This window comes from Pantoea alhagi, from assembly GCF_002101395.1.
GTDB lineage: Bacteria > Pseudomonadota > Gammaproteobacteria > Enterobacterales > Enterobacteriaceae > Mixta > Mixta alhagi.
Window position 1 is genome coordinate 2,640,089 of sequence record NZ_CP019706.1, and the last position, 115,343, is coordinate 2,755,431.

Annotated in this window: 91 protein-coding genes and 1 pseudogene (2 of these 92 running past the window's edge); 51 read left to right on the forward strand and 41 right to left on the reverse strand. The window is 54.7% G+C overall.

Annotated features, from left to right (window positions below; translation table 11 throughout):
* The 5 genes in view from hscA to sseB are tightly spaced (at most 59 nt apart) and all read left to right on the forward strand, a layout consistent with a single transcriptional unit that may run on beyond the window.
* Positions 1 to 1,563 carry the 3' portion of a Fe-S protein assembly chaperone HscA gene (hscA, locus tag B1H58_RS12395; protein ID WP_085070704.1) on the forward strand. Its footprint begins 288 nt before the window's first position, so only the last 1,563 of its 1,851 coding nucleotides appear in the window; the start codon falls outside the window, past its left edge; its stop codon occupies positions 1,561 to 1,563.
* Positions 1,564 to 1,566: 3 nt separating this feature from the next.
* The gene (fdx, locus tag B1H58_RS12400; RefSeq protein ID WP_085070706.1) at positions 1,567 to 1,902 is read left to right on the forward strand and encodes an ISC system 2Fe-2S type ferredoxin; all 336 of its coding nucleotides are present in this window, start codon (positions 1,567 to 1,569) and stop codon (positions 1,900 to 1,902) included.
* Between the two features lie 52 nt (positions 1,903 to 1,954).
* A complete protein-coding gene (iscX, locus tag B1H58_RS12405) occupies positions 1,955 to 2,155 on the forward strand; it encodes a Fe-S cluster assembly protein IscX (RefSeq protein WP_085070708.1) in 201 nt (66 codons plus the stop codon).
* A 49-nt stretch (positions 2,156 to 2,204) separates the two neighbouring features.
* Positions 2,205 to 3,491 carry an aminopeptidase PepB gene (gene pepB / locus B1H58_RS12410; RefSeq protein WP_085070710.1) on the forward strand — a complete coding sequence of 429 codons (1,287 nt, stop codon included), beginning with the start codon at positions 2,205 to 2,207 and terminating at the stop codon, positions 3,489 to 3,491.
* 59 nt (positions 3,492 to 3,550) lie between these two features.
* Entirely contained in the window at positions 3,551 to 4,330 is a 780-nt protein-coding gene (gene sseB, locus B1H58_RS12415; protein ID WP_085072303.1) for an enhanced serine sensitivity protein SseB, read from the forward strand.
* 95 nt (positions 4,331 to 4,425) lie between these two features.
* On the opposite strand, the gene sseA is transcribed toward sseB, so the two are convergent.
* Together sseA and B1H58_RS20630 are read right to left on the reverse strand one after the other, a co-directional pair.
* On the reverse strand, positions 4,426 to 5,274 hold the full coding sequence (gene sseA, locus B1H58_RS12420; RefSeq protein WP_085072304.1) for a 3-mercaptopyruvate sulfurtransferase: 849 nt from the start codon (positions 5,272 to 5,274) through the stop codon (positions 4,426 to 4,428).
* Positions 5,275 to 5,329: 55 nt separating this feature from the next.
* The gene (locus tag B1H58_RS20630) at positions 5,330 to 5,584 is read right to left on the reverse strand and encodes a hypothetical protein (protein WP_157130172.1); all 255 of its coding nucleotides are present in this window, start codon (positions 5,582 to 5,584) and stop codon (positions 5,330 to 5,332) included.
* A gap of 9 nt (positions 5,585 to 5,593) precedes the next feature.
* On the opposite strand from B1H58_RS20630, the gene B1H58_RS12425 reads away from it, so the two are divergent.
* The 13 genes from B1H58_RS12425 to B1H58_RS12485 all read left to right on the forward strand — a co-directional run bounded on the left by B1H58_RS12425 (position 5,594) and on the right by B1H58_RS12485 (position 26,378).
* Positions 5,594 to 10,558, forward strand: coding sequence for an alpha-2-macroglobulin family protein (locus B1H58_RS12425; protein WP_085070712.1), 4,965 nt, complete (start codon positions 5,594 to 5,596; stop codon positions 10,556 to 10,558).
* A 33-nt stretch (positions 10,559 to 10,591) separates the two neighbouring features.
* Positions 10,592 to 12,916 (forward strand): peptidoglycan glycosyltransferase PbpC, encoded by a 2,325-nt coding sequence (gene pbpC, locus B1H58_RS12430; RefSeq protein ID WP_085070714.1) that lies wholly within the window; start codon positions 10,592 to 10,594, stop codon positions 12,914 to 12,916.
* Positions 12,917 to 13,101: 185 nt separating this feature from the next.
* Complete coding sequence (gene ndk, locus B1H58_RS12435; protein WP_038624703.1) at positions 13,102 to 13,533, forward strand: nucleoside-diphosphate kinase; 432 nt, start codon at positions 13,102 to 13,104, stop codon at positions 13,531 to 13,533.
* A 184-nt stretch (positions 13,534 to 13,717) separates the two neighbouring features.
* Positions 13,718 to 14,887 (forward strand): dual-specificity RNA methyltransferase RlmN, encoded by a 1,170-nt coding sequence (gene rlmN / locus B1H58_RS12440; protein WP_085070716.1) that lies wholly within the window; start codon positions 13,718 to 13,720, stop codon positions 14,885 to 14,887.
* Between the two features lie 94 nt (positions 14,888 to 14,981).
* Positions 14,982 to 15,719 carry a type IV pilus biogenesis/stability protein PilW gene (pilW, locus tag B1H58_RS12445; protein WP_085070718.1) on the forward strand — a complete coding sequence of 246 codons (738 nt, stop codon included), beginning with the start codon at positions 14,982 to 14,984 and terminating at the stop codon, positions 15,717 to 15,719.
* Complete coding sequence (gene rodZ / locus B1H58_RS12450) at positions 15,709 to 16,755, forward strand: cytoskeleton protein RodZ (RefSeq protein ID WP_085070720.1); 1,047 nt, start codon at positions 15,709 to 15,711, stop codon at positions 16,753 to 16,755. The genes pilW and rodZ overlap by 11 nt, the downstream gene beginning before the upstream one ends.
* Positions 16,756 to 16,794: 39 nt before the next feature.
* Positions 16,795 to 17,916, forward strand: coding sequence for a flavodoxin-dependent (E)-4-hydroxy-3-methylbut-2-enyl-diphosphate synthase (gene ispG / locus B1H58_RS12455; protein ID WP_085070722.1), 1,122 nt, complete (start codon positions 16,795 to 16,797; stop codon positions 17,914 to 17,916).
* A 141-nt stretch (positions 17,917 to 18,057) separates the two neighbouring features.
* Positions 18,058 to 19,332, forward strand: coding sequence for a histidine--tRNA ligase (hisS, locus tag B1H58_RS12460; protein WP_085070724.1), 1,275 nt, complete (start codon positions 18,058 to 18,060; stop codon positions 19,330 to 19,332).
* Between the two features lie 36 nt (positions 19,333 to 19,368).
* Positions 19,369 to 19,986, forward strand: a complete 618-nt coding sequence (locus tag B1H58_RS12465; protein ID WP_085070726.1) for a YfgM family protein — start codon at positions 19,369 to 19,371, stop codon at positions 19,984 to 19,986.
* A 19-nt stretch (positions 19,987 to 20,005) separates the two neighbouring features.
* A complete protein-coding gene (bamB, locus tag B1H58_RS12470; protein WP_085070728.1) occupies positions 20,006 to 21,187 on the forward strand; it encodes an outer membrane protein assembly factor BamB in 1,182 nt (393 codons plus the stop codon).
* A gap of 170 nt (positions 21,188 to 21,357) precedes the next feature.
* A complete protein-coding gene (der, locus tag B1H58_RS12475) occupies positions 21,358 to 22,845 on the forward strand; it encodes a ribosome biogenesis GTPase Der (RefSeq protein WP_085070730.1) in 1,488 nt (495 codons plus the stop codon).
* Between the two features lie 512 nt (positions 22,846 to 23,357).
* Entirely contained in the window at positions 23,358 to 23,570 is a 213-nt protein-coding gene (locus tag B1H58_RS12480; protein WP_085070732.1) for a zinc ribbon domain-containing protein, read from the forward strand.
* A 357-nt stretch (positions 23,571 to 23,927) separates the two neighbouring features.
* Positions 23,928 to 26,378 carry a glucose/quinate/shikimate family membrane-bound PQQ-dependent dehydrogenase gene (locus B1H58_RS12485; protein WP_085070734.1) on the forward strand — a complete coding sequence of 817 codons (2,451 nt, stop codon included), beginning with the start codon at positions 23,928 to 23,930 and terminating at the stop codon, positions 26,376 to 26,378.
* Between the two features lie 35 nt (positions 26,379 to 26,413).
* Here B1H58_RS12485 and B1H58_RS12490 read toward each other — a convergent pair whose 3' ends face one another.
* The 3 genes from B1H58_RS12490 to B1H58_RS12500 all read right to left on the reverse strand — a co-directional run bounded on the left by B1H58_RS12490 (position 26,414) and on the right by B1H58_RS12500 (position 28,980).
* Complete coding sequence (locus B1H58_RS12490) at positions 26,414 to 26,746, reverse strand: protealysin inhibitor emfourin (RefSeq protein ID WP_085070736.1); 333 nt, start codon at positions 26,744 to 26,746, stop codon at positions 26,414 to 26,416.
* The gene (locus B1H58_RS12495; protein WP_085070738.1) at positions 26,743 to 27,771 is read right to left on the reverse strand and encodes a M4 family metallopeptidase; all 1,029 of its coding nucleotides are present in this window, start codon (positions 27,769 to 27,771) and stop codon (positions 26,743 to 26,745) included. The genes B1H58_RS12490 and B1H58_RS12495 overlap by 4 nt, the downstream gene beginning before the upstream one ends.
* 120 nt (positions 27,772 to 27,891) lie before the next feature.
* On the reverse strand, positions 27,892 to 28,980 hold the full coding sequence (locus B1H58_RS12500) for a LacI family DNA-binding transcriptional regulator (protein ID WP_085070740.1): 1,089 nt from the start codon (positions 28,978 to 28,980) through the stop codon (positions 27,892 to 27,894).
* Positions 28,981 to 29,327: 347 nt separating this feature from the next.
* Here B1H58_RS12500 and B1H58_RS12505 point away from each other — a divergent pair.
* Together B1H58_RS12505 and B1H58_RS12510 are read left to right on the forward strand one after the other, a co-directional pair.
* Positions 29,328 to 30,635, forward strand: a pseudogene (locus B1H58_RS12505) (MFS transporter); the annotation flags it as partial.
* A gap of 14 nt (positions 30,636 to 30,649) precedes the next feature.
* On the forward strand, positions 30,650 to 33,010 hold the full coding sequence (locus B1H58_RS12510; protein WP_085070744.1) for a glycoside hydrolase family 31 protein: 2,361 nt from the start codon (positions 30,650 to 30,652) through the stop codon (positions 33,008 to 33,010).
* 39 nt (positions 33,011 to 33,049) lie between these two features.
* Here B1H58_RS12510 and xseA read toward each other — a convergent pair whose 3' ends face one another.
* Positions 33,050 to 34,420 carry an exodeoxyribonuclease VII large subunit gene (gene xseA / locus B1H58_RS12515; RefSeq protein WP_085070746.1) on the reverse strand — a complete coding sequence of 457 codons (1,371 nt, stop codon included), beginning with the start codon at positions 34,418 to 34,420 and terminating at the stop codon, positions 33,050 to 33,052.
* Positions 34,421 to 34,589: 169 nt separating this feature from the next.
* Between xseA and guaB the strand changes: the two genes are divergently transcribed.
* Positions 34,590 to 36,056 carry an IMP dehydrogenase gene (gene guaB / locus B1H58_RS12520; RefSeq protein WP_085070748.1) on the forward strand — a complete coding sequence of 489 codons (1,467 nt, stop codon included), beginning with the start codon at positions 34,590 to 34,592 and terminating at the stop codon, positions 36,054 to 36,056.
* Positions 36,057 to 36,124: 68 nt separating this feature from the next.
* The gene (guaA, locus tag B1H58_RS12525) at positions 36,125 to 37,705 is read left to right on the forward strand and encodes a glutamine-hydrolyzing GMP synthase (protein WP_085070750.1); all 1,581 of its coding nucleotides are present in this window, start codon (positions 36,125 to 36,127) and stop codon (positions 37,703 to 37,705) included.
* A gap of 445 nt (positions 37,706 to 38,150) precedes the next feature.
* On the opposite strand, the gene tnaA is transcribed toward guaA, so the two are convergent.
* From tnaA to B1H58_RS12540, 3 genes are all read right to left on the reverse strand, one after another.
* The gene (gene tnaA / locus B1H58_RS12530; protein WP_085070752.1) at positions 38,151 to 39,566 is read right to left on the reverse strand and encodes a tryptophanase; all 1,416 of its coding nucleotides are present in this window, start codon (positions 39,564 to 39,566) and stop codon (positions 38,151 to 38,153) included.
* A 225-nt stretch (positions 39,567 to 39,791) separates the two neighbouring features.
* Complete coding sequence (tnaC, locus tag B1H58_RS12535) at positions 39,792 to 39,866, reverse strand: tryptophanase leader peptide (RefSeq protein WP_032257250.1); 75 nt, start codon at positions 39,864 to 39,866, stop codon at positions 39,792 to 39,794.
* Positions 39,867 to 40,079: 213 nt separating this feature from the next.
* A complete protein-coding gene (locus B1H58_RS12540) occupies positions 40,080 to 40,979 on the reverse strand; it encodes a LysR family transcriptional regulator (protein ID WP_085070754.1) in 900 nt (299 codons plus the stop codon).
* A gap of 149 nt (positions 40,980 to 41,128) precedes the next feature.
* On the opposite strand from B1H58_RS12540, the gene B1H58_RS12545 reads away from it, so the two are divergent.
* The 3 genes from B1H58_RS12545 (at position 41,129) to B1H58_RS12555 (ending at position 45,726) form a co-directional block, all read left to right on the forward strand.
* Complete coding sequence (locus B1H58_RS12545) at positions 41,129 to 42,319, forward strand: MFS transporter (RefSeq protein WP_085070756.1); 1,191 nt, start codon at positions 41,129 to 41,131, stop codon at positions 42,317 to 42,319.
* 220 nt (positions 42,320 to 42,539) lie between these two features.
* Positions 42,540 to 43,607 (forward strand): glycosyltransferase family 4 protein, encoded by a 1,068-nt coding sequence (locus B1H58_RS12550; protein ID WP_085070758.1) that lies wholly within the window; start codon positions 42,540 to 42,542, stop codon positions 43,605 to 43,607.
* A 16-nt stretch (positions 43,608 to 43,623) separates the two neighbouring features.
* Positions 43,624 to 45,726: an amylo-alpha-1,6-glucosidase gene (locus tag B1H58_RS12555; RefSeq protein ID WP_208615318.1), complete on the forward strand. Its 2,103-nt coding sequence runs from the start codon at positions 43,624 to 43,626 to the stop codon at positions 45,724 to 45,726.
* 163 nt (positions 45,727 to 45,889) lie between these two features.
* Here B1H58_RS12555 and B1H58_RS12560 read toward each other — a convergent pair whose 3' ends face one another.
* The 8 genes from B1H58_RS12560 to B1H58_RS12595 form a co-directional block, all read right to left on the reverse strand.
* Positions 45,890 to 47,275 carry an amino acid permease gene (locus B1H58_RS12560; RefSeq protein WP_085070761.1) on the reverse strand — a complete coding sequence of 462 codons (1,386 nt, stop codon included), beginning with the start codon at positions 47,273 to 47,275 and terminating at the stop codon, positions 45,890 to 45,892.
* A gap of 73 nt (positions 47,276 to 47,348) precedes the next feature.
* The gene (gene hutH, locus B1H58_RS12565) at positions 47,349 to 48,878 is read right to left on the reverse strand and encodes a histidine ammonia-lyase (protein WP_085070763.1); all 1,530 of its coding nucleotides are present in this window, start codon (positions 48,876 to 48,878) and stop codon (positions 47,349 to 47,351) included.
* 1 nt (position 48,879) lies between these two features.
* Positions 48,880 to 50,565 carry a urocanate hydratase gene (gene hutU, locus B1H58_RS12570; RefSeq protein ID WP_085070766.1) on the reverse strand — a complete coding sequence of 562 codons (1,686 nt, stop codon included), beginning with the start codon at positions 50,563 to 50,565 and terminating at the stop codon, positions 48,880 to 48,882.
* Positions 50,566 to 50,877: 312 nt separating this feature from the next.
* Entirely contained in the window at positions 50,878 to 51,615 is a 738-nt protein-coding gene (locus B1H58_RS12575) for a histidine utilization repressor (protein WP_085070768.1), read from the reverse strand.
* A 68-nt stretch (positions 51,616 to 51,683) separates the two neighbouring features.
* Positions 51,684 to 52,637: a formimidoylglutamase gene (gene hutG / locus B1H58_RS12580; protein ID WP_085070770.1), complete on the reverse strand. Its 954-nt coding sequence runs from the start codon at positions 52,635 to 52,637 to the stop codon at positions 51,684 to 51,686.
* Positions 52,634 to 53,863 (reverse strand): imidazolonepropionase, encoded by a 1,230-nt coding sequence (gene hutI / locus B1H58_RS12585; protein WP_085070772.1) that lies wholly within the window; start codon positions 53,861 to 53,863, stop codon positions 52,634 to 52,636. The genes hutG and hutI overlap by 4 nt, the downstream gene beginning before the upstream one ends.
* A 197-nt stretch (positions 53,864 to 54,060) precedes the next feature.
* Complete coding sequence (gene mgtE, locus B1H58_RS12590) at positions 54,061 to 55,497, reverse strand: magnesium transporter (RefSeq protein ID WP_085070774.1); 1,437 nt, start codon at positions 55,495 to 55,497, stop codon at positions 54,061 to 54,063.
* A gap of 104 nt (positions 55,498 to 55,601) precedes the next feature.
* Positions 55,602 to 55,790, reverse strand: a complete 189-nt coding sequence (locus B1H58_RS12595) for a YfgG family protein (RefSeq protein WP_085070776.1) — start codon at positions 55,788 to 55,790, stop codon at positions 55,602 to 55,604.
* 261 nt (positions 55,791 to 56,051) lie between these two features.
* Between B1H58_RS12595 and B1H58_RS12600 the strand changes: the two genes are divergently transcribed.
* Entirely contained in the window at positions 56,052 to 58,262 is a 2,211-nt protein-coding gene (locus tag B1H58_RS12600) for a sensor domain-containing phosphodiesterase (protein ID WP_237172379.1), read from the forward strand.
* On the opposite strand, the gene tehB is transcribed toward B1H58_RS12600, so the two are convergent.
* From tehB to ppk1, 3 genes are read right to left on the reverse strand one after another with little or no spacing between them, the layout of a single operon-like run.
* Positions 58,263 to 58,865 carry a tellurite resistance methyltransferase TehB gene (tehB, locus tag B1H58_RS12605; protein WP_085070780.1) on the reverse strand — a complete coding sequence of 201 codons (603 nt, stop codon included), beginning with the start codon at positions 58,863 to 58,865 and terminating at the stop codon, positions 58,263 to 58,265.
* Positions 58,866 to 58,923: 58 nt separating this feature from the next.
* Positions 58,924 to 60,450, reverse strand: coding sequence for an exopolyphosphatase (gene ppx / locus B1H58_RS12610; protein ID WP_085070781.1), 1,527 nt, complete (start codon positions 60,448 to 60,450; stop codon positions 58,924 to 58,926).
* A gap of 6 nt (positions 60,451 to 60,456) precedes the next feature.
* Positions 60,457 to 62,517: a polyphosphate kinase 1 gene (gene ppk1 / locus B1H58_RS12615; RefSeq protein WP_085070783.1), complete on the reverse strand. Its 2,061-nt coding sequence runs from the start codon at positions 62,515 to 62,517 to the stop codon at positions 60,457 to 60,459.
* Between the two features lie 151 nt (positions 62,518 to 62,668).
* Here ppk1 and B1H58_RS12620 point away from each other — a divergent pair, with 151 nt between their 5' ends.
* Genes B1H58_RS12620 through pstB form a run of 3 tightly spaced genes read left to right on the forward strand, consistent with a single transcriptional unit; the run spans position 62,669 to position 67,226 of the window.
* The gene (locus tag B1H58_RS12620) at positions 62,669 to 64,801 is read left to right on the forward strand and encodes an ABC transporter permease subunit (RefSeq protein WP_085070785.1); all 2,133 of its coding nucleotides are present in this window, start codon (positions 62,669 to 62,671) and stop codon (positions 64,799 to 64,801) included.
* Positions 64,798 to 66,447, forward strand: a complete 1,650-nt coding sequence (pstA, locus tag B1H58_RS12625) for a phosphate ABC transporter permease PstA (RefSeq protein ID WP_085070787.1) — start codon at positions 64,798 to 64,800, stop codon at positions 66,445 to 66,447. Before B1H58_RS12620 ends, pstA begins: the two co-directional genes overlap by 4 nt.
* 11 nt (positions 66,448 to 66,458) lie before the next feature.
* Complete coding sequence (gene pstB, locus B1H58_RS12630; RefSeq protein ID WP_085070789.1) at positions 66,459 to 67,226, forward strand: phosphate ABC transporter ATP-binding protein PstB; 768 nt, start codon at positions 66,459 to 66,461, stop codon at positions 67,224 to 67,226.
* Between the two features lie 61 nt (positions 67,227 to 67,287).
* Here the strand turns inward: pstB and purN are convergent, their stop codons facing one another.
* A complete protein-coding gene (gene purN / locus B1H58_RS12635) occupies positions 67,288 to 67,926 on the reverse strand; it encodes a phosphoribosylglycinamide formyltransferase (protein WP_085070791.1) in 639 nt (212 codons plus the stop codon).
* Complete coding sequence (gene purM, locus B1H58_RS12640) at positions 67,923 to 68,960, reverse strand: phosphoribosylformylglycinamidine cyclo-ligase (protein ID WP_085070793.1); 1,038 nt, start codon at positions 68,958 to 68,960, stop codon at positions 67,923 to 67,925. The genes purN and purM overlap by 4 nt, the downstream gene beginning before the upstream one ends.
* Positions 68,961 to 69,183: 223 nt before the next feature.
* On the opposite strand from purM, the gene upp reads away from it, so the two are divergent.
* Positions 69,184 to 69,810, forward strand: coding sequence for a uracil phosphoribosyltransferase (gene upp, locus B1H58_RS12645; protein WP_085070795.1), 627 nt, complete (start codon positions 69,184 to 69,186; stop codon positions 69,808 to 69,810).
* 61 nt (positions 69,811 to 69,871) lie between these two features.
* Positions 69,872 to 71,155 carry a uracil permease gene (uraA, locus tag B1H58_RS12650; protein ID WP_085070797.1) on the forward strand — a complete coding sequence of 428 codons (1,284 nt, stop codon included), beginning with the start codon at positions 69,872 to 69,874 and terminating at the stop codon, positions 71,153 to 71,155.
* Between the two features lie 52 nt (positions 71,156 to 71,207).
* Here uraA and B1H58_RS12655 read toward each other — a convergent pair whose 3' ends face one another.
* Genes B1H58_RS12655 through B1H58_RS12665 form a run of 3 tightly spaced genes read right to left on the reverse strand, consistent with a single transcriptional unit; the run spans position 71,208 to position 73,625 of the window.
* Positions 71,208 to 72,491: a purine-cytosine permease family protein gene (locus B1H58_RS12655; RefSeq protein WP_085070798.1), complete on the reverse strand. Its 1,284-nt coding sequence runs from the start codon at positions 72,489 to 72,491 to the stop codon at positions 71,208 to 71,210.
* 20 nt (positions 72,492 to 72,511) lie between these two features.
* The gene (locus tag B1H58_RS12660) at positions 72,512 to 73,189 is read right to left on the reverse strand and encodes a helix-turn-helix transcriptional regulator (RefSeq protein WP_085070800.1); all 678 of its coding nucleotides are present in this window, start codon (positions 73,187 to 73,189) and stop codon (positions 72,512 to 72,514) included.
* Positions 73,190 to 73,214: 25 nt separating this feature from the next.
* A complete protein-coding gene (locus B1H58_RS12665) occupies positions 73,215 to 73,625 on the reverse strand; it encodes a GNAT family N-acetyltransferase (protein WP_085070802.1) in 411 nt (136 codons plus the stop codon).
* Positions 73,626 to 73,981: 356 nt separating this feature from the next.
* On the opposite strand from B1H58_RS12665, the gene hda reads away from it, so the two are divergent.
* Complete coding sequence (gene hda / locus B1H58_RS12670; protein WP_237172496.1) at positions 73,982 to 74,683, forward strand: DnaA inactivator Hda; 702 nt, start codon at positions 73,982 to 73,984, stop codon at positions 74,681 to 74,683.
* A gap of 5 nt (positions 74,684 to 74,688) precedes the next feature.
* Here the strand turns inward: hda and bepA are convergent, their stop codons facing one another.
* Positions 74,689 to 76,155, reverse strand: a complete 1,467-nt coding sequence (gene bepA, locus B1H58_RS12675) for a beta-barrel assembly-enhancing protease (protein ID WP_085070806.1) — start codon at positions 76,153 to 76,155, stop codon at positions 74,689 to 74,691.
* Between the two features lie 964 nt (positions 76,156 to 77,119).
* Between bepA and B1H58_RS12680 the strand changes: the two genes are divergently transcribed.
* A complete protein-coding gene (locus B1H58_RS12680) occupies positions 77,120 to 77,728 on the forward strand; it encodes a DsrE family protein (protein WP_085070808.1) in 609 nt (202 codons plus the stop codon).
* On the opposite strand, the gene B1H58_RS12685 is transcribed toward B1H58_RS12680, so the two are convergent.
* Positions 77,729 to 77,920 carry a hypothetical protein gene (locus tag B1H58_RS12685; protein ID WP_085070810.1) on the reverse strand — a complete coding sequence of 64 codons (192 nt, stop codon included), beginning with the start codon at positions 77,918 to 77,920 and terminating at the stop codon, positions 77,729 to 77,731.
* 89 nt (positions 77,921 to 78,009) lie between these two features.
* Here B1H58_RS12685 and B1H58_RS12690 point away from each other — a divergent pair, with 89 nt between their 5' ends.
* Positions 78,010 to 79,611 carry a sensor domain-containing diguanylate cyclase gene (locus tag B1H58_RS12690; protein WP_085070812.1) on the forward strand — a complete coding sequence of 534 codons (1,602 nt, stop codon included), beginning with the start codon at positions 78,010 to 78,012 and terminating at the stop codon, positions 79,609 to 79,611.
* A gap of 76 nt (positions 79,612 to 79,687) precedes the next feature.
* Positions 79,688 to 80,755, forward strand: coding sequence for an AI-2E family transporter (locus tag B1H58_RS12695; RefSeq protein ID WP_085070814.1), 1,068 nt, complete (start codon positions 79,688 to 79,690; stop codon positions 80,753 to 80,755).
* A gap of 33 nt (positions 80,756 to 80,788) precedes the next feature.
* Here the strand turns inward: B1H58_RS12695 and bcp are convergent, their stop codons facing one another.
* Both bcp and B1H58_RS12705 read right to left on the reverse strand, forming a co-directional pair.
* On the reverse strand, positions 80,789 to 81,256 hold the full coding sequence (gene bcp / locus B1H58_RS12700) for a thioredoxin-dependent thiol peroxidase (RefSeq protein ID WP_085070816.1): 468 nt from the start codon (positions 81,254 to 81,256) through the stop codon (positions 80,789 to 80,791).
* Positions 81,234 to 81,827, reverse strand: a complete 594-nt coding sequence (locus B1H58_RS12705) for a glycine cleavage system transcriptional repressor (RefSeq protein ID WP_085070818.1) — start codon at positions 81,825 to 81,827, stop codon at positions 81,234 to 81,236. The genes bcp and B1H58_RS12705 overlap by 23 nt, the downstream gene beginning before the upstream one ends.
* Positions 81,828 to 81,984: 157 nt before the next feature.
* Here B1H58_RS12705 and dapA point away from each other — a divergent pair, with 157 nt between their 5' ends.
* From dapA to ypfH, 6 genes are all read left to right on the forward strand, one after another.
* On the forward strand, positions 81,985 to 82,863 hold the full coding sequence (gene dapA / locus B1H58_RS12710; RefSeq protein ID WP_085070820.1) for a 4-hydroxy-tetrahydrodipicolinate synthase: 879 nt from the start codon (positions 81,985 to 81,987) through the stop codon (positions 82,861 to 82,863).
* 14 nt (positions 82,864 to 82,877) lie between these two features.
* Positions 82,878 to 83,912 carry an outer membrane protein assembly factor BamC gene (bamC, locus tag B1H58_RS12715; protein ID WP_085070822.1) on the forward strand — a complete coding sequence of 345 codons (1,035 nt, stop codon included), beginning with the start codon at positions 82,878 to 82,880 and terminating at the stop codon, positions 83,910 to 83,912.
* A 123-nt stretch (positions 83,913 to 84,035) separates the two neighbouring features.
* Positions 84,036 to 84,749 carry a phosphoribosylaminoimidazolesuccinocarboxamide synthase gene (gene purC, locus B1H58_RS12720; protein ID WP_085072305.1) on the forward strand — a complete coding sequence of 238 codons (714 nt, stop codon included), beginning with the start codon at positions 84,036 to 84,038 and terminating at the stop codon, positions 84,747 to 84,749.
* A 168-nt stretch (positions 84,750 to 84,917) separates the two neighbouring features.
* The gene (gene ypfJ / locus B1H58_RS12725) at positions 84,918 to 85,778 is read left to right on the forward strand and encodes a KPN_02809 family neutral zinc metallopeptidase (RefSeq protein ID WP_085070824.1); all 861 of its coding nucleotides are present in this window, start codon (positions 84,918 to 84,920) and stop codon (positions 85,776 to 85,778) included.
* A gap of 2 nt (positions 85,779 to 85,780) precedes the next feature.
* Positions 85,781 to 87,766, forward strand: a complete 1,986-nt coding sequence (locus B1H58_RS12730) for a tRNA(Met) cytidine acetyltransferase TmcA (RefSeq protein WP_085070826.1) — start codon at positions 85,781 to 85,783, stop codon at positions 87,764 to 87,766.
* A 72-nt stretch (positions 87,767 to 87,838) separates the two neighbouring features.
* Positions 87,839 to 88,534, forward strand: a complete 696-nt coding sequence (ypfH, locus tag B1H58_RS12735; RefSeq protein WP_085070828.1) for an esterase — start codon at positions 87,839 to 87,841, stop codon at positions 88,532 to 88,534.
* A gap of 42 nt (positions 88,535 to 88,576) precedes the next feature.
* Here the strand turns inward: ypfH and B1H58_RS12740 are convergent, their stop codons facing one another.
* From B1H58_RS12740 to B1H58_RS12755, 4 genes are all read right to left on the reverse strand, one after another.
* Positions 88,577 to 88,765, reverse strand: coding sequence for a YpfN family protein (locus tag B1H58_RS12740; protein WP_085070830.1), 189 nt, complete (start codon positions 88,763 to 88,765; stop codon positions 88,577 to 88,579).
* Positions 88,766 to 88,787: 22 nt separating this feature from the next.
* Positions 88,788 to 89,915 carry a succinyl-diaminopimelate desuccinylase gene (gene dapE, locus B1H58_RS12745; protein WP_085070832.1) on the reverse strand — a complete coding sequence of 376 codons (1,128 nt, stop codon included), beginning with the start codon at positions 89,913 to 89,915 and terminating at the stop codon, positions 88,788 to 88,790.
* Between the two features lies 1 nt (position 89,916).
* Positions 89,917 to 90,276 carry an ArsC family reductase gene (locus B1H58_RS12750; protein WP_085070834.1) on the reverse strand — a complete coding sequence of 120 codons (360 nt, stop codon included), beginning with the start codon at positions 90,274 to 90,276 and terminating at the stop codon, positions 89,917 to 89,919.
* Positions 90,277 to 90,514: 238 nt separating this feature from the next.
* The gene (locus B1H58_RS12755) at positions 90,515 to 91,687 is read right to left on the reverse strand and encodes an MFS transporter (protein ID WP_085070836.1); all 1,173 of its coding nucleotides are present in this window, start codon (positions 91,685 to 91,687) and stop codon (positions 90,515 to 90,517) included.
* A gap of 127 nt (positions 91,688 to 91,814) precedes the next feature.
* Between B1H58_RS12755 and B1H58_RS12760 the strand changes: the two genes are divergently transcribed.
* Positions 91,815 to 92,267 (forward strand): winged helix-turn-helix transcriptional regulator, encoded by a 453-nt coding sequence (locus B1H58_RS12760; RefSeq protein WP_085070838.1) that lies wholly within the window; start codon positions 91,815 to 91,817, stop codon positions 92,265 to 92,267.
* 135 nt (positions 92,268 to 92,402) lie between these two features.
* On the opposite strand, the gene B1H58_RS12765 is transcribed toward B1H58_RS12760, so the two are convergent.
* A complete protein-coding gene (locus B1H58_RS12765; RefSeq protein ID WP_085070840.1) occupies positions 92,403 to 92,864 on the reverse strand; it encodes a YlaC family protein in 462 nt (153 codons plus the stop codon).
* 124 nt (positions 92,865 to 92,988) lie between these two features.
* Positions 92,989 to 94,392: an aminotransferase-like domain-containing protein gene (locus B1H58_RS12770; protein WP_085070842.1), complete on the reverse strand. Its 1,404-nt coding sequence runs from the start codon at positions 94,390 to 94,392 to the stop codon at positions 92,989 to 92,991.
* 441 nt (positions 94,393 to 94,833) lie between these two features.
* Between B1H58_RS12770 and B1H58_RS12775 the strand changes: the two genes are divergently transcribed.
* Positions 94,834 to 95,847, forward strand: a complete 1,014-nt coding sequence (locus B1H58_RS12775) for a zinc-dependent alcohol dehydrogenase family protein (protein WP_085070844.1) — start codon at positions 94,834 to 94,836, stop codon at positions 95,845 to 95,847.
* Between the two features lie 128 nt (positions 95,848 to 95,975).
* Here the strand turns inward: B1H58_RS12775 and B1H58_RS12780 are convergent, their stop codons facing one another.
* On the reverse strand, positions 95,976 to 96,179 hold the full coding sequence (locus B1H58_RS12780) for a hypothetical protein (protein ID WP_085070846.1): 204 nt from the start codon (positions 96,177 to 96,179) through the stop codon (positions 95,976 to 95,978).
* 387 nt (positions 96,180 to 96,566) lie between these two features.
* Here B1H58_RS12780 and ypfM point away from each other — a divergent pair, with 387 nt between their 5' ends.
* Complete coding sequence (gene ypfM / locus B1H58_RS20635; protein WP_157130239.1) at positions 96,567 to 96,626, forward strand: protein YpfM; 60 nt, start codon at positions 96,567 to 96,569, stop codon at positions 96,624 to 96,626.
* Positions 96,627 to 96,757: 131 nt separating this feature from the next.
* Here ypfM and acrD read toward each other — a convergent pair whose 3' ends face one another.
* The 4 genes from acrD to B1H58_RS12800 form a co-directional block, all read right to left on the reverse strand.
* Complete coding sequence (gene acrD, locus B1H58_RS12785; RefSeq protein ID WP_085070848.1) at positions 96,758 to 99,877, reverse strand: multidrug efflux RND transporter permease AcrD; 3,120 nt, start codon at positions 99,875 to 99,877, stop codon at positions 96,758 to 96,760.
* A 208-nt stretch (positions 99,878 to 100,085) separates the two neighbouring features.
* A complete protein-coding gene (locus B1H58_RS12790; protein ID WP_085070850.1) occupies positions 100,086 to 100,718 on the reverse strand; it encodes a response regulator in 633 nt (210 codons plus the stop codon).
* A 62-nt stretch (positions 100,719 to 100,780) separates the two neighbouring features.
* Complete coding sequence (narQ, locus tag B1H58_RS12795) at positions 100,781 to 102,475, reverse strand: nitrate/nitrite two-component system sensor histidine kinase NarQ (protein WP_085070852.1); 1,695 nt, start codon at positions 102,473 to 102,475, stop codon at positions 100,781 to 100,783.
* A gap of 330 nt (positions 102,476 to 102,805) precedes the next feature.
* The gene (locus B1H58_RS12800) at positions 102,806 to 103,582 is read right to left on the reverse strand and encodes an MBL fold metallo-hydrolase (protein WP_085072306.1); all 777 of its coding nucleotides are present in this window, start codon (positions 103,580 to 103,582) and stop codon (positions 102,806 to 102,808) included.
* Positions 103,583 to 104,008: 426 nt separating this feature from the next.
* Here B1H58_RS12800 and ansP point away from each other — a divergent pair, with 426 nt between their 5' ends.
* Complete coding sequence (gene ansP / locus B1H58_RS12805) at positions 104,009 to 105,508, forward strand: L-asparagine permease (RefSeq protein WP_085070854.1); 1,500 nt, start codon at positions 104,009 to 104,011, stop codon at positions 105,506 to 105,508.
* A gap of 40 nt (positions 105,509 to 105,548) precedes the next feature.
* Here ansP and narL read toward each other — a convergent pair whose 3' ends face one another.
* The gene (gene narL / locus B1H58_RS12810; protein WP_085070856.1) at positions 105,549 to 106,205 is read right to left on the reverse strand and encodes a two-component system response regulator NarL; all 657 of its coding nucleotides are present in this window, start codon (positions 106,203 to 106,205) and stop codon (positions 105,549 to 105,551) included.
* 364 nt (positions 106,206 to 106,569) lie between these two features.
* Between narL and B1H58_RS12815 the strand changes: the two genes are divergently transcribed.
* The 6 genes from B1H58_RS12815 to nudK form a co-directional block, all read left to right on the forward strand.
* Entirely contained in the window at positions 106,570 to 107,964 is a 1,395-nt protein-coding gene (locus tag B1H58_RS12815; RefSeq protein ID WP_085070858.1) for a NarK family nitrate/nitrite MFS transporter, read from the forward strand.
* A 322-nt stretch (positions 107,965 to 108,286) separates the two neighbouring features.
* On the forward strand, positions 108,287 to 112,048 hold the full coding sequence (locus tag B1H58_RS12820; RefSeq protein WP_085070860.1) for a nitrate reductase subunit alpha: 3,762 nt from the start codon (positions 108,287 to 108,289) through the stop codon (positions 112,046 to 112,048).
* Positions 112,045 to 113,589: a nitrate reductase subunit beta gene (gene narH / locus B1H58_RS12825; protein ID WP_085070862.1), complete on the forward strand. Its 1,545-nt coding sequence runs from the start codon at positions 112,045 to 112,047 to the stop codon at positions 113,587 to 113,589. Before B1H58_RS12820 ends, narH begins: the two co-directional genes overlap by 4 nt.
* Complete coding sequence (gene narJ / locus B1H58_RS12830; protein ID WP_085070864.1) at positions 113,586 to 114,308, forward strand: nitrate reductase molybdenum cofactor assembly chaperone; 723 nt, start codon at positions 113,586 to 113,588, stop codon at positions 114,306 to 114,308. Before narH ends, narJ begins: the two co-directional genes overlap by 4 nt.
* Before the next feature lie 2 nt (positions 114,309 to 114,310).
* Complete coding sequence (gene narI / locus B1H58_RS12835; protein WP_085070866.1) at positions 114,311 to 114,988, forward strand: respiratory nitrate reductase subunit gamma; 678 nt, start codon at positions 114,311 to 114,313, stop codon at positions 114,986 to 114,988.
* Between the two features lie 149 nt (positions 114,989 to 115,137).
* Positions 115,138 to 115,343 carry the start of a GDP-mannose pyrophosphatase NudK gene (gene nudK, locus B1H58_RS12840; RefSeq protein ID WP_085072307.1) on the forward strand. Its footprint extends 373 nt past the window's final position, so the window shows 206 of its 579 coding nt (coding positions 1-206); it begins with the start codon at positions 115,138 to 115,140; the stop codon falls past the right edge of the window.

Below are 115,343 nucleotides of genomic sequence, written 5' to 3' on the forward strand. Positions count from 1 at the left end.
CAACAGCGTTATCCTCATCTTCCCTATCAACTGCTGCCCAGCGAAAACGGTCTGCCGATGATCCAGACGGCGGCGGGCATGGTGAATCCGGTACGCGTTTCTGCTGATATTCTGCAGTCGCTGGCCGGGCGTGCGCGTGAAAGCCTGCAGGGCGAGCTGGACGGCGTGGTAATTACCGTTCCCGCCTATTTCGATGATGCACAGCGTCAGGGTACCAAAGATGCCGCCCGTCTGGCGGGGTTACAGGTGCTGCGTCTGCTGAACGAACCCACTGCGGCAGCGATCGCCTATGGCCTGGATTCAGGACAGGAAGGGGTGATTGCGGTTTACGATCTTGGCGGCGGCACGTTCGATATTTCCGTGCTGCGCCTGAGCCGCGGTGTGTTTGAGGTGCTGGCGACCGGCGGCGATTCAGCGCTGGGCGGCGATGATTTCGACCATCTGCTGGCCGACTGGCTGCGTGAGCAGGCCGGGTTGCACGATCGTGGCGATCACAGCGTACAGCGGCAGCTGCTGGATAAGGCCATCGCCGCCAAAATCGCTCTGAGCGAACATGAGAGCGTTGCCGTAACGCTGGGCGAGTGGCAGGGCACGGTTACGCGCGCTGATTTCGATAACCTGATCGCCGGGCTGGTGAAGCGGACGCTGCTCTCCTGCCGCCGGGCGCTGAAAGATGCTGATGTCACGCCGGAAGAGGTACTGGAAGTGGTGATGGTGGGCGGCTCGACGCGCGTCCCGCTGGTGCGTGAAAAGGTCGGCGAATTTTTTGGTCGTCAGCCGTTAACCACCATCGATCCGGATAAAGTGGTGGCCATCGGTGCGGCGATTCAGGCTGATATTCTGGCAGGTAACAAACCGGACAGCGATATGCTGCTGCTGGATGTGATCCCGCTCTCGCTGGGGCTGGAAACCATGGGCGGCCTGGTTGAGAAAATTATTCCGCGTAACACCACCATTCCGGTCGCACGCGCCCAGGAATTTACCACCTTTAAAGATGGTCAAACGGCGATGAGCATGCATGTGCTGCAGGGCGAGCGTGAGCTGGTTGCCGATTGTCGTTCGCTGGCGCGTTTCGCGCTGCGCAATATTCCGGCCATGCCCGCTGGTGGTGCGCATATTCGTGTGACCTTTCAGGTGGATGCGGATGGGCTGCTGAGCGTGACGGCGATGGAAAAATCCACCGGTGCAGAAGCCTCGATTCAGGTTAAGCCCTCGTATGGACTGACCGAAAACGAAATCGCCAGCATGATTACCGACTCTATGGCCTATGCGCAGCAGGATGTGGCGGCGCGTAAGCTGGCCGAGCAGAAGGTTGAAGGCCTGCGGGTGCTGGAAAGCCTGGCCGGCGCGCTGGCGGAAGATGCCGCGTTGCTGAGCGCAGATGAGTTACAGAAGATTCAACAGGCGCAGCAGCAGCTGCAGGAAACACTCCGCGCCGAAGAGGCCGATGCCATCAGCGCGGCGGTAAAACAACTTGATAAAGTAACCCAGGATTTTGCCGCCCGTCGTATGGACAACTCAGTCCGTCGCGCGCTGGCCGGTCATTCTGTGGATGAGGTTTGATCAATGCCGAAGATTGTCTTTTTACCCCATAAGGACCTGCTGCCGGAAGGCGGCGTATTTGACGCCGCACAGGGCGATACTATTCTTGACGTCGCGCTGCGCAACGGCATTGAGCTTGAGCATGCCTGTGAAAAATCCTGTGCCTGCACCACCTGCCACTGCATCGTGCGTGAAGGATTCGACTCACTGCCAGAAAGCAGCGAAGATGAAGATGATATGCTGGATAAAGCCTGGGGACTGGAGCCGGAAAGCCGTCTCAGCTGCCAGGCGCGCGTAACGGATGAAGACCTGGTAGTGGAACTTCCACGCTATACCATCAACCACGCACGCGAACATTAATCATTAAGCGGGTCGGCCTTAAAGCCGGCCCGTTTTCGTCTGAGGAGAAATTGTGGGACTGAAATGGACCGACAGCCGTGAAATCGGCGAAGCCTTGTACGATGCTTATCCTGATACCGACCCAAAAACGGTACGCTTTACCGATATGCATCAATGGATTTGTCAGCTGGAAGGGTTTGATGATAATCCTGATGCATCCAGTGAAAAAATTCTTGAAGCGATACTGCTGGTTTGGCTGGATGAGTTTGAGTAACTCTGGCTGCTTCCATTCTCGTTTCAGAAAAATATAAAGGGATACAAAAATGACCACTGAAAAGATGAATATCGCGCTGTCGACCACGGCTGCGGATGCTCGTTGGGGCGAAAAAGCGATCCTCAGCAGCAACGAAGAAGGAATGACGATCCACCTGAACGGTAGCGATGCGCTGGCAACCATTCAGCGCGCCGCGCGTAAAATTGACGGTCAGGGCATTCGCCATGTGGCGTTGAGCGGTGACGGCTGGGATTTGGAAAAAAGCTGGGCGTTTTGGCAAGGCTATCGCGGACCGAAAGGCGAACGCAGTGTTGACTGGGCACCGCTCAGCGACAGCGATCGCCAGGAGCTGGATCGCCGTCTGAATATCATCGACTGGGTGCGCAATGTGATTAACCAGCCGGCTGAAGAGCTGGGCCCGGAGCAACTGGCGCGCCGCGCGGTTGATCTGATCAGCAAATATGCCGGTGATGCGGTGAGTTACCGTATCACCAAGGGCGAAGATCTGCGCGAGCAAAACTATCTGGGTTTGCATACCGTGGGTCGCGGCTCGTCGCGCAGTCCGGTCCTGCTGGCGCTCGATTATAATCCGGGTGGTGACGAAAATACCCCGGTTTACGCCTGTCTGGTAGGCAAAGGCATTACCTTTGATACCGGCGGCTACAGCCTGAAGCAAAGCGCCTTTATGGACTCCATGAAGTCCGATATGGGCGGCGCAGCAACCCTTACCGGTGCGTTAGGGCTGGCGATTGCGCGCGGCCTGAAAAAACGCGTAAAACTCTATCTTTGCTGTGCAGACAATATGGTGAGCGGCAACGCTTTCCGCCTGGGTGATATTATTCGCTACCGCAACGGCAAAACCGTTGAGGTCATGAATACCGATGCGGAAGGGCGTCTGGTTCTGGCTGATGGCCTGATTGATGCCAGCCAGCAGCAGCCGGAGCTGCTTATTGATGCAGCTACGCTGACCGGCGCTGCAAAAACCGCGCTGGGCAACGATTATCACGCGCTGTTTACCTTTGACGATCGGCTGGCGCAGGAGCTGTTAAACAGCGCCGCCAGCGAAAACGAAGCGTTCTGGCGTCTGCCGCTGGCGGAGTTCCATCGGACTCATCTGTCATCCAACTTTGCCGATCTGAACAATATTGCCGGTGCGGCACATACCGCAGGCGCAAGTACGGCCGCTGCGTTCCTGTCGCATTTTGTCAGTAACTATCAGCAGGGCTGGCTGCATATTGATTGTTCCGCTACCTATCGCAAAGGCGCGGTTGAACAGTGGGCAGCCGGTGCGACCGGGCTTGGCGTGCGCACCATCGCTAATCTGCTGCTGAAATAAGCGCCTGGGGCCAGTCTGGTTCTGGCCCCGTTAAACAAGACAGAAAGAGCATGAATCACATGGAAACAAATGCTAACGCACGTCTGGAAAAGGTGCTGGAACTGGCGGCGACTGAGCCTGCGCATCGGCCAGAGTTTTTTACCCTGCTGATGGAAGCCAGCGTTTGGGTGCCGGGCAGCAGCACTGATGAAAAGCTGGATGCCAGTACGCCGGTAGAGCTACAGCACTGGGAAAAGGAAGATGGCACCAGCGTGATTCCTTTTTTTACCTCCGAAGCGGCGATGGCGGAAGCGACAGAGGGCGAGCAGTCTTATGTCATGTTGCCGGTACGCACGCTGTTTGAGATGACGCAGGGCGAAACGCTGTTTCTTAATCCCAAACTGCCAGCGGGGAAAGAGTTCTCTCCACGCGAGATCGCTCATCTGCTGGGGGAAGAAGGCGATGCGCTAAGCCAGCAAACGGTGCTGGAGGGCGGTACGTCGCTGCTGCTATCGGAAGTTGCCGAGCCGCCTGCGCAGATGATCGATTCTTTAACGCAGCTGTTAAGCAAATATAAGCAGGTGCGCCGGGCATTTGTTGCGCATATCAAAGAGCGGGCAGACGAGCGGCCTAATCTGCTGATCGCTATTGAGGCGGACGAGGATATCGATAAGATCATTCGTGCTGTGGGTGCGGTTGCCACCGATACTTTACTGGATGATGAACCGGTGGATATCTGCCAAATCGTCGAAGGCGAGAAGGGCATCAGCCATTTCTTCACGGCGCACATTACGCCGTTTTATGAACGACGCTGGGGAAGTTTTCTGCGTGAGTTCAAAGGCGGCCAGCGTATTATCTAAGCTGGCTTCGCCACTGCGCAGAGCGTATGAATGATTAAAGGGTCGCCAGGCGACCCTTCTTTATTGTGGCGGTGCCTTACCCCAGGCCGCGGCGCTTAGTGCGACGTGGCAACAGGCAGATCGTCGCGGCTGCCCCATTCGCTCCATGAACCGTCATACAGTTTCACCTCTTTGATACCCAGCGCTGTTAGTGCCAGGATAGCGACCGCCGCTGTGACGCCAGAGCCGCAGCTGGCCACGATAGGCTGGGTTAAGTCTACGCCCTGATGCTGAAAAATGGCGCGTAGCTCCGCTTCCGGTTTCAGTTGACCGTTAATCACCAGCTCACCCCAGGGGACATTCCTGCTGCCGGGGATATGGCCGCGACGCAGGCCTGGACGCGGCTCGTCAACTTCGCCTGCGAAGCGATTGGCCGGGCGCGCATCAATCAGCTGCGCGGTGCCTTCATGGCTGATTAACAGTACGTCAGTGACGCTTTTCACCAACTGCGGATCGTAGTGTGCTTCAAACTCCGCTTCCGGCAGATTGACATCGCCGGTTTGCAGCGCATAGCCAGCCTGCTTCCAGCCTGCCAGGCCGCCCGCCAGCAGTGAAACCCGTTCAACGCCGAAGGCGCGCAGCATCCACCAGGCGCGTGGCGCTGAAAACAGATTGCCCTCATCATATACCACCAGATGTTTTGTACTGTCGATGCCCAGCTCACGCATCGCCACCGCAAATGTTTCTGGACGCGGCATCATATGCGGATAAGGGCTGTTACGATCGGAGAGCTGCTCAATATCAAAAAAAGGCGCATTGGGCAGGTGTCCCGCCGCGTATTCGGCATGCATATCCCGTAAGTGCTCCTGACCCGCAGGCGCCATACGCGCGTCGATAACCTGCAAATCTGCATCGTTCTGATGTTCAGCTAACCACTGAGCGGTTACAAAGAGAGCGGATGTCATAACAACCTCAATATCCAATGATGTGCTGTGAGTGTCGACGATCTCGCAGCCCAGCTCAAGGCCCAATCTTTGATGCTGCGTTCATGATTACAGATTCGGAAAAGCAGCCGCAAAAAGCGAAATATTTTTTCTCAGGGTTACATTTGTTTTGCGGCACTCGCCGCAATAACTTCTCTTCGTCACGATAAGCGCTTGCCAGAATGTGTAAACAGAGCAATAACGTGCTGCGCAGGAAATTATTCAGGTTTGTTAAATTTTCTCTTTGTTCAGGTGATAATGCCGCTCTGATTTTACAAGGCACTTTTGCCATGGAGTAACTATGTCCCGGTTAAGGTATAAAGCTGGCGCCGCCTGGCTGCTGTCGCTAATGCTGCTGAGCGGCTGTGATGATAACAATTCCGATGCGCCGTTGAAGGCCGCCGCCAGTCAACCGGCCACAGCCAGGAGCAGCGCAACTGAGCTCAGCGCTGAACAGCGGGCCGCACAGCTGGCGCGAGAGCAGGGCAAACCGCTGCAGGTTATCGATATTTCAGAAGTGCAGCTCGACGGCGCCGGCACGCTGGTGGTGACCTTTTCCGTTTCGTTGAATGAGCAGCAAAACTTTAATCAATATGCTCATATCACAGACAGCAAAAGCGGCGCACTGGAGGGCGGCTGGGAGCTTTCGCCTAACCGTAAAGAACTGCGTTTTCGTCATCTGGAACCGGCAAGAGAACTCAAGGTGCGCGTTGATAGCGGACTGAAAGCCGCTAACGGCGCCACGCTGGAAAAAGCGGTGGAACAGACGCTGACCACGCGTGATATACAGCCGATGGTAGGTTTCGCCAGCCGTGGATCGCTGCTGCCGACGCGCATCACAACGGGGCTGCCAGTGATGGCGCTTAACGTCAATCAGGTGGATGTTGATTTCTTCCGTATTAAAATGGCCTCCCTCCCGGCTTTTATTGCCGACTGGCAGTATGGCAACAGCCTGCAAACCTGGCAGTCTGAATCGCTGCTGCAAAAGGCGGATCTGGTTTATACCGGACGTTTTGATCTTAACCCGGCACGCAATACGCGCGAACAGCTCCAGCTGCCGCTGGGGGATATTAAGCCGCTGTCGCAGCCAGGCGTCTATCTGGCCGTTATGAAGCAGGCGGGGACTTACAGCTACACCAATGCCGCTACGCTCTTCACGCTCAGCGATATTGGCCTCTCGCTGCATCAGTTCCCACAGCGAGTGGATCTCTTCAGCCAGCGGCTGGAGGATGGCGAGTCGCTGGATGGCGTGGCCCTGAGCATGCTGGATGAAAAAGGACATACCCTAAGCCAGGCCACCACCGATGCTCAGGGGCATGCGACACTGCCCTGGCAGGCCAAAGCGAAGTTGATCCTCGCAACCAAAAACGATCAAACGTCGCTGATCGATCTTAGTCGTCCGGCGTTGGATCTGGCGGAGTTTGCCGTTGCCGGGCCTGAAGGCTATGACAAACAGCTGTTTATTTTCGGCCCACGCGATCTCTACCGCCCAGGCGAGACGCTGATCGCTAATGCGCTGATGCGCGACGCGGATGGCAAACCGCTGCCACCGCAGCCGGTAAAGTTAGATATTGTGAAGCCGGATGGTGACACGGCCCGCACCCTGACCTGGCAGCCGGAAAACGGCCTGTGGCAGCTGCGTTATCCGTTACCAAAAGATGCGCCGACCGGGCGCTGGATGCTACGGGTGGAAGCGGGCGATGGCCGTCCACGTCAGTGGCCGTTTAGCGTCGAAGATTTTATGCCGGAGCGCATGGCGCTCAGCCTGACAGCCAGCGATCGGCCTGTATCACCAACCAGCGATATCAACTTTCACGTCAGCGGACGTTATCTGTATGGTGCCCCTGCAGGCAATCGCCTGCAGGGGCAGCTGTTTTTGCGTCCCGATCGCGAAGCGGTGAAAAGCCTGCCTGGCTATCAGTTCGGCGATATTAACGAGCAGGGGCTGAAGCGCAATCTGGATGAAATCGATCTGACGCTGGATACGCAGGGCAAGGCGACGGTCGCCGCGCCTGCCTCCTGGCAAGAAATAGCTTCGCCAGCTCGTCTTATTCTGCAAGCCAGCCTGCTGGAAAGCGGTGGGCGTCCGGTTACACGTCGCGTTAGTCAGGCGATTTGGCCTGCCGAAGTGCTGCCGGGCATCCGCCCATTATTTGCCAGTAAAGAGGTTTATGATTACCGCAACGATACCACTCTCATGCAGCCGGTTGTCGATGAGAACAGCAGCGCAGAATTCAGCATTGTGCTGGCTAATGCGCGCGGCGAAAAAATAACCGATCAGCAGGTTGAAGTGCGGCTGATCCGCGAACGACGTGACTATTACTGGAGTTTTGCCGAAGGCGATGGCTGGCAGTCACGTTATGATCAAAAAGATCTGGTTGAAGAGACGCGCCAGATAACGCTTAGCGCTGAAGGTGAAGCCAGAGTCGCTTTCCCGGTAGAGTGGGGCTCATATCGAATCGAAGCGGTTGCGCCTGACAGCGAGCGCCGCAGTAGCATACGTTTTTGGGCAGGCTACAGCTGGCAGGATAATACCGATGGCACCGGTGCGGTGCGGCCCGATCAGGTGAAACTCAAGCTGGATAAAGCCAACTATCAGCCTGGCGACAGGGCGATGGTACAGATAGAAGCGCCTGCCGCAGGTAAAGGCTATCTGCTGGTAGAGTCAAGTAGCGGTCCGCTCTGGTGGCAAACAGTTGATGTACCTGCCGGGGGCACCCAGGTGGCGGTCCCTGTCGATAAGGCGTGGCGTCGTCACGACCTTTACTTCAGCGCGCTGGTTATTCGTCCCGGAGATAAAGCGCAGGGCGTTACGCCGAAGCGCGCCATAGGGATTTTACATTTACCGATGCAGGATGAGGCGCGCCGACTGAATCTGACGCTAACGGCGCCGCAAAAAATACGACCGAACCAAAACCTCACGATAAAGGTAAAGGCATCGAGCGCAGGCGGTGATATGCCGAAGCAGGTGCAGGTGCTGTTGTCGGCTGTTGATAGCGGTGTATTGAGCATTACTGACTATAAAACGCCCGATCCTTATGCCGCCTTCTTTGGACGTAAACGCTATAACGCCGATCAGTATGATGTCTATGGACAGCTAATCGAAGGGCAGGGGCGGCTGGCTGCGTTGCGCTTCGGTGGAGATGGCGATGAAGGCGATCCTTTAAAGCGCGGCGGGCAACAGCCGGTTAATCATGTCAATATTCTGGCTACGCAGCTTCAGCCGGTTACGCTGGATGCCAACGGCGAGGGCACCATTACGCTACCGATACCGGAGTTTAACGGGGAGATGCGGCTGATGGCGCAGGCATGGAGCGAGGATCGCTTCGGCCAGAGTGAAAGCACCGTGGTGGTTGCCGCGCCGTTAATTACCCAAATGGCAACGCCGCGCTTTCTGGCAGGCGGAGACAGCAGCCGTCTGGCGCTGGATATCACTAACCTCACAGAAAGGCCGCAAACATTGACGGTTAACCTGCAGGCCAGTGGTCTGGTAACGCTGATGGATCCGTCGCCGCGCCAGATAAGCCTGCGTCCGGGAGAGCGCACCACGCTATTCGTGCCGGTCAGTGCCGCAATGGGTTATGGCGAAGGCAGCATCGAGGCTCTTATTACAGGCGTGGAGATTCCGGGCGAAAACCTGGCGCCGGGTAAAGGCCGCTGGATCCTTGGCGTACGGCCCGCCTGGCCCGCAGAGACGCGCAGTTTTAACGCTGTTATGCGCCCCGGGACGCCGTGGCAGTTATCTGCTGAAAACTTCAGCGGACTGGAGCCCGCGACAGTACAGAGCCAGTTGGCGCTGAGTGGCCGTCCGCCACTCAACATTGCACGCTATATCAGCGAGCTTTACGCCTGGCCTTACGGTTGCCTGGAGCAAACCATTAGCGGTTTGTGGCCCTCGCTATACACCAATCATAAAGAATTGACGGCCCTGGGCATTAAAAGCGGTAGCGATAGCGAGCGACACGCGGCGATTGAAACCGGGATTGATCGTATCGGCCAGATGCAGCGCTATAACGGCGGCTTTGGTTTATGGGGTAAGGAGAGCGCCGAAGAGTTCTGGCTTACTGCCTATGCGATGGATTTCCTGACGCGGGCAGGCGAGCAGGGCTATCATCCTGATAAGACGATACTGGCCAAAGGCAATGAACGTCTGCTGCGCTACCTGCAGGATGGCAATCAAGTAGAGGTGTATTACAGCAATGATCCTGCTGCAACGCGCTTTAACGTGCAGTCTTACGCTGCGCTGGTTCTGGCACGTCAGCAAAAGGCGCCGCTGGGGGCATTGCGTGCGCTGTATGAACAGCGAGCACAGGCAAAATCGGGCCTGGCGCTGGTGCAGCTGGGCGTAGCGCTGAAGCTGATGGGCGATACGCCGCGCGCCAACGCGCTGCTGAACCAGGGCATACATAGCGTGCGTCCCGCCCATTTTTACTGGCTGGAGGATTACGGCAGCCCGTTGCGTGACAGTGCGCAAATTGTCACCCTGCTGCGCGAGTATCAGCTACTGCCGGAAGCGCAGGACAATTTAATTATTGCTCTGGCGCAACAGCTTAACGGGAAGCAGTGGCTATCGACGCAGGAAAACAATGCGCTATTTCTTGCAGCACATACGCTGGAGCAAGATGAAAGCACGGTGTGGCAGGTAAGGCTCAATGAGCAGGAGGCGCTGATTAGCGGCAATAAAACTCGCATTCTGCTGCCTGGCGAGTCGCTGCTTAATGCTGGGATAACGGTAAACAGCCTGGGCGACGCCCCGGTATATGGCCGCCTGGACGTGGTCGGCTACCCGCAGACCCCGCCGCCAGCGTCCAGTCATAACCTTGCTGTGCGTCGTGAATATCTTGATCTCAATGGCAACCCCTTGTCTCTGACAGCAGTGAAAAGTGGCCAACTGATATTGGTGCATCTCACCGTCTCGGCTACCGATCGTGTGCCGGATGCGCTGGTTACCGATCTGCTTCCTGCGGGGCTGGAGCTGGAGAATCAGAACCTTGCCAGCGCCAGCGCCAGCCTGGGCGAAAGCGCGGCGAACGTGCAGGAGCTGATGAATGATATGCAGCAGGTCAGCATTAAGCACATGGAGTTTCGTGACGATCGCTTTGTTGCCGCTATTGATGTAGACAACTACCGGCCCGCTCAACTGCTCTATTTAGCGCGAGCGGTTACGCCTGGTAACTATCAGGTTCCGGCGCCGCAGGTGGAATCGATGTATGTGCCGCAGTGGCGCGCAACCGGTGAAACGCCGGCGCGACTGACGGTTCGCTAACTGAGCGCCCGGGTAAAACCGGGCGTTATTTTTATGAAATTTCTTTTACGCCCCGTAAAAATTGTGCTGTCAGGTCTGTTTATTCTGCTGGCCCTGCTGTGGCTGGCGGATCGTTTGTTTCCTTTACCGTTGCAGCAGGCCGCACCTGCCCGCCTGGTGGTAGCGGAAGATGGCACCCCGCTATGGCGCTTCGCTGATAAAAACGGCATCTGGCGTTATCCGGTCACGCCGGAAGAGGTCTCGCCCTGGTATCTGCAGGCGCTGCTGACTTATGAAGATCGCTGGTTCTGGCATCATCCGGGCATCAATCCATTAGCGCTTTTGCGGGCAGCCTGGCAGGATTTACGCGGTGGTGAGATCGTCTCTGGCGGCAGTACCCTTACCATGCAGGTTGCACGGTTGATCGATCCGCAGCCGCGAACGTTTGCTGGCAAACTGCATCAGGCCTGGCGTGCATTGCAGCTGGAATGGCATCTCTCCAAGCGCGAAATATTAACGCTCTATTTGAACCGCGCGCCCTTTGGTGGAACGCTGGAGGGCGTGGGAGCAGCCAGCTGGAGCTGGTTGGGTAAGTCGCCTGCAGCGCTCACGCGCGGCGAAGCGGCGCTGTTGGCGGTATTGCCACAGGCGCCAAGCCGTTTACGCCCCGACCGCTGGCCAGAACGGGCGCAGGCAGCACGCGATAAAGTGCTGTTACGCCTGGCAGACTATGGCGTTTGGCCACGGGTGGACGTTGAGGAAATAATGCAGGAGCCGGTTTGGCTTGCGCCGCGCCAGATGCCGCAGTTAGCGCCATTGTTGGCGCGCCGGGTGTTGGCGTTATCAAAGCAAAGCAAAATCACCACCACCATCAATACCTCGCTACAGCGGCAGATCGAAGCGTTAGCGCAGGGCTGGAAAGGATCGTTGCCGCCGCGTACCTCTATGGCGGTGCTGGTAGTGGATCATACTACGATGCAGGTTCGCGCCTGGATGGGTTCGGTCGATCTTAACGATGAGAGCCGCTTCGGCCATGTTGATATGATCGGCAGCGTGCGATCGCCGGGATCGGTGCTGAAGCCCTTTTTGTATGGGCTGGCGCTGGATGATGGCTTGATCGCCGCAGAGTCCTTGTTACAGGATGTGCCGCGCCGCTTTGGCGATTATCGACCCGGTAATTTTGATACCGGCTTTCATGGCCCGGTTAGCGCCAGCGAAGCGCTGGTTCGTTCACTAAACCTGCCTGCGGTGCAGCTTCTGGAGGCTTATGGTCCGAAACGTCTGACTGCGGCGCTGCGTAATGCGGGCTTAACCCTGCGTTTTCCCGCTGCGGCAGAACCTAATTTGTCGCTGATCCTTGGCGGCACAGGTGCGCGCATGGAAGAGATCGTGGCGGCATATGGCGCTTTTGCCCGACATGGCCAGGCGGCCCGTCTGCGTTTGCTGGCCGATGATCCCTTAATCGAACGGCCTTTGTTATCCCCTGGCGCGGCCTGGATTATACGGCGCATTCTGGCAGGCGAAGCCCAGCCTCAGCCTGACGCCGCGCTGCCTTTGATAGCGCCGTTAGCCTGGAAAACCGGCACCAGCTATGGCTATCGTGATGCCTGGGCTATCGGGATCAATGCGCGTTATCTGATCGGGGTATGGGTCGGACGGCCTGATGGCACGCCGGTAGCTGGTCAGTTTGGTGCAGCAAGCGCTATTCCGGTCCTTAATCAGGTGCATCATCTGTTGATGGCCTCGCCGCAGCTGCGTGGGGCTGTGCTGCCTGCCGATCCGCGTCCCGCCAGCGTGAGTGCGTTAACGTTATGTTGGCCGGGCGGACAACCGTTGCCTGCAGGCGACAGCAACTGCCGTCAGCGACGACAAAGCTGGGTATTAAACGGTACTACGCCACCAACCCTGCTTGCCGACGGTCAGGAAGGGCTTTTCGGCCTGCAGCAAACCGTTTGGCTCAATGCACAAGGAGAGCGGGTTGCAGCGGATTGCAGTGGCGCACAGGCCCGGCGGGTAGCGCTTTGGCCCATGCCGCTGGAGCCGTGGCTGCTGCCCGATGAGCGGCGCGCGCAGCGTCTGCCGTTGCCCTCGGCCAGCTGTGCGCCAGCCCTACAAAGTATCGCGCCGCCGCTACTATTAACCGGCATACGGGATGGGCAGATTCTGCATCGTTTACCGGGAAAATCTGAATTATCGCTGAGCGTAACGACGCAGGGAGGAGAAGGTATGGCGCGGTGGTGGTTTCTTAATGGTGAAGTACTGAGCGCTGCCGACGGCAGTTTGACGCAGCGGCTGGTATTGAATCGTACGGGGCATTATCAGCTCAGCGTGCTGGATGCTGCCGGCCAGGTCGCCGCCGTCTCTTTTACCGTGGAATAAATTACGGTAGGGTCAGAATGGGCATTAATGAAGCAGCAACGCGAAAAGGATCATACTTTTTCTATAAATTGCTGATTCTGAGATAGGCAAGCTGGCTCTGCGCCCCTATAATCGGCGCCGTTTTCACAGGCCGGTATCAATATATTCACAACCGGCTTAACCTGGAAGTTAAGACAGAGGTCAAAATGACAGTAGAACGTACCTTTTCCATCGTAAAACCGAACGCGGTGGCAAAAAACGTAATTGGTGCAATTTATAACCGTTTCGAAGCCGCTGGTTTCAAAATTGTTGCTGCAAAAATGCTGCACCTGACCAAGGAGCAGGCGGAAGGTTTTTATGCCGAGCATAAAGGCAAACCTTTCTTCGACGGTCTGGTTGAGTTCATGACCTCCGGTCCGATCGTTGTTTCCGTACTGGAAGGCGAAAACGCCGTTCAGCGTCACCGCGATCTGATGGGTGCAACCAACCCGGCTAACGCGCTGGCGGGTACGCTGCGTGCTGATTACGCTGACAGCTTCACTGAAAACGCCACGCACGGTTCTGACTCTCTGGAGTCTGCTGCACGTGAAATCGCGTTCTTTTTCGGTGAAAACGAGATTTGCCCGCGTACCCGTTAATCACGGATGCGCCTGACCGCACAATGACAGTTACAAATTAATTGTCAGGTTAACCGGTCATGCAATAGCTTCACGCTACAGTTATTTGTACAATAATGCGCCCTCATGAGTTCACTCAGCGAGGGCGCTTCTTTTTTATCCCTAACCAGGGCCATAACGTGTAACAACGAGGCCAGAGAAAATTATGTCCGAACACATTGTGACGCCATCGTCCGCATCTCCCGTTGTTGTTTCCCCCAAAAGCGAAAAAATCAATCTGCTCGATCTTAATCGTCAGCAGATGCGCGAGTTTTTCCTTTCCCTTGGCGAAAAACCTTTCCGTGCCGATCAGGTTATGAAATGGATGTATCACTACTGCTGTGATGATTTCGATGAAATGACCGACATCAATAAGGTGCTGCGCAATAAGCTTAAGCAGTTAACCGAAATCCGTGCGCCGGAAGTGGCTGAAGAAAAACGCTCTGCCGATGGCACGATTAAATGGGCGATTCGCGTTGGCGATCAGCTGGTGGAAACGGTCTATATCCCGGAAGACGACCGCGCTACGCTGTGCGTTTCTTCTCAGGTTGGCTGTGCGCTGGAGTGTAAATTCTGTTCAACCGCACAGCAGGGCTTTAACCGCAACCTGCGCGTTTCTGAAATCATTGGTCAGGTATGGCGCGCCGCGAAAATTATTGGTGCCGCTAAAGTCACTGGCCAGCGGCCAATTACTAACGTCGTGATGATGGGCATGGGCGAGCCGCTGCTTAACCTGAATAATGTCGTCCCGGCGATGGAAATTATGCTGGATGATTTCGGCTTTGGCCTCTCCAAACGTCGCGTCACGCTTTCCACCTCTGGCGTAGTGCCTGCTCTGGATAAGCTGGGCGATGTGATCGACGTCGCGCTGGCGATTTCGCTGCATGCGCCGAACGATACCATTCGTGACGAGATCGTGCCGATCAATAAAAAATATAACATTGAGACCTTCCTGGCTGCGGTGCGCCGTTACCTGGAAAAATCCAATGCTAATCAGGGTCGCGTTACGATTGAATATGTCATGCTGGATCATATTAACGACAGCACCGATAACGCCCATGAGCTGGCCGAGTTGTTGAAGGATACCCCATGTAAGATCAACCTGATCCCATGGAACCCCTTCCCGGGCGCGCCTTATGGCCGTAGCTCGAATAGCCGCGTCGATCGCTTTGCGAAAGTGCTGATGGGCTATGGTTTTACCACCATCGTTCGTAAAACCCGTGGCGACGATATTGATGCCGCCTGTGGTCAGCTGGCCGGTGATGTGATTGACCGCACCAAGCGTACGCTGCGCAAGAAAATGGCCGGTGAACAAATATCTGTGAAAGCGCTCTGAAACCGGGCAAGTAAAGCCTTTTTCAGGCGTTACAGGCTGCCTGCCTTGCTGAGTTTGGCGTAACATACCAGACTTCATGACACAGGGAGGCGGTATGCATAAAGGATTATCCTGCCTGATGGTATTAGCGACGCTGATGCTGACGGGCTGCAACGGACAAAAACAGCCCGGCACCAGCGGACAAGTTCGCCTGCAACTGGGGCTGATTTACCTCTCGCAGGGGGAATTGTCGGCGGCGCGGCGCAATTTACAGCGGGCGTTACAGGATGCGCCAAAAGATTATCGGGTACTGCTGGCGATGGCGCGTCTCTGTCAGCAGGAAAATGATAGTGCAATGGCGCAGCGTTATTTCCAAATGGCGCTGAAAAACGCACCGAAAAATGGCTATGTGCTTAACAATTACGGTGCGTTTCTTTGCGGTTTAGGGCAGTATGATGCGGCGCATCAACAATTTACTCTGGCTGCGGTGCAAGATTCTGCCGTAGCGAGGGCTGACAGCCAGGAACGCGCCGGTTATTGCTGGTTGCAGCAGAAGGAGTATGCATCTGCGCGACAGATGCTCCTCCAGGCGCTGCAGAACGATCGGCACAAGGCGGATGCGTTACTGACTGAAGCTAAAAAGCATCTTGAAAAACATGAGCTTGAGCAAGCGCGGCTTTTGTTAGAGGTATATCATCACAGCGTGCCTGCGACAGCAGAAAGCCTGTGGTTGGAGATTCGTTTCGCTGCGTTGGAACAGCGGACCGTAGATAAAGCACGTTACGGTCAGCAACTGGCGCAAAATTTTCCACAATCGATACAGTACCAGCATTTTCTAGCTAATGAATACTGAAGCCACTCAAGATACAACAGCAGCAGCAAATTCCACAGGCACCCGCCTGCGCGCAGCCCGTGAGCAAATGGGGCTGACACAGCAAAACGTAGCTGAGCGCTTGTGCCTGAAACTTTCCACCGTGCGAAACATTGAAGAGGATAAAGCCCCCGCTGATTTAGCCTCAACCTTTTTACGTGGTTACATTCGCTCTTATGCGCGTCTGGTTCACGTACCTGAAGAGGAACTGCTGCCGATGATGGCGAAGCAGGCTCCGGTGCGTGCGGCGAAGGTCGAGCCGATGCAGAGCTTCTCGCTGGGCAAGCGGCGTAAAAAACGTGACGGCTGGTTAATGATTTTTACCTGGCTGGTGGTTTTTGTCGTGGTGGGTCTGACCGGCGCCTGGTGGTGGCAGAACCATAAAGCCGCTCAGGACGATCTGGTCTCGCTTTCCGATCAGAGCAGTACCGCTGATGATAATAGCCAGTCGATTCCTTTAACCGACAGCGGCAGCATCGATAGTACGCCTCAGACGGCAACGCAGCCTGAAAACCAGGGTACCAGCGTGCCGTTAAATGACGCCAATAATACCAGCAGCGCTGCGGCTAACACCGCCGCGCCCGGTGCCAGCGCGCCAGCGCCGAATACCGCCGCGCCAGCTGCCGCAGCACCTACGGCAACCGCCAGCGCTGATGATGCGAATGCGGTCGTTTCCCCAAGTCAGGTGCCAGTTACCGAGCCCGCGCCTGTAACGAATAACGTTTCCCCTTTACCAACCAGCAGCGCCAGCGTTAGCCCGCCCGCCGCTGATGCGAATACGGTCGTGCTGGATTTTAATGCCGACTGCTGGCTGGAAGTGACCGATGCGGCAGGTAAAAAACTGTTCAGCGGAATGCAACGTAGTGGTGGTAAACTCAGCCTCTCCGGTACGGCGCCTTATCGTCTGAAAATTGGCGCACCGGCAGCGGTACAGGTTCACTATCAGGGCCAGCCCGTTGATTTAAGTCGTTTTATTCGTACCAACCAGGTTGCCCGCTTGACGCTTGGGGCGCAGTAAGCCCCGAGCGCTGCTTCGCGGCGATTATGGAGAAACAACATGCATAATGAAGCACCCATTATCCGTCGCAAATCAACGCGTATTTACGTCGGCAAGGTGCCAGTAGGTGACGGCGCACCTATCGCCGTACAATCCATGACCAATACGCGTACCACGGATGTGGAAGCGACGGTTAAACAAATTAAAGCGCTGGAGCGCGTTGGCGTTGATATCGTGCGGGTCTCGGTGCCCACGATGGACGCCGCAGAAGCCTTTAAGCTTATCAAGCAGCAGGTCAATGTTCCGCTGGTGGCGGATATTCACTTTGATTACCGTATTGCGCTGAAAGTAGCGGAGTATGGCGTTGACTGCCTGCGTATTAATCCCGGCAATATCGGCAACAATGAGCGTATCCGCCAGGTAGTGGAGTGCGCGCGCGATCGTAATATCCCTATTCGTATCGGTGTGAACGCCGGCTCGCTGGAAAAAGATCTGCAGGAAAAGTATGGCGAGCCGACGCCTCAGGCGCTGCTTGAGTCAGCGATGCGTCATGTGGATCACCTTGATCGACTGAACTTCGATCAGTTTAAGGTGAGCGTTAAAGCCTCCGATGTTTTCCTGGCCGTCGAATCCTACCGTCTGCTGGCGAAGCAGATCGATCAGCCTTTGCATCTGGGTATCACCGAAGCGGGTGGCGCACGCGCCGGCGCAGTGAAATCAGCCATTGGCTTAGGGCTGCTGCTTTCAGAAGGCATTGGCGATACGCTGCGCATTTCGCTGGCGGCCGATCCGGTAGAAGAAGTTAAAGTTGGCTTCGATATTCTGAAGTCGCTACGCATTCGTACGCGCGGCATTAACTTTATCGCCTGTCCAACCTGTTCCCGCCAGGAGTTCGATGTTATCGGCACCGTTAACGCGCTGGAACAGCGGCTGGAGGATATTATCACGCCGATGGATGTATCGATTATCGGCTGTGTGGTAAATGGACCGGGCGAAGCGTTGGTTTCAACGCTGGGCGTAACCGGCAGCAACAAGAAAAGCGGCTTTTATGAAGATGGTGTGCGTCAGCGCGACCGTCTCGACAATGACGATATGATCGACCAGCTTGAGGCGCGAATTCGTGCCAAAGCAGCAATGCTTGATGAAACCCGCCGCATTAATGTGCAGCAGGTAGAAAAGTAACTGGCGGCGTCACGTGAGTGACGCGCTGAATGAACCTGAACGGCTGCGCCGTACAGGTTTTTTCTGTTTTACGTTTTTGGTGTTATTACCAGAACGGCCAGGCAATATGTCTGGTGTAATTTACATATAGAGAGAAATGACGTGGCGAAGAACATCCAGGCCATCCGCGGCATGAACGACTATTTGCCGACAGACACCGTTGTCTGGCAGCGTATCGAAGGGATCCTTAAACAGGTGCTGGCCAGCTATGGCTACAGTGAAATTCGCCTGCCGATCGTAGAACATACGCCGTTGTTCAAGCGCGCTATCGGCGAAGTGACCGACGTGGTGGAAAAAGAGATGTACACCTTCGACGATCGCAACGGCGAAAGCCTGACGCTGCGCCCGGAAGGGACCGCAGGCTGCGTGCGAGCGGGTATTGAGCATGGCTTGCTCTATAACCAGGAGCAGCGTCTGTGGTACATGGGTCCCATGTTCCGCTATGAGCGTCCGCAAAAAGGCCGCTATCGTCAGTTCCACCAGATCGGTGCTGAAGTCTTTGGCCTGCAGGGGCCGGATATTGATGCCGAACTGATTATGATGACCGCCCGCTGGTGGAAAGCGCTGGGAATTGCCGATCATGTCGCACTGGAGCTGAACTCTATCGGCTCGCTGGAAGCGCGCGCCAACTATCGCGAAGCGCTGGTGGCGTTCCTGGAACAGCATAAAGAAAAACTGGATGAAGATTGCAAACGTCGTATGTACAGCAATCCACTGCGCGTACTGGACAGTAAAAATCCAGAGGTGCAGGCGCTGTTAAACGATGCGCCTACGCTTGGCGATTATCTGGATGAAGAGTCTCGTGAGCATTTCACCGGCTTGTGTGCGCTACTGGACAGCGTTGGCATCGCGTATACCGTTAACCAGCGTCTGGTGCGCGGCCTCGACTACTATAACCGCACAGTGTTCGAATGGGTAACCACCAGCCTGGGCGCGCAGGGCACGGTTTGTGCCGGTGGCCGTTATGACGGTTTGGTAGAGCAGCTGGGCGGTCGTGCTACGCCGGGCGTGGGTTTCGCCATGGGTATGGAACGTCTGGTGCTGCTGGTGCAGGCGGTAAACCCCGATTTTGAACCGTCTCGTATTGTTGATGTCTATGTTATCGCTTCGGGTCAGGGCGTGCAGTCTGCCGCCATGCAACTGGCCGAGCAGGTGCGTGATGCCGCACCAGCGCTGAAACTCATGACCAACTTCGGCGGCGGTAATTTTAAGAAGCAGTTTGCCCGTGCCGATAAGTGGGGCGCTCGCGTTGCGCTGGTACTGGGTGAAGACGAAGTAAAAGCCGGGCAGGTGGTGGTGAAAGACCTGCGCAGCGGCGAGCAACAAACGCTGGCGCAAAACGATGTCGCGGCGGCGTTAGTAACGCTGCTGTCATAAGCGCTTACGGCAGGAACAGTTAAGGAGAAGGATGGCGTGGAAGTTTACAGCAACGAAAACGAACAGGTGGACGCGCTCCGTCGTTTTTTTGCCAATAACGGCAAAGCATTAGCGGTTGGCGTGGTGCTGGGTATCGGCGCCCTGGCTGGCTGGCGTTACTGGAGCGGTCATGAAGATACCTCCGCGCGTGAGGTGTCAGCGCATTACCAGCAGCTGACCAGTGCGCTGGACGGTAGCAAGCCGCAGACGCTGGAAGCGGTGGCAAAGTTTGCTAACGATAACAGTAATACCTATGGCGCGCTGGCTTCGCTCGATTTAGCGAAGCAGTACGTTGATAAAAATGAGCTGGCAAAAGCGGCTACGCAGCTTCAGAGTGGCATAAAACATACGCAGAACGCCAACCTGCAGGCGGTAATGAATCTGCGTCTGGCGCGAATTCAGCTGCAACAAAAGCAGGCTGACGAGGCGCTGAAAACCCTGGACAGCATAAAAGGCGAAGGCTGGACGGCTATCGTCGCGGATATTCGCGGTGAAGCGCTGCTAAGCAAGGGCAATAAACAAGGTGCCCGTGATGCCTGGAGTAAGGGGATCGATTCCGAGGCGTCACCGGCGCTGAAAGAAATGATGCAGATGAAAATGAATAACTTAGGTTAAGCCATTCAAGAGAGAGCGCATGGAATTACGTAAATACCTGCTGCCAGGGCTGATTTCAGTCACTTTACTCAGCGGTTGCTCGCTGTTTAGCGGCGAAGAAGATGTCGTCAAAATGGCCCCGTTGCCGAAAGTTGAAAACCAGTTTGAGCCGCAGGAAGCGTGGAGCACCTCTGTCGGCGACGGCATTGGCGATTATTATTCAAACCTGCATCCCGCCTGGCAGGAAGGCACCGTTTATGCTGCCGACCGTTTTGGTATCGTTAAGGCGATGGATGCCAGTGACGGTAAAGAAAAATGGAAGATTAACCTTTCTACCGATAATGGGTTCTTCTCGAAGAATACGCCAGCCTTGCTGTCAGGCGGGATTACCGCAGCCGGCGAGCATATCTATATCGGTAGTGAACGCGCTCAGGTTTATGCGCTCAACAGCAGTGATGGTTCCATCGCCTGGCAGACCAAAGTCGCAGGCGAGGCGCTTTCTCGTCCGGTAGTGAGCGATGGTCTGGTATTGGTTCATACCAGTAACGGCATGCTGCAGGGTCTGGATCAGAGCAGCGGCGTGGTAAAATGGACCGTTAACCTGGACATGCCAGCGCTGTCGCTGCGCGGCGAGTCTGCGCCAGCAACCGCCTTTGGCGGCGCGATTGTAGGCGGCGATAATGGTCGCGTTAGTGCCGTGATCCTCAATCAGGGCCAGATTATATGGCAGCAGCGTATTTCTCAGCCGAGCGGCGCGACTGAAATCGATCGTCTGAGCGATGTTGATACGACGCCGGTGATCGTTAACGGTGTGGTGTATGCGCTTGCTTACAACGGCAACCTGACGGCGCTGGACCTGCGCTCCGGTCAGATCTTATGGAAGCGTGAGATCGGCTCGGTGAAAGATTTTATTGTTGATGCAGGCCGTATCTACCTTGTCGATCAGGACGACCGCGTCGTGGCGCTTAACGCCGACGGCGGTGTCGCTATCTGGCGTCAGAGCGATCTGCTGCACCGCAACCTGACTTCGCCGGTGCTCTACAACGGCTATATCGTGGTAGGGGACAGCGAAGGTTATCTGCACTGGCTGAACACTGATGATGGCCGTTTTGTGGCGCAGCAGAAAGTTGATGGCTCCGGCTTCCAGACTGAGCCGGTAGTGGCCAGCGATAAGCTGCTGATTCAGGCCAAAAACGGTGAGGTTTATTCCATCACCCGTTAACCCCTGGCGGCTAACGTAACGCTGATTAACGGCTCCTGGCTTACAGGGGCCGTTTCGTTTTTTTGATGGCGTGTTATCCTTAGCGCCTTCAGCCTGATCGGGGCGGTTCTGACCGTATATACTAACCTGTTCAGGCTTCTGATTTTTCGTTTCGTAATGAGGCTTTATTTATGATACCTGTGGTCGCGCTGGTTGGGCGTCCTAACGTGGGCAAATCCACCCTGTTTAACCGTTTAACGCGCACCCGCGATGCGCTGGTGGCAGATTTCCCCGGTCTGACGCGCGATCGTAAATACGGGCGCGCCGAGGTAGAAGGACGTGAGTTCATCGTCATCGATACCGGCGGTATTGACGGCTCCGAGGATGGCGTGGAAACGCGGATGGCGGAACAGTCGCTGTTAGCGATTGAAGAAGCGGACGTGGTGCTGTTCATGGTTGACGCCCGTGCTGGCCTGATGCCAGCCGATCAGGCTATTGCCAAACATTTGCGCTCGCGTGAGAAAGCAACCTTCCTGGTCGCCAACAAAACCGATGGGATGGATGCTGACAGCGCTGTGGTTGATTTTTATGCGCTGGGACTGGGCGAGATTCACTCTATCGCTGCATCGCACGGACGCGGCGTCACCACGCTGCTGGAAACGGCGCTGCTGCCGTGGATGGACGAAGTTGCGCCGGCAGAACCGCTGACTGAAGAGCAAGAAAACGAAGCTTACTGGGCGGCGTTAGCGGCTAAAGAGAGCGGCGAAGATGAGGAAGAGGAAGAAGAGTTCGACCCAACGGGCCTGCCGGTAAAAATTGCCATTGTAGGTCGTCCCAACGTTGGTAAGTCAACGCTTACTAACCGCATCCTTGGCGAAGATCGCGTCGTGGTATATGACATGCCGGGAACCACGCGTGACAGCATCTATATTCCTTTGGAACGTGACGATCGGGAATATATTCTGATCGACACCGCTGGCGTGCGTAAGCGCGGCAAAGTAACTGAGACGGTAGAAAAATTTTCGGTTATCAAGACGCTGCAGGCGATTGAAGATGCGAACGTTGTCCTGCTGGTTATTGATGCCCGTCAGGGGATTTCCGATCAGGATCTCTCACTGCTTGGCTTCATCCTGAATAGTGGGCGCTCACTGGTTATTGTGGTTAACAAGTGGGATGGCCTGTCACAGGAGATCCGGGACGAAGTAAAAGAGACGCTCGACTTCCGTCTGGGCTTCATTGACTTTGCACGCGTTCACTTTATTTCTGCCCTGCACGGCAGTGGCGTTGGCAATCTGTTTGAATCCATTAATGAAGCCTACGATTGTTCTACGCGCCGCGTTGGTACCTCTATGCTGACGCGCATTATGAACATGGCTTCGGAAGATCATCAGCCGCCACTGGTACGTGGCCGTCGCGTTAAGCTGAAATATGCGCACGCCGGTGGTTATAATCCGCCGATCGTGGTTATTCACGGTAACCAGGTAAAAGATTTACCTGACTCCTATAAGCGTTACCTGATGAACTATTTCCGCCGTTCGCTGAACGTGATGGGAACGCCGATCCGTATTCAGTTTAAAGAGGGCGATAACCCCTTCGCCGGTAAACGTAACCTGCTGACGCCAAATCAGCAGCGTAAGCGTAAACGCCTGCTTTCGCACCTGAAAAAGAACAAGCGTTAATTTATACGGGGCTGCAAATGCAGCCCCGTATCATATTTATAATCTGTTCCAGGGATAATCTCTCCCTCCGGTTGTTCCAGGAATCGCGTCCCGCATCATGCCACTGATTAGCCCAGTCGCTGTGCTGGTCCTGGTCCCAGTAATTATTTTCCCGCTAGCCGCCAGGACCGCTGGCACCAGAAATCTGTTTTTCTGTGCATTATTTGAGCGCTTTATTTCAATTATTCTTTTTTAAAATAGTTAATTGATCTTTTTTTATATCTCCCGAGACCCGATTAGTTAATAAATCTGCGGTTAGTTTTTACTATTATTATTTTTTAATGAACTATTAAAAATAAACCATATTGTTCATTTTTTGTTTTTTATCATTGATTTAATTATATTTTATTCAACTGGCACTGGCCGCCATGCAAATCTGGCTGAAAAAGATTATTCTGGCGTTAAGGTTTTGCCAGTTTTTCCCGACGGCAAAAACAGGATGTTTAATTTATAGTCATTGTTAAGGAGAAGTTATGAAGCAACGCTGTGAGGCGTGTGATTTCCCGCTAACCCTGACCGACAGCGATTTCTGCTGTGAGCGGTGCGGCGCGCATTATGTTCGCCAGGCTCACTGTCCTGAATGCCATCAGCCGCTTCAGGTGCTGAAAGCCTGCGGTGCGACCGATTATTTCTGCCCGCATGGGCACGGGCTTATTTCAAAAAAACGGGTCGAATTTTCCCGCTGAGCCGGTAAAGCTTTCACTGCTTTTATGCTGGCTGGCGGCCAGACGTGCAATTTTTCTTTTCCCTTCCGCTTTTCTCTCCGTCTGTTTGCAGTAAAAGTGCGAATTTTCGCACTATTGTTAAATATTTGTTTAACCGGTTATGAACCAATTGGTACAATCTGCGCCGTTGGTCTATTTTCTTTTTAGTCGCGCAGTAAGCGTTGATGGTTAAGGAAGAAGATCTCGTGGCGGGCGGCTCGCCCGTTTCAGGTTAACTCATTGTTATGGCTGCATAATAAATCACCGCGCCGGTCCGCATGCCGGGCAGATGACTTAATCATTATTGCTAAGCCTTGGTTCCACCAGGAGAGTTCTACTATGGTTCAAACAACTGCCCGCTCATCGAAAGGGCTGGGTATATGGTGCATTTTGCTGGGGCTGGTACTGCTGGCTACCGGGGGGTTCTTTGCTATCGGCGGCGGTAAACTCGCCTTACTTGGCGGTAGCAAGTACTTCCTTATTGCTGGAATTGTCACCATTCTCTCTGCAATTCAGTTTTTCCGTCGCAAAACGTCAGCGGTGCTGTTGTTTGCGCTGGTGTTTGTCGGATCCTTGATTTGGGCACCGATTGATGGCGGTTTTGATTTCTGGCCGCTGGTTTCGCGCCTGATGGTGCCGACCGGCTTTATGATCCTTGCGTTGCTGACGTTACCGGCGCTGCGCAAACATGAGAATAAACCCTCAGCCGCGAAAGCCGCTTATGGTGCCAGTGCCGTGCTGGTCGTTGCTATGCTGGCAACGCTGGTGCAGATGTTTCAGCCTCACCCCACGGTAGCTTTTGAAGGTCAACAGCTGCCGCTGGTGCCGGTTGATCAAAGTAAAGCGCAGAAAAACTGGGAAAACTACGGCAACACAGCGGGCGGAAGCCGCTTTGTGGCGCTCGATCAGATTACGCGTGACAACGTGAAAGATTTAAAAGTTGCCTGGACCTTCCACACCGGTGACGTACCGGATAGTCCGACTGGCAACGGCGCAGAAGATCAACAAACGCCGCTGCAGGTAGGCAACCGTCTTTACATGTGTACGCCGCACAACAATGTGATTGCGGTCGATGCCGACAGCGGCAAGCAGATCTGGAAACATGAGGTTAACGCACAGGCCGAGGTGTGGAACCGCTGCCGTGGCCTGGCTTATTTTGATATTAATAAGCCTCTGCCTCAGCCAACAATGCCCGGTTCAACGCCGGTAACGCCGGTCTCCCTGCCAGCGGGCGATAGCTGCCAGCGCCGTATTCTGATGAACACCATCGATGCGCGCCTGATCGCGATCAACGCTGATAATGGCGAGCTTTGCCAGCAGTTTGGTGACAACGGCAGCGTTAATCTTAAAGCAGGACTTGGCGATGCGCAGGATCCTAAATATCAGCTGACCTCTGCGCCTACTCTGGCCGGGACGACCGTGGTTGTGGGCGGCCGCGTAGCGGATAACGTGCAGACCGATATGCCGGGCGGCGTACTGCGCGGTTTCGATGTGGTTACCGGTCAGATGCGTTGGGCATTCGATCCGGGCAATGAGCAGCCGAATGCGCCGCTGCAGCCGGGTCAGTCTTATGCCCGCAGCACGCCAAACTCCTGGGCGCCTATGTCATGGGATGCCGCGACCAATACCGTATTTATTCCAATGGGCAGCTCCTCCGTTGACCTGTGGGGGGCCAATCGTACGCCGCTGGATCATAAATATGGCGCGTCGATTCTGGCGCTTGATGCCACCACCGGCAAAGAGAAGTGGGTTTATCAAACGGTACATAACGACCTGTGGGATTTTGATATTCCCATGCAGCCGAGCCTGATTGATTTCCCGCAAAAAGATGGCAGCACCAAACCGGCGGTGGTTTTTGGCACCAAGGCCGGGCAGATCTTTGTGCTGGATCGCCTCACCGGTCAGCCGCTGACGAAAGTCGAAGAGCTGCCGATGAAGCAGGGCAATATCCCTAACGAGCAGTACACCAAAACGCAGCCGCACTCTACAGGCATGCCGCAAATCGGTGCGCAAACGCTGAAAGAGTCCGATATGTGGGGCGCAACGCCGTTCGATCAGCTGGTATGTCGTATCGCCTTTAAATCGATGCGTTATGACGGATTGTTCACCGTACCGGGCACCGATAAGTCACTCAGTTTCCCTGGCTCGCTGGGCGGCATGAACTGGGGCAGCCTCTCCACCGATCCCAACAATCACTATATCTTTGTTAATGATATGCGTTTGGGTCTGTGGGTACAGATGATCCCGGCCAACACCGATAAAATTGCGCGCGGCAGCAACGGCGGCGAAGCAATCAATACCGGCATGGGCGCAGTACCGCTGAAAGGCACGCCGTATGCGGTTAATAAAAACCGCTTTATGTCGCCGCTGGGCATTCCCTGCCAGGCACCGCCGTTCGGTACGCTCTCTGCAATTGACCTGAAAACGCAGAAAATCGTGTGGCAGGTTCCGGTAGGCACCGTGCAGGATACCGGTCCGTTTGGCGTGAAAATGCGTATGCAGATGCCGATTGGTATGCCGACGCTGGGCGGTACGCTGGCCACGCAGGGCGGGTTAGTGTTTATCGCCGGTACACAGGATTACTATCTGCGCGCCTTCGACAGCTCCACCGGTAAAGAGGTATGGAAAGCACGTTTGCCGGTCGGCAGCCAGGGCGGCCCCATGAGCTATGTCTCGCCGACTACCGGTAAGCAGTACATCCTGATTTCTGCGGGCGGCGCACGTCAGTCGCCGGATCGTGGCGATTATGTGATTGCTTACGCGCTGGATGACCAGACCGAGAAGAAATAATAAAAAGGCCCCGCAAGGGGCCTTTTTTTATGGTCTTATTCGCCTTCTTTCCACAGCGCCTTGAGTTCCGGCGGCGCAAGGCTGTCAGGGATCACAATCACAATATCAGCAGAGTGATGCTGCGTATCGTAGCTGATTTGAATACGGTAATAATATTGATCGCCACGCCCGGCCTGTTGCTGCTTATCGGCCGGTTCCCCTAATGGTAAAGAGTGCCGCAAAATTTCGCAGACGCGCTCTTTTTGCGGATTGGCCAGCTGCCCCAGCGCGATACGTCGCTGACCGGCCAGTTTCGGTATATAAGCAAAACCGCCTTCGCGCGCCAGATCGATCACGGCGTCGTCGGTCAGTTCCGGTAATTCTTTCATGATAAAACGCCCGTTTCTTTCCACGCGTTCTCAATTGCCTGCGCCGTTGCCGTGTTAAAACGGTTTTGCGCATGGCGAATAGTGAACTGCGCAAAGGTGTTGAAATCAGCATCCTGCGGCAACTCTTTGTCGCAAACCGTATCATACCAGGCATGTCCCGCCAGCTCCCAGGCGTAGCCGCCCAGCGCTTTGGCTGCCAGATAAAATGCACGGTTTGGGATGCCAGAGTTAAGATGAACCCCGCCATTGTCTTCCCGGGTTTTAATATAGTCGCGCATATGGCCCGGCTGCGGATCTTTGCCCAGCATGGGATCATCATAGGCGGTGCCCGGCTCGGCCATTGAGCGCAGCCCGCGTCCATTAATGCCCTCCGCCAGTAAACCTTCGCCAATAATCCAGTCGGCCTGATCCGCAGTTTGCTTGCGATGGAACTGTTTAACCAGCGATCCAAATACATCGGAGAGCGATTCATTCAGCGCGCCTGCCTGTTCAAAATAGATCAGACCCGCTTCGGTTTCTGTCACGCCATGCGCTAACTCATGCGCCACCACATCAATAGCAATGGTGAAGCGGTTAAAAATTTCGCCGTCGCCGTCGCCAAACACCATCTGCTGTCCGTTCCAGAAGGCGTTTTGATACTCTTTACCATAGTGCACCGTGCCCATCAGCGTTAGCCCCTGGTTGTCCAGTGAGTTACGCTGATACGCCTGCCAGAAGAAATCATAGGTTACGCCCAAATAGTCCCAGGCTTCGGTAGCGGCAATATCGTTATTGTCAGGCTGGCCTTCCTTACGTACCAGCGTACCGGGCAAGCTTTCCGTGTTTTGCGCATCATAAATTTCACGATCCACATGACCGCCCACGGCGTTTTGCGGCGCTGTTGGCTTATGCCAGTTATGCGCCATCAGATGCTGAACATGCGTTAAGGTACGGCGGGCATAATCCTGCTGATGCCCCGATCCGTTATCAATAATTTTACGTAGAATATAGGGCGGAATAACCGGGCAAGCTGACGTACGAGACATAATGGCTCTCCTTAGGCTGAAATAACCCTTATTGATGAAAGCGTAGTCTGCTAAGTGTAGCTCAGATATGAAACGGGCCTGTCTCTCGCTCCGATTGTTTATTTATTAAAAAAACTTATGTTATAAGCGATCGTCATAGAGTTGAGGATGGTGCGTGCTTAGTGCCGGTTCTATTTTATGCGCACTGAAACGCCGCACCGATTCCCGTACCGCCAGTTTTCCCTGTAATAACAGGTTGCAGGATGGAGCTGCGGGCCGCAGCAGTCGACGCTGCAGTAGCTGGATCGCCTCAAATCCCAGTTCATCGCGCGGCACCTGTACTGAGGTTAAAGGAACGTCATGGATCTCTGCCAGATTCGAACTGTCGGTGCTCATTACGGAGATATCGCCAGGCACTGACAGGCCCAGTTTTTTTATCGCCGCCACTGCGCCCATCGCCATAAAATCGCCGCCGGCAAGGATCGCACTGGGCCGGTGGGTGCGATCGGGCAGGGCGCTGAGCCAGCTGGTGACCGCCAGCTCCGCTTCCTCTGCGCCGAAACCGGCGGTAGTGACCAGATGCTGTCCTGCGTCAAAAGTGAGATTTTGCCGCATCCACGCCTGACGAATCCCCGCCAGACGCAGCTCCATGGTATCGCGCCGCAAACACTGCAAATTAAGGATATTGCGGTGCCCCTGCCGGAACAGATAACTGGCGGAAAATTCCCCGATGAGATGATGATCGGGGGAAACGCTGTCGAGGCGCATTTCACGATCGCTGCAGTTAATCAATACGCAGGGTTTATTCAGATCCGCCGCCAGCGAATGAATATGGGGATCGTCAATGCCAATAATCAGCGCCGCCTGCGTTTGCGGATGATTCATCCTTGCAACAAACAGCGCACTGTCGCTCTGTTCTTCAGCCAGGCCGCAGGAGCTGATGCGCACCTCATACGGCCTAAGCGCTTCGATCACGCTCTGGATCACCTTGTAGTAAAAAATGTCGGTACGTACGGAAAAGGCACGTGGCGGCGCAAAAATGACCAGGCTGTTTAGCATCAGCCTGCCCTGTGAAAGATCCTGCAAAATGCCGTGCTGGCGGGCGCAGGCTATCACCTTCTGTCTGGCGGCATCGCTGGTATTGGCTTTTCCCGCCAGCACACGCGAAACCGTGCTGATCGACAGCCCGGTTTGAGCGGCGATCAGGCTGATTTTTAACTTTCCATTCATTTTGTGATCCCCTTCAAATCAGGTGATGAAAATTTTTTCATCCCGGACGGATGGCGGATGGCTGCGAATGCAGAAGCAATTTCTGTCAATCCTGCACTACAGATGAAAATCTTTGCAAAAAACATAGTTTCACCCGGCAAACCTGCTGGTTAGTCTGCAACCGTATCCTTGTTGATCAGGCGCGGAGCTTTACTATGCTGACGGTGCGCCAGGGAAATCAACTGATAATCATAGGGTTAAGCGTTCTGTGCGGCCTTTTTGTGAAAGCCGTCGCATTGCACCGCTGTTGTAGCCTTCGATACCACAACTGAAGCGCCTGCGGGCGAGCCGCACAACAGGCGGCGAGGGAGAAACAGATGAGTATTGAAACAGAACAGGCAACCGCAACCCGTTCCGCCCCTAAATTCAAATCGCTGCGCTGGTGGATGCTGGCGCTATTTCTGCTGGGCATCACCATTAACTACATCACCCGCAATTCACTGGGCATTCTGGCACCGGAGCTGAAAGTCAGCCTGAATATGTCCACTGAACAGTATTCGTGGGTGGTGGCGGCATTCCAGCTCGCTTATACCCTGTTTCAGCCATTTTGCGGCTGGCTGATCGATGTGATTGGCCTGAAAACCGGCTTTATGATCTGCGCCATTATCTGGGCGCTGGTCTGTATGCTGCACGCCGGAGCGGGAAGCTGGGTACAGCTGGCGCTGCTGCGCTTTTTTATGGGGGGTGCTGAGGCGGCCGCTACGCCCGCTAACGCCCGCGCCATCGCCGACTGGTTTCCGAAAAAAGAGCGTCCGGTTGCCGCCGGTTGGGCTGGCGTCGGCTTTTCGATTGGCGCGATGCTGGCCCCGCCGATTATTGTTGTTACCCATCTCACGCTGGGCTGGCAGGGGGCTTTTCTGTTTTCCGGCGCGCTGGGCCTGGTATGGGTCGTGCTGTGGTGGCGCTTTTATCATGCGCCACAGCAGCACCCGAATTTGAGTCAGCAGGAGCTGGATCTGATTCGCGAGGATAATGAGCCGGATCTGCCGAAGCTGCCGTTTTTCACCTCGTTGGGCCGGCTCTGCCGCGATAAGAAATTTTATGGCATCGCGATCCCGGCTTTTCTTGCCGAGCCAGCCTGGGCGGTCTTCAGCTTTTGGGTGCCGCTCTATCTCGCCACCGAGCGCGGCATGGATCTCAAACAGATTGCATTGTTCGCCTGGCTGCCTTTTCTGGCGGCCGATATTGGCAGCGTCGCCAGCGGCTACCTTACCAGCCTGTATCGCAAATGGTTCGGCTTCCGGCGCATTAACTCAGTGATCGCCAGCTCCGTAACCGGCGCTTTTCTGATGCTCTCGTTGACGCTGGTTGCGGTAACCAAAGATCCATTTCTGGCCATCGCGCTGATCTCGGTGGGTGGCTTTGGCCACCAGGTGATCTCCTGCATGCTGAGCGCATTGGTGGTGGAATCATTCGATAAAAATCAGATGGCCACGGTTAACGGCATGCGTGGTTCCTGTGCCTGGATCGCCAGCTTCCTCTTTTCTCTGCTCATTGGTGCCGTTTCCGATACCGTCGGCTTCGGCCCGCTGTTTGTGGCGATGGGCTTTTTCGACCTGATTGGCGCGCTGTTCCTGATCGCTCTGCTGGCGGAGCGCGGCGCTAAAAAACGTTAAATGCTGGAGTGGATATGAAAACGTTAAAAAACTGGACGCTGGTGGGGGAGTATGCCGACAGGATCGAACTGCGGGTAGATGAACAGCATCTGTTCTGCCTCTACGTGCTGGAAGAGTCGCTGTTTCGCATCCTGATCAAACGCCGTGGCGAGCTGGCGCTGGATCGTACCTGGAGTATCGCACCGAAAGAGGATGTGCCCTGGGAGGGACGCGATCGCCTGAGCGTGGAAGGCTTTAGCCTGCCGGGCTATCATCTGCACATTCAGGATGAGCGGCTGCTTATCAGCAGCCAGAACCTGCGCGTAACGATCCATCAGCCGCTCTGGCTGCAGTGGGAATATCTTGATGCAAATAATCAGTGGCAATTACTCACCGAAGATCGCCGCACCAGCGCCTACTTATTAAACATGCATGGCGATGGCGTTGCGCACTATCAACGCCGTTTCGCCGACGATCGCTACTATGGGCTGGGTGAGAAGTCAGGCGATCTTGAGCGTAGCGGGCGCCGCTTTGAGATGCGCAACCTTGATGCCATGGGCTATAACGCCGCCAGTACCGATCCGCTCTATAAACATATTCCCTTTACCATTACCCGTCATGGCGAGGTCAGCTTCGGGCTGTTTTACGATAATCTGAGCAGCTGCTGGATCGATCTTGGTAATGAGCTGGATAACTACCATCAGCCTTATCGACGTTATCAGGCAGAGGCAGGCGATCTCGATTATTACCTGTTTTTCGGTCCGCGGGTGCTGGATGTCACGAAAGCATTTGTGCGGCTCACCGGTAAAACCTGTTTTGGCCCCAGATGGAGCCTGGGCTACAGCGGCTCAACCATGCACTATACCGATGCGCCCGATGCGCAGCAGCAGCTACAGCAGTTTATCCAGCTCTGCCGTCAGCATGCGATTCCCTGCGACTCTTTCCAGCTCTCTTCCGGCTACACATCCATTGGCAACAAGCGTTACGTGTTTAACTGGAATTATGAAAAAGTGCCGCAGCCGCGTGCGCTGAGCCAGGCGTTTCATGATGCCGGGCTGCGTCTGGCAGCCAATATCAAGCCCTGTCTGCTGCAGGATCATCCGCTCTACGAAGACGTGGCGCAGCAGGGGCTGTTTATACGCGATTCAGATAGCGCTGCGCCAGAGCGATCCTGCTTCTGGGATGATGAAGGTTCCCATCTTGATTTCACCAATCCGGCAACGATTCGCTGGTGGCAACAGAGCGTCACCAGCCAGCTGCTGGAGATGGGCATCGATTCTACCTGGAACGATAACAATGAATATGAGATTTGGGACGGTGAGGCGCGTTGTCACGGCTTTGGTCGTGCCGTGGCGATTAAACATATTCGCCCGGTGATGCCATTGCTGATGATGCGCGCCTCGCTGGAAGCGCAGCAGCATTTTGCCCCGCAGCGACGACCTTATCTGATTTCGCGCTCCGGCTGCGCCGGGATGCAGCGTTACGTGCAAACCTGGAGCGGCGACAACCGCACCAGCTGGCAGACGCTGCGTTACAACATCCGCATGGGATTGGGGATGAGCCTTTCCGGATTATATAACGTAGGGCACGATGTCGGCGGCTTTGCCGGCGACAGACCGGATGCGGAACTGTTTGTTCGCTGGGTACAAAACGGCGTGATGCATCCGCGCTTTACCATCCACTCCTGGAACGATGACGGCACGGTTAATGAGCCGTGGATGTATCCCGGCGTGACGGCGATAGTGCGTGAAGCGATCCGCCTGCGCTATCGCCTGTTACCTTACTTTTACACGCTGTTGTGGCAGGCCAGCGTCTGCGACGAGCCGATGCTGCGGCCTGCCTTTCTCGATCATGAGCATGACGCACAAACCTGGCAGGAAAGTGATGATTTTCTTATCGGACGCGATCTGCTGGTGGCCAGCGTGGTAGAGCCTGGCCAGCGTCAGCGCGCAGTCTGGCTGCCGGATAACAATACGGGCTGGTACTGCTTCTGGAGTGGACAATGGTATGGCGGCGGACAGTGGATCACGCTGGATGCACCGCTGGAACGGCTGCCGCTGTTGGTGCGCGCCGGGGCAGGGTTACCGTTGTCGCAGCGGATGGCGCACGTGGATGCGGCGGCGGACGACTGGCGCGAGCTGCGGTTGTTCCCGTTACTGGAAGGGCAGAGCGAAGGAATGATTTTCGAGGATGACGGCGAAAGCCATGCCTGGCGGCAGGGCAATGCGCTTTGGCTGCGCTGGCGCATCTGTTGTAGTACGACGCGCATTGAGCTGAATGTGGAGCGGGAAGGACGCTATCAGCCCGCCTGGCGACGTTTAACTGTTACGCTGCCGCCCGATGAGCAGCGCCAGCTTTGGATTAACGGCGAGCTTACTTCAGCCTATCATCTGTAGTTGAACGGGTAACAGGCCATTCAGGCGCGTAATGGAGCGTTAGGTTTGCTTCTTACGCGCTTTTTTCAATAGTGTAATGGTTTTCACTTCACTCTCTATCCAGCCATCCTGCAGTCGGGTTTGCAACGTTTCGCCAGGCTGTATCTGTCGGGTCTTTTTAAGCACTTCGCCTTGTGGCGTTTGCGTCACGCTAAAGCCGCGCGCCAGCGTCGCCAGCGGGCTAACGCCTTCCAGATGCGCCACCAGCACACCAAAATGTTGTTTCTCTGCACTCAGCCGCTGCTGCATCGCCTGCGTCAGGCGATAATGCCATTGCTGAAGCTGCTGCTGCGCCCGGTTAATATTGCGTTGTGGCTGCTGGGCCGTCAGGCGCTGCGCCAGACGATCCTGCTGACGCGAGGCGTTACGCAACTGTAGCTGCATCGCCTCGTCCAGCCGACGCTGCAGGCGGAACAGCGTGGTTTGCTGGCGCGCCAGCCGCAGCTGCGGATGCTGTTGCTGCAGACGATGCTGCAAGCGGGTAAAGGTACGCTGCTGCTGGGCAAGATAGTAATCCATCGCCATCTCCAGCCGCGTCTGCTGCGACTGAAGCTGACGCAGCAATTCCACCTGATTACGGCTAACGATTTCCGCCGCCGCAGAAGGGGTGGGCGCGCGCAGGTCGGCGACAAAATCGGCAATAGTCACGTCTGTTTCATGGCCTACAGCGCTGACAACTGGAATACGACTGGCAAAGATAGCGCGTGCCACACGCTCATCGTTAAAGCACCATAAATCTTCCAGCGAGCCGCCGCCACGTCCCACAATCAGCACGTCACACTCATTACGCAGGTTTGCCAGCTCAATGGCACGCACAAGGGCGGCAGGCGCCTCGTTACCCTGTACCACCGTTGGATAGATGATTACCGGTAGCGAAGGATCGCGACGATGCAGCACACGCAGCACATCGTGCAGCGCTGCGCCGGTAGCGGAGGTTATTACTCCAACCTGACGCGCCGGATCGGGCAGCGGTTGTTTATGCTGCTGCTCAAACAGGCCTTCTGCCGCCAGCCGCTGCTTTAACTGTTCAAATTGCTGTTGCAGCAGTCCTTCACCCGCCGGATGCATGCTCTCCACAATCAGCTGATAATCGCCGCGTGGCTCATAGAGCGTAACCGTCGCGCGCACCAGCACCTGTTGGCCATGCTGCGGACGAAAGGTCACGCGCCGGTTGCTGTTGCGGAACATCGCGCTGCGCACCTGAGCGGTATCGTCTTTGAGCGTAAAGTACCAGTGGCCGGAAGCGGGCTGGGTAAAATTGGAGATTTCGGCGCTGAGCCAGATATGCCCCATCTCGCCTTCCAGCAGCTGACGCACCGTGGTGTTAAGGCGGCTAACGGTAAAAATATTGGCGGAAGGAGGTAGCGACATGTGATAGGGATCAAATAATAAATCAGCGAGTTAATTAACCGATACTACATGGCTGATACAGAGGATCAAGACATTTTCTGAAAAAAAGCTGGAGGCAACCGATTACGCCCTGTATAATGCCGCGGCAATATTTTATCTGTTCTCATTCACCCCAGGTTGAGATATTGCCATGCTACGAATCGCTAAAGAAGCACTCACTTTTGACGACGTTTTGCTCGTTCCTGCTCACTCTACTGTCCTGCCTAACACGGCCGACCTCAGTACCCAACTGACCCAAAAAATTCGTCTGAACATTCCAATGCTCTCTGCTGCTATGGATACCGTGACCGAAGCCGGTCTGGCTATCGCACTGGCGCAAGAAGGCGGGCTGGGCTTTATCCACAAAAATATGTCCATCGAGCGCCAGGCGGAAGAAGTGCGCAAGGTGAAGAAACATGAAAGCGGCGTGGTGACCGATCCACAAACCGTACTGCCGACCACAACGCTGCGCGAAGTAAAAGAACTGACCGAGCGTAACGGCTTCGCAGGTTATCCGGTGGTGAGTGATGATAACCGACTGGTTGGCATTATTACCGGTCGTGATGTGCGCTTCGTGACCGATCTGAACCTGCCGGTAACGGCGGTGATGACGCCGAAAGAGCGCCTGGTTACGGTGAAAGAGGGTGAGGCGCGTGAAGTCGTGCTGCAGAAAATGCACGAGAAGCGCGTCGAAAAAGCGCTGGTAGTGGATGAGAGTTTCCGTCTGCTGGGCATGATTACCGTAAAAGATTTTCAGAAGGCCGAGCGTAAACCGCTGGCCTGTAAAGATGAGCATGGTCGCCTGCGCGTTGGCGCAGCGGTAGGTGCCGGTGCCGGTAACGAAGAGCGCGTGGATGCGCTGGTTGCCGCAGGCGTTGACGTGCTGCTGATTGACTCTTCTCATGGTCATTCCGAAGGCGTACTGCAGCGCATTCGCGAAACCCGCGCTAAATATCCCGATCTGCAAATCATCGGCGGCAACGTAGCCACCGGCGCAGGCGCTCGTGCGCTGGCTGAGGCGGGCGTAAGCGCGGTGAAAGTCGGTATCGGCCCGGGCTCTATCTGCACCACCCGTATCGTGACCGGCGTCGGCGTACCGCAGATCACGGCGGTTTCTGACGCGGTCGAAGCGCTGGAAGGCACCGGCGTGCCGGTTATTGCCGATGGCGGCATTCGTTTCTCCGGCGATATCGCCAAGGCGATCGCGGCTGGCGCTTCCTGCGTAATGGTAGGCTCAATGCTGGCCGGTACGGAAGAATCACCGGGCGAAATCGAACTTTATCAGGGCCGCGCGTTTAAATCCTATCGCGGCATGGGCTCGCTGGGCGCGATGTCTAAAGGCTCTTCCGACCGTTACTTCCAGAGCGACAACGCGGCGGATAAACTGGTGCCGGAAGGGATCGAAGGCCGCGTGGCTTATAAAGGTCGCCTGAAAGAGATCGTTCATCAGCAGATGGGGGGCCTGCGCTCCTGCATGGGTCTGACCGGTTGCGCCACCATTGAAGAGCTGCGTACCAAAGCTGAATTTGTTCGCATTAGCGGCGCGGGCATTTCGGAAAGCCACGTGCATGACGTGACCATTACGAAAGAGTCTCCGAACTACCGCATGGGATCTTAATCCCGAACCTTTCTCGCCCGGCCTCAGCCGGGCGCTTTTATTAAGTCTATCGCCCTGGAATTGCCTTAATGACGACGGAAAATATTCATAAGCACCGTATTTTAATCCTCGATTTTGGTTCTCAGTACACTCAGCTGGTTGCACGCCGTGTGCGTGAGCTGGGCGTTTACTGTGAGCTTTGGGCGTGGGATGTTACTGAAGAGCAGATCCGTGGATTTAAGCCGAGCGGTATCATCCTCTCCGGCGGCCCGGAAAGCACTACTGAACTTAACAGCCCGCGCGCGCCGGAATATGTCTTCAACGCGGGCGTGCCAGTGCTGGGCGTTTGCTATGGCATGCAGACCATGGCAATGCAGCTGGGCGGTAAAGTAGAAGGCTCCAGCGAGCGCGAGTTCGGCTATGCGCAGGTGGAAGTCAGAACCGACAGCGCGCTGGTACGCGGCATCGAAGATTCCGTCAGCGCTGCTGGCCTGCCGCTGCTGGATGTCTGGATGAGCCATGGTGATAAGGTTACCGCGATCCCTTCTGACTTCGTGACCGTTGCCAGCACCGAGACCTGCCCGTTTGCCATTATGGCGAACGAAGAGAAACGCTTCTATGGCGTGCAGTTCCACCCGGAAGTGACGCATACCCGCCAGGGCCTGCGCATGCTGGAACGCTTTGTGCGCGACATCTGCGAATGTGAAGCGCTGTGGACGCCAGCAAAAATCATTGAAGATATCGTTGAACGTCTGCGCGAGCAGGTAGGCAACGATAAAGTTATCCTTGGCCTTTCCGGCGGTGTTGATTCTTCCGTGACGGCGATGCTGTTGCATCGCGCCATTGGCGATCGTCTGACCTGCGTATTTGTCGATAACGGTTTGCTGCGTCTGAACGAGGCGGAGCAGGTAATGGACATGTTCGGCGATCATTTCGGCCTGAATATCATCCACGTACCGGCAGAAGCGCGCTTCCTGGATGCATTGGCAGGCATTGATGAGCCGGAAGCCAAACGTAAAACCATCGGGCGCGTATTTGTTGAAGTGTTTGATGAGCAGGCTACCCATCTTACCGACGTGAAATGGCTGGCGCAGGGCACCATCTACCCGGACGTAATCGAATCTGCCGCCTCTGCTACCGGCAAAGCGCATGTGATTAAATCGCACCACAATGTGGGCGGCCTGCCGAAAGAGATGAAACTGGGGCTGGTTGAGCCGCTGAAAGAGCTGTTTAAAGATGAGGTGCGTAAGATCGGTCTGGAGCTGGGTCTGCCTTACGATATGCTTTATCGCCATCCGTTCCCGGGCCCGGGTCTGGGCGTGCGCGTGCTGGGCGAAGTGAAAAAAGAGTACTGCGATCTGCTGCGCCGCGCTGACGCCATCTTTATTGATGAGCTGCGTAAAGCTGACCTCTATAACAAGGTGAGCCAGGCCTTTACCGTGTTCCTGCCGGTTCGCTCGGTAGGCGTGATGGGCGACGGTCGTAAATATGACTGGGTGGTATCACTGCGCGCGGTAGAAACCATCGATTTCATGACGGCCCACTGGGCGCATCTGCCTTATGAATTCCTTGGCCGCGTCTCTAACCGCATCATCAATGAAGTGAACGGCATCTCCCGTGTGGTTTACGATATTTCGGGTAAACCACCGGCTACGATTGAGTGGGAATAATTTAGTTGCGAGCAACTGGCACGACTAACTATTAAAAAACCCTTTAAGCCCGCTTACTCGCGGGCTTTTTTATTGCCAATATCAAACCTGATGTTTTGCCAGCAGAAGCTCAGCATGCTGAAGAGTTGAGTAAATTTTACCGTAAAACTTTGACGTCATGGGAGCTGAAGTCCAGAGCCACTCCAGTAATGGGGTAAAAATGAAGGAAGATTGAAAAGGGCGAAGTTTGTTTGCTCTTTTGGCAAATTAGTTAGCCGCATGCACTCCAGGCCCTGGGCTTTGTAAATCATGCAAATGGCATTAGCAGAAAAAAGTGACCTAACTGAATTTTGCTAACACATTGAAGAGATTATCAAACCAGCAAAGGATCACCGTCGCACCAAAAACAATGACCCTTGTCAGGATAATATTATCGCCCATATGCGTTAGGCCACGCTGACAACGATTAAACCTCTTTCAGTTTTGCCGTGAAGTGACGCAATACTTTCGGCTCATAGGTAAAGGTTAAGCCTCTGATATTTTCAGCGTTTGCCTTCACCTGCTGAAAGGCTTCGATAATGAAATCCATATGAGTTTGCGTGTAGGTGGCACGCGGGATCGTTAAACGCAGCAATTCGGCCGGGCAGGGTAGCTGTTTGCCGGTTTTCGGATCGCGGCCTAACAGGAAAGAGCCAATCTCAACTGCCCTGATGCCCGCAACCTTATAAAGCTCACACGCCAGAGCCTGCGCCGGGAATTGCTCAGCCGGAATATGCGGTAATAATTTTCCTGCATCCACAAAGGCTGCGTGGCCGCCCGCCTGCTGGCAAACAACCCCGATCTCTTCCAGACCATCGACTAAATACTGAACTTGCGCAATGCGATAAGCCAGCCAGTCCTGGTTCATGCCATCATACAAACCCACCGCCAAACGCTCCATGGCACCGCCCTCTAAGCCGCCGTAAGTCGGGAAGCCTTCCTGTACCACACAAAGCGTTCTGCACTCGGTATAAACATCGAAATAGCTGTCATCTTTGACACACAGCAGGCCGCCCATTGGCACCATCGCATCTTTTTTGGCCGACATGGCCAGCATATCCGCATATTGATAAGTTTCACGGGTGATCTGTTCGATGCTCCAGTCTTTATATTGCGCTTCGCGCTGTTTGATAAAATAAGCATTCTCAGCAAAGCGTGCGGAGTCCATCACTACCGGAATATCATATTTCTTCGCAATGCTGTACATCGCTTTTAAATTTGCAAGGGAGACCGGTTGACCACCAGCGGAATTGCTGGTGATGGTCGCAACAATATAAGGCACATTATGGGCACCGACTTCTTCAATCCCGTTTTCCAGACCCTCAAGATCAAAGTTGCCTTTAAAATCGTAACGTACAGCGGTGTCGAAAGCTTGTTTAATATAAACGTTACGAACGGTACAGCCATTAATCTGGCTATGGCCTTGTGTGGTATCAAAAAAATAGTTCGAGAACGCCACCATTTTGCTACGGTCCAGACCTTTTTCCTGCTCGCGTTTTTTGATCAGTACCGGAATATAGATCTGCTCAGCGCCACGACCCTGGTGAGTTGGAATGGTGTATTGATAACCAAAAATAGTTTTTACCGCCTCAGCTAACGCATAATAACTGCGGCTGCCGCTGTAGGCCTCATCACCGCGCAACATCGCCGCTTGCATATTTTGGGTAACCGCACCGGTACCGCTGTCCGTCAGTAAATCGATGAAAACATCTTCGCTATCCAGTAAGAAAGGGTTCATGCCCGATTTAATAATGGCTTCTTCACGGTATGCTCTTGTTGTACGTTTTACCGGCTCGATAACTCTGATACGGAACGGCTCAGGCAGGTGTTTGAAATTTTCCATGACATCATCCTCTAATACTTTTAATTACAATGATCCCTGTGAATATGCTGTTTGCTGTAGCCGCTGATTTGCCATGTTTATACAGGCAGGCGCAATCATTAACTCAAATGAGATAATAGTGATAAAGGCCGGGTCGCTATAAACGACAAAATTCAGGCGGATCAAACAAAAAGATCACGTGGAATCTGATTCGTTTGTCTTTGCTGGAGATGAATGCAGAGGGAACTAAGGACGATGCTCGACAATTTTGTTGTCGATGTTAAACCACTTTGAGGTTACACATATATGTAAGATATTCATAATGTACTTATCCTCGGAAGACACAGTGCTACAATATGGCACCAAAAAATTTTGTCTATTCGATAGTGAGTTTAATGTGAATCGAATCACAACTCATCAATGTGAATTGCCACGGGTTTAACAGAGACTTCCGCATCATTTCGAAACTGGGCATTTAATAATAGAGCACGGTGCTTCTGGCACGCCGTGCTCTATTCGCCTGGAGGGTCGTTTTCAGGAAAAGGTTCTTTCTGCAAAAAGTTCCCCGACCATGAAGTCGATAAAAACGCGTAGCTTCGGTGCCAGGTGCTTGCTCGATGGCCAAAGCAGCCGAAAGGTGCCTTGATGTTCGATGTACTCGTCCAGTACCGAAACCAGCAGGCCTTGTTCGATGGCCTGCTGCACCATAAAGTCCGGCAGGCACGCGATTCCCAGGCCCGCCACTGCCACGTCGATTAAGGCGGAGCAGGTGTTGCATACCATGGTTGTCGGTAGCGTGAGTTCCGGTGCGTTTTCGGCGCGCTTCAGCGGCCAGGGTTCCCGTTTTCCGCTGCTGGGAAACTTGTGATGCAAACAGGCGTGGCGCGTTAAATCGCCGGGTATCTGGGGTATGCCATGCCTTGCCAGATAATCGGGCGAGGCGACCAGCATCAACCGGTAGCTGCCTACCGGACGAGACATAAGGCGTGAATCGGCCGGTTCGCCGGTACGCATTACCACATCGAAGCCTTCTTCAATCACATCCACCAAACGATCGGAAAAATCCACGTCCAGTTCAATAGCCGGATAGCGATGCATGAAAGCAGTGAGCGCGGGCATAACCAACATTCCAGCCAGCGGCAGACTAATGCGTAGCCGACCCCGAGGCGCTTGCTGTGTCTCAGAGAGTTCCAGCTCGGCCGCTTCAACCTCGCATAAGATGCGTCGGCAGCGTTCAAGGAACTGCGCACCCTCGACGGTCAGCGTAATACTACGGGTGTTACGGTGAAACAGGCGCACGCCCAGGCGCGCTTCCAGCCGGGAGACGCTTTTGCCCACTGCCGATGAAGATACGCCAAGGAGACGCCCGGCTTCAGAAAAACTACGCGTTTCTGCCGCCTGTACAAAAAACGAAATGCCACTAAGAGGTTCCATTTTGCGTCTGCCAGGAATATTTGTCCGATATGTTTGGAACATTAGCATTATTGTCGTGGATCGGGAACGCCTTCACTATGCGGCTTACGTTCAACCGGTGCCGGTTCCATGCTATTTGCGACTGGCCGGTACCCTTTAAAGGCAGAGTTATGACAACTTCAACTGCAACCATCGACGTGCCCGCCGCACGGCTTCCTGTCGCATCGCTACTGGCGCTGGCGCTGGCGGGCTTTATCACCATCCTGACCGAAGCTTTGCCTGCGGGACTGCTGCCGCAGATCGGCGCTGGTCTGAAAATTTCCCAGGCGCTGGCCGGGCAACTTGTCACCGTTTACGCCGTTGGTTCGCTGATGGCGGCAATTCCGCTGATCGCGGCTACTCAGGGCGTACGCCGTCGCCCGCTGCTGCTGTCGGCGATAGCGGGGTTTGTTGTTGCCAATACCGTGACGATGGTTTCTGACAGCTATCTCCTGACGATGGTGGCCCGTTTTCTGGCTGGCGTATCGGCCGGACTGTTATGGGCGCTACTGGCGGGTTATGCCGCGCGCATGGTGCCAGAGCACCAGAAGGGCCGGGCTATCGCCATTGCGATGGTGGGCGCGCCATTGGCGCTGTCGCTTGGCGTACCTGTGGGCACTTTCATTGGTAGCCTGGTTGACTGGCGCATGTGCTTCGGCCTGATGAGCGGGCTGGCGCTGGCGTTGATGGTATGGGTGCGCCTCAGGGTGCCGGATTTCGCCGGGCAGGCCGTGGGTAAGCGGCTCTCGCTGGGGTATGTGTTTACCGTAGCCGGCGTGCGCCCGGTGCTTTTGGCGGTGCTGGCCTTCGTGCTGGCTCACAATATTCTCTATACCTACATCGCGCCGTTCTTAACGTCGGCAGGCATGGCAGAGCGGACGGATTTGGTGCTGCTGGTGTTCGGCATTACTGCTTTGCTGGGCATCTGGATTATCGGCGTGCTGATTGATCGCTATCTGCGCGCGTTAACGCTGTGCAGTACCATTCTGTTCGGGCTATCCGCACTGGCGCTGGGTACAGCGGGCAACATCCCCGGCGTTGTGTATGCCGCTACGGCCGCCTGGGGCCTGGCTTTCGGCGGGGCAGGGGCCCTGTTCCAGACTGCGCTCGCCAGGACCGCTGGGGAGGCGGCCGATGTGGCGCAGTCGATGCTGGTAACGGCGTGGAACATAGCGATTGCGGGCGGCGGCATCATCGGCGGAATTTTACTGGATCGCATTGGCGTCCCGGCATTCCCGCCAGCGCTGCTGGTGCTACTGATCTTAACGCTGGCCATAGTCTGGGCGGGTAAGCGCCATGGCTTCCCGCCAGCACAGAGGTAAAACGCGCCAAAGTTTTAACGCTGCGTATCCAGTGCCGTCTGATCCCCGAATATTTCCTGAGCCCGCATGAGTCGGGCTTTTTCGCCTGCTGCCAGCACGCTGCGTCAGCTTGAAAACGCCCGTTATCGTCCTAATATAGTTTCTGGTTTTTACGCCAATCCTTTATCCCTGATTTTTTCGCTCTGTTTGCATTTTCTGGAACCTTGTGGAGATTTCTACGATGAAGATTGCTCAGGTTGCTCCTTTGTATGAAGCTGTTCCGCCCAGACTGTACGGCGGCACCGAGCGGGTGGTGGCTCATCTGGCCAATGCGCTGGTAGCAGAGGGACATGATGTGACCTTATTCGCCTCCGCCGATACGCAAACCAGCGCCAGGCTGGTGCCCTGTCGGGATCAGGCGCTGCGTCTGGATCCGGCACCGCTAAAGTCCGATCTCGCCTGTCATCTGAGTATGTTGCATGACGTCTCCCGCCGCCGGGACGAATTCGATGTTATCCACTTCCATACCGACCTGCTTCACTTTCCCCTGTTTGAAGAGATGGCCGGACGCACATTAACGACGCTGCATGGGCGGCTCGATCTGAAAGATCTTCCGGAAGCCTATCGACGCTGGCATCGTTATCCGCTGGTTTCCATCTCCCAGCATCAGCGTACCCCGCTGCCTTTCGCCAACTGGTTCGCTACCGTACATCATGGCATGGATATCCCGGCGGTCACGCCTGGTGATGGCGGCTATCTGGCATTCCTTGGCCGTATCTCTCCCGAAAAAGGACCGGAGCGGGCTATCGCCATCGCCAGACGCGCCGGGCTGCCGCTCAGGATCGCCGCTAAAGTTGATAGCGCCGATCGGGAATATTTCGAGGGGTGCGTGAAGCCGCTGCTGGACGATCCGCTGATCGAGTTTATTGGCGAAATCAACGATGCAGAAAAGGGGCGCTTCCTTGCTGACGCGAAGGCGTTGTTGTTCCCGGTGGACTGGCCGGAGCCGTTCGGTCTGGTAATGATCGAAGCGATGGCCAGCGGCACGCCGGTTATTGCCTGGCGTTGCGGTTCGGTGCCGGAGGTAATTGATCACGGCGTTACCGGGCTGATTGTTGATAACGAAGATGATGCTGTGGCGGCGATACGGGTGGCGGAGACACTCGATCGTGCGCGTATCCGCACGGTATATGAACAGCGTTTTTCAGCGCGGGTGATGGCGCGTCGCTACCTGACACTGTATGAACAGCTGCTGGCGGCTACCGTACCGGCTGCTGCTACTGCACAGAGGGCGGCGAATCATGGATGAGAGGGAGACAACCAGTATGCAGCATCATACCTCGGCCAGTTTGTTTGTACTTAAAGAGGGTGACCTGTTCCTGGTGGCGGACGCCCGGGGCGATATACTCGGCCAGCAGGACGGGTTATTTCACCATGACACGCGCATGTTGTCTGAGCTGCGGCTGACGCTGGGGGGAGTGCAGCCATCACTCTTGTCCAGTGCCGTCAGCCAGGACAACGTATTCTTTACCGCCCATTTAACCAATCACCCATTGCCGCAGGGGGTGGTGCATATTGAGCGCAAGCGCTTTCTGTGGCATGACACGGTGTACGAGCGCATTCTGCTGAACAACCACAGCGATACGCCGGTGCAGGTGCCGCTAATGCTGACCTTCGCCGCTGATTTTCGCGATATGTTCGAGGTGCGCGGCCAGCAACGAGAACAGCGAGGTCAACTGCGGCCGCTGCGGGTAGAGCAGCAACGTGTGGAGATGGCCTATGAGGGACTGGACCATCAGTTGCGCACCACCTCGCTGGATTTTTCCCAGCCGCCGCGCCGTCTGGATGCGCACCGCGCTGAGTTTTTAATTGATATTGCCGGACAGGGTTATCAGGAAGTCTATCTTGAGATCGGACCTGAGCGCAGCACGCCCAGCCGGGAGCGTTACCGTCGCGCCGCCGCAGCCGCGCGACGTATGATGCGTCGCCGAAGCCGACGCGGCGCGCGTCTGCAGGCGTCAGGCCGGTTATTCCAGGCCTGGCTGGACAAATCACGCATGGACCTGGCGCTGTTGACCACGGAACTGGAGGAGGGGCCTTATCCCTATGCCGGTATCCCGTGGTTTTCTACGCCGTTCGGGCGAGACGCTATTATCACGGCGTTGCAGACGCTGTGGCTCGATCCGGAACTGGCCCGTGGCGTGCTGGCCTTTCTTGCCAAAAATCAGGCCGAGGAGGATTCCACCTTCCGCGATGCGCAGCCGGGTAAAATTATGCATGAAACCCGTAAAGGCGAAATGTCTGCCATTAACGAGCTGCCGTTTGGTCGCTATTACGGCGGGGTGGATACCACACCGCTGTTTCTCATGCTGGCCGGGGCGTATGTGCGGCGTACCGGTGATGATGACTTTATTACTACCATCTGGCCTGCACTGATGCGTGCTGCCGGCTGGCTGGAGCGGATGGTGGAAACCAGCCCGCGTGAGCTGGTGGAGTATGCGCGCGGCGAAGTCAGCGGATTGCTCAATCAGGGCTGGAAGGACAGCCATGACTCGGTGTTTGATGAACAGGGCAATATGGTGCAGGGGCCGGTAGCCCTGATTGAAGTACAGGGATACGCTTACCGCGCCTGGCTTGAAATGGCAGGGCTTGCGCGGCGGCGCGGGCTGGCTGATCAGGCCGAAAAGTGGGAACAGCATGCTGATAAGCTGCGTCAGGCTGTGGAAACACGTTTCTGGCTTGAGGATCGTCAGTTCTATGCGCTGGCGCTGGATGGCCAGGGCAATCCCTGTGGGGTTCGCGCCTCAAATGCCGGGCATTTGCTCTACTGTGGATTGCCAACACCAGAGCGGGCGCAGGCCACAGGCAGACAACTGCTGTCGCGTGCCTTTAACAGCGGCTGGGGGATCCGCACGCTGGCAGTGGAGGCACCGCGTTATAACCCGATGTCGTATCATAATGGTTCAGTGTGGCCGCACGACGTGGCGCTATGCGCTGCGGGGCTGGCACGCTATGGCGAGCGGGACGGCGTGATGCACTTGCTTTCCAGCCTGTTTGAAGCCGCCGTTTACTTTGATATGCGCTTGCCTGAGCTGTTTTGCGGTTTTGAACGCGATCCCGGCGAAGCGCCGATCGCCTATCCGGTCGCCTGCCTGCCGCAGGCGTGGGCGTCAGGTTCCGTGTTTATGTTGATGCAGGCCTGTCTGGGCATAACGATTGATGGCCGCCGTGAAACGGTAACCGTTGAACAGCCGAGGCTGCCGGTAGGCATCGATTGTTTGCAAATCAGGCGGCTGGCGGTCGGCGATTCGCTGCTGGACCTGACGTTCCGGCGTCTCGGTACGCAGGTGGTGGTTTCCGTGGAACAGCGACAGGGCAAGGCGGTGGTTAATGTCTCCCTGGGGGGTGAAGGCCAGCGATTAACCTGACAAACTGAAAACCTTATGGGCCAGCCATTATTTCTGATATAACCCGGCGGGACGCGGGCTCTGCCACAGCCAGTGTCCTGCCGGGTTAAGTATGCCTCCTCCCTCAGCATTATGCGCGGCTCTCACCTGACCGGCGCGCCCGGGAAACCTGAACGTACATCGGTCATTCTGGCTGCTCCAGCACCATCGGTCTGAGCCGTTTTTTAATCCGCCAAAAGTAAAATGCGGTCAGGATCGCCAGCCATACCAGCCCGGCGATCAGCGCCAGACGGGTTTCCGCTACCGCACCCAGCACGCCAATTACCAGCAGCATAAACAGCAGCGTGATCGCCGGTGCTACCGGCCAGAAAGGCACAGGAAAGCGAATCTCCTGTCGCTGCTGTGCGGATAAGCTGCGGCGCATGGCAAAGTGGGAAAGTAAAATCATCAGCCATACCCAGATTGTGGCGAAGGCCGCCAGCGAGGCGATCAGCACGAACACCTGTTCAGGAATTAAGTAGTTAAGCACCACCGCAGCCAGCAACGCTACCGTCAGTACCACCACCGTCATCCAGGGCACGCCGTTACTGGCGATTCGCAGAAAACTTTTCGGCGCCATGCCTTCTTTCGCCATACCGTACATCATGCGCCCGGCACCAAAAATATCGCTGTTAATCGCCGAGATGGTGGCGCTAATCACAATGATATTCAGCACGCTGGCGGCGGCAGGCAGCCCCAGACCATCAAAAATCAATACAAACGGGCTGCCCTGTTGCCCAATGCTGTTCCACGGGAAAATCGCCATCAGGATAAACAGCGTGCAGACGTAAAACAGGATGATGCGTAAGGGAATGGTATTAATCGCCTGGGGAATGACTTTCTGCGGATCGCGTGCCTCCGCTGCGGTAATATCGATGATTTCGATGCCGCCAAAAGCAAACATTACGATACCAAGCGAGGCGATGACACCGCCTAATCCATCCGGCGCAAAGCCGCCGTGCGACCAGAGATTTTCCACGCCGGTAGCGGGAAAACTGTGGCCGAAACCAAACAGGATCACGCCTGCGCCAGCGATAATCATGGCAAAGATAGCGGCGACTTTAATCAGCGACAGCCAAAACTCCATCTCGCCAAATACCCGCACGTGGCACAGATTCAGGGCGCCGATAAAGCAGATGATGCTCAATACCCAGATCCAGCGCGGCACGTCAGGATACCAAAGCCCCATGTAGACGCCGAATGCGGTGACATCCGCCAGGCAAACGATGATCATCTCAAAGGTATAGGTCCAGCCGGTGATAAAGCCCGCCAGCGGCCCTAAATAGTGACGGGCATAGCTGCTAAAAGAGCCGGAGATAGGGTGGCGCACCGCCATTTCGCCCAGCGCACGCATAACGATAAATACCGCCGCGCCGCCAGCCAGGTAGGCCAGCAGCACGGCAGGCCCCGCCAGCTGAATAGCGGCGGCGGAACCATAAAACAGCCCTGTTCCAATAGCGGAACCCAGCGCAATAAAGCGGATGTGGCGCGCACTGAGTCCGCGCAGCAGATGTGTCGTAGGTTGTTGCATATCAAGGCCCTGAAAAGAGTGGAATATGCGCATGGCTGCCGGGAGCGTTTCCCGGCAGAGCAGAGAACAACGATTACTGATAGCTGGGCAGTACGGCAGGCAGCAGCGTCGTCAGATGACGAGCGCTCAACAGCTCAGCGGCGCGCTCGATATCCGGCGCAAAGAAACGGTCCTGGGTATAGTGAGTAACCTGCTCGCGCAGGATATGACGCGCCTTCTCCAGCGCAGGGCTGGTTTTTAGCCCCTCACGTAAGTCGACGCCCTGGCAGGCGGCGAGCCACTCCACGGCAATCACGCCGCGCGTATTGGCAGCCATTTCCCATAGTCGCCGTCCGGCGGCGGGTGCCATAGAGACGTGATCTTCCTGATTGGCGGAGGTGGGCAGGCTGTCCACGCTGTGCGGGTGCGCCAGCGCTTTGTTCTCGCTGGCCAGCGCAGCGGCGGTCACCTGAGCAATCATAAAGCCTGAATTAACGCCGCCGTTTTTAACCAGGAAAGGCGGCAGCTGCGACATATGTTTATCCATCATCAGCGCCACGCGCCGCTCGGCAAGCGAACCTATCTCCGCGATCGCCAGCGCAATATTATCCGCTGCCATTGCCACCGGCTCGGCATGGAAATTGCCGCCCGATATCACTTCGTTTTCATCAGCGAACACCAGCGGGTTATCAGACACCGCATTAGCCTCGATCAATAACACCTCCGCCGCCTGGCGAAGCTGCGTCAGACAGGCACCCATCACCTGCGGCTGACAGCGTAGCGAATAGGGATCCTGAACTTTATCGCAGTTTTGATGCGATTTAGCGATCTCACTGCTGTCGGTTAACAGATGACGGAACAGCGCCGCCGTATCAATTTGCCCCCGCTGGCCGCGCGCTTCATGAATACGTGCATCGAACGGTCGGCGCGAGCCAAGCACCGCCTCGGTGGTTAACGCACCGCATACCACCGCAGATGCGAACAGATCTTCCGCTTCAAACAGACCGCGCAATGCAAAGGCGGTAGAGGTCTGGGTGCCGTTAAGCAGCGCCAGTCCCTCTTTAGCGGCCAGCGTAATCGGCTCCAGCCCGGCTTTTTTCAACGCTTCTGCCGCCGGTAACCACTCTCCCTGATAACGTGCTTTGCCTTCGCCAAGCAGCGTCAGCGACATATGTGCCAGCGGCGCGAGGTCGCCCGATGCGCCTACCGATCCTTTGGCCGGGATTAACGGAAAAACCTGCGCATTCACCAGCGCTATCAGCGCCTGAATCACACTGAGGCGAATGCCGGAAAAACCACGCGCCAGACTGTTGATTTTCAGCACCATCATCAGGCGAACCAGACTATCATCCAGTGGTTCGCCAATGCCTGCCGCATGGGAAAGCACCAGCGAGCGCTGAAGATTTTCCAGATCTTCCGCCGGGATGCGAGTCTGGGCCAGCAGGCCAAAACCGGTATTAATGCCGTAGGCGGTGCGGCCTTCAGCCAGAATGGTGTTAACGCTGTTTACACTGTTATTGATAGCCGGAATAGCGCGCTCATCCAGTTCGATATGGATTGGATGGCTGTATATCTCACGTAACTGAGCAAGCGTAAGCGTGCCGGGATGAAGAGTGAGGTTCATATCAGCGTTTCTCCTGAGTGGCGGCGATCATCGGCAGGTTAAGGTTTTGTTCTACCGCACAGTTGATAGCGATGTCGTAACCGGCATCGGCATGGCGCATCACGCCGGTCGCCGGGTCGTTATGCAGCACGCGAGCGATGCGGGCTGCCGCATCGTCGCTGCCGTCGCACACAATCACCATCCCGGCATGCTGAGAAAAGCCCATGCCCACGCCGCCGCCATGATGCAGAGAAACCCAGGTCGCGCCGCTGGCGGTATTAAGCAGCGCATTCAGCAGCGGCCAGTCAGAGACGGCGTCAGAACCATCGCGCATCGCTTCGGTTTCGCGGTTAGGGCTGGCTACCGATCCTGAATCCAGATGGTCGCGGCCGATAACGATGGGCGCAGAAACCTCACCGCTGCGTACCATTTCGTTAAACGCCAGGCCCAGTTTCTGTCGCCACTCCAGGCCTACCCAGCAAATGCGCGCGGGCAGTCCCTGGAAGCTGATGCGCTCGCGCGCCATATCCAGCCAGTGGTGCAGATGTTTATCATCTTTGATGAGCGCTTTAACTTTAGCGTCGGTTTTATAGATATCCTGCGGATCGCCGGAAAGCGCCGCCCAGCGGAAGGGACCAATGCCACGGCAGAACAGCGGACGAATATAGGCAGGCACAAATCCGGGAAAATCAAAGGTGTTTGCCACGCCCATCTCTTTTGCCATCTGGCGAATGTTATTGCCGTAATCGAAAACCGGAACGCCCATCTCTTTAAACGCCAGCATCGCGCGGACATGGTCGGCCATAGAACGTTTCGCCGCCTCGGTCACCGCCTGCGGCTCGGTCTGCGCCCGACGCTGGTACTCTTCCCAGTGCCAGCCCTTCGGCAGGTAACCGTGCAGCGGATCGTGCGCGCTGGTCTGGTCGGTAACCATATCCGGACGCACGCCGCGTTTCACCAGCTCCGGCAGGATCTCCGCCGCGTTAGCGCACAGCGCAACAGAAACCGCCCGGCCTTCCGCAGTATATTTCCTGATACGGTTGAGCGCGTCATCAAGTGAATCGGCCTGCTCATCGACATAACGCGTACGCAGGCGGAAATCGATACGGCTTTGCTGGCATTCAATATTCAGCGAGCAGGCGCCTGCCAGCGTCGCCGCCATCGGCTGTGCACCGCCCATTCCGCCCAGACCTGCAGTCAGGATCCAGCGTCCTTTCAGATCGCCGTTGTAATGCTGACGTCCCGCTTCAACAAAGGTTTCATAGGTGCCCTGAACGATGCCCTGACTGCCGATATAGATCCAGCTTCCGGCGGTCATCTGGCCATACATGGCTAACCCTTTGGCATCCAGCTCATTGAAATGCTCCCAGGTGGCCCAGTGCGGCACCAGGTTGGAGTTGGCAATCAATACACGCGGCGCATTTTCATGCGTTTTAAAAACCCCGACCGGCTTACCGGACTGAATCAACAGCGTTTCGTCGTCTTCCAGCTTTTTAAGCGCGGCGACAATGGCATCAAAGCACTCCCAGTCGCGTGCCGCACGGCCAATACCGCCATATACCACCAGCTCATGCGGATTTTCCGCCACGTCCGGATCGAGGTTATTCATCAACATACGTAGCGGCGCTTCGGTGAACCAGCTTTTGGTATTCAGCGTGGTTCCGCGTGGGGCGCGAATTTCCTGCGCGCGGTATTTGCTTTGCGACATCGCGGTTAACTCCTGATGGTTGCATGAAATAAATTATCTGCTTCGGCGAAGCGAATCAGAGAAAGAATGCAAACACATATACTTGTATATACAAATGTGCGCAAGCTGATATTTAACAATTAAGAAACAATTAAAACCTATAAAAATCAAATGAATACCAATAAGGGGAAAGTGCTCCCACCAGAGGTTAATGATTTTTTTTGTTATTTATCAGCGGGTAACTGACAGAAGGGGGTTTTAGAGAAATTTGCGTTAGCTATCACGGATTTCAACGCGCTTTTACATAAATTTCGCCGGCTACGTTGACCGGCGTCAGGACATAAAGTGACCCTGTAAACGATAGCGCGAACCGGGAAATAAAAGGCGGGCATGAGAAACAATATGCTGCGTTGACCAGGTGCGACGATGGATCAACAGGCAAGGTTCGCTATCGTCAATCTGCAGCAGCATTTGCTCTTCAGGCGTTGATCTCACCGCCTCGACAATATGCTCACCTTCGGTAAGCGGCGCGACCAGAGAGAGATAAGCATGCGGGGTGGTGGCGGTAAAATCCTGTTGCAGATAATGTGGGGCAACCGTCGCGTTAACGCAACGATCTTCAATCTGCACCGGCACGTTGTTTTCAAAATGAACCATCACTGAATGGAAAACCGACGTGCCTTCCTCCACGCCCAGCGCGGCTGCCTGGGTAAAATCAGCCTCGATCTGTTCAAGTTTCAGCACCTGACAGCGGTGCTGATGATGACGTGCGGTAATTTCATCAGCGATGCTACGAATTTCAAACAGCGCTGACTGGCCTTTGGGTTCCGCCACAAAGGTGCCAACGCCCTGCAGACGCACCAGCAGGCCTTCATCGGTCAGTTCCCGCAGCGCGCGGTTGATCGTCATTCGGCTGAAGCCAAACTGCGCCACCAGTTCCGCTTCCGAAGGGATGCGATCGTGAGGACGCCAGACGCCAGCGCTGATTTGTTTACTGATGGCCTGTTTGACCTTCGCGTACAAGGGCACGGGCGCGCTGGCGGCGGTAGACCGGGATCGGGATAAAAACATGCGATATTCCTTGCGGCTGCCTGGCAGATGGCAATAAGTATACCCAATTCCATCCCGGATTCAGTAATTTATCCCCACCAGCGCGCGACCTGCCAGGCGATGCGCGCCGCCACGCGTGCCCCTTGCCCGTCCCGATCGTGCGAAGGGTTAAACTCCACCAGATCCACCGCCTGGAGTTTGCCGCTGCGGCAAATTGCTGCCAGCAACTGCAACAATATTGCGCAGGGAACGCCGAGCGCGGCAGGGGCAGAGACCGCCGGCATTTCCCAGGCGGGCAGCACATCTAAATCGATGGTGAGATAGATGCGATCGAGATCCGCCATAAACTGCTCAAGCTGCGCAATGGCCTCTGTCGGTGCGCTCAGACAGCGTAAATCCTCTACGATCGTCACATGACGACAGGCTGCTTCATCAAGCAACGCCTGCGTATTGGCCGCCATGCTTAAGCCGCAGCAGGCGTAGCGAAAGTCGCGCTGTTGCGTTTCGCAATAGTGCGCCAGCTGGCGAAACGGTGTGCCCGAGGTGGCCTGCGGCGCATGGCGTAAATCCAGATGCGCATCCAGATTGATTATGCCCACCTTTTCCTGTGGGAAGGCATCCAGCACTCCCAGGCCATGCCCCAGAGCGGTTTCATGGCCGCCGCCCAGCACCAGCGTGCGTTTCCCGGCGCGTTGACAGGCGAGTACCGCTTCACGCAATGCCTGCTGTGCCTGTTCCAGATTATCCTGTTCGACAAAAATATCGCCGCAGTCCGCCAGTCGCGTATGTTCCGCATGGCTGGCCAGGTTGGCCAGGGCGCGACGCAGTATAGCGGGTGCCTGAGCAGCGCCGGTTCGTCCGTTGTTGCGTCTTACCCCTTCATCGCAGGCGAATCCCAGCAGCGCAATATCGCCGGGCAGCTGTTCAGGACAAAACGTTGTGCTGCAGGTAATGGTCTGGAACAGACGCAGGGCGTTAGCCGCCTCTCCGCTATCGTCACGACCCTGCCAGACCTCAGCAGAGGTGGGGCGCCACTGTTTCATAATGCGCTCCCGTGCGTGATTTGACCGCGAAAGACCCGTGCGTAAAGCGGATTGCGGCCCGGCTCGTAAACCATTTCCACCGGCTGCTCCGCCTCCCAGATGGCAAGATCGGCGATAAAGCCCGCTTTAAGCTGACCGTGCGTATGCTGTCGGCCCAGCGCCTGCGCTGCATGACGCGTTACGCCCGACCAGGCTTCTTCCGGCGTCAGGCCGAACTGAACGCAGGCCATGTTCATAGATAAATGCAGACTGGCGAAAGGGCTGGTGCCAGGATTGTAATCGGTGGCTACCGCTATTGGTACCTGATGGCGGCGCAGCATTTCTACCGGCGGACGCTGGCTTTCCCGCAGGAAATAAAATGCGCCCGGTAACAGCACTGCCACCGTATTGCTGGCGCGCATTGCCCGCACGCCTTGCTCATCCAGATATTCCAGATGATCTGCTGACAGCCCCTGATAGCGGCTTACCAGCTGCGCACCATCCAGCAATGAGAGCTGCTCAACGTGGCCTTTAACCGGAATACCGTAACGCTGTGCGGCAGCAAATACCCGCTCGCACTGTTGCGGCGTGAAGCCCACGCTTTCGCAAAACACATCGACCGCTTCAAACAGACCTTCCTGCCACAGCTGTGGCAGCAGCGTTTCGCAAATCAGGCTAATCCAGGCATCTTTATCGTGACGATATTCAGCGGGCGCTGCATGGGCGGCGAGCAGCGTCGGGCTGATTTCCACCGGATGCTGAGCTGCCAGCTGGCGCGCCACCCGCAGCATTTTCGCTTCATCTTCCAGCGTAAGCCCGTAGCCAGATTTAATTTCCAGCGTGGTTACCCCTTCATTCATCAGCCGCTGCAGCCGTGCGGTAGCCAGCTTCAGCAGCTTACTTTCCGGGGCCTGGCGGGTTGCGGCAACCGTGGCGTTAATTCCTCCGCCCTGAGCGCTGATTTGTTGATAGGAGACGCCGTTCATCCGCTGTTCCCATTCAGCGGCGCGGTTGCCGGCAAACACTAAATGGGTATGACAGTCGATTAGGCCCGGGGTGACCAGCCGCCCCTGAAGGTCGTGAACCGTACCACCAGAGGCGGTGGATGCCGGTAAAACAGCCAAAATATGGCCGTCGCGAATAACCAGATCGTGATTATCCAGTAATCCATAAGGCGTTTGACGATCGGGATCGAACGTTGCCAGGCGGGCATTGCGCCAGACGACATCGTGAGCAGCAAGAAGCACGGTTTACCTTCCACTTGTCATGAGTTGTCTATACATTTATTTTCACCCACAACAAATTGTCAACAAAACCGGGCGATAATGTTGGCGATTTGTGAGGGGCAGCGGCCAACGTTCTCATGACCTGAAAAGAAGAGGAGGCAGAAAAAAGGCCTGCGGTAAACCGAAGGCCTGTCAGTGAGAAGTGATGCCAGGCTGTTTTAGTGCAGCAGAAACAGCGTTGCCAGACCGAGAAAAATAAAGAAGCCGCCGGTGTCGGTCAGTGCGGTAATCATCACGCTGGAGCCAATGGCCGGATCGCGTTTCAGTTTGGTCATCACCAACGGGATCAGCACGCCGACCATCGCCGCCAGCAGCAGGTTAAGGATCATCGCCAGCATCATCACGCCGCCCAGCGCCAGGTTGTCATACATCAGCCAGGTAATACCGCCCATGATGCTGCCCCAGAAGAAACCATTGATGAGCGCCACGCCCAGCTCACGCATAAAAAGAAAGCTAAAATTCCCCGGCTCGACCTGATGCAGCGCCAGCGCGCGCACGATCATGGTGATCGTCTGGTTGCCGGTATTGCCGCCGATACCCGCCACAATCGGCATCAGCGCTGCCAGCGCTACCAGTTGTGAAATCGTCTCTTCGAACAGGCCAATCACCCGGGAAGCGATGAATGCCGTGCAAAGATTGACCGCCAGCCAGGTCCAGCGGGTGCGCACCGCCTTTTTTACCGGCGCAAAAATCTCCTCTTCCTGGCTCAGGCCGCCCATTTTACGGATATTGCTTTCGTTCTCTTCATTTACCAGGTCGATAATATCTTCAATCGTCACGCGGCCAATCAGCTTGCCCTGCGCATCAATTACCGCAGCGGAAATCAGGTTATAGCGTTCAAAAGCGCCAGCGGCATCTTCCGCCTTATCATCCAGACGAAAAGTATTGGGGCGATCGTTCATCACTGAAGATACCGGCGTGTCGGGCTGGTTCAGCAAAATATCGGTAAGCGGTAGCTCACCCAATAGCACATTGTTTTTATCGGTGATAAACAGCTTATCGGTGCCTTCCGGGATAGCGCGCCGGCGTCGTAAAAAGCGCTGCACCGTCCCCAGATCGATATCGGCGCGTACGGTAATGAAATTAAAGTCCATGATGCGGCCAACGCGATCGCGGTCGAAGTGCACCACGTTCAGTACACGGGCGCGTAGCGTTGGGTCCAGCGTGGTAAGTAGCCGTCCGGTGAGATCGCGCGGCAGATATTTCGCCAGATAAGCCTGATCGTCAATATCCAGCGGCGCAATGGCCTGCAGAATATCTTTATCGCTCATGACTTCGGTCAGGCTTTCCCAGACGGTTTCCGACGCCTCTACCAGCACCTGACCGCGACGGTCGTTATTCACCAGCTGCCACAGCGCCTGGCGCTCATCTTCCGGCAGGGCTTCAAGAATATCGGCGATATCCGCCGCATGCAGCAGGGAAAGATCCTGGCGCAGGCTGTCAATTTGCCTCGACAGTTCTGCCGATAACGGTGAGTGCTCCTGCGGCTGCAGCAGACTTTCTACCAGTTCCGGCTCATTAAGTAAAAGTGTCAGAATACGGCTGCGGGTATCGGCAAGCTGCCGGGCTTGAGATTGGGCTTGGGATACAGACATAAAAATTCCCTTGTGTCCGGAAGCATGGGCATAAGCCCGCTGTTTTCTACAGGCATGAAGAGAGGGTAAGTTGTCTCAGTTAAGGCAACTTAACGCTCGCGTCATTACTCTTTATTGATGGGCTGAATTGTTATGGGCTCCCCGGCATTGGTTTTTTTATCCTGATGGTGCTGAAACGCGCCGGGCAAAACAAACAACAAACGGCCAATCAATATGATAAAGCTGATTAACAACACAATGCGGGTCATGCGGCCAGTTTTACGCCGTTTTCGCAATGAGGTAATGCTATTCACACAGGGACTCCTGTAGCTGGCCCGGAGGCGGTGAGACAATTTAGGCACAGCGTTACCGTCAGGTCAATGTCGTGCCATCAGCCGGTTCAGGAAAACTAACCGATATAATCGGTCTGTCCGCTAAACAACAGGTGGACTAAAGCGGTTTTAATAAGAATGTTTGACGTATATCAAACCTGAAAGCCTGCCGGAACTTAGTATGAGAGCGGTTTTGCTTTAGGCAGCATTCGCTGCGCGCTTTATCATTCCGAAGGGGCCGTTTTGTTTACCGGATATAACCTGTCATCGCTTAGTCAATTCCGACGCTGCTGGTGGGGCGTCCCGTTATGGCTGGCATTATTGCTGATGCCGCTTTCCAGCGCTTTATCGGTCAAGCTGCTGCTGCCAGACGGTCCGGTTTATCTGTTATTTTTACCGGTGACGTTAACGGTGGCATTGCTGATGGTGTTTGACTGGGCGGCATTGCCTGGCATTACGCTGGCGCTTTTATGGCATTATTTAATGATTTTTTCGCCAGGGCCCGCGCTGATCACCTGCATCCTGTTTGTCAGCGCAATCAGCATCTGCTGGCTGGGCTACCGCATCTGGGCTGGACGCAGATGGGGGGCGACACCCGGTACGCAAGGGCTGGGCTTAATGCGACTGTTCTGGATCGGCTTTCTTCTGCCAACGCTACTGGTTTTTTTGCTGCAAACGATGGTAACGATGAAAGTTATCCCGGTGGCCCTCTCGATTTTCAACCGCAATCCGTTGACGTTACGCACGCTGATTAACTATCAGGCCATCCTGATATCCTGTGTGGCGATCCTGCCGCTTTACTATATGGCGATCCGCTGTTTTCGCCATACGCGCTACTTTTCCCGTCAGGTTAACCTGTTGCGCCAGCAGATCGCAGAAAACGTGAGCGCTGTAGAAATCAGGATCTGGCTGATTTTGCTGACCTCGCTGCTTATCCTGTTGATGTTAATGAATCGCGAGCAGCATAATCAGGCAATCAGAGACTTTGCCTTACTGCTACTGCTGCCCGTCATGCTATGGGCATCAGCGCGCTTCGGCTATCTCATCTCCGCGCTGGCATGGTCGCTGGTGCTGATTTTACTCTATCAGTTTCGTACCCAGCCCGAACTGTCGCTGCACCTGGCCCTCAATACCACTAATCTGCTGATATGGTCGTTGATTCTGTATTTTATTGGCGTCAACGGCGTGCGCCAGCGCAGGCTGATCAAGAAATCACGCGAGGCGGCGCTGGTGGATCCGGTCGTGGATCTGCCGAATCTGCGTGCGCTTAAAGCGATGCTGGCGCAGCAGGCTTCCTCCACGCTCTGTTTTTTACGCATTCCCGAACTCGATCGCCTTAGCCGAACCTGGGGGCTGGATCTGCGCGTTGAATATAAGCGTCGGCTGGCGGCCTATCTACAGCCATTGTTGCAGCCCAAAGAGGTGATTTACCATTTGCCTGGCTTTGCGCTGGCGCTGCGCCTGGACAAAGCCACCTATGAGACGCGCATTGAACAGATAAGTAGCCGCATCGAACGCTACAGTTTGCGCTGGCAGGGATTGCCGTTACAGCCCGATATCGGCATCAGCTTTTGTCATATAGTGCCGCCGGTAAGTAATTTGCCACGGCTGCTGGGACAGCTTAGTGAAATGGCTGAAATTTCTCTGCGTAGCCATCAGCCGGAAAACTTGCAGCAGGACAACATTACCGCTCAGCGCCTGGTGAAAGAAAAGCTGGCCCTGCTGGATGAAGTTCAGCAGGCGCTGGATAACGAGCGTTTTGTGATGATGGCGCAGCGTATTGAGGGCTTACGCGGCGATGATTACCATGAGCTGCTGCTGAGGCTGGTGAATACGCAGGGGGAGCAGCTGGCGCCAGAGCATTTTTTACCGATAGTGCAGGAGTTTGGTCTGACATGGGAAATGGATCGCTGGGTATTAAATCATGCGCTGAGCTTTATCGATAGCAGCCGGGCGTGTTTGCCGGCGATGCGTTTTGCTATCAATATTCATGCCGCCAGCCTTTATCGTCCGCACTTTGTCAGCGATCTGGAGCTGTTGCTTAAACAGCATCAGGTTGAGCCGTGGCAGCTGATTCTGGAAATCAGTGAGGCCGCAGGAAACAGGCACTTCTCAGCAGGCTATCGCACCATTAATTCGCTGCGTCGATTGGGATGCCGCATTGCGATTGATAACTTCGGCGCGGGCTATGCCAGCTACCTGCAGTTGAAAACCCTGCAGGCTGATATGCTGAAAATCGACGGTAGCTTTATCCAGAATATGCTGCACAGCCCGCTGGACTATCAGATTATTGAATCTATCTGCCGCGTCGCCCGGCTGAAGCGGATGCAGATAGTGGCGGAGTGCGTTGAATCAGATGCGGTCGCGGCTGCGCTGCGCGGGCTGGGCATCGACTATTTACAGGGCTTCGCCATCAGCGAGCCACAGCCGCTAACCACGCTGACAGAGAGCTGATTATTCTGCCGGCGCCTTTTTTGCCAGCAGCGTGGCGAATCGCAGGCTAATGCGGTTGCCGTTCTCATCCGTTCTGTGCAGCTGACCGACATGCTCGTTATATTTGATAATCTGCCATTGGCGGTAGTAGTTGCTCAATTCACCTGATTTAAAGGTGAAAGGGAAGGGGATCGGGCAGGGATAGTCGTCCGTATCCATCGCGGCAACAATCAGGTTATAGCCGTTTTTGACGGTGCTGGCCTGCATATCGGCAATCAGCTGCGGAATGGTTTCCGGCTGTAAAAACATCATCACGACGGTGGAAAGAATAAAATCATACGCGCCGTTAAAACGTACGCTGTTGAGATCGGTAACCTGCGTTTCAATGCCGCTGATCGCTTCGGCGGCAATGATCTGGTTCAGCCGCTCAATGCTTTGCGGATTTTTATCCCAGGCGGTGACCTCAAACCCTTTCATATTCAGCCACAGGCTGTTGCGTCCGCTGCCGCAGCCTACATCCAGCGCTTTTCCTGGCGTCAGGAAAGGTAACGCCGCCACCACTTCGGAGTGCGTGGCGGTAAGCTGATATTTTTCAGTAAAATAGTTATCCGGACGTATCGTCATCTTCTTTTTTCTGGTTGATGCGGGCGGAGGAAGCGCCGCCCGAATTCGCCGGCGTGCTTTACGCCTCTTCTTCTATCACCAGCTTCCAGCCGGAAACATCCTCCCAGTACGCCTGCTCACGCTCTAAATCGAGCTGGACCAGCGTATTCTGGCTGAAATATCCGGCCGGGAAGCGCAGCGTCCAGTGCCCTTCGTTGGTGGTCAACGTCAGCCGCTCCGGGCGGTTGGTCGCCTGGCGCTGATTATTCAGCAGCGTGCCAAGACGCAGCAAAAACACCAGCGGCAGGATCTGTTTCTTTTTAAACAGCGTAAAACGCGGCAGATCGTCGCTCTTGATCGCTTTACGGTGATAGCGTACCAGCGTAGCCAGCAGCAATTGTTGATCCTGATTAAAACCGGGCAGGTTGGTGTTTTGCAGGATATAGGCCGAGTGGCGCTGCATACCGCTGTGGTTGATGGTCAAGCCGACTTCGTGCAGCAGTGCCGCCCACTGCAGCAGCGATGCGAGCTGCGGATTAGCCAGTCGGGGATTTTGATCGCGCCACTGTTGCCAGAGTTCATCGGTGGTTTCCAGGACGCGTCGCGCCTGATCGCTGTCGATATTGTAGTGATTTGCCAGGCTCTGCGCGGTACGGCTACGAATATCCTGATGGCGGAAGCGGCCTTCCATTTCATACAGCACCCCTTCGCGCAACGCGCCGTCGGAAAGACGCAGCTCGCGGATTGCCAGCGCATCAAATACGCCGCAAAGGATTGCCAGGCCCGGCACAAATACTGCTTTCCGCTCTTCCGACAACCCAGGCAGGCTCAGCGCGGCGAAGGATTTGTGCTTCATCACTTCGTCATACAACCTTTCAAGCCGCTCCGGCGTCACCTGTTTCTCTTTTTCGCCCATCGCCTGCAGCACTTCGCAAGCGGCCTTGATGGTGCCGGAAGCGCCCAGCGCGTATTGCCAGCCAAGCAGCCGATATTGCCAGGCCAGCGTTTCCAGTTTTTGCGCCGCAGCCAGACGCGCCCGGCGGAAATTTTCCTGACTAATCACACCGCCGGGAAAGTAGAGATTGGCGAAGCTGACGCAGCCCATACGGCGGCTCTCTACCAGCTTGGGTTCAAAATCTTCCCCGATGACCAGCTCGGTAGAGCCGCCGCCGATATCAATCACCAGCTTGCGGCCCTTTTCCGGCTGCGTATGCTCAACGCCCATAAAAATCAGGCGCGCCTCTTCATGACCGGAGATCACTTCAATCGGGTAGGGGATCACTTCCGCCGCGCGCCGCAGAAAATCTTCTGCATTAACCGCCTGACGTAGCGTATGCGTACCGACAATGGTCACGTTCGAGGCGCTGAAGCCTTGCAGACGCTCGGCAAACAGCGCCAGACAGCTAAGTCCGCGCTGGATAGCTTCTTCGCTCAGCACGTTATCCGCGCCCAGCCCGTCCGCCAGGTGCACGCGCTGTTTCAGACGCCCCAGCACCTGCATTGCGCCATCCACCACGCGGGCAATGACCATGTGAAAGCTATTGGAACCGAGGTCAATAGCGGCAAATTCTTGCGGTCGTGGCATATTCTTATGGGATATCGGCATAGTGAGTTATTCAGGTTGTTCCAGAGATTTGATGTATTCGTAAATGGCCTGCTGCGCTCGCACCTTACGGCGGTTTCCACGCGGCACATAACGGTTACTCAGTTCTTTATCAATAATGCGGGCTTTTACAGTATCACTTAACAGGATGGCAATAATATCCAGCACGCGCTGTTTCAGAACAGGATCAAGGATGGCCACCGCCACTTCGATGCGGTAATCAATATTGCGCGTCATCCAGTCGGCGGAGGAGAGAAAGACTTTTTTATCACCGCCGTTATCAAAAATATAAACCCGATCGTGCTCCAGATAGCGATCAACAATGCTGGTTACGCGAATATTGTCGCTGATCCCGTCAAGATTAGGGATCAGTGAACACATGCCGCGCACCAGCAGATTCACTTTCACGCCCACGCTGGAAGCGGTATACAAACGGTCCACCAGCCCCTTATCAACCAGGTTATTCACTTTCAGTGTAATCCCTGCCGGGATACCCTGCTGCGCGTTGGCAATTTCTTCATCAATCAGTTGATAGAGCATGCGGCGCGAGTTCTGCGGCGACACCATCAGATAATCAAAGCTTACCGGGCGATAGGGGTTTTCAATAAAGTTAAATACCCGGCGTACCTCATTGGTGATACGCGCATCGGCGGTAAGCAGGGAGTAGTCGGTATAAATGCGCGCGGTTTTCTCATTGAAATTACCGGTGCCGATATGGGCATAGCGCACAATTTCATCGCCTTCACGGCGCGAAATCAGGAACAGTTTGGCGTGAATTTTCAGGCCCGGTGCCGAGAAGATCACATGCACGCCCGCTTCGGTGAGGCGCTTGGCCCAGTGAATGTTGGCCTCTTCATCAAAACGCGCCTGCAGCTCTACCACCACCGTCACTTTTTTGCCGTTATAGGCGGCGTGGATCATCGCATCGATAATGCGTGAGTTCTTTGCTACGCGATAAATATTAATTTTAATCGCCAGCACGCTGGGATCGAATGATGCCTGACGCAGCAGCTCCAGCACATGTTCAAAGGTGTGGTAAGGATAATAAAGCAGCACGTCATGATTACGGATCGCATCGAAACCGTTGCGAAAGCCATCGAACCAGATATGCCGTAGCTGCGGCATCGGCTTGTTCACCAGATTGGTTTTGCCCACGTTCGGAAAGCTGATGAAATCTTTGAAATTATGATAACGCCCGCCTGGGACGATAGAGTCGTAATTAGAGATATTCAGCTTATTACGCAGCAGCTCAACCATTGCATTGGGCATATCGCGCTGATAAACAAAGCGCACAGGCTCGGCGGTAAGACGCTGTTTGAGGCTGGAGGACATCAGTTCCAGCAGGCTCGATTCCATTTCGGTAACCAGATCGTACTCGGCGTCACGCGTCATTTTCATGGAATAGGCGTTAAGCGCGTCGTAGTCAAAAAAGCCTTTGAAAATATCGTCCAGGCAGTAACGCAAAATGTTATCCAGCAGGATCATCGGCTTGCGGCGGCGCGGCGACTCTGCGGGCAGATTAACAAAGCGCGGGACTTTATCAGAGGGGATTTCCAGCAGGGCATAGCGGATATCTTCGCCGCGAATAATCTCCACTGCCAGATAGGTGTAATCATCCTTCAGGAACTCAATCAGATCGGTATCGTGATTAATCAGAATCGGCGTCACATGCTGGCGTAGCTCATGCTTAAAGTAGTGACGCAGCCAGCTTTGCTGATTAGGCGACAGCTGCCGCTCGTTAATCAGGAAGATCTGATTACGCGCCATCTCCAGCAGCAGATCGTTATATAAACCATCGAACTCCTGATCGGCCCGCAGGACGCGCTGCTGAATTTTCTTTAGCAGATGACGCGGCGTGTTGGGCGACCCCTGTTCCTCGCCAATCAAAATGCGCCGCTTCAGGTCGGCAAAGCGCACCTTATAAAACTCTTCCAGGTTATTCGAATAGATGCCCAGAAAGCGCATGCGCTCGATTAGCGGGTTGGTCTTGTCTGCGGCTTCCTGCAGTACACGTTCATTAAAGGATAACCAGCTCAGTTCTTTTTCTATGTAAAGCTTTTCCTGACCCATTATGGCTCCGTTGTGCTGATTTGAGACGAGGGTATCCAGTTTCCGATTTCATTATGGCGAGAGTATGGCAGCAATGTCTAACCTCAATGGTTGTCATATCAGTGAGCTACGGGCAACATAGCGGCTTCAATACAAGGAATCCGCAGGCACGATGATCGATAACCATATTCCCGTCAACTACAGCAACCGTACCCGGCGTTATGTTGACCGCCTGACCGCGCGTGCGATCGCTGCCTGTGGCGTCAGCGTGCTGCTGGTCATGATGCTGCTGTTTGTCTGGCTGCTGTGGGTAGTGATGCCACTGTTTGCCACGCCGTCCATGCAAGCGGGGCCGTCGCAGCCCGCGCTTTCGGCACAGCCTGCCGTCGCGCTGGGTGTTAATCAGGGCTGGGGCTGGCGTATCGATAGCCAGGGCGAAGGCCGCTTTTTTCCGCTGAACGGCGCTGCGCCTGAGCCACCTTTACAGCTGGCACGCGGGCCGGTAGTGAGCGCGGCGACCGCCGATAACAGCAGCCTACTGCTGTTACAGCCCGATGGCAATTTCCGACTGGTCCAACCTGACTTTAGCGCTGCGGACGCGATGCCGAACTGGAAGTTTCCGCTGGGCGATAGCGTTTTTGACAGCGGCGGCAGCGGCTTTACCCTGGCGACCCTGGCAGCCAGCGGCGCGCAGCAGTGGCTGGCGGCGCTCAGCGATGGGCAGCATATCCGGCTGCTGCGCTTACAGGCCGGGCAGCCGATGCAGAGCGATATGCTGGCCAGCGGGCCGGTTAATCAGCTGTTGCTGGCGCCCAACGGCTCGTTGCTGTTTGCCACCAGCGAGCACAGCTTACGCGTCTGGCAGATAAACGGCCAACAGGTCACGCTACGCGATACCTTTCCGCTGACGCATCCGCCACGCCAGATGGCTTTGCTGAGCGGCGGACGTTCGCTGCTGCTGGCTGACGAACGCGGCATCAGCCAGTGGTTTGATATTGCCGATGAACGGGGCGTGCATTTGCATCGTATCCGGGATTTTGCTGGCGCGCGCGCGCAGCACCAGCTGATTACCGAGCCGCAGCGCCGGGTGTTTGCCACCATCAGCGCCGCCGGCGAACTTCAGATGTTCGCCAGCAAGCGAGAGGGCGTTTTCTTTCGCCACGCGCTGGGCGAAGGCGTACAGCAGGCGCAATTTGCGCCGCCGGGCGATGGATTGCTGATCGAACGCACTGACGGCTGGCAATACTGGCGCATCGACAATCCCTGGCCCGATATTAGCCTGCAAAACCTGTGGCAAAAAGTCTGGTATGAAAATTATCCGCAGCCGGACTGGGTCTGGCAATCGACGGCGGTTGACGATCCTTATCAGGCGAAATTCAGTCTGGTGCCGATGGTGGCGGGTACGCTGAAGGCGGCTGCGCTGGCAATGCTGTTTGCTACGCCGCTGGCGCTGGCTGCCGCCATCTACACCGCCTGGTTTATGTCGCCGGCGCTACGTCGCTGGATCAAACCGGCGATGGAGATGATGGGCGCGCTGCCCAGCGTGGTGGTTGGCCTGTTTGCCAGCCTGTGGCTGGCGCCGCAGATTGCTGCCCGGCTTTCCGGCGTGCTGCTATTGCCTATTGCCCTGGCGGCGACATTGCTGCTGTGTGGACCGCTGCTGAAGCGTCTGCCGTCGCGCTGGCGGTTGCTGGATGCGCCGGGACGCGAGGTTTGGCTGCTGGTGCCGCTGCTGCTGCTGGTCAGCGCGCTCTCGCTGTGGCTGATGCCGATGGCTGATACCGCGCTATGGGGCAAACCGCTGGCGGAGCGGCTGCCGGGCGGCTACGAGCAGCGTAACCTTCTGATCGCTGCGTTGGCGATGGGCTTTGCGCTGGTGCCGCTGATTTTTACCCTGGCGGAAGATGCCATTTTCAGCGTTCCGGCTGCGCTGGGGCAGGGGTCGCTGGCGCTGGGCGCCACGGCGTGGCAAACCCTTTCACGCGTGATTTTGCCCAGCGCCGCCTCGGGAATTTTTGCCGCATTGATGATTGGCTTTGGTCGGGCGGTAGGAGAAACCATGATTGTATTGATGGCCACCGGCAATACGCCGGTGACCGAAGGCGGCCTGTTTCACGGCGTGCGTGCGCTTTCCGCCAATATTGCCGTTGAGATGCCGGAAGCGGCGGCAGGCAGCGCGCATTATCGCATCCTGTTTCTCAGTGCGCTGGTGCTGCTGGTGTTTACGCTGATTTTGAATACGCTGGCGGAAGTGGTGCGGCAGCGCTTGCGTCGTCGTTATGGTCAACATGAGGGGCAGGGATGAGCGCGCTAACGCAAAACGATCGCTGGCGCTGGCTGACGGCAGGCGCGGTAACCTTTAGCCTGCTGGCGTTTCTGCTGTTGTTACTGCTGCTGGCCTGGCAGGGGCTGCGCCATTTTTGGCCGCAGCCGGTTACACTGTTTACGCTGGCCCAGCCCGCCGCCGGAGAGGCGCAGCTGTTGGGCGAAGTGGTGAGCACCCAGCGCCTGTCGCGTCAGCAGCTGATTGATGCCGGTCTGCCGCAGGCGCAGCAGTTGCCGGAGCAGGTCACGCGCTACTTAATTAAAACCGGCAACCGCGACGTCTCCGCCTCTGATTTCCGCACGCTGCTGGAAAGTGATATTCAGCGCCGCGAACAACCGCCGGAGGTGCTGATGCTACAGCGGCGCGTGGGCGGCGATGCGCTGGGCTGGTTTGCCGGTCTGTATGAGAATCAGCAGCCGCTTACGGCGCAGAATATGCAACGCGCCCTGCAGGAGCGCCTGCAGCAAACGCATCAGTTGCTGGAGCAGGCCGAGCGCATCCGCCGTCATGAAATGTCGCATATCACGGCGCAGCTTGAGGCGCTTGAAATCGAAGCGTTAGAGCTGAAGGCCAGCGGCAATGATAATGAGCAGAAAAGATCGATGCTGATGGCGAATCGTGCAGAACTGCAGCGGCAGTTTGTCGGGCAGGCAGAGCGGCGTGCTTCACTGTTACAGGAGAGTGCACGTAATACGCTGATGCTGCGTGATGCGAACGGCCAGCTGCACCGCATTCCCCTGGCACAAATCCGCGACGCCTGGTATCCCAACGCCATGACGCTTGTTCAAAAATGGCAACACTTTTTGCAGCAGCTGTGGCATTTCGTTGCCGTTTCGTCGGATGATTCCCCGGGCGAGGGCAGCGCTTTCCCGGCTATTTTCGGCACTGTGCTGATGGTGTTGTTGATGTCGGTAGTGGTGATGCCGCTGGGGGTAGTGGCCGCCGTCTGGCTGCATGAGTATGCTGATCGGCATGCGTTAACCCGGCTGGTGCGTATTGCGGTGGTTAACCTGGCGGGCGTACCGTCGATTGTTTATGGCGTGTTTGGTCTTGGGTTTTACGTCTGGCTGATTGGCGGCACGATTGATCAGCTTTTTTACGCGACATCACTGCCTAATCCCACCTTTGGTACGCCGGGTCTGCTGTGGGCGTCGCTAACGCTGGCATTGTTGACCTTGCCGGTGGTGATTGTTGCGACCGAAGAGGGACTGTCGCGCATTCCTGCCAGCCTGCGGCACGGCTCGCTGGCGCTGGGCGCGACCCGCGCGGAAACACTGTGGCACGTCACCCTGCCGCTGGCGCTACCCGCCATGCTGACCGGATTGATTCTTGCCGTGGCGCGCGCGGCGGGCGAAACGGCACCGCTGATGCTGGTGGGCGTGGTGAAAATGGCCCCGGAACTGCCGGTAGACGGCGTTTTTCCTTACCTGCATCTTGATCGTAAGTTTATGCATTTGGGCTTTCAGATTTACGATCTGGCATTTCAAAGCCCCAACGCCGAGGCCGATCGTCCGTTGGTATACGCCACAGCGCTGCTGCTGGTAACCATTATTCTTGGCTTAAATCTTACGGCGATGGCCTTACGCCATCGCCTGCGTGAGCGTTATCGCTCGCTGGTGCAATAACGGTGAGGACCATGACCGCTGAAATCGACACTGCGCTAACCATCAATAATCTTTCCCTGTGGTATGGCGACAAACAGGCGCTGGATACCGTTAGCCTGCAGATCCCGAAAAATCGCATTACCGCTCTTATTGGCCCCTCTGGCTGTGGTAAATCCACGCTGCTGCGCTGCCTTAACCGCATGAACGATGTGATTGATAACTGTCGCGTTGAGGGCGAGGTTCTGCTCGATCGGCGCAATATCCTCGAGCGCGGCGGCGATCTCTCGGCACTGCGGCGGCGCGTCGGCATGGTTTTTCAGCGACCCAATCCGTTCCCTAAATCGATTTATGAAAATGTGGTTTATGGTTTACGTCTGCAAGGCGTGCGCGATCGACGTATTTTAAACGAGGCGGTGGAGCGGGCGCTGCGCGCTGCGGCGCTGTGGCCTGAGGTGAAAGATAGCCTGCGGCAAAATGCGCTGACGCTTTCCAGCGGTCAGCAGCAGCGGCTGGTGATTGCGCGCGCCATTGCTATTGAGCCGGAAGTGCTGCTGCTGGACGAGCCGACATCTGCGCTGGACCCAATCTCCACGCTGGTGATTGAAGAGCTAATGACCACGCTGAAGCAGCATTTCACGCTGATTCTGGTAACGCATAATATGCAGCAGGCGGCGCGCGTCTCTGACTATACCGCTTTTATGCATCAGGGAAAGATGGTGGAGTTTGCTGATACCGATACGCTGTTTACCACGCCGCGACAGCGACGCACCGAGGATTATATAACCGGGCGTTTTGGCTGAAAAAGAACAGAGCCAGCAGGCTGGCTCTGGAAGAGGGTTTATGCACGCAAGGCGGAAGAAACTAATCGCCCGCGTAGCCCTGGGGCGGAAGTGGCTTGCCATCAAGCCAGGCGGAGTTATCACGCATCACTAAGCGGCCCTCAACGAACCAGTTAATTACCAGCGGATAGATCGCATGTTCCTGATGCTGTACGCGCGCGGTGACCTCTTCTTCGCTGTCGCCGCTGAACACCGGCACTCTGGCCTGTAGGATCACCGGGCCGCCGTCCAGCTGGTCAGTAACAAAATGCACCGAGGTACCATGTTCGCTGTCGCCGTTGGCGATTGCCTGGCGATGCGTATGCAGGCCCGGATATTTTGGCAGCAGAGAAGGGTGGATATTCAGCAGCCGATCCTGATAGTGCGCGACAAAAACCGGGCTAAGGATACGCATATAGCCCGCCAGCACCACCAGATCGGGCGCATACGCATCAATCTCGCGGATAAGCTGGCGATCAAAATCTTCACGTGTTTCATAAGCGGACGAGGAAAGCGCATGGGCGGCAACGCCCGCGCTGCGGGCGCGCTCAAGGCCAAACGCGTTGGCCTTATTGCTGAAAACCGCCGCCACGCGAGCGTTGATCCGGCCCTGCTGACAGGCATCGAGAATCGCCTGCAAATTACTGCCGTTACCCGATATCAGCACGACCAGCCGTTTCATTTGATAACCACACGCTCTTCTGCGTCAGAGGCGCTAATCACGCCAATTTTCCACGCCTGTTCGCCTGCGGCGTTCATCAGCTCAACCGCTTTATCCGCTTCAGCAGCGCTTATCGCAATCACCATGCCGACGCCGCAGTTAAAGGTGCGGTACATCTCATGACGGCTGACGTTGCCCGCCTGCTGCAGCCAGTTAAAGACCGCCGGCCATTGCCAGCTGGCTTCATCAATCACTGCCTGAGTATTTTCCGGCAGCACGCGCGGAATATTTTCCCAGAAGCCGCCGCCGGTAAGGTGGGCGATGGCATGCACATCGACCTGCTCAATCAGGTTAAGAATATTTTTAACGTAGATGCGCGTCGGTGCCAGCAGATGATCGGCCAGCGGCTTGCCGTCGAGCTGTTTGCTTAACGGATCGGTCTGGCTGACTTCAAGAATTTTGCGTACCAGGGAGTAGCCGTTAGAGTGCGGGCCGCTGGAGGCGAGGGCGATCAGCACGTCGCCATCCTGCACTTTGCTGCCGTCAATGATTTCTGACTTTTCCACCACGCCGACGCAAAAACCTGCCACATCGTAATCTTCACCGTGGTACATGCCTGGCATCTCTGCGGTTTCACCGCCAACCAGCGCGCAGCCCGACTGTAAACACCCTTCAGCGATCCCGCTGATAACGGCGGAAGCGGTATCGACATCCAGCTTGCCGGTGGCGTAGTAATCAAGGAAGAACAGCGGTTCAGCACCCTGGACCACCAGATCGTTAACACACATGGCGACCAGATCGATACCGATGGTGTCGTGGCGCTGCAGATCCATCGCCAGACGCAGCTTGGTGCCGACGCCGTCAGTGCCGGAAACCAGCACCGGCTCGCGATATTTTTGCGGCAGCGCACAAAGCGCGCCGAAACCGCCGAGGCCACCCATTACTTCCGGACGGCGGGTCTTTTTTACCACGCCTTTAATACGATCGACTAACGCGTTGCCTGCATCAATATCAACGCCGGCGTCTTTATAGCTGAGAGAGGTCTTGTCGGTCACTGCGGAATCCCCACGCGGTTTTGCGGTTTGAATTAAAGCGGCGCAATTCTAACAGCGCAGGCAAACGTTTGCGAGGCCAGCGTTGCAGATTCTTTATTTTAGATGATGCTTAACAGAGCGCGGAGGTTTTGCTGTTTATTGCCCGATCGCATATGGCGCAGCAGGCAAAAGGCGGTATAATCCGGCGATTTTTTTTTCCGCTCAACACTCCGGGAGTACAACAATGAAGATCGTGGAAGTCAAACACCCGCTCGTCAAACATAAACTGGGCCTGATGCGTGAGCAAGACATTAGCACCAAGCGCTTTCGCGAACTGGCATCTGAAGTGGGGAGTTTGCTGACCTACGAAGCCACCGCCGATCTGGAAACAGAAAAAGTTACCATTGAAGGCTGGAATGGTCCGGTAGAAATCGATCAGATCAAAGGCAAGAAAATCACCGTTGTCCCGATCCTGCGTGCCGGTCTCGGCATGATGGAAGGGGTGCTGGAGCATGTGCCAAGCGCGCGCATCAGCGTGGTAGGCGTTTACCGTGATGAAGAGACGCTGGAGCCGGTTCCTTATTTCCAGAAGCTGGTTTCTAACATCGAAGAACGCATGGCGCTGGTAGTCGATCCCATGCTGGCCACCGGCGGCTCGATGATTGCGACGATCGATCTGCTAAAAAAAGCGGGCTGTAACTCAATCAAGGTACTGGTATTGGTGGCTGCACCGGAAGGTATCGCCGCGCTGGAAAAAGCGCACCCGGACGTTGAGCTCTATACCGCCTCTATCGATCGTGGCCTGAACGAGAAAGGCTACATCATCCCCGGTCTCGGTGACGCGGGCGATAAGATTTTCGGAACCAAATAACTATTCAGCCGACCGCAGAGTCGGCTTTTTTCTGCCAAAAAACAGCCCAGAGGAATACTCCATGACTCGTCGCGCGATTGGCGTTAGCGAACGCCCACCGCTACTGCAAACGATACCGCTCAGTTTTCAGCATCTGTTCGCGATGTTCGGCGCTACGGTGCTGGTGCCGGTTCTGTTTCATATCAATCCGGCCACGGTGCTGTTGTTTAACGGCATCGGTACCTTGCTCTATCTCTTTATCTGTAAAGGAAAAATCCCCGCCTACTTAGGCTCCAGCTTTGCTTTTATCTCGCCGGTGCTGCTACTGCTGCCGCTTGGTTATGAGGTGGCGCTGGGCGGTTTTATCTTGTGCGGCGTGCTGTTTTGTCTGGTGGCGCTGATTGTGAAAAAAGCCGGCACCGGCTGGCTGGATGTGATGTTTCCTCCGGCGGCGATGGGCGCGATTGTCGCCGTTATCGGACTGGAGCTGGCGGGCGTTGCAGCGAATATGGCTGGCCTGCTGCCTGCCAGCGGCGCGACGGTCGATAGCACTGCGGTAACAATTTCGCTGGTGACGCTGGCGGTCACCGTGTTTGGTTCGGTGCTGTTTCGCGGTTTTCTCGCCATCATTCCAATTCTGATCGGCGTGCTGGCAGGCTATCTGCTGTCATGGGCGATGGGCATAGTAGACTGGAGCGGGGTTGAGGCTGCGCCGTGGTTCGCGCTGCCGACTTTCTATACGCCGCGCTTCGAATGGTATGCGATGCTGACGATTATCCCGGCTGCGCTGGTGGTTATCGCCGAGCATATCGGGCATCTGGTGGTCACGGCGAATATCGTGAAAAAAGATCTGATTCGCGATCCAGGGCTGCATCGCTCAATGTTCGCCAACGGTTTCTCAACTATTATTTCCGGCTTTTTCGGCTCAACGCCGAACACCACCTACGGTGAGAATATCGGGGTGATGGCAATTACCCGCGTGTACAGTACCTGGGTTATCGGCGGCGCGGCGATTATCGCTATTCTGCTCTCCTGCATCGGCAAGCTGGCAGCGGCGATTCAGGCAATTCCGGTGCCGGTGATGGGCGGGGTTTCGCTGCTGTTGTATGGCGTAATCGGCGCATCCGGTATTCGCGTACTGATTGAATCAAAAGTGGACTATAACAGGGCGCAAAACCTGATCCTGACCTCGGTAATTTTGATTATTGGCGTCAGCGGAGCGAAGGTACATATCGGCGCGGCTGAACTGAAAGGTATGGCGCTGGCAACGATAGTTGGCGTGGCGCTGAGCCTGATTTTTAAAGTGATTAACGTGCTGCGCCCGGAAGAAGTCATTCTGGACGCACCGGATAAATCGCCGGAGTAAATTCCAGAAGCAGAAAAGGCGCCCCGGGGCGCCTTTTTTAACGCTGCGCTGCTCAGGCCACTGCCAGACGTCGCGTAAACAGGCGACTGGAGAGCCAGTAAACCACGCAGGCCACCACCAGAGAGGTGATCGTCGGCACGCCCCAGTTGCTAAGCAGGCCAACCGCCGCACCGATGACGCTGGCGATAATTGCCGGGAGGCCTATGGCTGGCGTAGTGTCCGGCAGTCTGCCGTTACCACGGCTCTCATCCAGCGCCTGACGATGGGTACGCAGCAGGAAGTAGTCTATCAGCATAATGCCGATCACTGGCGGGAATACCACGCCCAGCACGGTAAGAAAATCGACAAAGCGATCGAGGATCCCCAGCACCGACATCGTAGTACCCAGCACGCCAATAGCCAGCGTGGTGGGGGCATATCTCCACTTATGGCCGGTTAAGCCTTCAATGGCGTTAACGATGCCTAATGAAGAAGAGTAAAGATTCAAATCGTTTACGCGCAGGGTAGAGAACACCACCACCATCATGCCCAAACCGCCCGCGCCCAGCGACATAATTGACACCACGTCATCGGTGCTGAGGCTTTTCGCAATCAGGATCGCCAGACCGTTGATGATGAATTCACCGGCGATAATGGTCAGCAGCGTAATACCCAGCACCTGGCCACTATTGCGCGAGTAACGGGTTAAATCGGGGGTCATCAGGCTGGCAACGATAGCACCGCCGACAACAATGGTAATCCCGGCGCTAATTGACATCGCATCGCCAGCGGGCGCTCGTTGGATAGCCTGGTGCAGGTCATGCCCGGAGAGCGTAACCCACGAAACCCAGCCGACAAGAGCGATAAACAGCGGCACCGCGATACGGGCGGCGATACGCAGCGCGCGAAAGCCGAAGGTCACCAGAATGGTGAGTACGCTGCCGGAAAGCGCGGCCGACCAGCCGAAGCCCAGACGGTTGCCAAACGCCACATCCAGCGACTTGGCAAAAATTGCATTCTGAATGCCAAACCAGCCCAGCAGACTGACAGCGACAATCAGGCCTATCAACACCGAACCCAGACGGCCGAAGCCGCACCAGCGCGCCAGCAGGCTACCAGAAATGCCTTCGCGCATCCCGGCATAACCAAGACCGAAAGTCACAACGCCGAAAATCAGGCTGCCGACGGCAATGGCGATAAAGGCGTCGCCCAGCGTCATAGAGTGGCCCAGCACCGCGCCCAGCATAAACTGATCAAGGGCGGTCAGCATGCCCATATGCACGATAGCGACGCTCAGGAAGGAAACTTTTTTATTCTGCGGTACCCGCGTCAGCGGAAAATCATCTATTTTTATCATGAAAACGGTCCGTGATAATTTCAGATAAACTGAATGCCTTTTTCAAGCAGGCGATGAGGAATATAACTATCAAGCTGTGCGTGAGAACAATATTCTTCAAACTGAGCAAGAGAATGTACATCCGCTTTTTGATAGATATTATAAATACGGTTTTGAATGGTTTTAGGGCTGATGTTATATATTTTGGCTATCTCCTTAACGGAAAGTCGCTGCAGCATAAAAAAAATAATATCCAGCTCCGACTGGGTAAATACGTCACTGGAAACGTCGGTGGTTAATACGCTGGGTTTCTGCTGATTAATATATTTATGAGGCGACAGGCTATTCAGCGGTTTAGCATTCCAGATAACGCCAATATAGTCGCCAACAGAATTATAAATCGGCAGTTTTTCACTGACCCAGGGCGTCAGGTAAGCTTTACCGAACCAGTAATGGGTTTCGATTACTGTGGTTTGGCCGCGTGAGGCTTCGGTGCGACGATCGTGTTCCTGCAAATCATCGGCGCATTCAGCCCAGCTAACGGGAAACTCTGCATCCAGTTTACCGGTAATATCAAAACCTGACGGTGTACCGGTATAGAGCAGGGCGGCTTGATTCATGTACACATGCCGCGACTCCCGGTCTTTTATCCCCCAGGGCTCGTTCAGATGCTCCATCATGGCGATTAAACCAGAGAAATTCTCATCGTTAGCAGGCATAGTCACATTTACCGGTTATTGAAGATCAGAGATCTTTCGCCAGGTAATAGCGCGTATGTTTATGCGCATAATTACCCAAGTGACCATATTCGCGATAACCCAGCTTTTCATAAAAACCTTTCGCCTGAAAACTAAAGGTATCGACATAGGCCATATGACAGCCGCGTGTTCTCGCCTCTTTTTCCGCCTGCAACATCAGCTGACGGCCAAAGCCACGGGCGCGATAATTATCACTCACCCAGAGATATTGCACCTCCAGCCCCCCCCACCAGGTTCTGGCGACCAGGCCGCCAGCAATGGTGCTTTGCTCGTCGCGCAGGGTGATAAACAGCGGATGGATGTCTACTTCGTCGAATTTACTGTTATGCGCCCACAGATTATCTATAACGAAATCTTCATCCATCTGAGCGGGATTATCCGTCACATTAATTTGCATTGTTATATTTTCCTTGAGAAATAGTTATCTAGGATATAATTAAATATATATAAACTCATTAGCACTGGAGTTATTACCATTTTTAATCATATGCAGCAAGAGAGAAATTCCCCCTTTCCAATGTGACGCGAAAAAGGGTAGTTTACCGTTCAGTTAAATGCATGAACCGCAAAATAAAATAAAGATTTTTTAGTGAGCAAGACATTTTAATTATTGCCAACATCAGGGAATTTCATCTTCTTTTATCGCAGAGTCTGCCCGCAATGCTATGGGCAGCACAATGCTGCGATTTCATTTCACGTGAAAAGATGTGTTAAACTACTGCGGTTTTTAGCCCGTTCACGCTTGAGGTGCTTCTGAACACGCCGGCACAACTTTCACTGCCACTCTATTTACCGGATGACGAAACCTTCGCCAGTTTCTGGCCGGGAGAAAATTCGTCCCTGCTGGCTGCACTCAAAGGCGCTTTAGCGCAGGAACATGGCAGTTATCTCTATTTCTGGTCACGTCAGGGCGGCGGACGCAGCCATCTGCTGCATGCCGCCTGTGCTGAAATGTCAACGCGCGGCGATGCCGTTGGCTATGTTCCGCTTGATAAACGTACCTGGTTCGTGCCGGAAGTACTGGATGGCATGGAACAGCTTGCGCTGGTTTGCATCGATAATATCGAATGCATTGCCGGGGAAGATGAGTGGGAGATGGCGATCTTCGATCTCTATAATCGCATTCTGGAAACCGGAAAAACGCGTCTGCTGATCACCGGCGATCGTCCGCCGCGCCAGCTTAATCTTAAGCTGCCGGATCTCGCTTCACGCCTCGACTGGGGCCAAATCTATAAGTTACAGCCGCTCTCGGATGAAGATAAGCTGCAGGCGCTACAGCTACGCGCCAGCCTGCGAGGTTTCGAGCTGCCGGAAGATGTGGGGCGTTTTCTGCTCAAGCGTCTGGATCGTGAGATGCGTACGCTGTTTACCACGCTGGATCGACTCGATCGGGCTTCCATTAGCGCCCAGCGTAAGCTCACCATTCCGTTTGTAAAGGAAATCCTGGCGCTGTAGGTTGATTAACGTCCTTTTTGATATTGCCGGAAGCGCAGCTGTAGCTGACGCAGCTGATCGATACGGGCGTCATAGCGCGCCTGCGTCAAACTGCCCAGCGCCACCTGCGCGCTGGCGCTGCTCAGCGTGGTGATTGCCTGATCTAACTGACCGGTTAACGCCAGGCCCTCTGCACGCGCCGACAGCTCTTCATCACGTCGGTTTTGTGCCGCCGACGCCTGCGCCAGCAGATCCCAACCGTTAGTATCGTCGGGATGCGCCCAGGTATAGCGATTCAGGATGCTGCTGGCCGCCGCAGGCTGTTTGGCCTCCAGGAGCGCATTCGCCAGGTTAAGCTGTAACACCGGGTCGCTACTGCTGGCTTTCTGCGCCATCAGACGCTTTACTGCCGCTTGCGGCTGATTCAGGCCTAAATCAATATCGGTCATGATATCCAGATACCAGACGTTGCCAGGATCTTTTGCCAGCAGCGGCTCGATAATTTTCTTTGCATTAGCAAAGCTTTTGGCTTCCAGGAACAGCAGCGCTCTGCCGTATTGCGCAGCCTGCTGCTGACGTGTATTGCCTTTCGACCACTCTTCCAGCAAATCTTCGCCCAGCTGATTCTGCCCGGTAGCATACATGCCCAGCGCGCGGGCTTTCGCCATGTAGTAATCCTGCGAAGACTGCACCACTACCGGGCGCATCTGGCTGGCCCGATTACGGGCATCGGCCAGACGGCTGTCCGGCAACGGGTGCGTCAGCAGAATTTCCGGCGGCTTAAAGGCGAAACGGGACTGATCCGCCAGCTTCTGTAAAAAATTGGGCATCGCCTGCGGATCGAAACCAGCACGCTGCAGAACCTGGATACCGATCCGATCCGCTTCCTGTTCGTTGTTCTGCGTAAATGAGATCACCCCCTGCCGCGTGCCTGCCAGCGTACCGGCTAAACCCGCCATGCCCGCCTGTGGATTAGCCATTGCCAGCAGAATTGAGCCCAGTGCACCCACCCAGGTGAGTGGGGCGTTACGCTGCTGCTCTTCCATCGCACGTGCCAGATGACGCTGAGTCACGTGCGAAATTTCGTGTGCCAATACCGAGGCGAGCTGACTTTCATTGTCGCTGGTACGGAACAGGGCTGAATGCAGCACAACGTTACCGCCAAAGAAGGCGAAGGCGTTTATTTCATCATTGCGGATCAGGTAGAAATGAAAAGGCGTGCGGACTGAACTGGCGTGGGCGACCAGCCGCATGCCAAGCTGATTAATGTACTGGTTAAGCAGGGGATCATTGATCAGCGGTGCACTGGCCCGCAGCTGGCGAACGTAAAAATCGCCCATCTGCAGTTCCTGATTGATCGATAACGTACCGCCTGCGGTAGTGCCAATATCGGGAAGCGTATCAGCGATGTCGGCCTGGGAAGGAAGCACGTTGCCAGCCAGCAGCGTGACTATGAGTGAAGCGATCACAGTTTTCTTCAAGTGATTAAACATACATCTTCCCCAGGGCAAAGAGTAACGTTTCGACCGATCCCGGTCCTGATAGTTCATATACCAGCGCAGCAGCCACGCTCAGGGCGTTATCTTAGCGAGGTAAACTGCATAATGAAATGGCTGTTTAAGCCTGATGCCATAAGGGAAAAACAGTGATTCAGGTCACGGCGGAAGTTCAAAGTTGTGTAAACTTATTCAGAGAAATTGAAAGTGGCATGAGATTTGATTAAGCATCTTCTGAAAATCAACTGTTGATAATGTAGAGAGATTTTTAAAATCGTTAATAACGCTGAAGCTATGGTTAAAAACAGTCTCTGCTGTCGATTTTAAAATGGACTTGTTGATAGATTAATTTCAACAAAAAGTGACGAAACTAAGATCCATGATTAATTAAAGAAATCGCGCCATTACCTGCTTTGCTTGTTTGTTTTCTGCTTTATATCGGATCGCTCGGGGTGTTTTTTATTATAAGGTAATTCTTAATCTGCCGATCCAGAGATTAAATAGCATTAATTAACGAAAAATAAAGAAAACAACGATGATTGTTGTGGGTTATTTTTTCTTATTGAAACCACTTCGATAATGTCGCTGCGTAACCTGTATTTCCCCGATAAGACTCTGTGATATAGATAAAAAAGGCCGCTAAGAGATAGAGATGGAGATTCCCTCCTGGCGCCGCTGAATATCCATCGGGGAGAAAAAAATGCGTTATGCAGTTAAGGGGTTTTTGTTGGCTTCTCTGCCAGACGCAGGCGGTGCGGGAGTTTATTTAGCGGCAGGGTTCAGCAATAAAATTATGTGGCAAATAAAATGCAGTAACAGATCGCGAGCGTCTCTCGGATGAGATATTTCTTATCTTATCGAAGGGCGCTTGTTCGCCTGAAAATCGGGAAAAGGTTCTGCTGCAGATATAATACTTTCAGTTTTCTATGACTAACATCCTCTTTTAAAGGAGTGCTTTTTTATGCGTCCCGTAACTTATATCGTCGTGGCGGCTCTGGCCGGTTTTGTCGGCGGTAATGTGCTTCAGGCACCACAGCTCTATGACAAAGTCACTAACCATATCGCTAACAGCAAAAGCGAGCCGGAAGGCTTCTGGTCAACGCCAGCTATCGCTAACTATGGCAAAATTCATTACGTGGATACGCCCGCTTATAATCCGCGTAATGATGCTAACCTCAGCAATAAGATCGTCTTTCAGCTTAATAAAAACGACGGTGACATCAAGGATCCGCACCTGGGCCTGGAGCGCGTTGCGCGCGTTGTTAACCTCTATTATGCGGCAGGTATTCCACTGAATAAGCTCAACTTTGTGGTATCAATGAACGGCGATGCCGTGATTGCCGGACTGAATAATGAAGAATTCCATAAAGCTTACGGTATTGATAACCCCAACCTTAAGTTGATTAGCGAGCTGGAAAAGGCGGGCGTAAAAGTCACGGTTTGCGATCAGTCGGTGGCCTTCCATCATATTGATCGTGAGTGGATTGATAAATCAGTGACCCATACTATTTCCAGCGGGACAACCGTCGCCACGCTGCAAAATCAGGGTTATGCGCTGTTAATGCTCTGATTATATATCTTTTTCTCTCTGTGTAACGCTATCCAAAATGACGCCGCCAGTGGCGGTGTCATTTTTTGCATTTTCGCCCAGCTTATTCCTTTCCTGCTGCTCAGGCTCAATTACCGACCTAAGAAAAATCTTAATAAACTGCGCTGAGTCGTTTTTCTGCTTGCTCAATCCATGTACAATTGAGACGTGCATCTCACCAGGGCACCTGTAGCACGATAAGTATTGATAATAAAAGCACCACAAGGCGCAAAAGAAATGATAAACACAATCGAGGCGAATCCATGTTAAGGCTGCCAAGGCCGAAAACGGATTTGCGGACGCTTATTACCCTGCTGGCCGTGGCCAGTATCGTTATTACCCTTGCTAATTCCTTGTACGCCGCCTGGCGCGTTCAGCGTGAACAACTGATTACTAATACGCTGGAGGCGAATCGGGTTTATGCTGCCAAACTGGCTGCCTCGACCGGGCAGTTTTTTCAGCAGGCGCAGTCACAGCTAGCCTGGAGCGCTACCGAGCTTAGCGATCGCTTTGATGATGAAGCGCTGTTGCAGAAAGAGGTTGAGCGTCTTCGGCAGCAAACCAACAGCTTTAATTCGGTGGTGGTGGTTGATGCCGCCGGTTGGGTGCGCGCAATTTCACCTGAGTCGTTGACGCTGAAGGGCATGCAGTTGCATACCGACAGCGCGCGTGAAGCGCTGGCACGGCGCACCGCGTTGATAGGGCAGCCCAGCCTTTCGGCAGCAAATAACCTGATCGTGTTTGTTTCCCGCCCGGTTTGGTCTGCGACCGGCAGCTATCTTGGGTACATTGGCGGTACCATTTATCTGAAGCGTAAAAGCATTCTGCATGAACTGCTGCTTAGTCAGTTTTACCGTGACGGAACGCAACTTTATGTGCTGAATCGTGATAACCGCGTGCTTTACCACCAGAATGGCCAGCTGGTTGGGAAGAAAATTGCGCCGCTGCTGCAGCAGGATGCGATCGCCTATGCCAGCAGCGGCTATCAGGAAGTGACTGATGAGCGGGGCGTGCCAATGCTGGCGGGCTACGCGCACGTGCCGGATTCCGACTGGACCATTCTGGTGCTCAAGCAAACCAGCGTGACGTTGGCACCGCTTAGCAGCCTGTTGTTTCAGGTCATACAGCATTCACTGCCGCTGGCGCTGATGACGCTGGCAGCAGCCTGGCTGCTGGCGCGGCTGATCGCCATGCCGCTGTGGCAGCTGGCGCGTAAAGCTGGCCAAATGGATGAACAGGATGCCGCCGTAGAAATTAGCCGTATTCGCTCCTGGTATTTTGAAGCATCACAAATCAAGCGGGCACTGCTTTCCGGTATTGGGCTGATGCAAACCAAAATCGGCCAGCTGAAATCAGAGGCGCAAACCGATCCGCTGACGCAGTTGCTTAACCGTCGTGGCCTGCAGGCGGTGCTGGACTACCTTGCCACCACGCGCCAGCCATTTGCCGTGCTGGCGCTCGACATCGATCATTTCAAGCAGGTTAATGATACCTGGGGACATGGTGCTGGCGACCGGGTTATCCAGCAGGTGGCGCAACAGCTGAAAAGCTATGCGCGGCAAACTGACGTAGCTTGCCGCAGCGGCGGTGAAGAGTTTTTAATGATCCTGCCGGGGGCCGATCATGACACGGCGATGAAGATGGCGGAACGCTTACGCCAGGCAACGCAGCGTCAGGCGATCGATCCGGTTGGTGAGGTGACGCTGTCGATTGGGGTCAGCTGCTGGCTATCCGATCGCGAGGTGATTGCATCCTGTTTCCGGCGCGCCGATGAGGCGCTGTATCGCGCTAAGCGTGGCGGTAGAAACTGTGTGATTGCCGCAGCGGCGCAGTCAGAGAACGAGACGCCGCTCTGTGAAAGCTAACGCTTAAGGTTGTTCTGTTTTCTGCGGCGCATTTCAGTACAATCGTCAGCCTTGTTGATACAGGGAAGGATACGCCGTGCTGGCTCTTTTGATTCAATGGTATCGCCGTCGCTTTAGCGATCCGGAGGCGATTGCCCTGCTGGTAATATTGCTGGCAGCTTTTTTTATCCTGTTTTTTTTCAGCGATTTGCTGGCGCCGCTGCTGGTGGCGCTGGTAATGGCTTATCTGCTGGAGTGGCCCACGGTGCGTCTGGAGCGGCTGGGCTGTTCCCGCAGCGGGGCCACTACCATTGTGCTGGCGTTCTTTGTAGGCGTTCTGCTGCTTTTTGTGCTGGTGGTCGCGCCGGTGGCCTGGCAGCAGGGCATCCATTTAGTGCGTGACATGCCGAATATGCTGAATAAGCTTTACACCTTCTCTGCCGGACTGCCGGCACGGTTTCCGGCGCTGGCCGATGCCGGTATCGTTGATATTGTGATCGAGAATCTGCGAAGCCGGCTGTCAGGCGTTGGCGAGTCAGTAGTGAAATATTCGCTGGCTTCGCTGGTGGGCTTAATGACGCTGGCAATCTATCTGGTGCTGGTGCCGCTGATGCTCTTTTTCCTGCTAAAGGATAAGCAGCAGATGCTGAATGCGGTGCGCCGTGTGCTGCCGCGCAATCGCGGTCTGGCGGGGCAGGTCTGGAGCGAGATGAATCAGCAGATCACTAACTATATTCGCGGCAAAGTGCTGGAAATGGTGGTGGTCGGCGTCGCGACCTGGATCGCTTTTCTGGTGCTGGGGCTGAATTACGCGCTACTGCTGGCGGTATTGGTTGGGCTGTCGGTGCTGATCCCTTATATCGGTGCGCTGGCGGTTACCCTGCCGGTGATCTGCGTGGGGCTTTTTCAGTGGGGGCTGGGTAGCGATTTCTGGACGATGATAATTGTCTATCTGGTTATCCAGGCGCTGGATGGCAACGTGCTGGTGCCGGTGCTCTTCTCCGAAGCGGTAAATTTACATCCGTTGGTGATTATTCTTGCGGTGGTGATTTTCGGCGGGCTATGGGGCTTTTGGGGCGTGTTTTTCGCCATTCCGCTGGCGACGCTTATCAAAGCGGTGGTCCATGCCTGGCCTGAGGATACTTCAGGCGGTGAGTTTCAGTAAGGTTGTGTGGCGTCGTTGACGCCACGCGTTTTCTCAGGCTGATTTCAGATAAGCCATCACAATATCGTAGTGATTGCTGGTTTTAAAATCATCGAAAACCTTCTCAACATAGCCGTTGGCATCAATCAAAAAGCTGATGCGGTGAATGCCGTCGTAGGTTTTCCCCATAAAGGTTTTCTCTCCCCAGACGCCAAACTGCTGGCTGACTTCATGAGTTTCATCCGAGAGCAGCGTAAAATTTAACAGCTCTTTTTCGGCAAAACGCGATAGCTTTTCCGGCTTATCGGTACTGATACCTAAAACCTCTACGCCCGCTTTTTTAAATTCATCCATATTGTCACGCAGGCCGCACGCCTGAACGGTGCAACCGGGCGTCATCGCTTTGGGATAGAAATAAACCAAAACGCGCTGTCCCTGGAAGTCGGTTAAATTTACTTGTTCGCCATCCTGATCGGGCAAACTAAATTTCGGTGCGATATCACCGGCTTTCAGTGGATTCATCACTCATCTCCATTTTTTCATCATGCTGCGGATAATTGACCACGCTAATAGTGCCTTGCGCATGAAGTTCTGTACATAGGGCGTGAAACGCCTGCTCGATTAATGTCGCGTCCCGGTGTGCCGGGCTGTGAGCCGTAATTTGAATATAGAGCAAGGGTGGCTGATGTTCTTGCGTTAACTGAGTACGCGAAACCAGTTCTGCGATATTCATCTGGTGTGAATCAAAGAGATCGGTAAAACGTTCGATAATATGCGGCGAGTCGTTGACTTCCACCTGCACCCAAACGGTTTCCGGCATTGGCGGTCGGCGGCTGGCGTTGGTGCGCTTCATTACAATCAGCAGCTCCATCTCGGCACCCTTCAGCGGCAGCGTAGACTCAATTAAGGTAATCGCGTTCCAGCTGCCGGAAAGCAGCATGATAAAGGTAAACTCTTCACCCAGCATGGCCAGGCGGCTGTCTTCGATATTACAGCCGCAGCTGCTGACGTGACGAGTAATGGCATTGACGATCCCAGGACGATCGACGCCCAACGCCGTAATAACTAAAAAGTGTTGCGGTGTCTGCGGCAAAATAACTTTTCCTGTGGGGTGAGCTGATAAGTAATGGTAATAACCCGTAGGTAAACATAAAAAATACCCTCTGCCAAGCGCTCCCGGCCCCTGGTCGCTTGCTTTTCCCCGCCGGTCAAACGTACCATGAAGTACTTGTTTGTCGAGGGGATGGCCAATGTTCACGGGAAGTATTGTTGCGCTCGTTACGCCAATGGATGACAAAGGTAATGTCTGCCGTGCGAGCCTGAAAAAACTGATTGATTATCATGTCGAGAGCGGAACATCCGCCATCGTTTCTGTGGGAACCACCGGCGAATCCGCAACGCTTAGCCATGATGAGCACGGCGATGTGGTGATGATGACGCTTGACCTGGCCGACGGTCGTATTCCGGTAATTGCCGGAACCGGCGCGAATGCTACCGCAGAAGGCATCTCTCTGACCAAACGCTTTGAAAATAGTGGCGTTATCGGCTGCCTTACCGTAACGCCTTATTACAACCGCCCGACCCAAGAAGGGCTGTATCAGCACTTTAAAGCGATCGCGGAAAGTACCGATCTGCCGCAAATGCTGTATAACGTACCCTCGCGCACCGGTTGCGATATGCTGCCCGAAACGGTGGCGCGCCTGGCGAAAATCAAAAATATTATCGGGATCAAAGAGGCAACCGGGAACTTATCCCGCGTCAGCCAGCTCCAAGAGCTGGTTGATGATGAGTTCGTACTGGTCAGCGGCGATGACGCTACCGCACTGGACTTTATGCAGCTGGGCGGCCACGGCGTGATTTCCGTTACGGCGAATATCGCCGCACGTGAAATGGTTGAACTGTGTCGGCTGGCGCGCGAAGGCAACTTCGCCGAGGCGCGTCATCTAAACCAGCGCCTGATGCATCTGCATCAGAAATTGTTTGTTGAATCTAATCCTGTTCCGGTGAAATGGGCCGCGAAAAAACTGGGATTAATCGCGACCGATACCCTGCGCCTGCCAATGGTTCCGTTATCCGCGGCGGCGTGTCCGGTTGTGGAGCAGGCGCTGAAAAATGCGGGTCTGCTGTAATTTAGGGAGAGTTAATGGCTTATTCAGTAAAAAAGTCCACGGTTGCGACTATCGTTGGGCTATCCACGGTGATGCTGCTGGCAGGGTGTTCCAACGATCAGCGCTATAAGCGTCAGGTCAGCGGAGATGAAACTTACCTGCAGGCGGCTGAGCTGCAGGATTTACGCGCGCCGGCAGGAATGATTCTGCCGCTGCAAAATGGAGATTACGACGTGCCGCGCGCCAACGCGAACGGCGCGATGGGCAAACAGCTGGACATTCGTCCGCCAGCTCAGCCGCTGGCGCTGATGAACGGCGCACGTGCGCAGTTTAGCGGCAATACTGGCGTGTTGATGATGGAGAACAGCCGCAGCGGTTCAATCTGGTCACAGGTGGTCAATGTGGTGCAGTCTTACCACTTCCCGATCGCCGCGCGTCAGGATGCCAGCCAGCAACTGACCACCGACTGGGTGGAGTGGAACCGTGCGGATGAAGATAACCAGTACCGTGGCCGCTATCAGATCAGTGTCCAGCAGCAAGGGTATCAGCAGGCGCTGACCGTAAAACTGCTGCAGCTGCAGCAGGCGGGTAAAGATATTACTTCGCCAACGCAGATCCAGCGTTATACCGCGCAGATGCTGAACGACATCAGCACCGGCCTGGATAAGATGGATACTGCCGCACAGGATGCTGCGGCTAACCGCAGCGCCGCACAGATTGATGTGCAGAGCGGCGCGGATGATACCGGCTTACCGAACCTGATTCTGCGTGCGCCGTTTAATGTCACCTGGCAGCGTCTGCCGGCGGCGTTGAAGCGTATCGGCATGGAAGTGACCGACAGCAACCGTTCGCAGGGTAGCATGGCGGTTACCTATAACGCGCCGGGCGACAGCACCTGGGATGAAATCGGTGCTAAAGATCCGCAGTTGCCGAACGGCGATTATAAGCTGCAGGTCGGCGACCTTGATAACCGCAGCAGCCTGCAGTTTATCGATCCGAAAGGCCACGTACTGACGCAGTCGCAAAACGACGCGCTGGTGGCGGTCTTCCAGGCAGCCCTGAGCCAGTAAAAAAAAGGCCGGAAAATTCCGGCCTTTTTTATTGAATTTTGGCATAATGTCGCGCGGCGACGTAAACGATTGCGTCGTGCAGTTATGGCCATTCACACTTTTCCCAGTTTGGAGTTTATCAAGATGCAAAAGCTAGCTGAGTTGTATCGCGGCAAAGCGAAAACCGTTTACAGCACCGAAAACCCGGATCTGTTGGTACTCGAATTCCGCAATGATACGTCAGCAGGAGACGGCGCGCGTATTGAACAGTTTGATCGCAAGGGAATGGTAAACAACAAGTTTAACTATTTCATCATGCGTAAGCTGGAAGAGGCGGGCATTCCAACTCAGATGGAGGCGCTGCTCTCAGATAACGAAGCGCTGGTAAAAAAACTGGAGATGGTGCCGGTTGAATGCGTTATCCGTAACCGTGCGGCGGGTTCGCTGGTGAAACGTTTGGGCGTGGAGGAGGGGATCGTCCTCAATCCCCCGCTGTTCGATCTGTTTTTGAAAGATGATGCCAAACACGATCCAATGGTCAACGAATCCTACTGCGAGACCTTTGGCTGGGTAAATAAAGAGAATCTGGCGCGCATGCGTGAGCTGACCTACAAGGCTAACGAGGTGCTCAGCAAACTGTTTGACGATGCCGGTCTGATCCTGGTGGACTTCAAGCTGGAGTTCGGTCTCTACAAAGGCGAAGTCACGCTGGGCGATGAATTTTCACCAGACGGTGCCCGCCTGTGGGACAAGCAGACCATGAACAAAATGGATAAAGATCGCTTTCGCCAGAGCCTGGGCGGCGTGATCGAAGCTTACGAAGAAGTGGCGCAGCGTCTGGGCGTTAAGCTCGACTAAACTTCCCGCCCGTGGCCGACGCGCATATGCCGTCGGCCTGGTTCCCCATCATTGTTCCCCTCCGCTTTTTCCGTTACCCTTCCATTCCGCGTGCCGCTCGCTGGTTATTCAGCGCCGTCGCGACTAGAATTTGCCGTATTCGCCAGGAATCAGTAACAGGGGAAAGTCATGCGTTGGCAAGGGCGTCGCGAAAGCGACAATGTAGAAGATCGTCGGAATCAGTCTCCCACCGTGGGCGTCGGCCGCATGCGCATTCCACGTGGTAAAGGCGGGATTATCCTGCTGGTGGTGGTGATAGTTGCCAGTTATTACGGCTATGATTTGTCCCCATTGCTTACCGGCGGCGGGTCAGTTACCCAGCAAAGCCAGACGCAGCGCATCAGTCCGCAGGATGATGAAGCGGCAAAGTTTACCTCAGTGATCCTCGCCACAACGGAAGATACCTGGCAAAAACTCTTTACCCAGATGGGCAAAGAGTATCAGCCGCCGCATCTGGTTATGTACCGCAATGCTACACGTACCGGCTGCGGTACCGGACAATCGGTGATGGGCCCGTTCTATTGTCCGACGGATAGCACCGTTTATATCGATCTCTCTTTTTATGATGAACTGAAAAACAAGCTGGGCGCCGGGGGCGACTTCGCACAGGGCTATGTTATTGCGCATGAGGTAGGGCATCACGTGCAGAAACTGCTGGGCATTGAACCGAAAGTACGCCAGATGCAGCAGGGCGCCTCACAAAGCCAGGTGAATCAGCTGTCGGTGAAACTGGAGCTACAGGCGGATTGCTTTGCAGGCGTCTGGGGTCACTATATGCAGCAGCAGCAGATTCTGGAGCCGGGCGACCTGCAGGAAGCGCTAAATGCGGCTGAAGCGATTGGCGACGATCGGCTCCAGCAGCAGAGCCAGGGGCGCGTCACCCCGGACAGCTTTACCCACGGCAGCTCGGAACAGCGTTACAGCTGGTTTAAACAAGGCTTTGATTCTGGCAATCCGGGCCGATGCGATACGTTCGCCGCCGCTAAATAAAGATGCTGTTATCCGTTACCGCTGAGATGCAGCGTACCGGCATTCGGCGGCTGGCGGTGCTTGCTGGCGATCCTGACTGGTGTGACGAGCAGGCGCAGCAATGGCAACAGGCGCTGGCGGGAGACTGGCTTTGTCTTAGTGACGATCCGCAGTTGCCCAACAGCGTTGCGCCTTCAGCGCTGCGCAATCTGTTAGGGCAAGAATTCCGCCATGCTATCTTTGATGCCCGTCAGGGATTTCACAGTGAAGCCTTTGCTGCGCTGGCTGGCACGCTTAGTGCCGGAAGCTGGCTGCTGCTGCTGACGCCGCCCTGGAAGACGTGGTCCCGGCATCCTGACAGCGACTCGCTACGCTGGAGCGAAAGCGACATGCCCATTGGCACGCCCCATTTTATCTCTCATTTACAGTGTCAGCTTTATGCGGATCAACAGGTGTTGCTGCATCAGCAGCATCAGCCCTGCCGCATGCCAACCTCTTTATCGCTATCTTCGTGGCAGCCCGCCGGGTTACAGCAGCAGCAGCGGCTGCTCAGCCACTTTTTGCAGGCGCCGCCCGGCATCTCTGTGCTGACCGCCGCCCGTGGACGCGGGAAGTCGGCGCTGGCTGGCATGCTGATGCAGCGTTGGCCGGGACGTTGTCTGGTTACCGCGCCGGCGAAAGTCTCGACAGAGGTGCTGGCCCGTTTTGCCGGTGAACGCTTTGCCTTTATCGCACCCGATGCGCTGCTGGCCAGCGCGGAGCCGCAGCAGGCTGACTGGCTGATTATTGACGAGGCGGCGGCTATTCCGGCACCGCTGCTGCAGCGTCTGATAACGCGCTTCCCGCGCGTATTATTAACCACCACCGTACAGGGCTATGAAGGCACCGGGCGCGGCTTTTTGCTGAAATTCTGTGCCGCATTGCCGCAGGCGCGTTTTTATCAGCTGGATGAGCCGCTACGCTGGCGTCAGGGCGATCCGCTGGAAAGCCTGATCAATGCTGCGCTGCTGCTGGATGAGGCGCAAGGCACAACATACAGCGCGACAGGTAAGGAATTAACGATCGCCGGGTGCGGACAGCAGGATGGGCCGCGTCTGCTGGCGCTCTATCGGCTGTTAACCAGCGCGCATTATCGCACCACGCCGCTTGATTTACGCCGCCTGATGGATGCGCCAGGGCAACAATTTATTGCTGCGGAAAGCGCTTGCGGAGAGGTCTGCGGAGCGGTATGGCTGGTGGCGGAAGGAGGGCTTACCGCTGAGCTGGCCTGGCAGGTATGGGCCGGGCTGCGGCGTCCGCGTGGCAACCTGGTCGCGCAGTCTCTGGCCGCTCATGCCGGTTTTCCGCAGGCCGCACAGCTGCGATCGCAGCGCATCAGCCGCATTGCCGTTGCGCCGGGCCTGCGACGGCAGCAGGTGGGCAGCCGAATGGTTGAGTTTGCCCGCCAGCAGGCGCAGGGGCTGGACTATCTTTCAGTGAGCTTTGGTTTTACTGAGGAACTGTGGCGCTTTTGGCAGCGCTGCGGTTTTACTCTGGCGCGTATCGCTACGCAGCGAGAGGCGAGCAGCGGCTGCTATAGCGCAATGGCTATTCTGCCGTTGAGCGAGGCTGGGGAGCTGCTGAGCCAGCAGGCGGAGCAGCAGCTGGCGCGCGATCTTTTCTGGCTGCAGCCGTTAATTGATGAGCCGATTCCGCTGGCAATCGATACTCAGCCGTCGCTGAATGAGGCGGACTGGCTGGCGCTGGCCGGTTTTGCTTTTGCCCATCGGCCTTTCGAGGTTAGCCTGCCGGCGCTGGGGCGTCTGCTGCTGGCTGGCGAAAGCAGCGAGCTGGCGCTCTGGCACGCTATTATCCAGCGCAGGCCGCTGGGCGACATCTGCCGCGATCTGGGCCTGAGCGGACGCAAGGCGCTGCTGGGCAGATGGCGCGTTGAAGCTCAACAGCTGATGCGGCAGCTGAATGATGAGCGCTGTGAAAATGCCCAACGCACGCTTTCAACATTGAGATAAATCCAGGCTTATTTTCCTTTCCAGACCTGCTTTCGCTGTAAACGTCTTATAGTTAATAGCGAGGAGGATGTTATGAAACTTAACCATTTTGTTGTGCAAAGTCCGTCCGCTCCCCCAACGCAGCTGTTTTTGCTCTATCATGCCGCCGGTGATAACCCGGTCTCAATGGGACAGATTGGCAGTTGGTTTGCAGAAGTCTTTCCGCAGGCGCTGGTGGTGAGTATTGGCGGGCCGGAAGCAGGTGGTCCCGCGCCAGGCCGTCAGTGGTACAGTGAAAGCGCGTTGCAGGATGTCAGCCTGCAGCAACAGGTCGATGAGGCCATGCCCCAGTTTTTGCAGTCGGTGCAAGAGTGGCAGCAGCTTAGCGGCGTACAGCCTGAGGCGACGGCGCTGATCGGTTTTTCGCAGGGCAGTGTGATGGTGCTGGAGAGCAGCAAGGCGCAGCCAGCGCTGGCGGGCAGGATCGTGGCCTTTAGCGGTCGTTATGCCAGCCTGCCGGAACAGGCCAGCGTCAAAACCACCATTCATTTGATTCATGGCGAAAATGATGAGGTTTATCAGGCTGAACTGGCGCAGCAGGCGGCGGAGCGTCTGATCTCGCTGGGCGGGGATGTGACGCTGGATATCGTGGAGGATTTACCGCACGCTATCGATCAGCGCAGCATGAACCTGGCGCTGGATCATCTGCGTTATACCGTGCCGCGCCGCTATTTTGAAGAGGCGCTCAGCAGCGGTAAGCCTGGCGATGATGTGGTAACTTTTATTTAATCATGCAACAGCAAAAGGGCAGCGCTCGCTGCTGCCCCCGGACTATTTCTTTTTCGGCCAGTCGTCTTCATCATCCCACTTATCGTTAAAATCACGATGTGGCGGTAGATCGGGCTTATTCGCCATAAATTTTTTGTGATCGATGCGCTTCAGATCTTTATAAACGTTGACCATGACGCCAACCAGCAACAGGATCACAATGATCCACCAGTAATCTTTTACCCATTCCATGATGTTTCCTCCTGAAGAACGCTTATGCGATCAGCTGCTCCATGATGCGTTGATACATACGGCTCAGCAGCTGCAAATCGGATGCCTTCACGCACTCATTGATTTTATGAATGGTGGCGTTAACCGGCCCCAGCTCCACTACCTGAGCGCCCATGCGGGCAATAAAACGCCCATCGGACGTACCGCCGGTAGTCTGTAGCTCAGGCCTGGTTTCAGTATAGTGTTCAACTGCATTGATTACCGCATCCACCAGCTGGCCGCGAGTGGTCAGGAACGGTTGTCCGGAGAGTTTCCATTCAAGGGAATAGCGCAACTGATGGCGATCCAGCAGGTCGGCAACGCGCTGGCGAATATCTGCATCGGTCAGTTCGGTGCTGAAGCGGAAGTTAAATTGCACAAACAGCTCGCCGGGGATCACGTTATTGCTGCCGGTTCCGGCCTGGACGTTGGCAATCTGCATACTGGTTGGCGGGAAAAATTCGTTGCCCCGATCCCATTCGGTGGCGACAAGTTCATTCAGCGCGGGCAGGGCGCGATGTACCGGATTATCCGCCAGATGGGGATAGGCAACGTGTCCCTGTACGCCATGAATGGTCAGGTTAGCGGTTATCGAGCCGCGACGGCCGTTTTTCACCACGTCGCCCACCTGGACCGTACTGGAGGGCTCGCCAACCAGACAGTAATCCAGGCGCTCATTACGCGCCATCAGGTGTTCAACCACCTTTACCGTCCCGTGGGTAGCGTTGGCTTCCTCATCGGAGGTGATCAGAAACGCCAGACGCCCGCGATGATGAGGGTGGGCGGCGACAAAACGCTCCGCAGCCACCACCATGGCCGCCAGCGAGCCTTTCATATCGGCAGCGCCGCGACCAAACAGCATGCCGTCGCGAATAGTGGGCTCAAACGGCGGATTGATCCAACGGCTGGTATCACCGGGCGGCACCACATCAGTATGACCGGCAAAAGCCAGCGTTTCGCCCTGACCGCGCCAGGCCCAGAAATTCTGCGTATCGGCAATATTGATGGGTTCAACGGTGAAGCCAATGGCCTGCAGACGCTCAATCATTAGCGCCTGGCATCCGGCATCATCAGGACTCAGCGAAGGGCGACGAATAAGCTGCTGCGCCAGCTCAATAACCGGACAAAACATACTATGACTTCTCCTGAATAAACTGCTGGTAGTCGTTTTCATTAAAACCCAGCAGCATAGATCCGTCTGCCGCAGTGAGCAATGGACGTTTGATCAGCGCCGGCTGATCCAGCATTAACGCTTTTGCCGCTTCCGCGTTATCGATCGCTGCTTTTTCCTCTGCAGAAAGTTTGCGCCAGGTGGTGCCGCGCGTATTTAACAGCGCCTGCCAGCCGAGCGTATCGATAAAACCTTGTAACAGGTCGCTGTTTAATCCATCCGCCCGATAGTCATGGTAATGATAATCAACGGGCTGGCTGTCGAGAAAGCGACGCGCTTTTTTAATGGTGTCGCAGTTTTTGATGCCGTAAATCTTGAACATAATTTTCGGTGCTCTTAAATGCTGTCTGTATTGCAGAATAGGTAGCAGGTCTCAAAGCAGTAACGACAACCGGACCGCCAAAAACAAAATTGCTTTATCTGGTCAGCTACAGGTTTTTGTCATAAACATGATTGTAACGATAAAGTCAGGATCATTCAGCCGTTACGCACTTATCACGCTTTTTCATACCGGACCGGGCACCCTACCCGTGAAGCCCGAAGCGGCTCAGAGCGTCCCGCTATTTTTGTAACCATCGCCATAATATCAAAGCCATAGCACTGACGGCTGCACCGGCCAGACATACTGCATGCCAGCCCCAGTGGGCATAAAGTTGCGTAGCGATGATCGCCCCTGACGCGCTGCCCAGAGAATAAAAACACATATAGGCACCGACAACGCGGCTTTGTGCATCAGGCCTGGCGGCAAATATCAGGCTCTGGTTAGTTACGTGAACCGCCTGGACAGCGAAGTCCAGCAGGATAACCCCCAACGCCAGCAGTAACAGGGAAGTTTCGGCAAAAGCGATGGGCAGCCAGGAAAACGTTAACAGTGCCAGCGCTATGCCAGTGGTGCGATGCCCCATGCCCTGGTCAGCCCACAGCCCGGCTTTAGAGGCAGCCAGGGCACCAGCGATGCCAGCCAGCCCAAAGAGCCCAATTTGGGTATGAGAAAGCGAACGCTCACTTAGCGGCAATACCATTGATGTCCAGAACATGCTGAAGGCAGTAAAAATAAGCAGGGCAAAAACGCTTCTGACTCTCAGCGTGGCGTCAGCGATAAACAGCCTGATTAGCGACAGCATGAGCGTCCGATAAGATGCTTTTAGTGGCGCAAGCGGGGTAGCAGGAATCGCTTTACCAAGCACGGCGGCCATGATCAGCATCAGACATGCTGAACTAAGGTAGACGGCCCGCCATCCGGAAAAATCAGCAATAAGCCCGGCAATAAAACGCGCCAGCAGGATCCCCAGAACCACCCCACTGGTTACGGTGCCAACGGCTTTACCCCGCCGCTGTGGCGCAGCAAGCAGAGCCGTATAGGCCACGATGACCTGAACCACGACGGCCATCAGACCAACAAAAAACATTGCGGCCAGAAGCGAGGCCCAGTGCCAGGAAAAGCCAGCAATGATCAGGGCCAGAGCTGAAAGCAGAGCCTGAGCAATAATGAGCTTTTTTCGATTAAGCAGATCGCCAAGTGGTACCAAAAAGAATAATCCCACTGCATATCCCGTCTGAGTAACGGTAACCACCATGCCGATTAAACCGGGCTGCACATTGAGGCTGTCAGCCATCGACTCAAGAAGTGGCTGAGCAAAATAAACGTTTGCAACAGAGCAAGCGCAGGCCACAGAAAAGAGAAAAGTCAGCCACGGCGTTAATATCGGTTTTATAGCCATCATTCTTTCCATTGTGAATGTGGTTTCTTTTTGAAACCACTTTGACGTCTGGTTTATCAGCTGAGGTTTTTTTTTGCAACTACCTTTGTTTGCAATTAAGCTGAGCACATATGAGAACACAGAGAAAAGAAGAGCTGAGATGGCTAAACAGGAATCATTAAGTAACGGGGAATGCCCTGTCGCCAGGACATTAGAGGCGATCGGTGAGCGCTGGTGCCTGATGATAATCCGGGAAGCTTTTGACGATGTGCGAAGGTTTGGTGAATTTCAAAAAAATCTGGGGCTTGCCAGAAATATTCTGGCTGCAAGACTTAAAAAGCTGGTTGAAACAGGCATTTTTACCGTCTCTCCTGCCTCAGACGGCAGCGCCTATAAAGAATATGTCCTGACTGAAAAAGGTCGTTCTGTATTTCCGATAGTGATAGCGATGCGGCAGTGGGGAGAGCAATACCTGTTCGGGAAAGGTGAAATGCATTCGGTACTGCTCGACAATGAGCATAATCAGGCCATTCTGCCACTGGAGGTGCGTTCAGCCTGCGGAGATAAACTGAGGCCAGAGCAGTGTCATCGCCAGCGGATCATTAAGCAATAAAGGTATTGATCAGGTAGCTGACTTTTATTTTACGCTGCTGTGTAATGAACAGATTATTGCCGCAGATAAATAAAAAGGCCTCTGCTGGTAAAAGGCCTTTACTATATTATTCACCGGCTACGGAACAGGACGGCTTTAGTTTCTCAGGCGGTAGATATCTGAAAAATATAAATAGCCTTTCTTATCATACTGCTTTGTAAGGCGTTGTTTCTCCGATTCAGTCAACACATTACCGTCGAGAAGTGTTTTAATAAAGGCTTCCCGTACATGGACTTCTATATACCAGTCGCCCGTATAGCAATTCTTCCAGGCTCCTTTGTCAATATCTGCCACTCTGTAGGAGGGGTTAATATGAAAAAAGAAAAAGAAATTACAAATAATAAAGATGATACAGCAGACGCTATATTCGATATTTCCAAATGAATCAGAATAGAGTAACAGGCTCATGGTTAACACGAACAGAAAACACATTAACCCGTAAAGGCCCGGATAGAGTTTGATAAAGGAAACGTCAAAGTAGGGCCGATCGTTTCGGTTTTCTTCCCGGTTGATTTTGTCTAACTCTTCCTGCAAAAGAGTGTTAAGTTCATTGTTCATCGCTTAAGCCTTGTAAATATCGTCGTATTAATGATTAATTATTTCAGTGCGTTAACATCTAAATCCATATTAAATGGGTTACAGCAATATCCTGTTCGCGTTTAAACGTCTCTTAATGCTCATACTAAATGGCCATACTGGCGAAATGGAGTGGATCTGAGAGCATTTCAGCCAGCGTTTTAAGATTATCTTCACATTGCAGACGGGTTTTAGCGCCGCCAAGACATAAGCGCAGCGCCTCAGGAGGATTATTGTCGGTACAAAAGGCAACGCCAGAGACAACGCTCATTCCCTGCTCGCGTAATTTAGCGGCCACGTCTGAAGAATGAGAATTGATCATTTTTGGCAGTGGCAACCACAGATGATAACCATTTATATCAGCACGGTAGTTTAGTCCCGCAAGATAAACCGCCGCCATTTTTTGACGTACCTTCGCTTCTGCCCGTATTGCCGCTAACATTCGCTCAGCCGTGCCGTCATTGATCCACTGACGTGCCAGCGCATTGGTCAGCGGACTCGACATGACCGTTAAAGCGCGCAGCACACCTGACAGCAACTGTATTGATTGCTTATCGGGGCCTTTGACAAAGGCGATGCGCAGACCGGGTCCAAAACATTTAGACATGCCGGTAATGTACCAGGTTAATTCCGGCATCAGTTCAGCAAAGGCTGGAATACGATTTTCCGTCAGGGCGGCATAAGCATCGTCTTCAATCACTGAAATATTGTAACGGCGACAGATTTCAGCAAGCGCCATTCTGCGTCCGGCAGGAATGGTAATCGTAGTGGGGTTATGGAGCGTTGGATTAACGTAAAAAGCACTGATACCGCCTGTTTTACACAGAGCTTCAAAAGCGAAAGGATCGGGGCCTTCATCGTCACAGACTACCGCTTTTAACCTAACGTTAAGCTGGCTGGCGATCGCTTTTATTCCCGGATAAACCAGATTGCTTACGCAAACAGCGCCATTTTTACGCTTAAAAAGCGTAAGCAGGCCCACAAGAACGCTGTGTATACCCGGACAAACCAGAATTTCCGCCTCATTTTTTAATTTTAGTTGATAGCCTATCCAGTGCATCGCGGCTGCTTTGTCTTCAGCGGTGCCGCCAAAATCCTGATAACGCATCAGGCTCATCATATCGCTGCTATTAAAAAGATTGAGCGCGCCGTTTCGTATCGCCTCCTCAATAGCTGGCCCTTCCGGCTCTACGGGCGCATTCATAGTCATTTCATAGATGCTGACCGCTGTCGGTGAAGACGGCGAGGCTTTACTGCGAATAAAGCTGCCTAAGCCAGGGCGGGAATCTATCAGCCCCCGGCGGCGCGCTTCAGCATAGGCGCGCGTCACGGTTGTATAGTTAAGACCAAGGACAGGAGCCAGTTCACGTAGCGGCGGTAACCGACAGCCTGACGGTAATTCGCCACTGTTAATCCCTTCCGCAATAAAATCAGCGATAAGCAGGTAAGCCGGACGTTGAGAGTGCTGCTGAAGCTGGGATGACCAGCGAGTAAAAAGTGAGGTAACCATCTTCCTGCTTATATGGATAGGGAGTTCACCTGTATTGATACCATAAAGAAAATCAATATGAAACTTGATTGCATCATTGATTGCATCATTAACATCCGGTTAATCGAAAAGGAATTTAGAAGGTAAACTGTTTTATATATAAAACTGAATATTATCAATAAGTTAATTTTTAAGTCAATTTTTATGAGGTGGGTTTACGCTTTAAAGATGATTTGAGCGGTAGCAGATTGATTGCATCAAACTGTAAACAGCAGAACAACAGTAAGGGAAGAGTAAGCGAATGCGAACTTCAGGCAACCAGACGCTTGTCAGAAGATGCGCTTTGAGTGAGATCGTCTGGCAGACAACCAACGAAGTCGGCTTTAATGGCAGACGTCAAGATCAATAAAATACATATATGATTATTGTGAGCATAAAGCTAAACCTGATACCGGAGATCAAATGAAAGCATTAACTCTGAAAGCGCCCGGCGGGCTGGAAAATATTACCGTATCGAATATCGCGGATCCGGGGAAACCGGGTAAAGGTGAAATTCGGGTCGCCATCAAGGCCAGCTCCCTGAATTTCCACGATTTACTTGTCGCAGGCGGACAGTCGCCGACAGCGGATGGAAGAATATTGCTTTCTGACGGCGCGGGGATCGTAGAAGAAGTGGGAGAGGGCGTGGAAACGTTTAACGTTGGCGATCACGTTGTCTCAACATTTTTCCCGCTCTGGTCAGCAGGCAAACCTGTGCCGGCAGTTGGCGGCTTCGCCCATACGCCAGGTGACGGTATTGATGGCATGGCCTGTGAATATGTGGTCCGTGCGCAGGGGGCATTTACCCGTGCTCCGGCAGGCTGGAGCCATGCCGAGTCAGCAACCATCACCACTTCTGGCCTGACTGCCTGGAGAGCGCTGATTACCGATGGCAATCTTAAGGCCGGAGAAACCGTCCTGGTTCAGGGGACCGGCGGGGTATCTATAGCGGCGCTGCAGATTGCTAAAGCAATGGGCGCGAAAGTCATTGCCACCTCATCGTCTGATGAGAAGCTTGCCCGGGTAAAACAGCTCGGCGCTGATGAAACCATTAACTACAGAACCACGCCCGATTGGGGAGATAAAGTGCTGGAACTGACCAATGGTTTTGGTGTGGACCATGTGGTTGAAGTGGGCGGACCGGCTACCCTTAATGAATCGCTTAAGTCAGTGAAGGTGGGCGGCCATATTGCACAAATTGGCATTCTCTCCGGGAATGAAGCTGCAGTGCCTGTGGTTACTCTGCTGAGTAAACAGGTTCACCTTAAAGGTCTGATTGTGGCCAGCCGTCAGGATCAGTCGGATTTTGTCAGGGCGCTGGAAGTTATGGGGCAGAAGCCGGTTATTGACCGCATCTTCAAATATGAAGAGCTCAGCAAAGCCTTTGCCTGGCAACAGAGCGGTGCTCATTTCGGTAAAATTTGTATTGAGTGGTGATAAACCATAAGGCGCTGGTGACAGCGCCTTCACCCTGAAACGCCGGTGATAACCTGATGATAAATGATGGCGCTGGCTGAACTCTTCATTCTCCCCGATTGTGATAAATCATAGAGCCTGGAATATATTTATTCATCGCCTGCAGGTAAGACAGCAATGTAAATATGCTTTACTGCTGCTGATAAATTATTGCCGGAGCCTTGATAGTTAACAAATATATTTCCACAAAGTTTAGCCTGCCTGAAAAATAAAACATGCGCTTCACAGGGTAAAAACTGGCTTGTCTGGCAGACAGGCACCGCGTTCAGGCAGCTTTCTGGACGATCTGACATCGTCTACCCTCGATAAGCCTGATCATGACAACGCGAAAGTGAAACCTGTCCGCCAACCGCTCTGGCGTTGCGCTTTAACCTCCTCTGACCACCGCAAGCCTTTTTCAGGCTCTTTTTCTCCCGTGTTGCAATAAATAACCCTATATAACAGTAAGATGAGTGTTGTGGTCGACTCCAGAGACATACCTTGATGAAAGCGGTGGAACCTCAGGAACGATATTATTAATTATTGCCGGACGTTATTAATTTTGCTGAAGTGTGAGTCACCTCTCATTTTTTGAAAGTGACTGCCTTTTTAGGAGCTATTCCCATAGTAATTTTGAAAACATCGATTCCTTTGCTGCAAAAACGAGCGTAATATAGCCTTTAATAAGAAGAGAGGTAGATATGATTGACACTGAACTGGGGAACTGGAAAGACTTTATTGACGCGATGTTACGCAAGTAATAATGCCTGATAAAGAGAAGCGTAACGAATTCACTATTCGTTTTAGCATCTGAAATTCCATAAAAATAAAGAAGGCAGCCGGTTTACCGGCTGCCTTTATTATTTATGCGTGTTTAATGCATAATTACTGTTTATTTTTGTTCAGCGGTGCGTGTAATTAATGGAAAACGCCGTCTGATTAATACAAAAAACAACGGTACAAAAAATATCGCCAGCAGCGTCGCAGAAATCATACCGCCCATTACGCCGGTGCCTACCGCATGCTGACTGCCGGAGCCGGCACCGTTGCTGATCGCCATTGGCAATACGCCAAAGACAAATGCCAGCGAGGTCATCAGAATCGGCCGCAGACGCTGACGACACGCTTCCAGCGTTGATTCAATCAGATCGCCGCCACGGCTGTTGATGTCATTGGCAAACTCCACGATCAAAATGGCGTTTTTTGCCGACAGACCAATCACCGTCAATAGCCCCACCTGAAAATAGACATCATTTTCCAGCCCGCGTGCCCATGTGGCCACCAGCGCACCTACCACGCCAAGCGGCACCACCAGCATTACGGCAAACGGAATCGACCAGCTCTCATACAGGGCTGCCAGGCAGAGGAACACCACCAGCAGAGAAATCGCATACAGCGCCGGCGCCTGCGAACCCGATAGCCGCTCCTGTAGCGATGCGCCGGTCCACTGCAAACCCACGCCGAGCGGCAGTTGTCTCACCAGCTCTTCCATCGCATCCATCGCCGTGCCGGTACTGACGCCAGGCGCGGCTTCACCCACAATCTCCAGCGACGAATAGCCGTTATAGCGTTCCAGACGCGGCGAACCGGTTTCCCAGGCGGTTTTTGCAAAGGCGCTAAACGGCACCATGCCGCCTTCGCTGTTGCGTACATACCATTTATTAATATCATCCGGCAGCATGCGATATTTTGCCGCCGCCTGAACATAAACTTTTTTCACTCGCCCGCGATCAAGGAAATCATTGACATAGGTTGAGCCCCAGCCGGTGGTCAGCGTGCTGTTGATATCATCAATGGAGACGCCCAGCGCCTGCGCTTTGCGCTGATCGATATCGATACGCAGCTGCGGACTGTCGTCGAGGCCGTTATGCCGAACGCGCGCCAGGCGCGGATCGCTGTCAGCCTTCGCCAGCAGCTGATCACGCATCTCCATCAGCTTAGCGTGACCAATACCGGCGTGATCCTGCAGCTCCATATCAAAACCGGCGGCGTTGCCCATCCCGGTAATCGCTGGCGGACTGCTGGCGATGACTCTCGCTTCCTGAATGTTGCGGAAAGCTTTTGTCGCTCTTTCAATAATGGCGAAAGAGGTGCGATCGGCATCCGTGCGCTCTTCCCAGTTCTTCAGGCGTACAAACAGGCGCGCTACGTTCTGTCCGTTGCCGCCTGGCCCTGAACCAACGGTGGCAAATACCGATTCGATATTCTCTTTCTCATGGGTCAGATAGTAGTTTTCGACTTTTTCCACCACCTTTAGCGTTTGCTGCTGAGTCGAGCCCGGCGGCAGCTGAACCTGAGTGGTAAAAATGCCGCGATCTTCCAGCGGCAGGAAAGAGGAGGGCAGACGTAAAAAGAGCAGGGCCATCACGGCAATAATCGCCAGATAGAGCAGCAGCCAGCGTCCTGCCTGGCGCAGCAGCGTTGCCACGCCACGCTCATAACGGTCGGTATTGCGCGTAAACATACGGTTAAACCAGCCGAAAAAGCCGCGCCGCTGTTGATGTCCAGCCGCTATCGGCTTCAGCAGCGAGGCGCAAAGCGCAGGCGTAAGTATCATCGCCACCAGCACCGACAGCACCATTGCCGAAACCACGGTAATAGAGAACTGTCGATAAATAGCGCCTACGGTGCCGCCAAAAAATGCCATCGGCACAAACACCGCAGAGAGAACCAGGGTGATACCCACCAGCGCGCCCTGAATTTGCCCCATCGATTTACGCGTCGCGTCGCGTGGTGATAACCCTTCCTCGCTCATGATGCGCTCGACGTTTTCTACCACCACAATCGCATCATCCACCAACAGCCCGATCGCCAGCACCATCGCGAACATAGTGAGCGTATTAATACTAAATCCGCAGGCGTACAGAACGGAGAACGTGCCCAGCAATACCACCGGCACCGCAATGGTGGGAATAAGCGTGGCGCGGAAGTTCTGCATAAACAGATACATTACCAGAAATACCAGCAGCACCGCTTCCAGCAGGGTTTTCACCACATCACGAATCGAAGCGGTAACAAACGGCGTGGTCTCATAGGCGATTTTTGCTTCCAGGCCATGCGGGAAATAAGGAGAAAGCTCGGCAATTCGCGCCCGTACCAGCCGATCGGTTTCCAGCTCATTGGCGCCGGACGCGAGCTTAATGCCGAGCCCTGACGCGGGCATACCGTTATAGCGGCTGAGGTAATCATATTTTTCTGCCCCCAGCGCCACCTCGGCAACATCGCCCAGCGTTACCACCGAGCCATCACGATGGGTACGTAGCGTAATAGCTTTAAATTGCTCTGGCGTTTGCAGCAGAGACTGGGAATTTACCGTGGCGTTTAACGCCTGGTTATCCACCGAAGGGGTGCCGCCAACCTGACCCACGGCAACCTGACTATTTTGCGATTCAATGGCGCTCATTACGTCGCTGGTGGTTAACGCATAGTTAATCAGCTTGTTCGGATCGAGCCAGATACGCATCGCATACTGTGTGCCGTAGGCATCCACCTGACCCACGCCGCTGATACGGCTGAGCGGATCCTGAATATTACTCGCTACATAGTCCGCGATATCCTGCTTATCCATGCTGCCGTCGGTAGAGACAAAAGCAAGCATCAGGATATTACTGTCGCCGGTTTTGTTTACCGTCACGCCCTGCTGCTGGACATCCTGCGGCAGCTTACGCAGCGCCGATTGCAGCTGGTTTTGCACCTGCTGGCGCGCTTCGTCAGGATCGGTACCGGCGGAAAAGGTCAGCGTAATGGTGGCCTGGCCGGTGTTGCTACTTTGCGATGACATATACATCAGGTTATCGATGCCGGTCATGCTTTGTTCGATAATCTGCGTTACCGTATTTTCCAGCGTTTCTGCTGATGCACCGGGATAGTTAGCGGTGATACGCACGTTGGGCGGCGCCAGGTCAGGATATTGTTCTATCGGCAATGATTTTATTGCCAGCGCGCCGGTCAGGCAGATCATTATCGCCAACACCCAGGCAAAGATTGGGCGGTCAATGAAAAAATTTGCCATTGAAGCGGCACTCCTCAATACGATGTCATCAATTGGGAAAAGCAGCCGGTCGCGTTGGCGTCGCAACCAGCAACGGGGCACGCTTTGTATATCGATTCAGTGCGATTGCATGCCAAATCACTTTACGCGCCCACCCACAGAGAAACGTGGAGGAAAAGAGAAGAAAGTGTAAATTATCGTGCCGAAAAGCGCCTTTGATGAAAAAAGCCTAGCTATGTTTATTTTCCAGCCACAGCACGGTGGCGGCGACGCGTGAGCGCACATCCAGCTTACGCAGGAAATTACGGATATGCACCTTTACCGTCTCCTCGGAAATATGCAGGGCGAGGGCGATCTCTTTATTAGAGAGCCCGCGCGCCACCTCCTGCAGAACGTCCAGCTCGCGTTCTGTTAGCGTCTGGAACGGATTGGCGCTGTGGCCGCGCGTCGCCAGATAGTCGCGCACGATGCGGCTGTAGACGTTTTGACCCTGCGAGCCTTCGATAATTTGCTGTAACAGCAGTTCCGGTTCGCTGTCTTTAAGCAGATAACCGTCCGCACCCGCATCCAGCATAGCGTAAATATCGCTGCGGGCATCAGAAACGGTTAACACCAGAATACGCGCCGCGATCCCTTCATTGCGCAGCGCCTTCAGGGTATCAAGGCCGGACATGCCCTTCATATGTAAATCCAGCAAGATCACATCGGGAGAGAGGCGGCGAGCTTCAGCCAGCGCCTCGGTGCCATTATTGGCTTCGGCTACCACGTCAAAACTGCTGTTTAACTCCAGCAACTGACGAATCCCCCGGCGCATCAGTGGATGATCGTCGACCAGCATCACGGTAAAATGTCGGTTGTTCATAATACTCCCCGGACCAGACCGCCAGCAGTGGCTGGCTGAGTAAAAAAGAATAACGGGGGCGATTAATTCGCCACCGTTTCAGTTGTTTGTGAAGGAAAACGTAACAGCAGCTGCGTTCCCTGCTTCGGCGTGGTATCCAGCTGTAAGCTACCGCCCAGGCGTTGTGCCCGTTCATGCATAATCGTCAGGCCATAATGACCCGCTGGCTCCTCAACGGTGCTCAGCCCGCAGCCATCGTCACTGATAACAATCTGATATTCACCGTTTTCCTGCGTGTCGCAGCTTACCTTAATCTGTCTGGCGTTCGCATGGCGGATGGCATTCAACACCCCCTCGCGGACAATCTGTAATACATGCACCTGCTGCTGAGCCGTAAGCGCATCAAAGCCAGAGGAACAGTGCAGATCGATCTCAGCGCTGGTTTGCTGTTTCAGCGGAGTCAGCATCGCCTGCAACGCGGCAGGCAGACAGGCTTCGTCCACCGACAGGCGAAAGGTATTCAGCAGTTCGCGGAGTTGGCGATAGGCTTCTGCCAGCCCTTGATCGACGTCGCTGACGATCTGCTGCGCTGGCTGCTGATCGGCGTTCATGTTGCGCTTCAGTAAGGTTAGCTGAATACGCAGGTAGGAGAGCGCCTGCGCCAGCGAATCGTGCAGCTCGCGGGCGATAGTGGCGCGCTCTTCCATCAACAGCAGCTGCTGCTGCTGTTTCTGCGCCTGATGGATCCAGATAGCGCGCGACAGCAAATTGCCAACGCTTTGCATCAGCGGCGCAGAGGTTTCCCTGGTGCCTTCCTGCCAGCGCAGCTCGCCGCCCGGTTGATTTTCCTGTTGTAGCGTCAGTCGCTGCCAGTTTTTATCCGGCTGCGGCGTTCCCAGCGCAATCTGCCAGTTTTCCCCGGCATCTAATGTCAGCGCGTTCAGGCCGGCACGGGTAAAAACGATCTCCATGACCTGCATAATGGTTGGATGGCCAAGACTGCTTACGGCCAGCGCCTGTGACGCCTCGTATAAAATGGTCATGGTCTGGTGCGCAGCCATCAGATCCGCCGTGCGCGTCTTAACGGTGTTTTCCAGCTCGCTGTAGTGACGTTCCAGCTCGCCGGACATGCGATTAAAGGTGTTCGCCAGCAGGCCCAGCTCATTGACTAATGTCGTATCCAGCGTTGGGTAGTTGAAATTACCCTGTTGGATATAGCGGCTGGCAGTGACCAGTTGATTCAGCGGCTTGACGACCTGACGGCGCGTCAGGCGGATAGTCCAGAACGCCAGCGCTACGATGGCGATAAAACCCAGCGCGCTGGTCAACGCCACCAGCTGCATTTTACGTTCCGCATAACGTTGCAGATCGTAAACAAAGCGATCGATTTCACTGACATAATGCACCACATGTTGCGAGTAGCGCCCAGGATCGCTGCTGGTTAAATCTGCCCGCAGCAGGGGCCAGGATAACTGGAGCTGCTGATAACGATTACGCACGTTTTGCGGCACGTAGAACCGGTTCAGATGTTGCAGAACCGGCGCATTCAATGACTGCTGATAGTAACGCAGATGCGCTTCCAGTTCGGGAGATCGCCTGTCAAGATCCCAGGCAAGGCGATAGCTTTGCATTCGCAGCGAGCCAGCAATATTAATCATTTCCGCATCGCGCAGGCTGCCGGACAGGGTCAGTAACGCCAGGCTGGTAGAGAGCACCGAAAGAATAACGATGCCGGCCAGCGCACGCGCAATAGAACTGGTAACGGAGCGTTTTAGCATAAGAAAACTTAACCCAGAAAAGAGGGTGGCAATAATAGCCCGAAACCTGAGCGTGCGCAGCGGTGTGAAGTCAAATTAAGCGCAGGTAGTGCGGTTATCATTCTAAAGCGATCCGGCTAAGGCATTACCTGACCGAAAATAATACACGGAACGGAAAAGTGAAATGAACTGACGCCAGCGGTGGCAATAACGGCAACGGTTGGTGTGGTCAGGGATTACCTCCTGATTCAAACAAAGAGGATATGCCGTAGCCGTTACGGCTATCCCTGTTTTGTCATGCGGCGTCAGGCCATTGTCCGGTACGTTTTAAGATGCCGGATGGGGCAGGATTCAGAACACCAGCGTTTCGCCATCTTCCGGGATCCGTACGCTCTGCTCAATGCCCTGCTGATGTGCATATTCACGTATCTCAGCACGCGTCAGTACACAGTGATTAATCGCTTCCAGATGCGAAGCGACGATCGCCGCATGGGGAAGAACCTGATGGGTACGCAGAAAGTCCTCTTTCCCCATGATAATAGCGCCGTAGCCATCCACCTGCGCAAAGCCAGCGTTGATGATCACCACATCAGGCTGCCACGTCTGCAACGTATCGACATAAGGCTTAACCCAAATGGTATCACCCGCAATATAGAGCGTTTTTTCGCTATTGTGACGCAACACCAGGCCGCAGGCATCGCCGAGCATAGCCGCCATTTCAGGATTAGCATAGGCTTCATCGCTGCCATGCTGACCATCGGTTTTAATGATAGTGATGCCGGCAAAGCTATTCTCATCCTGTAATACGCGAACCTCAGTGAACCCTTGCGAACGGATAAGCGCGGCATCATTTTCATGCTGAACGAAGATCGGCATATCTTTGGGTATAGCGTGTTGAGCCGCCTCATCCCAGTGATCCAGATGAGTATGGGTAACGATAACGGCGTCAACCTTCAGCAGTTCATCAATGGCAACGGGCAGTTCAACAAGCGGATTACGTAAATGTGAGCGCGCTGTGCCGGGAAAACCAGGCCAGGCTTCCTTGTCAGCTAAAACCGGATCGATAAGAAAGCGGCTTCCTGCGTAATCAAGGCGTAATGTTGCGTTGCGTATTTGGGTTAGTTTCATGCTTTGCTCCAGATGATTTTTGCACTTGCGGTAGTCGGTAACGCCTGCCGAATCAGGCATGTATGCCTGAAATGCTAACGTGCTATCACTATAAGAGTAGAGCGCTCAGCCATGTGAGTAGTCTGAATGTCAAATATCGATGGAATCGGGCCAATTGCCGTTTTCTGCCTCTTCACGCCGGTACTTTTATCCGTGTTACAAAAATGACAAAAAGGGTAATAATTTTCACCATGGGAGTTTTGCTTCCCATTAACAGAAAGGTTAGGATTCATCGCCGTAAATTCGCTATGTCGCCACACTAAAAGACCCAGATCTATAGCGGATTTATTCCTTCAACTCTTTATAACGCAATCGTTTGTTTATTAAGAGGCGAAGAGAGCTGAGCGGACAGGCGCTCCTTTATCGGACAGGACAACAGGATAGGCAATGAAAGCAACCAAGAAAACGGCAGCGGATCAACGCGCTGCCAGAAGACGCTGGCTGAATTCACATGATGCTGGTTACGACAAAGCGATGGGTAACCGTCAGGTACAGATGATCGCCATCGGCGGCGCTATAGGAACCGGTCTGTTTCTCGGCGCGGGCGCGCGCTTACAGGCTGCAGGTCCGGCGCTGGCGCTGGTTTATCTCGTTTGCGGTATTTTTTCCTTCTTTATTTTGCGTGCGCTTGGTGAACTGGTGCTGCATCGTCCCTCCAGCGGCAGCTTTGTTTCCTATGCGCGCGAGTTTTTAGGTGAAAAAGCTTCTTACGTTGCTGGCTGGATGTACTTTGTTAACTGGGCGATGACCGGCATCGTGGACATTACCGCCGTAGCACTCTATATGCACTACTGGGGCGCGTTTGGCGATGTGCCGCAGTGGGTGTTTGCGCTGGGTGCGCTGGTTATTGTCGGCTCGATGAATCTAATCGGCGTGAAATGGTTTGCTGAGATGGAGTTCTGGTTTGCGCTGGTAAAAGTGCTGGCCATTATGATTTTCCTGGTGGTGGGCGTGGTGTTCCTGGGCAGCGGTAAACCGCTGGATGGCAATACCACTGGCTTCCATTTGATCACGGATAACGGCGGCATGTTCCCACATGGGCTGCTGCCAGCGCTGGTGCTGGTGCAGGGCGTGGTTTTCGCTTTTGCTTCGATAGAGCTGGTCGGGATTGCGGCAGGCGAATGTAAAGAGCCGAAAAAGGTGCTGCCGAAAGCGATTAACAGCGTAATCTGGCGTATTGGCCTGTTTTATGTCGGCTCCGTGACGCTGCTGGTGTTGCTGCTGCCGTGGAATGCTTATCAGGCCGGACAAAGCCCGTTTGTCACTTTCTTCTCAAAGCTGGGCGTGCCTTATATCGGCAGTATCATGAATATTGTGGTACTGAGTGCGGCGCTTTCCAGCCTGAACTCTGGCCTCTATGCCACCGGACGCGTTTTGCGCTCAATGGCGATGGGCGGTTCTGCGCCGCAGGTTCTGTCAAAAATGAGCGGCCAGCAGGTGCCTTACGCCGGTATTCTGGTTACCATCGGCGTTTATATCGTGGGCGTTGCGCTGAACTATTTTGTTCCGTCACAGGTATTTGAAATCGTACTTAACATCGCCTCGCTGGGTATTCTTTCGACCTGGGCATTTATTATTGTCTGCCAGATGCGCCTGCGTAAGGCAATCAAGGAAGGCAGGGCCGATGACGTTAGCTTTAAGCTGCCAGGCGCGCCGGTGACATCATGGCTGACGCTGCTGTTTCTGGTGAGCGTGCTGGTGCTGATGGCGTTTGACTACCCTAACGGAACCTATACCGTGGCTTCTCTGCCGCTGCTCGCCGTAGTGCTGGTTTTGGGTTGGTTTGGCGTGCGTAAGCGCGTCCATGCGGTTGCCATGACCGAGCATGAGCACGCTCATGACGGTGCGCAGCCAGCCGCGCCGTTAAAAGAAAACCCTTCAAAATAAGCGCCTGGCGGCGGACGATCAACCAGTCGTCCGCCGCTTCTTAACTTCCCATCTTATGTTGTAAATACCAGACCGCCGCTTCTACCCGCGACTTTAGCTGCAGCTTCTTTAGCAGATGTTTTACATGCACTTTTACCGTGCTCTCGGTGATATTAAGTTTACGGGCGATAGTTTTATTCGGGAGCCCACGCGCAATTTGTCGCAAAATATCCTGCTCCCTTCGGGTAAGCTGCTGCAGATCGCGTTGAGTCGCAGGCGGCGTTTCGCGCAGGCTGCTAATCAGAACTGAGGTCAGAGTCTCGCTTAACACCAGTTGCCCTGCGGCGGCTTGATGCAGTGAGGTAAGCAGCGCCTCTGGCTCCATATCTTTCAGCAGATAACCATCTGCGCCACGCTTCAGCGCGCTCACCACATCTTCTTCATCGTTTGACACGGTAAACACGACGATCCGGCCCGAAAGATCGATACGGCGCAAGAGATCGAGCGTTTCCAGACCGTTAATACCTGGCATATTCAAATCAAGCAAAATTAAATCAGGATCGAGCTGCTCGGCCAGCGCCAGACCCTGTTCGCCATTGCCTGCTTCGGCGATCACCTTCAACTGCGAATCGAGGCTAATCAGCTGTTTAACGCCGTTACGCAACATCGGATGATCGTCGATCAACAGGATAGTGGCGGCGTCATCGTGGATAGTCATACAGGCTCCGGTTAATCATGGTGTTGTCAGCAACTGCAACGCTGCATAAGGCATAACGAAAGCCGGTTTCAGTGAAAACAGCACTGTCGCCAGCTATTTTTCATAATTCTTATAAGATGTTTTATACCTATAAATAGGTAGTAAAAGTAAATGCAGAGGAGATTAAAATCTTTAACGGCAGCGATTCTTGTTTTTTAATTAGCTGTTTTTATTAAATTTGTTTTCAGGGTAAACACTACTCATTTAGTGGTTAAGACACAATTGCCGCCTGAAACTAACTGCCGCCCCGTTGATTTATGTCAACTCCGCACCGCTGACGACCAGGCAGGATGTGCGCAGTTCTCATTTCATCATCGGGGTTATTATGTCAAATTTAGCCACGCCGTCAGAAAAAAAAGCATCAGGTGCCGTTATTCAAAACTGGCAGCCGGAAGATGCGGAATTCTGGCAGCAGAGCGGTAAACGTATCGCAAGCCGTAACTTATGGATTTCTGTTTTTTGCCTGTTGTTGGCATTCTGCGTCTGGATGCTGTTTAGCACCGTTGCCGTTAACCTAAATAAAGTTGGCTTTAACTTTACAACCGATCAGCTTTTTCTGCTGACCGCTTTACCTTCTGTTTCCGGCGCGCTGCTGCGTGTGCCTTACTCTTTCGTTATTCCTCTGTTTGGCGGTCGCCGCTGGACCGCTTTCAGCACCGGCTTTCTGCTGATCCCCTGTCTGTGGCTCGGTTTTGCCGTACAAAATCCACAAACGCCTTTTACGGTGTTTGTTCTGATCTCCCTGCTTTGCGGCTTTGCAGGCGCAAACTTCGCCTCAAGTATGGGCAATATCAGTTTCTTTTATCCAAAAGCGCAGCAGGGTGGCGCACTGGGCATTAACGGCGGCCTGGGCAATCTGGGCGTAAGCGTCATGCAGCTGCTGGCGCCGCTGGCCATCTCAATGGCGATTTTTGGCTATTTTGGCCAGGGTCAGGTGACCCGCGACGGCGACCATATGTGGCTGGAAAATGCCGCCTGGATTTGGGTACCGCTGCTGTTTATCGCCACGCTTGCCGCCTGGTTCGGTATGAACGATCTCGCCGCGTCCAAAGCCTCTCTGCGTCAACAGCTGCCGGTATTAAAACTCGTGCATTTGTGGGGGCTGAGCCTGCTTTACCTGGCTACCTTCGGTTCATTTATCGGGTTCTCCGCTGGTTTCGCCATGTTGTCAAAAACGCAGTTTCCCGAGATCGTGATCATGAAGTACGCCTTCTTTGGTCCGCTTCTGGGCGCGCTGGCTCGTTCTGCGGGCGGAGTGATTTCTGACCGCTTTGGCGGCGTTCGCGTCACGCTGATTAACTTTATCGTAATGGCGTTATTTACCGGATTGCTGTTTCTGTCTCTGCCAGTAGAGGGAGAGGGCGGCTCGTTCCCGCTGTTCTTCGGTATCTTTATGGTGCTGTTCTTAACCGCAGGTTTGGGTAGCGGTTCCACCTATCAAATGATAGCGGTGATCTTCCGTAAAATTACCTGGGATAGCGTAAAAGCACGCGGCGGCAGCGATCAGCAGGCGCAGCAGGAAGCGGTAACTGATACGGCAGCAGCGCTGGGCTTTATTTCCGCCATCGGCGCGGCAGGCGGCTTCTTTATTCCGCAAACCTTCGGTATTTCACTGGCGATGACCGGTTCACCGGCTGGCGCGATGAAAATCTTCCTGGCGTTCTATGTGGTTTGCATTTTGATCACCTGGTTAGTCTACGGTCGCAAGGCTGCGCGCTAATCGCCCAAACCGGCTTTTGTCATACAGACAAGGCCGGTTTTTTTATTGTTCCTTACGTGCCGTACTCCTAAATAGCCGGTAGCCGCAGAAACCCGAAACCCTGGCTATGCCGCATTAAATTTATCCATTTAAATTATGAGGTTAAGTCTGGGAGGGGTTTACTCCTTAAGGAGTAGAGAGGGCGCAAGGGGGAACCGCTTCGCCGTGCTGACTTGATCGCAATCAAGCGGCCAGCGTTATCAGCTCAGTAGGCTGATACTCACACCATACGCAATGTCGTTTAGCCATTTATAACAACACCGAGCCTTCAGGAGAATTCCGGATGAGCAAATTTCTGGATCGGTTTCGCTATTTCAAACAACTAGCCGAACCCTTTGCTGGTCAACACGGCCAGACACTTAATACTAACCGGGACTGGGAAGATGGTTACCGCAGCCGCTGGCAGCATGACAAGATCGTGCGTTCTACGCACGGCGTCAACTGCACCGGTTCATGTAGCTGGAAGATTTATGTCAAAAACGGACTGGTCACCTGGGAAACGCAGCAGACTGACTATCCGCGCACTCGTCCGGATCTGCCTAACCATGAGCCACGCGGTTGCCCACGCGGCGCCAGCTACTCATGGTATTTATATAGTGCCAATCGCCTGAAATATCCACTTATGCGCAAGCGGTTAGTGAAATTATGGCGCGAAGCCAAAGCGCGGCACAGCGATCCGGTTGATGCCTGGGGCTCTATCATCAACGATCCTGAAAAAGCGAAAAGCTATAAAGTGGCGCGTGGACGCGGTGGATTTGTGCGTTCCAGCTGGCAGGAAGTCAATGAGCTTATCGCCGCTGCGAACGTGTACACCGCCAAAACCTTCGGGCCAGACCGTATTATTGGTTTCTCGCCAATTCCGGCAATGTCGATGGTCTCTTACGCCGCTGGCGCGCGTTATCTGTCGCTGATTGGCGGGACCTGCCTGAGTTTCTACGACTGGTACTGCGACCTGCCGCCAGCTTCGCCAATGACCTGGGGCGAACAGACCGACGTACCAGAATCCGCCGACTGGTATAACTCTTCCTATATTATCGCCTGGGGTTCCAACGTCCCGCAGACGCGTACGCCGGATGCCCACTTCTTCACTGAAGTGCGCTACAAAGGCACCAAAACCGTGGCGGTGACGCCGGACTATGCGGAAGTCGCCAAGCTGTGCGATCTCTGGCTAAACCCGAAACAGGGCACCGACAGCGCAATGGCGCTGGCGATGGGCCATGTCATGCTGAAAGAGTTCCATCTCGATCGCGAAGTGCCTTATTTCCGTGATTATGTACGTCGCTATACCGATATGCCGATGCTGGTGATGCTGGAACCGCGCGAAGGCGGCTATTACGCGGCTGGTCGTATGCTGCGCGCCAGCGATCTGGTGGATAACCTCGGGCAGGAAAATAATCCGGAATGGAAAACCATCGCGCTGGATAGCCTGAGCGGTGAACTGGTAGCGCCGCTGGGCTCTATTGGCTATCGCTGGGGCGAAGAGGGCAAATGGAACCTTGAAGCGCGTGAAGGCGGTTCGCAGCGGGATGTTGAGCTACAGCTGAGCCTGCTGGGCAGCCACGATGAGGTGGCGGAAGTCGGCTTCCCTTATTTCGGCGGTATCGAAAGCGAACATTTCAACAGCGTGGCGCTGGATGAAATCCTGCTGCATAAACTGCCGGTTAAACGCCTGAAACTGGCCGACGGCAGCGAAGCGCTGGTTACCAGCGTTTACGATCTGACGCTGGCTAACTATGGCCTTGATCGTGGTCTGGATGATGCTAACTGCGCCGCCAGTTACGATGAGATCAAAGCTTATACTCCGGGCTGGGCAGAGAAAATCACCGGCGTATCCCGCGAGCAGATTATCCGTATCGCACGCGAGTTCGCGCAAAACGCGGAAAAAACCCACGGTCGTTCCATGATCATTGTCGGCGCCGGTATGAATCACTGGTTCCATATGGATATGAACTATCGCGGGCTGATCAATATGCTGGTGTTCTGCGGCTGCGTTGGACAGAGCGGTGGCGGCTGGGCGCACTATGTGGGCCAGGAAAAACTGCGCCCGCAAACCGGCTGGACACCGCTGGCATTTGGTCTGGACTGGCAACGTCCGCCACGCCATATGAACGGCACCTCCTTCTTCTATAACCACTCCAGCCAGTGGCGTCATGAAACGGTGGAAACCGCTACTCTGCTTTCACCGCTGGCGGATAAATCTCGTTTCCAGGGCAGCCTGATCGATTTTAACGTGCGCGCCGAGCGTATGGGCTGGTTGCCCTCTGCGCCGCAGCTCTCTGTTAACCCGCTGCATATCGCGGCCAAAGCGCAGGCTGCCGGTCAGACGCCGATCGACTATACCGTTGACAGCCTGAAACAAGGCTCGCTGCGCTTTGCGGCAGAGCAGCCGGATAATCCGCAGAACTTCCCGCGTAATCTGTTTGTCTGGCGTTCCAACCTGCTGGGCTCTTCCGGTAAAGGCCATGAATACATGCTGAAGTACCTGCTGGGTACGGAAAATGGCATTCAGGGCAAAGACCTGGGCGAGCAGGGCAGCGTCAAGCCGCAGGAAGTGGAATGGCAGGATAACGGTGGTGAAGGCAAACTGGATCTGGTGGTAACGCTCGATTTCCGTATGTCCAGCACCTGCCTCTACTCCGATATCGTGCTGCCGACGGCAACCTGGTATGAAAAAGACGACATGAATACCTCGGATATGCATCCGTTTATTCATCCACTTTCGGCCGCTGTCGATCCCGCCTGGGAAGCGAAGAGCGACTGGGAAATTTACAAAGGCATTGCCAAAAGCTTCTCGGAAGTTTGTCACGGCCACCTCGGCAAAGAAACCGATGTGGTGACCCTGCCGATGCAGCATGACTCTGCCGCAGAACTGGCACAGCCGTTCGGCGTTAAAGAGTGGAAAAAAGGCGAGTGCGATCTTATCCCGGGTAAAACCGCACCGCATATCATCACCGTTGAACGTGATTATCCGGCCACCTGGGAACGCTTCACCTCCATTGGACCCTTGATGGATAAACTGGGCAACGGCGGTAAAGGGATCAGCTGGAACACCGATACAGAAATCGAGCTGCTGAAAAAGCTCAATTACGTTAAGCATGAAGGGCCGGCAGCGGGCCGTCCGATGATTGACAGCGCGATTGACGCAGCGGAAATGATTCTGACGCTGGCGCCGGAAACCAACGGACAGGTCGCGGTAAAAGCCTGGGGCGCGCTGAGCAAAATCACCGGTCGTGACCATACGCATCTGGCGCTGAATAAAGAAGATGAAAAAATCCGCTTCCGCGATATTCAGGCACAGCCGCGTAAAATCATCTCCAGCCCGACCTGGTCTGGTCTGGAAGATGAGCATGTCTCTTATAACGCCTGTTACACCAATATCCATGAGCTGATCCCGTTCCGTACGCTGAGCGGTCGTCAACAGCTTTATCAGGATCATGAATGGATGCGCGCTTTCGGCGAAAGCCTGCTGGTTTACCGTCCGCCGGTAGACACGCGAGCCGTGCAGCCGCTGCTGAATAAAAAGCCGAACGGCAACCCGGAAAAAGCGCTGAATTTCCTGACGCCACACCAGAAATGGGGCATTCACTCAACCTACAGCGACAATCTGTTGATGCTGACGCTGTCGCGCGGCGGGCCGATTGTCTGGATGAGCGAGGAAGATGCCAAAGATCTGGGTATTGAAGACAACGACTGGATCGAAGCCTTTAACGCCAACGGCTCGCTGACCGCGCGTGCTGTGGTTAGCCAGCGTGTCCCTGCCGGTATGACCATGATGTACCACGCGCAGGAACGTATCGTGAATATTCCGGGTGCGGAAATCACCGGTCAGCGCGGCGGTATTCATAACTCAGTAACGCGCGTTTACCCGAAACCGACCCATATGATTGGCGGTTATGCGCAGCTGGCCTACGGCTTCAACTATTACGGTACCGTAGGTTCGAATCGTGATGAGTTTGTGGTGGTAAGAAAAATGAATAATGTCAATTGGTTAGATGGCGAAGGCAACGACGAGTGCCAGGGTTCCCGCCAGGAGGCTCAGCAATGAAAATTCGTTCGCAAGTCGGTATGGTGTTAAACCTCGACAAATGCATCGGCTGCCATACCTGTTCGGTAACCTGTAAAAATGTCTGGACCAGCCGGGAAGGCATGGAGTATGCCTGGTTTAACAACGTAGAAAGCAAACCGGGCGTTGGCTATCCGCGCGCTTGGGAAGATCAGGAAAAATGGAAAGGCGGCTGGATCCGTAAAATCAACGGTCAGCTACAGCCGCGCATGGGCAGCCGCGTCGGCCTGTTGTCTAAAATCTTCGCTAACCCCGATGTTCCGGCGCTGGATGATTACTACGAGCCGTTCGATTTTGATTATCAGCATCTGCACAATGCTCCTGCTGGCAAGCATCAGCCGATCGCGCGTCCGCGCTCGCTGATTACCGGCCAGCGGATGAAAAAAATCGAAGGTGGCCCGAACTGGGAAGAGATCCTTGGCGGCGAATTCTCTAAACGCTCCCAGGATAAAAACTTCGATAACATCCAGAAAGAGATGTACGGACAGTTCGAAAACACCTTCATGATGTATCTGCCGCGCCTGTGCGAACACTGCCTGAATCCGGCCTGTGTCGCCACCTGTCCAAGCGGCGCCATCTATAAGCGTGGGGAGGATGGCATTGTGCTGATCGATCAGGACAAATGCCGCGGCTGGCGTATGTGTCTGACCGGCTGCCCGTATAAAAAAATCTACTTCAACTGGAAAAGCGGCAAATCAGAAAAATGTATTTTCTGCTATCCACGTATCGAAGCGGGCCAGCCGACCGTGTGCTCCGAAACCTGCGTGGGCCGCATCCGCTATTTAGGCGTGCTGCTGTATGACGCAGATCGTATCGAGCAGGCAGCAGCGGTGGAGAACGAGCAGGATCTCTATCAAAGCCAGCTGGACGTTTTCCTCGATCCGCACGATCCGGCCGTTATTGCACAGGCGCTAAAAGATGGCATCCCGCAGAGCGTGATCGACGCAGCGCAGAAATCGCCGGTTTATAAAATGGCGATGGACTGGAAGCTGGCGCTGCCGCTGCATCCTGAATATCGCACGCTGCCGATGGTGTGGTATGTGCCGCCTTTATCGCCGATTCAGTCAGCCGCCGATGCGGGCGTGCTGGATCAACAGGGCGTGCTGCCAAACGTAGAAAGCCTGCGTATTCCGGTGCAGTATCTGGCTAATCTGCTGACCGCAGGCGATACCGCGCCGGTGCTGCTGGCGCTGAAGCGTATGCTGGCGATGCGTCACTACAAGCGTGCGGAAAGCGTGGACGGCGTGGTGGATACCAGCGCGCTGGAGCAGGTAGGTCTCACAGAGGCGCAGGCTCAGGAAATGTATCGCTATCTGGCGATCGCCAACTATGAAGATCGCTTTGTTGTGCCTTCCAGCCATCGCGAACTGGCGCGTGAGGCCTTCCCGGAAAGCAAAGGCTGCGGCTTTAGCTTCGGTGACGGCTGCCACGGCAGCGACAGCAAATTTAACCTGTTTAATACCCGTCGCATCGATGCGGTTGATATTACACGTAAAACCGGGAATCGGGAGGATGCCTCATGATGGCGCTAAGAATTATTGGTCGCCTGTTGGATTATCCCGATCGGGCGTTGTTCGAGCATCAACAGGAGCTGGAGGAGGCGCTGTCTGACGCCCGCGAGCTTAATGAGCAACTGCGTGCGCAGCTGCTGGCCGTGGTGCGCGATTTCAGCGCCCGGCCGCTGCTCGATCTGCAGGCTGACTACTGTGAACTGTTCGATCGTGGACGCGCTACCTCACTGCTGCTGTTTGAACACGTTCACGGTGAATCCCGCGATCGCGGGCAGGCGATGGTCGATCTGCTGGAGCAGTATCGTGCAGCCGGACTGGAGCTGGATAGTCGCGAACTGCCTGATTTCCTGCCGCTTTATCTGGAATATCTTAGCAGCCGCAGCCCGGAAGAGGCACGTGAAGGGCTGGTGGATATCGCGCCGATTTTAGCGCTGCTGGGCGCGCGGCTGCGGCAGCGCAATAGCCGCTGGGCCGATCTGCTTGACGTGCTGCTGGCGCTCTCCGACAGCGGCGTCGCTGCCGATGCGCTGGAGCCGCAGGTGGCACAGGAGGCGCGCGACGATACGCCTCAGGCGCTGGATGCGGTCTGGGAAGAGGAACAAATCCGCTTCCTGGGTGAACAGGGCTGCGCCTCAGCACAGCAGGAAGCGCATCAGCGCCGCTTTGCCGGTGCCGTTGCGCCACAGTATCTGGACGTGGCGCAAGCCACCACAGGAATGACAGGACGCTGATCATGCAATTCTTGAATCTGTTTTTCTTTAATATCTATCCTTATCTGGCCGGGACGGTTTTTCTGGTCGGCAGCTGGTTACGTTACGATTATGGGCAATATAGCTGGCGTGCAGGCTCCAGCCAGATGCTGGATAAAAAGGGGATGCGTCTGGCATCTAACCTGTTTCATATCGGCATTATCGGCATTTTCTTTGGCCATCTGGTCGGCATGTTGACGCCGCACTGGATGTATGAATCGTTCCTGCCGATTGCGATGAAACAGCTGCTGGCGATGGTTGCGGGCGGTATCTTCGGTGCGATGACGCTGATTGGCGGCGGTCTGCTGCTGAAACGCCGTCTGACCAATCCGCGCGTGCGCGCCACCAGCAGCACCGGCGATATTCTGATCCTGACGTTGCTGGTAGCTCAGGCAACGCTTGGCCTGCTGACGATTCCTTTTTCTGCTCACCATATGGACGGCAGCGAAATGATGAAGCTGGTAGGCTGGGCGCAGGCCATAGTCACGTTCCATGCCGGTGCGGCAGCGCATCTGGAAGGCGTGGCGCTGATCTATAAAGTTCATATGGTACTGGGCATGACGCTGTTCCTGCTGTTCCCGTTCTGCCGTCTGGTGCATATCTGGAGCGCGCCGGTAGAATATCTGACCCGTCGTTATCAGCTGGTGCGTAACCGCCACTGATGGTTTCAGCCGCAGGTCTTCTGGCCTGCGGCATCTTCCCCGTTCCCCTGTACAGAGACAGTTTTCCGCTATCCCTGTCGCAATTCGGATAGTTTTCTCGTTGCGGCAGTTTTATGATTGCAGGCTCCCTGTTTATTTTCGGAGCCGCTATGCCTGCCCATATCAAGCTGATCAAAGATAAGCTGCTGTCAGAAAATTGGTTTGTTCTGCGTAACTATACCTATGAGCTCACAACCAGCAGCGGTGAGACGATACGCCACAAGCGGGAAGTTTACGATCGCGGCAATGGCGCGACCATTTTGCTTTATAACCGCGAAAAGAACAGCGTGGTTCTGATCCGACAGTTCCGTATGGC

What these genes read in the sequence shown, in the direction of transcription:
- fdx (WP_085070706.1), top strand. Translation starts at nt 1,567, where the DNA reads ATGCCGAAGATTGTCTTTTTACCCCATAAGGACCTGCTGCCGGAAGGC.
- pepB (WP_085070710.1), top strand. Translation starts at nt 2,205, where the DNA reads ATGACCACTGAAAAGATGAATATCGCGCTGTCGACCACGGCTGCGGAT.
- sseB (WP_085072303.1), top strand. Translation starts at nt 3,551, where the DNA reads ATGGAAACAAATGCTAACGCACGTCTGGAAAAGGTGCTGGAACTGGCG.
- sseA (WP_085072304.1), bottom strand. Translation starts at nt 5,274, where the DNA reads ATGACATCCGCTCTCTTTGTAACCGCTCAGTGGTTAGCTGAACATCAG.
- B1H58_RS20630 (WP_157130172.1), bottom strand. Translation starts at nt 5,584, where the DNA reads ATGGCAAAAGTGCCTTGTAAAATCAGAGCGGCATTATCACCTGAACAA.
- B1H58_RS12425 (WP_085070712.1), top strand. Translation starts at nt 5,594, where the DNA reads ATGTCCCGGTTAAGGTATAAAGCTGGCGCCGCCTGGCTGCTGTCGCTA.
- pbpC (WP_085070714.1), top strand. Translation starts at nt 10,592, where the DNA reads ATGAAATTTCTTTTACGCCCCGTAAAAATTGTGCTGTCAGGTCTGTTT.
- ndk (WP_038624703.1), top strand. Translation starts at nt 13,102, where the DNA reads ATGACAGTAGAACGTACCTTTTCCATCGTAAAACCGAACGCGGTGGCA.
- rlmN (WP_085070716.1), top strand. Translation starts at nt 13,718, where the DNA reads ATGTCCGAACACATTGTGACGCCATCGTCCGCATCTCCCGTTGTTGTT.
- pilW (WP_085070718.1), top strand. Translation starts at nt 14,982, where the DNA reads ATGCATAAAGGATTATCCTGCCTGATGGTATTAGCGACGCTGATGCTG.
- rodZ (WP_085070720.1), top strand. Translation starts at nt 15,709, where the DNA reads ATGAATACTGAAGCCACTCAAGATACAACAGCAGCAGCAAATTCCACA.
- ispG (WP_085070722.1), top strand. Translation starts at nt 16,795, where the DNA reads ATGCATAATGAAGCACCCATTATCCGTCGCAAATCAACGCGTATTTAC.
- bamB (WP_085070728.1), top strand. Translation starts at nt 20,006, where the DNA reads ATGGAATTACGTAAATACCTGCTGCCAGGGCTGATTTCAGTCACTTTA.
- der (WP_085070730.1), top strand. Translation starts at nt 21,358, where the DNA reads ATGATACCTGTGGTCGCGCTGGTTGGGCGTCCTAACGTGGGCAAATCC.
- B1H58_RS12480 (WP_085070732.1), top strand. Translation starts at nt 23,358, where the DNA reads ATGAAGCAACGCTGTGAGGCGTGTGATTTCCCGCTAACCCTGACCGAC.
- B1H58_RS12485 (WP_085070734.1), top strand. Translation starts at nt 23,928, where the DNA reads ATGGTTCAAACAACTGCCCGCTCATCGAAAGGGCTGGGTATATGGTGC.
- B1H58_RS12490 (WP_085070736.1), bottom strand. Translation starts at nt 26,746, where the DNA reads ATGAAAGAATTACCGGAACTGACCGACGACGCCGTGATCGATCTGGCG.
- B1H58_RS12495 (WP_085070738.1), bottom strand. Translation starts at nt 27,771, where the DNA reads ATGTCTCGTACGTCAGCTTGCCCGGTTATTCCGCCCTATATTCTACGT.
- B1H58_RS12500 (WP_085070740.1), bottom strand. Translation starts at nt 28,980, where the DNA reads ATGAATGGAAAGTTAAAAATCAGCCTGATCGCCGCTCAAACCGGGCTG.
- B1H58_RS12510 (WP_085070744.1), top strand. Translation starts at nt 30,650, where the DNA reads ATGAAAACGTTAAAAAACTGGACGCTGGTGGGGGAGTATGCCGACAGG.
- xseA (WP_085070746.1), bottom strand. Translation starts at nt 34,420, where the DNA reads ATGTCGCTACCTCCTTCCGCCAATATTTTTACCGTTAGCCGCCTTAAC.
- guaB (WP_085070748.1), top strand. Translation starts at nt 34,590, where the DNA reads ATGCTACGAATCGCTAAAGAAGCACTCACTTTTGACGACGTTTTGCTC.
- guaA (WP_085070750.1), top strand. Translation starts at nt 36,125, where the DNA reads ATGACGACGGAAAATATTCATAAGCACCGTATTTTAATCCTCGATTTT.
- tnaA (WP_085070752.1), bottom strand. Translation starts at nt 39,566, where the DNA reads ATGGAAAATTTCAAACACCTGCCTGAGCCGTTCCGTATCAGAGTTATC.
- B1H58_RS12540 (WP_085070754.1), bottom strand. Translation starts at nt 40,979, where the DNA reads ATGGAACCTCTTAGTGGCATTTCGTTTTTTGTACAGGCGGCAGAAACG.
- B1H58_RS12545 (WP_085070756.1), top strand. Translation starts at nt 41,129, where the DNA reads ATGACAACTTCAACTGCAACCATCGACGTGCCCGCCGCACGGCTTCCT.
- B1H58_RS12550 (WP_085070758.1), top strand. Translation starts at nt 42,540, where the DNA reads ATGAAGATTGCTCAGGTTGCTCCTTTGTATGAAGCTGTTCCGCCCAGA.
- B1H58_RS12555 (WP_208615318.1), top strand. Translation starts at nt 43,624, where the DNA reads ATGCAGCATCATACCTCGGCCAGTTTGTTTGTACTTAAAGAGGGTGAC.
- B1H58_RS12560 (WP_085070761.1), bottom strand. Translation starts at nt 47,275, where the DNA reads ATGCAACAACCTACGACACATCTGCTGCGCGGACTCAGTGCGCGCCAC.
- hutH (WP_085070763.1), bottom strand. Translation starts at nt 48,878, where the DNA reads ATGAACCTCACTCTTCATCCCGGCACGCTTACGCTTGCTCAGTTACGT.
- hutU (WP_085070766.1), bottom strand. Translation starts at nt 50,565, where the DNA reads ATGTCGCAAAGCAAATACCGCGCGCAGGAAATTCGCGCCCCACGCGGA.
- B1H58_RS12575 (WP_085070768.1), bottom strand. Translation starts at nt 51,615, where the DNA reads ATGTTTTTATCCCGATCCCGGTCTACCGCCGCCAGCGCGCCCGTGCCC.
- hutG (WP_085070770.1), bottom strand. Translation starts at nt 52,637, where the DNA reads ATGAAACAGTGGCGCCCCACCTCTGCTGAGGTCTGGCAGGGTCGTGAC.
- mgtE (WP_085070774.1), bottom strand. Translation starts at nt 55,497, where the DNA reads ATGTCTGTATCCCAAGCCCAATCTCAAGCCCGGCAGCTTGCCGATACC.
- tehB (WP_085070780.1), bottom strand. Translation starts at nt 58,865, where the DNA reads ATGACGATACGTCCGGATAACTATTTTACTGAAAAATATCAGCTTACC.
- ppx (WP_085070781.1), bottom strand. Translation starts at nt 60,450, where the DNA reads ATGCCGATATCCCATAAGAATATGCCACGACCGCAAGAATTTGCCGCT.
- ppk1 (WP_085070783.1), bottom strand. Translation starts at nt 62,517, where the DNA reads ATGGGTCAGGAAAAGCTTTACATAGAAAAAGAACTGAGCTGGTTATCC.
- B1H58_RS12620 (WP_085070785.1), top strand. Translation starts at nt 62,669, where the DNA reads ATGATCGATAACCATATTCCCGTCAACTACAGCAACCGTACCCGGCGT.
- pstA (WP_085070787.1), top strand. Translation starts at nt 64,798, where the DNA reads ATGAGCGCGCTAACGCAAAACGATCGCTGGCGCTGGCTGACGGCAGGC.
- pstB (WP_085070789.1), top strand. Translation starts at nt 66,459, where the DNA reads ATGACCGCTGAAATCGACACTGCGCTAACCATCAATAATCTTTCCCTG.
- purN (WP_085070791.1), bottom strand. Translation starts at nt 67,926, where the DNA reads ATGAAACGGCTGGTCGTGCTGATATCGGGTAACGGCAGTAATTTGCAG.
- upp (WP_085070795.1), top strand. Translation starts at nt 69,184, where the DNA reads ATGAAGATCGTGGAAGTCAAACACCCGCTCGTCAAACATAAACTGGGC.
- uraA (WP_085070797.1), top strand. Translation starts at nt 69,872, where the DNA reads ATGACTCGTCGCGCGATTGGCGTTAGCGAACGCCCACCGCTACTGCAA.
- B1H58_RS12655 (WP_085070798.1), bottom strand. Translation starts at nt 72,491, where the DNA reads ATGATAAAAATAGATGATTTTCCGCTGACGCGGGTACCGCAGAATAAA.
- B1H58_RS12660 (WP_085070800.1), bottom strand. Translation starts at nt 73,189, where the DNA reads ATGCCTGCTAACGATGAGAATTTCTCTGGTTTAATCGCCATGATGGAG.
- B1H58_RS12665 (WP_085070802.1), bottom strand. Translation starts at nt 73,625, where the DNA reads ATGCAAATTAATGTGACGGATAATCCCGCTCAGATGGATGAAGATTTC.
- bepA (WP_085070806.1), bottom strand. Translation starts at nt 76,155, where the DNA reads ATGTTTAATCACTTGAAGAAAACTGTGATCGCTTCACTCATAGTCACG.
- B1H58_RS12680 (WP_085070808.1), top strand. Translation starts at nt 77,120, where the DNA reads ATGCGTCCCGTAACTTATATCGTCGTGGCGGCTCTGGCCGGTTTTGTC.
- B1H58_RS12685 (WP_085070810.1), bottom strand. Translation starts at nt 77,920, where the DNA reads ATGCACGTCTCAATTGTACATGGATTGAGCAAGCAGAAAAACGACTCA.
- B1H58_RS12690 (WP_085070812.1), top strand. Translation starts at nt 78,010, where the DNA reads ATGTTAAGGCTGCCAAGGCCGAAAACGGATTTGCGGACGCTTATTACC.
- bcp (WP_085070816.1), bottom strand. Translation starts at nt 81,256, where the DNA reads ATGAATCCACTGAAAGCCGGTGATATCGCACCGAAATTTAGTTTGCCC.
- dapA (WP_085070820.1), top strand. Translation starts at nt 81,985, where the DNA reads ATGTTCACGGGAAGTATTGTTGCGCTCGTTACGCCAATGGATGACAAA.
- bamC (WP_085070822.1), top strand. Translation starts at nt 82,878, where the DNA reads ATGGCTTATTCAGTAAAAAAGTCCACGGTTGCGACTATCGTTGGGCTA.
- purC (WP_085072305.1), top strand. Translation starts at nt 84,036, where the DNA reads ATGCAAAAGCTAGCTGAGTTGTATCGCGGCAAAGCGAAAACCGTTTAC.
- ypfJ (WP_085070824.1), top strand. Translation starts at nt 84,918, where the DNA reads ATGCGTTGGCAAGGGCGTCGCGAAAGCGACAATGTAGAAGATCGTCGG.
- B1H58_RS12730 (WP_085070826.1), top strand. Translation starts at nt 85,781, where the DNA reads ATGCTGTTATCCGTTACCGCTGAGATGCAGCGTACCGGCATTCGGCGG.
- ypfH (WP_085070828.1), top strand. Translation starts at nt 87,839, where the DNA reads ATGAAACTTAACCATTTTGTTGTGCAAAGTCCGTCCGCTCCCCCAACG.
- B1H58_RS12740 (WP_085070830.1), bottom strand. Translation starts at nt 88,765, where the DNA reads ATGGAATGGGTAAAAGATTACTGGTGGATCATTGTGATCCTGTTGCTG.
- dapE (WP_085070832.1), bottom strand. Translation starts at nt 89,915, where the DNA reads ATGTTTTGTCCGGTTATTGAGCTGGCGCAGCAGCTTATTCGTCGCCCT.
- B1H58_RS12750 (WP_085070834.1), bottom strand. Translation starts at nt 90,276, where the DNA reads ATGTTCAAGATTTACGGCATCAAAAACTGCGACACCATTAAAAAAGCG.
- B1H58_RS12755 (WP_085070836.1), bottom strand. Translation starts at nt 91,687, where the DNA reads ATGGAAAGAATGATGGCTATAAAACCGATATTAACGCCGTGGCTGACT.
- B1H58_RS12760 (WP_085070838.1), top strand. Translation starts at nt 91,815, where the DNA reads ATGGCTAAACAGGAATCATTAAGTAACGGGGAATGCCCTGTCGCCAGG.
- B1H58_RS12765 (WP_085070840.1), bottom strand. Translation starts at nt 92,864, where the DNA reads ATGAACAATGAACTTAACACTCTTTTGCAGGAAGAGTTAGACAAAATC.
- B1H58_RS12770 (WP_085070842.1), bottom strand. Translation starts at nt 94,392, where the DNA reads ATGGTTACCTCACTTTTTACTCGCTGGTCATCCCAGCTTCAGCAGCAC.
- B1H58_RS12775 (WP_085070844.1), top strand. Translation starts at nt 94,834, where the DNA reads ATGAAAGCATTAACTCTGAAAGCGCCCGGCGGGCTGGAAAATATTACC.
- B1H58_RS12780 (WP_085070846.1), bottom strand. Translation starts at nt 96,179, where the DNA reads ATGTCAGATCGTCCAGAAAGCTGCCTGAACGCGGTGCCTGTCTGCCAG.
- acrD (WP_085070848.1), bottom strand. Translation starts at nt 99,877, where the DNA reads ATGGCAAATTTTTTCATTGACCGCCCAATCTTTGCCTGGGTGTTGGCG.
- B1H58_RS12790 (WP_085070850.1), bottom strand. Translation starts at nt 100,718, where the DNA reads ATGAACAACCGACATTTTACCGTGATGCTGGTCGACGATCATCCACTG.
- narQ (WP_085070852.1), bottom strand. Translation starts at nt 102,475, where the DNA reads ATGCTAAAACGCTCCGTTACCAGTTCTATTGCGCGTGCGCTGGCCGGC.
- B1H58_RS12800 (WP_085072306.1), bottom strand. Translation starts at nt 103,582, where the DNA reads ATGAAACTAACCCAAATACGCAACGCAACATTACGCCTTGATTACGCA.
- ansP (WP_085070854.1), top strand. Translation starts at nt 104,009, where the DNA reads ATGAAAGCAACCAAGAAAACGGCAGCGGATCAACGCGCTGCCAGAAGA.
- narL (WP_085070856.1), bottom strand. Translation starts at nt 106,205, where the DNA reads ATGACTATCCACGATGACGCCGCCACTATCCTGTTGATCGACGATCAT.
- B1H58_RS12815 (WP_085070858.1), top strand. Translation starts at nt 106,570, where the DNA reads ATGTCAAATTTAGCCACGCCGTCAGAAAAAAAAGCATCAGGTGCCGTT.
- B1H58_RS12820 (WP_085070860.1), top strand. Translation starts at nt 108,287, where the DNA reads ATGAGCAAATTTCTGGATCGGTTTCGCTATTTCAAACAACTAGCCGAA.
- narH (WP_085070862.1), top strand. Translation starts at nt 112,045, where the DNA reads ATGAAAATTCGTTCGCAAGTCGGTATGGTGTTAAACCTCGACAAATGC.
- narJ (WP_085070864.1), top strand. Translation starts at nt 113,586, where the DNA reads ATGATGGCGCTAAGAATTATTGGTCGCCTGTTGGATTATCCCGATCGG.
- narI (WP_085070866.1), top strand. Translation starts at nt 114,311, where the DNA reads ATGCAATTCTTGAATCTGTTTTTCTTTAATATCTATCCTTATCTGGCC.